Source organism: Streptomyces sp. NPDC111656 (assembly GCF_055656965.1).
In genome coordinates, this window is the sequence record NZ_JBVKCA010000018.1 from 1 (window position 1) to 112,430 (window position 112,430).

Here is a 112,430-nt window from a genome sequence, read left to right on the forward strand (position 1 = left end):
TGAGCACTACACATGGCCCCAGCCCACCCACGCCGGCACCCAAGCCATCCGCATCAAGCGACCCCAACCTCCAGACCCGTAAAGCAACGGCATTGGACCTAGCCCCCCGGTTCACGGCATGAGCGCCCGGGCTGTCTCCCGCAGCCCGGGCGTCTCACGATCCGTGTGCCGCCGGAGCAGGGCGATGGCGCCGAGGGCGGTGCCGGGATCGCCGAGTCCGGCCGGAATCACTCGGGGCACTCCGTACGAGCCGCGCGCGATACGCGCATCGAGCACGCGCTCGATCGGCGCCATCAGGGCCCGACCCGCGTCGACCAACTCACCGCCGATGACGATCACGTCCGGTCCAACGGCGTGGCTCACATCGGCCAACACCCTCCCGACATGCGCGCCCACCTGCGACAACACCGCATGCGCGATCTCGTCGCCGGACTCCAGCGCGGTCACCAGCTCCGGCACGTCCGCCACCGCACATCCCGCGGTGCGGCAGGCGTCGAGCACCGCCCCGATCGATGCCACGCTCTCCAGGCATCCGACCGCGCCGCACTCGCAGGGCACGCCGTCGGGGTCCACGCTGATGTGGCCGAACATTCCGGAGCGGCCGCCGGCGCCGCGGTGCAGCGTGCCGGCCATCACCAGTCCGCCGCCGACGCCGTGCGACAACCGCAGGTACAGCACGTTCCGTTCGCCCGCGGCGGCTCCCCAGACCGTCTCGGCCAGGGTGGCCAGCCGGGAGTTGTCGTCGATCAGCGCCGGTACGCCGAAGCGTTCGCGCACCCGCGCCGCCACGACGTCGTGCCGAGGAGCCCACAGCGGCCCGTGCCCCGACGGTCCGACCACCCCGATGCCGATGCCGTCCAGAGCGCCCGGCCGCAGCGCTCCGCCCGTGAGCTGGTCCGCCAGCTGCCACGCGAGGTCGATGCGGGTCTGCCACGGGGTGTCGGGACCGTGCGGTTCGCCCGTCGTGCCGACTATCGCGTGCGTAGCGTCCATCGTGGCCACCCGCACCGCCCGGCGCGCGAACTCGATACCGAGCAGCCGGCCTGCCCCGGGGTTCAGGGTCAGCACCTCCGCCGGCCGGCCCCGCTTGCGCCGGGCCACCTCCGGCACCGAGGCGAGGACGGCGCCGTTGTCCATGAGCGCTCCGACGGCGTCGTAGAGCGTGGTGCGGGACAGGCCGCTCAGGGGCCCTAACTCTCCCCGGGTCAGCGGACCGTGCTCGCGCAGCAGGCGCAGCACCAGGGACTCGTGCGCGGTAGAGGCCCGTGTCGTCTCGGTCGGCATGGCGAAGGCGCCCCCTTTTTTCAGTGCAGCTGTCGCGTGGCAGGGCGGAGTTGATCCGTCGCCTGTGGCGCGAGAAGTTAGGGGGCGTCTTTGTGGGAATTCTGTGGGCCTGCGATGTGGCGGCCGGTCGGGTACGACGCGGGTGACGCGACCGCCCACCGCTCAGAGGGAACGCACTTGGGCGTAGGCGATGTTGCCCGCGCCGGAGGTGCTCCCGTCTCCGTGATCGGTCGTACTTCCTCGGTCAGGAGCTCCCGGAAACGGTCGCCGTCCTTGGAGATCGCGGTGCGGTACTGGGGAAGGATCCGGAGAACCGGATCGAGCTCGTCCAGCAAGGTCTCGGCGCCGGGGACGGCGAACTCGACCTCGACGCTCTCCGAGCGCACCTCGACCCATCCGGCATCGCTCAGCGCGCGCTCGAGTTCCGCCCGCTCCAGGTATTCGGTCAGCGGAGCCATGAACCTCCCCACCGCAGGATCGTCCATGCGGTCGATGGCCCGTGCCACGGGGACGCAGAACGGAGCGCCCATGGCAACGGCCCAGCTCACCCTGGTGACGACACCGCCGGGACGCACCACCCGCGTCATTTCGGCCAGAACCTTCGACGTGGCGGGACCGAAGAAGGCCACACCGAACACGGAGAACGCCGCATCGAACTCGTCGTCCCCGTACCGCAGATCCAGCGCGTCCATCACCTCGGCGGAACATCGCGGGTGCGGCTCCAGACGCTGGGCCGCGCGCCGGACCATCCCCGGGCAGATGTCGATGGCCCGCACGTCGTACCCACGCTCGGCCGCCGGCCCGGCCAGGGCGCCCATGCCCGCGCAGACGTCCGGAACGGCCGCGCCGACAGGGAGGCGGCTCCGTCCAGCGCCGCCTGTGCGAAGCGTCCCGAGCAGGGCTGGGCCCATCGCTCGTAGGCCGGAAGAGTCGTGTCGACATGGTTCTCAGCTGTCGCCTCGGTCATCGCCGCTGCACCTTTCCTCATGCCGGGACATGGTGAACTTCCCGATCGGAGCCATCGGTACCGATCACATCAACCTCCGCCGCGCCGGCCCACCCAGAGGCCCGGATACGTACGCATGCGTACGCGGGCCCGCGTCGCCCGGCGGTGGGATCCGCCAGGAGGATGTGCTCAGCGGGGTGATCGGCAGTGTCCGGATCGGATGTGCCGAGGCATGCTCGATCAAGGAGCGGGGATCGTGGGGGTGGCGCTATCCGCCTCTGACAGTCAGCGGATTCCACATCGTTGTGCAGGGCGGTGCCTGCCTGATCACAGCCGACCTGCCCGCCGGTCGAGCTGACACCGGGTGATGTCGTCCTCACGCCGTACGGCGCCGAACACGGACTCGCGCGCGCCCTCGTCGTTCGACGATCTCAAGCCGGTCGTGCTGGGAGACGGCCCGCATCCCCACCAAGTCCACGTAGCGTTTGTCTGTGGCGCCTACTGGCTCGATCGCGGCCAGGTGCCCGGCTATGTGCGGTCGCTTCCGCCGGTCATCGTGGTGTCGCCGGACTACGACCGCAATCCGCACCTGCGGCTCCTGACCGATCTGCTCGGCGCACACCTGAATGACACGAAACCGGGTGGCCGGGTGTCCCGATCGGCCCTGCTCGACCTCATCCTGACCCATGTACTGAGGCTGTGGCTGGAGGAGAATCCGACTGCCGCTCGGCCGCACCTCACCGATCCGGCGATCTCCGCCGCGCTCGATGAGATCCACGCCGCCCCGACCGGCCATGGACGGTACAACGGCTCAGCCAGGCGGTCGGCCTGTCGCGGACCGTGTTCACCGGGCGCTTCACGGCACTGGTGGGCCGGCCACCGATGAGTTACGTGACTGGCCGGCGCCTGACCTGCGTGGCCCGGCTGCTCCGGGAGACCGACGCACCTTCGGCCGGTATCGCGCGCCAGGTCGGATACGCGACGGAGTCCTCGTTCGGGGCGGCACCCTGACGATGGGGCCGCCGTGCAGGGCCGGCTGCCTGTCACGGCTGGTGCGTGACGCTCACCTGCACGGTCAGAGTACCTCTGTTGTCCTGGGAGCAGACACCGGCGGTGTCGTTGATGCTCAGTTGGAGTGTGGCGTTCCCGGTCGCCCGGAACGTCAGTCTCCGCCCGACGGCATGGACCGGGAAGTTCTGGTCACCCACAAGTCGCGCCAGCAGCGCGGCGAACGGTGCCGCGCCCTTGACCTTGCAGACCTTCACCCCATTCTGCAACCCGTCGGTCTCCGCGTCATAGCCGGCCGGCCCGGCCATGGGCAGCTTCCGGTAGGCGGAGGTCCATTCGCCGGAGACGAACTGCACGGTGATCCGGTCACCGCGCTGGACGGCCACTCCGGTGGCCGACTGCCAACCGGCCGTCGACTGGACGACCTGACGGGTCGTCGCCGTTTTCGGACCTTCCTTGTGCGGCAGGGTCCCGGTGAGGAAAAGACCGCCCGCAACGCCCGCCGTGAGAGTGGCCGTTCCGGCCAGCGCCCACCACAGTAGCTTCGGTCTCGCGGGGCGGCGCGACTGCGATTGCGGCCGAGGAGGTACGGACGACGTGGTGCGCCGCCCCGTCGGCACGATCTCCCCGGCAGGGACGAGCCATTTCCGGCTGCCGGTGATCGTGCCGGCGTCGGCCAGTGGGGCCGCAGGCCGGAACTCGCGTACGGTGGCCGACGGCATCACCCCGGCGTCCGGTCCGCCTGCCACCACGCCCCGCAACGCGGAACGCACGGCGGCCGCCGAGGGGCGCTCGCCCGGGGACTTGCGCAGCAGCGCTTCGACGACCGGGCGCAGCGGACCGAGCCGCTCCGACAGGGCGGGTTCCTCGTACACCACCGCGTGCATTGTCGCGGGCGCTCCCGGTCTCCGGAACGGGGACCGGCCTCCGCACACCGTGGCAAGGGTCGCGCCGAGTGACCACAGGTCCGAGGCCGGCCCGACCTCCGCTCCCGTCACGCGTTCCGGTGCCATGAACTCGACGGAGCCGATCAGTTCACCGGTGGTCGTCAGGAACTCGCCGTCGTCGAGGGCCGCGATACCGAAGTCGGTGAGGACGGCGCTGCCGTCACGGCGCAGCAGCACGTTGGCGGGCTTGACGTCCCTGTGCAGGGTCCCGACCGCGTGGACGGCATCCAGTGCGTCGATCAGTTGCAGGCCGACGCCAGCGGTCTGCCGTGGGGTGAGCGGCCCGGCCTCGGTGATCCGATGGGCCAGCGAGGACCCCTCGACGAGCTCCATGACGATCCACAGCCGGTCTTCGGACTCGACCAGGTCGTGGACTCCCACCACGTGGGGATGCGGCACCCGGGCGACCGCGCGGGCCTCGCGGACGGCACGCCGTACCCGTACGCGGTGGTCCTCGTCGCCGTCGGTGAGGACGTGCAGTTCCTTGGCCGCGACCGGTCGGTCCAGCAGTTGATCGTGGGCGCGCCAGACCGTGCCCATGCCGCCTCTGCCGAGGACGTCGTGCAGCAGATACCGTCCGGCGATCACCCGTTCCGAACGTGTGGCCACCTCGTGATCACCATCTCCGGATATCACGCGCTCTCACATTTCCTTCGGGAGGTGACATGGCGATTGCCACGGTGTCGGCAGAACGCTACGAGCGCTCTCTCCGGTTCGAATTCACTCGGCACTCGTTCGCACGCCGAGCGTCATGCGTCGTTGCCAGAGGTTAGAACCGTGGGTGACGCGACAGCAAGACACTCAGATCCGGATTAAATGCTCCACCGCGCGGAATAACTCACCAGGGCCCCCTCGCGAGCGGTGCGGGAAAAATTGCCGGGCAGCCGGGATCAATCCGGCCCGGCCGTGGGGTGATGTGTGACGGTGGACAGGCTCTGTCTTGCGGGGGTGTGAAAGGCACAGAGAAAACGCAGGGGGAGCACAACGGCATGTGCGGCGAAGGTCGACTGGACATCGGCCGCGAAGGGGCTTTGGGCCGAAGGGGCGGCACGGACCACTCCGCGAGAGGTTCGAGTCCCTCAACCGATCGACAGAGATCGTCTGCGCGGATGGACGGGGATGCCGTCGGATGCGTCAGGATCCAGTAACTCGATGAACGTGTGGGCGAGTTCGGAATGCTGGCCACGTCCCTTGAACGACGCGGTCTCGGCATCGGCCGCGAGCTGGTGCGGTTCGCTGAACTGGACGCTCAGCAAAAGGGGTTCGAAACAATGCAACTGGAATTGCTCGTGCCTCGCGGATGGTCGCATCCGTCCAAGGTCTTTCTCGGCGAGTGGTATATGCGCCTCCGAGCCCGAGCCCGCCCCCGCTTCCAACCACATCGCACGGGTCGCCGCGCGCAGCGGGGACGGCGGCGACGTGGAGATCACGGTCTCCGTCGACCACGGTGAGTCCGTTGGTGCCACCTGTGATGGCCTGCTGGCCGACCAGCCAGATGGAGAGGGCCGCGGCCAACGCCGCCGGTGACACCGATCTGAACTATGCGTCCGTCCCGAACACGGGCGAGCGCGACGCGCTGCTCCCGGTCGTCGGCCAGTTCACGCTCGCCGAGCAGCACCAGATCCTTGCGTTCATCGTCGACAGCAGCAAGAAACCGACTACCGCAGCGGACACGACCGCCGACCCGGATTACCGTCTGAAAGAAGCGTGTCCCGAACTGGGCCCGCTGGTGTTTCTGGACCTGGGCACCCGGGTCGCCATCGGCGTGACGGCCAGGGGCTGACCGTCTCCACGATTGCCTCTGTACTTGCGCGGCGGACTACTGATGCCACCCCCTGGGGGCGACGGTCGCGGAGTTTGTCCTTACTGGCGGTGTCCCGTTCGTCGTGGTGACCGCCGTCCGCTGGGTGTCGGCAGCACCACTCAGCCGGACCCTGCCACAACCGCATCTTCAGCTTGCGGTCGTGGCGGTGATGGTCGGCGCGGCGCTCGCGGGGGCACTGTCCTCTCCAAGGGGCCGTCATGATCGCCTTTGGCACCCTCACTGGCGGGTCCGCCAATCCCGCCCGCCAGTTCGGACCCGTTCTGTGGGCCCACCGGCCTGGTGACTGGTCACATCTGTGGCTCTATCTGGTGGCACCCCTTGCAGGCGCGGCCCTCACCGGTGGGGTCGCCCGGTACCAGGCATATCGCCCCGTCCATCCTCCGAAGAGCCACGGCGGACGGTCGCGCGAGAGGCGATCGGAGAGTGGCCGATGAGCTGATGGAAGAACTCGCTGAAGTTCGGTGGCGCTGGTGAAACCAAGCTGCGCAGCGATTTGGAAGGCCGGCGGGTCGCCGTGTGCCAGGAGACGTTCGGCTTCCAGAACGCCCCGCCGGTCGGTGATTTTTCGCCCCCGTCCCGGCTCCGGTCAACTCGGCCCTGGAGAGGGCGCGGTCTGGGCGGCACTGCCGCGACCACGAACGCCTGCCCCGGTAAGCGAACTGGGCGGAAGGCGGCCGTGCACAGGCTTGCGCCGGCCTCTGGGTCAGTGGGCCCAGGACGAAGGACGCTCGTCGCCGGTGTGATCAGCCGCGACTGCGATCATTGGTGGATGGCTGGTACGGGAAGCCCGGATGTTGTCGACGTCAGCTATGACAACCCGGATCAGCCCCGGCTGGGGCTGGAGGTTTTGTCCTTCGCGACGCTGCGTGAGCGGCTGCTGCCGTCTGTCGCGGCGGCTCCCAGTCGTCCGGACTTCCATCAGCTGACCCTGGTCACCCGCGGCGAGGGTACCGCGTTGATCGACTTTGTGGCCTACCCGTGCGCTCCAGGGACCCTGCTGCATTTGCGTCCTGGCCAGGTGCAGCGTTTCCCCGCGGGTCCTCAAGGGGGCATTGCGGATCTCGACGCGACCTTGGTGGTGTTCACGCCTGCCTTTCCGCCGCCGGTGCCTGCCAGCGCAGCCGTCATCGACGAGGGGCTCAGTCCTGCCGCTTTCTCACTGTCCGCGGCGGAGTACCGGGCCATGTCGGTGGCGGTGGCCGAGATAGCGGCGGAATACGCCTCGCTGGCCGAGCGGGACGCTTCGCAGGCGGAACTCACTGTGGAGCTGCTGCGGCAGCTTCTTGCCGCGCTGCTGGTACGCATGGCCCGGCTGCCGCATTCTGGTGAATGGAATCCTGCGGCGGGGGGCGAGGTGTTCCGGGTCTTCCGCGGCGAGCTGGAACGCGCGTTCGCCAGGAGGCGCCGTGCTGCCGAGTATGCCGCGCACCTCGGTTACTCGCCGCGGACGCTTACGCGAGCCTGTCTGGCCGCTACGGGCCGTACCGCGAAGGATCTCATCGACGACCGTGTCGCCCTGGAGGCCAAGCGACTGCTGGTACATACCGGCCTTCCTGTCGCGTCCGTCGGGCGCATGCTGGGCTTCACGGAACCCACCAACTTCGGGAAGTTCTTCGAGCGGACGGTGGGTGCCACTCCCGGGGCATTCCGCGCCACGCAGCGCTGACAACCCCGCCCGCTCGGACAGCCAGAGGCAGCTGGGCCGGTGGCGGAGGCCGCGCCGAGCCCGGGCTCTCCGAAGCGCACGCCTTGAGCGGATCGGCGAGTCCAATTTCGACCATGTCGCGTCTCTTGCACACCTCGCCTGCGCAGCACGCATCGCGCATTGTTTAAGCACGCAGTCAGCGCGTTATCCGCTTCCGGTCAAGCCTTTGACTGCCTGGTGAGGCCGAAATGAAAGGAGAAAACAACCATGCCGTACGCAGATGTCAACGGTGCCCGCCTCTACTTCGAGGACAGTGGTGGTGAGGGCCCGGTCGTGGTCTTCAGCCACGGCAACCTCATGGACCGTGACATGTGGGTGCATCAGATCCAGGTCCTGGCCGGGGACTTTCGGGTCGTCGTGTGGGACGAGCGGCTGCACGGCCGGACCGAGGACGACGGTAAGACCTACACCTACTGGGACTCGGCCGCCGACTTGATCGGGCTGCTGGATCACCTGGGCGTGCAACAGGCGGCGCTGGTGGGGCATTCGCAGGGCGGCTTTCTGTCCATGCGGGCCGCTTTGCTGGCACCTGAGCGGGTCGAGGCCCTGGTGCTGATCGACACGACGTCGGTCGCCTGGCCGCTCGAGGCGCTGGCGCAGATGCGTGGTGTGTCGGAGGGATTCCGCGGTGCCGGTCCGGAGGCAGTGGCCCCGGTATTGCTGGGGATGCTGCTGGGACAGCCCGCGATCCACGATCAGTGGCTGGCGAAGTGGCGGGCGCAGCCGCGTGAACGGCTCGCCGACGCGGTGCAGGTACTGATGGAGGTTGACGACATCACCGACCGGCTCGGTGAGATCACCGTACCGGCCTTGGTCGTCCACGGCGACGCGGACCAGCCGATCCCGTACCCGTTGGGCCAGGCACTGGCCGGGAAGATCCCCGGTGCCCAGGAACTGGTCACCGTGACCGGGGCCGGGCACACGCCGAACCTCACTCATCCCGACCAGGTCAACCCGGCGTTGGCCGGCTTCCTTCGCCGGTATGCCTGACGGTCCCACACCCCCATGCGTGGAACCTGCGGCGGCGGTCAGCACGACGCCGCTGCCTGCGGAGCGTCCTGGCGGACATTCACACGCGGGTCGGAGCACTCGCCATTTCAACGATCTGCACAACATCCCATTCTGAAAGGAACGACCATGTCGACTCCCTTTACCGACCCGGCGCAGCTCCCCCCGGCCTTCGAGAAGGCCATGAACTCCGGGAATCTTGACGAGGTCCTGAGCCTGCTCGCGCCCGGTGCTGTCATGCGTACCGTCACCGGTGAGACCGTCACCGGTCAGGCGCTGCGTGACTACACGGCCGGGTCGATCGCCGGCAACGCCCAGCTGTCCAACGGCCCGTCGCGCGTTGTGGCCGGCGACGACATCGCGTTGATCAGCGAGGAGTGGACCCTCGAGATCACCGGTCCTGACGGCAACCGGAGGAAGGCCATCGGCACCACTGCCAATGTCGCCCGTCGTGGTCAGGACGGCACCTGGCGCATGGCCATCCTCAACCCCCTCGGCACCGCCGCCTGAGCATCCGGGCCGGGCTCCCTGGTGCCCGGCCGCCCGCTCAGCAACCGGCGCCCGTCCCTGGTTTTCGTTCACCACTGGGGTGGCTCGCAGCACACCCGGCGACCGGTCATCGAACAGCGGGCCGACGGCGCGCTCGGCTGTGGCGAATTGGTCGTGGTGGGCTGCTTTGATGCTGTCCGTCCAAGAGGTCCTTCGCAGGGCGGGAGTTCGACGGGCACAGTGGGCTATGGGAGCGGCAGACCCCCGGTCGGGGGGGGCAGGCACTGACCAGGACCGAGCCGGCGGTCACCCGTCTGATCGGCTCCGGGCTCACCGACAGAGCCGCCGCCGACCTGGGCCTGCCGCCGAACAAGATCGGCACCCACGTCCGGTCGATCTTCGCCAAGCTGGGCATTCACTCGCGCGTACAACTGGCGAACGCACTCCACAGACGGGAAGCCGAGGTGTCGGTTCGGAGCCCGGCGCCCCCGGGAACTCCGGATTGAACCGACCGCACTGGATCAGACGGAGCGGTCGCAGGGTTCGTCGACGTACGTGCGCGCATCCACCTCGGGCAGTGTCCAGGGCAGGGGGACGACCCGGTAGACGATGGGGTCACCACCCGGTCGCGCGGGCAGTCCGATCCGTCGGCTGAAGGGTCGCTGAACGTCCTGAAGATCCTCTTCAGCGTCTGGCGCGACCGGTCGGGCAAGGTAGAGGGCATGCGTGTGCTGGTGATGGATGACGACGCCCGTCTCGTGGAGCTGCTCCAACAGGGCCTGCGAGCGGAGGGTTTCGCGGTGGACGCCGCGAGCGACGGCCTTGACGGTCTCGCCAAGGCGGCGGCGGACACCTACGACGTGATCATTCTCGACGTCATGATGCCGGGCCTGAACGGCTACAAGGTGTGTGCCCACCTGCGGTCGATCGGCGACAACACACCGATCCTGATGCTGACGGCGAAAGACGGTGAGTACGACGAAGCGGAAGGGCTGGAGACCGGGGCCGACGACTATCTGACGAAGCCCTTCTCCTTCGTCGTCCTCACCGCCCGGCTGCACGCCCTGATACGTCGCGCGCGGCCGGAGCGGCAGATCGTCCAGCACTTCGGGGACCTGGAGATCGACACAGGAGCCCGCCGCTGCCGCCGCGCAGGCACGGACATCGCCCTTACCCCTCGCGAGTTCGATGTCCTCGCGCTGCTCGCGGCAACGCCGGACATCGCCATCAGCAAGGCCGCCATCCTGGACCGGGTCTGGGACAGCGCGTACGAGGGCGGCCCGAACATCGTGGAGGTCAACGTCAGTGCTCTTCGCCGGAAAATCGACCGTCCCTTCGGCCGGGTCAGTATCGAAACCGTGCCCGGCGGGGCCTACCTGCTCCGCTCCGACGGAGCGTGACCGCGGACACCGCCGGCGCCTGTGGCTGCGGACCGTGCGCGTCCGTGCCACCGTAGCCGTCGCACTGGTCGCCAGCCTTGCCTTCGCCGCCTGCTCGGTGGTCCTGCTCTACGCCGTCCACACCAACCTGGTCACCTCCGCCCAGAACGCGGCTCGTGACCACGTCGACAAGGCAGCCCACCAACTCGGCTCAGGAACACCTCCGGCCGACGTACAGGCCGCCCTGCCGGACATCATCCTGGACACCGCACCCCGTGCCGATGCCTCGTCCACCGCGTCGGCAGACGAGGGTGCCAGTGCCAGTGTGGGCACGCCCACGGGGCCGATCGTGGTGCAGGCGTTTCCGAACCGTGCTCCCGCGCATACCGCCGTCATCACTCTGACCTGGGCCCTGGTCCCCTGTACCGCCGTGCTGGTCCTGCTGGTGGCCTACCTGGCGTGGTACGCCATGGGCCGGGCACTGCGACCGGTGGAGAACATCCGTGCCGAGTTCGCCGACATCACCGCCCACAGTCTCCAGCGGCGCGTCCCCGTCCCCGACTCCGACGACGAGGTCGCATCGCTGGCGGAGACGATGAACGGCACTCTCGATCAACTCCAGCGCGCCGTCGGCCGCCTGCGGACCTTCACCTCGGATGCCTCGCACGAACTGCGTGGCCCCCTCACCACCCTGAAGGCCCGTCTCGAGCTGGCCCTGGCCCGTCCCGACCGGGCCGAGTGGACCGCGGTCGGCAGCGAGGCGCTGCGCGACACCACACGTCTTGAGGACATCGTCGCCGATCTGCTGCTCCTTGCCCGCCTGGATGCGCGCCAGCCCCTGAAACTCCAACCCCTGCGCGTGACCGACCTCTTGCGACGGACCCTCGCCGAGCGCCACCCCGGTCAACCTGTCGTCCTCGTGGCGGACTCCGACCCCGATGAGACGGTTCTGGGCAGTCGTACGGCACTCGCCCGCCTCTTCACGAACCTCCTCGACAACGCTCTGCGCCACGCGCACAGCACGGTGACGGTGGAGGTGCGTCACACGGAGCACGAAGTGGTCGTCGAGGTGAGCGACGACGGTCGGGGCATCCCCGAACCCGACCGGGAGAGGGTCTTCGACCGCTTCACGCGTCTGGACAACGCCCGTACCCGCAGCGAGGGAGGAACTGGTCTTGGCCTCGCTATCGCCCGCGACATCGCGACTGCCCACGGGGGGACGCTCACTGCGGAATCGCCTCGGACCACCGACGGGGGTGCCCGTCTGCTCCTGATCATCGCCAGGCAGGACCAGCCGCGCAGCACGTCACGGCCGCGCGACTGAAGATCGGATGCGCGTCAGGGCGTGTGAGTGGGTGCCGTGGCTTCCTTGGAGTGCGCGACGGCCCCGCGGGCAGCAAGTCCCGCCCTTCGCACATGCGGGCCCGGCTTGTGGTGGGCGGAGGCGGCCGGCGCGAGGTTCCGGGCCGGAGGGCGTGCGAGACGCGGGGCGGCTCAGGGCCGTATCTGCGGCGGGTGTGTGCCTCCCACCACGGCCAGGTCCTCGAAGCGGATCTCCTCGCCGCAGGCTGCGCAGTCCGCTCGGGTATGCAGGACGGCACCGCATCGGTGCTGGAACTCCGTTGTGGGGATGCCCTCCCGGCAGTACGTGTCGCCCCACTCCTTGAGGGCGGCGAGCACGGGGAGCAGGGCCCGGCCCGCCTCCGTGAGGACGTATTCGTCGCGCGGCGGATGCTCGCTGCGGCGGGCTCGGGGAGTAGCCGAGCGGGAGTGGAACGAGTGGTTCATTGCCCGCTCGCCGAACCGCCGGTCGATCGTCCTGACGTCGAACAAGAACTTCAGCGAATTCGGTCAGGTCTTCGGCGACGAGGAACTCGCCACCGCCATCCTGGACCGGCTCCTGCACCACTGCGAGGTCGTCCCGATCAACGGCCCTGGGCCACCGCCTCACCGCCATCGGCGGCGAAGCCGGCATCGCCTGACGGACCCGGCAGGCACTACTGGCTTCGAGCATGGTCGAGCTCGGCCGCCAGCACGGCCATCCCGTGCAAGTGAGTGAAGTACTTGGTTGCGTACTCGTCATCACCAATAGACGGAAGGATCTCTCCAAGGACCGCGGTGCGTGCCTGAAGTATGTCACGGCGCCGGTCATCCAAGGGGCCGTTCATGGCTGAGGAGACACAGCCGGCAAGCATCGTGTCCATCATCACCATGCATTCACCCGCGGGCTCTCGCTGGTAGAAGCCCGGAGCGAAGCGCAAGGTCCTGAACTCGTCCCACAATCGCGCCAACTGATCCAGTCCTGCTTCCGCCATGCCCGTGATCATCCCCTACGACCAGACGCCGAGGGAACGCGTTCCCCGACCTGCGTGGTGCTGTGCCCGAGACTTCAGGTGCTGAAGGGGATCTTCAGGACGTTCAGCGGATCTTCAGCCGGCAGGGGCGAGAGTTGCCTCGTTCTCGATCCCGAGGGAAACGGGGCCGGACGCGTGCCGGTACCTCCGTCTCCCTCCACCTGCGAAGGAGTTGATCGCATGAAGGTGCGTAGGAACAGCATCTCGCGTCGTCAGGGTGCCGTGATGGCCGGCGCACTGGCCGTACTGCTCGCCTCGGGCGGGGTTGCCGTTGCGGCCTCGACCGGCGGCAGTACCACCAAGCACGACGGCGTCACGGTCTCCGAGGCGCCCGGCAACCCGCACCCGCACCACATCAAGCCGGGCACCGCCAAGAAGCTGCGCGACCTCACCGTCGTCGAGGGCGGCCCCGTCACGGCCGAGAAGCCGTCCCTTGTCGAGGTGCCCGGCGCGAAGCCGAAGGGCTGGGATCTCGGCGAGGCCACGCCGGTGAAGGACGCCCCGGTCGTCGTCGGCGGCGAAGGCAACACCATGCTGCGTTAGCCGCACAGCGACAGGGCGGACGTGGGGCTGCCGCGTCGCCACCACGTAACGCCTGGCCGGACATCTCCGGCCGGGCGTTTCGCATGGCATCTGCATGACATGCAGCGACTCCGCCCGCACATCTCGCCCTTCTCCCCCGAGGGGTCGCCGGGGAGTCGGATTTTGACCATGGTCAGTCGTCTGCGTATCCGGCAACGACGTGCTTCTGAGCATAGCTTTGACGGCGCCGGCCCGACCGATGCAGAGAGCCGGGTGACGGATTCCGGAAAGGATCAAGCGCGATGAGTTCTGTGGAGCGCATTCGGCTGACGTATGCCTTCGACGCCTACTGCGGCTGGTGCTACGGCTTCGAACCCGCCTTGCACGAGTTCGCCACCGCCAACGCGGACCGCCTGGAGCTGCGAGTGCTGTCCGGCGGTCTGTTCACCGGCTCCCGCGCACTTCCGGTGTCGTCCTACCCGCACATCTCCGGCGCCAACGAGCGCATCACCCAACTGACCGGTGTCACTTTCGGCGACGGTTACCGGGCCGTGCTGGCGGACGGAAACGTGGTGATGGACTCCGCAGATGCCGCCATCGGCCTGGTCGCGCTGCGCAGCCAGCCAGGCGTGAACGCCCTGGAAGCGGCGGCCGCGATGCAGCGTGCTTGGTACCGCGACGGCCGCAGCCTCTCCGATGCCGGGGTGTACCGGGAGCTCGCGGCCGAACTGAGTCTGGACGCCGAGGCGGTGGCGGCCGCGTTCGCTTCGCCCGCAGTCCGTGCCGAGGCGGAGGCCGACTTCCTCGAGGTGCGCCGTCTGGGCGTCGATGCCTACCCGGCGCTGCTGCTGCATACCGTCCACGGCGCCGACCGCCTGGGCGGTCCGGTCGCCTCGGCCGACGCGCTCACCCATGCCCTGGACCAGCACGTGGCCGCCACCACGGCCGCCTGAAGCCACCTTCACTCAACCCCTCGAAGGGCAGTGCACCCATGTCCAGCCTGACGTATTCCGTTCACACGGCCGGCGACACCGGCCTGAACAAGTCGTCCGTCCTCGTCACGGGCGAGCGCGAAGCACTCCTGGTCGACGGCCAGTTCACGCTCGCCGAGCAGTACCGGGTCCTGGCGGACGTTCTCGACAGCGGCAAGGAGCTGACCACCGTCGTGGTCACCACCGCCGACCCTGACTACTACTTCGGCCTGGAGGTGATCCGCCAGGCGTTCCCGGAGGTGCGGATCGTCGCCACCGCCACCACCGTGGAGCGGATCAAGAGCAGTTGGCAGGGCAAGCTCAAGACCTGGGCACACCTGGGCAGGAACTTGCCCACCGAGGTGATCGTCCCGGAGGTTCTGGAAGGAGACCGCGTCAGCATCGAGGGCCACGACTTCGAGCTGCGCGGCGGCCACCCCGACCTGGTCTGGCGCACCGAGTACCTGTGGCAGCCAGAGGACCGCGCGGTGGTGGGTGGGGTCCTGCTCTTCGCCGGTCTGCATGTGTGGACCGCCGACACCCCTACGCCGCGTGAGCGGCACGCCTGGGCCGAGACGCTCACCGAGATGGAGCGGCTCGCCCCGCGGTTCGTGATCGCCGGCCACCGTTCCGCCGACTCCGCCACCGATGCTTCTGTGATCGGCTTCACCCGCACCTACCTCGCCGAGTTCGAGGAGGAACTGGCCAAGCACGGCAACGACTCCGAGGCCCTGAAGTCCGCGATGCTGCAGCGTTACCCGGACCTGGGCCTGGCGGTGGCTCTGGACCTGGGCACCAAGATCGCCACTGGCGAGATGCGCTGGGGCTGACCCACACTCACGACGGGTCCGTGCGCCGGGAGGTGGGCCACCGTGACCACCACCCGGCGCACGACCGCCGCGGACGTCCTGACCCGCGGTGTCCTCTGCCGCGGCCAGCACCATCCGCCGGATGATGGTGGTCTCCCGCTCGGCAGGGACCCGCCGTAACCCGCATCTTCGGCCCGCGGCCGCGGCGGTGATCGCCGGCGCGGTGCTCACGTGGCCGTCGCCGTCTTCAGGAGGGCGTCACTCCGGTGGACACCTCGATCCGGCCGTCACCCTCGGCCTGTGGCTGACCGGCGCCCTTCCAGCCGTCGACGGTGTACATCGACCCTGTTCGCTGGTCTCGTAGTCGGCAATGGCCGGCTGGCCCGCCTCGTGTGGGGACCGGTGGCGGATCGCCTGCGCCGCGGTTGACTCCGTCCCTGCCTGGCCGGATGCTGCGCTGTTCATCGCCGAGGCCGTGTCCTCGGCTGCGGTCCTCGACGTCACCCTGCTGCCCATGTGCACCGGACTGTCGATGGGCGGGTTCTGTGGGTCTCTGTCTCTTGGCCACGCTCCCGGGAGCGACGCTCACCACCCAGGTGGCCTGGCGTCGGGCGTTTCGCTCCCGCCATCCTCCGAGGAGCGGCCGCGGACGGTCGCGCGAAAGGCGATCGGAGACTGGCCGGTGCGCTGGTGGAAGAACTTGCTGAAGTTGGTGGCGCTGGTGAATCCCAGTTGCGTCGCGACACGGGCGGCCGATTGATCGCCGTGCGCCAGGAGGCGCTTCGCTTCCAGGACGACCCGCCGGTCGATGAACTCCTTCGCTCCCACCCCGGCTCCGGTCAGCGCGGCCCTGGAGAGGGTGCGCGGTGAGTAGCCCAGGGCTCGGGCGTAGTCCTCCAGGCGGCGGGTGCGGGTGAAGTCGCGTTCGACCGCGTCACGGAAGTGGAGGAATGTCTCCCCTGGGTCCGGTGCCGGGCTGCCCACGGGTGCGGTGCGCTGCGAAAGGCGCAGCACGAGGACCGCCAGCAGGTGGCGCAACACCGCCACGTGAGCTTCCAGGGAGATGCCACGCAACGCCTGGAACTCCAGCGCCAGATGGTCCACTGCCATCTCCAGCGCGTGACGGTCCTCGGGACCGGGAACCTGGAGCGCGGGGGCGTACGGATCGTCCATCCGCGCCGCGGCCACGGTGGCCGGATCCAGGAAGTCGCCCTCGAAGAGGACCAGGGTGCCCTCGGCGTCGTCCAGATCACCCCACTGCTGCACCTGACCAGGTCGGGTCCAGAGCCAGGAGCCCGGCTCGAGGGCGTAGCCGGTGAAGTCCACCGTGTGCCACAACGAGCCGCTGGAGAGGGTGATCAGATGGTGGAACGTGGGTCGCTGCGGTGCCTGCAGCCGTCCTTCGCCCATGTGGACGGCGGCCCGCTCCCGCAGGTCGGCCAGAGAGATGATCTCGATGCCGGCAGGTGTTCCGACGGCGGGAGCGAAGCCGATGTCCGCGATCTCGCGCGATGGGCCCTGTCGTTTTCTCACCGTCATCAGTAGTCACCATCACGCAGGGAACCTGGCCGATGCCAGCCTAACCGGAGTAGCCGTCACGCTTCGCGACGCTGGCGTCGCAGCACGGCATGCACTGGATCGCGCTCGGCCTGCCGGGTGGCTGGAACTCGTCCACGGGGAGCGAGAGCGATCTCAACAGGCTGGGCTTCTTCCTGGGTGCCGCCGCTCAGTCCAACGCGGATCAGGGGACCGAGGGAGTGACGGCCAGCGACATCGCCACCGCCGAGGCGCTGGGGCGCCGCGTCGCGGATGCCGCCGCCACATGGGCGGCCGGCCGCGCCGCTCGCGCCGCCTGATCCCGGGCCGTTCGCCCCGGCGGCCGGATTTCCGTACGGCGCCGGGGCAGGCGGCAGACCTTGGAAGTGCGGTTACCCTCGGTGATGTTCGGCGTCCGCCGTTGATGCTGACGCCCCCAGGTTCAGCAAGACCGTTGGCCCGCGGCGGGGAGAACCGGCCGACGGGGAGCGCACCTCATTCTCCCCAGATTCTCCCCAGCGGCCTTGGGCGGGCGTTCTGGCGACTGCCTCGGCTCTCGCGAGGCCCTGGCGCAGGTCCTCGTCGACCAGTTGCTCAGAGCCAGTCCTTCCGCTTGAAGATGACGTACAAACTGGTGCATACGACCGCCATCAGGACGATCGCGAAGGGGTATCCGAGCACCCAGTGCAGCTCCGGCATGCGATCGAAGTTCATCCCGTAGATGGTCCCGACCAGCGTCGGAGCGAACAGAATGGCCGCCCAAGAAGAAATCTTCTTGATCTCCTCGTTCTGTTCGAAGCCCGCCTCCGCCAGTGCGCGCATCTCGGCGTTCTGTTGTTGGGTGACGAGGGTGGCGTTGACGGTGAGGATGTCGGTGAGGGCCTGGCGGAAGCCGTCGACGCGTTCGCTGGTGTGGGTGACGTGGTCGGCGACGTCGCGGAGGTAGCGCTGGAGTTCCTCCTCGGTGCCGTACTTGGCGAAACCCGCCATCAGGCCGTGCAGCATGCCGACCAGCGGGCGGGTGGCGCGCTGGAACTCGACCATTTCGCGGGAGAGTTCGTAGATGCGGCGGGACACCTCGGGGTCGCCGCGGAAGACCTCGGTCTCGATCTCGTCGATGTCGTTCTGGACGCCGGAGACGACGGGGACGTAGCCGTCGACCACGGAGTCGAGGATCGCGTAGAGGACGGCCTCGGGACCGAGTTTCAGCAGCTCCGGGGTGTCCTCCATGCGGCGGCGCACCGCCGACAGGTCCGGCGCCGCGCCGTGCCGGACGGTGATCACGAAGTCGGGGCCCACGAAGACGTGCAGTTCGCCGAAATAGACCTCCTCGGCCGCGTCCAGATAGCGGGCCGCGCTCAGGACGACGAAGAGCGTGTCGCCGTAGCGCTCCAGCTTCGGACGCTGGTGTGCCTCCATCGCGTCCTCGACGGCGAGGGGATGCAGGTCGAACTCGGCCGCCAGGGAGAGGAGTTCGGCCTCCGTGGGGCGGGCCAGGCCGATCCATGCCATGCCGGACGGCTGGTCGCGCAGCTCTCGGAAGGTGTCGGCGAGGGAGGCGGGGGTCGAGACCCGTACACCGTCGCGGTACAGGGCCGCCTGTACGACGCTGTCGGCGGCGGCGGGTTCCGGCTCCGGCGGGTCGGCGCGCGGCGCCGGAGGTGTCACGCCGTTCGTGGCCGGCGGGTTCAGGGCGCGTCGCCAGACGGGCTTTCTGCCGTTCTTGGCGGTCGGACGGGGGCGTCGCTCGGACATTGCGGCTGCCTCCCAGGTCGCTGGTACGTCGCTGTGATCACGGAGAAGGATATACGGGTCAAATGTCGCGGGCGGGCAGTGGGCGTACCGTCCGGGCGGCCGCGCCCGTGGAGAGCCTCACGGCTTGCGGACAGAAGGTGTCCGCAAGCCCCGTTAGCGTGCACAGCATGACGACGAAGACGAAGGTGAAGACGGAGACCAGCGGCGTGGACGGGAGGAGGAAGGGTAGCGGTGGCGGAGGTGGGAACAAGGGGCGCGGCGTCGGCGCCCACCCCGCGCCCGTACTCGACCCCCGCGCCCTCAACCGCGCGACCCTCGCCCGCCAGCTCCTGCTGCGCCGGTCCGCCGGGCGTGGCGTCACGGACGCCGTCCGGCACCTCGTGGGTCTTCAGGCGCAGAACGTGAAGCCGCCGTACTACGCACTCGCCGCCCGACTGGAAGGGTTCCGGCCCGAGGAGCTGTCGACGGCCATGGAGGACCGTGCCGTCGTCCGCATCGTGACCCTGCGCTCCACCATCCACACCCACACCGCCGACGACGCCCTCACCCTGCGACCGCTCGTGCAGGGGGCCCGCGACCGGGAGCTGAACAACTTCCGCAAGGGGCTCGCGGGTGTCGACCTGGACCGGCTCGCCGTGATCGCCCGGGAGCTGGTGGAGGCCGAGCCGCGCACGATGAAACAGCTGCGTGAGGAGCTGCTCGTCCACTGGCCGGGCGCCGACCCCTTCGCGCTCTCGGTCGCCGCCCGCTGCCGGCTGCCGCTCGTCCAGGTCACGCCGCGCGGACTGTGGGGCCGCAGTGGCCAGGTCGCGCTGACCACCGCCGAACACTGGCTGGGCCGTCCCACCGAGCCGTCCCCGGGCCCCGACGCGGCCGTCCTGCGCTACCTCGCCGCGTTCGGGCCCGCCTCCGTGAAGGACATGCAGACCTGGGCGGGGCTGACCCGGCTGCGCGAGGCCTTCGAACGGCTCCGCCCGCGACTGCTCACCTTCCGTGACGAGAACGGCGTCGAACTCTTCGACCTCCCCGACGCGCCCCGCCCCGACGCCGACACCCCGGCCCCGCCCCGTTTCCTGCCCGAGTTCGACAACCTGCTCCTCTCGCACGCCGACCGCTCCCGGGTGGTGCCCGCCGACCTCAAAGGGCGTACCTGGGTGGGCAATCAGGCGTACTGCACGCTGCTCGTCGACGGTTTCCTGGGGGGCCTGTGGCGACAGGAGGGGGACGTGCTCACCATCGAACCCCTCGGCCGGCTCACGAAGGTCCAGCGGGAGGAGGTGGTGGCGGAGGCCGAGGGGCTGCTCCGGACACTGTCCGGCGCGTCGGCGTCGTACGACATCCGCTTCGGGACCGTGGCCGCGTAAGCCATGTACGTAACCCGAGTCACGTACGTAACCCGAGGCGTGTACGCAACCCGAACCCCATACGTCACCCGAGCCGCGCACGTCACCGGAGTCGCGTAGCGCCCGTACGACCGTCCGAGGCACTCAGTCCGCGCGACCCGTCACCGCCACCGTCACCCCGAGCCCGATCAGGGTGCAGCCGCCCGCGCCCCCGATCAGCGACAGCCGACGGTCCGAGCCGGCGAACCAGGAGCGGGCCGCGGACGCCGTCAGCCCCCACAGGGTGTCGGTGACCAGCCCGATGGAGATCGGGATCAGGCCGAGCACCAGCATCTGCACGGGCACCCGCCCCGCCGAGTGGTCCACGAACTGCGGCAGCACGGCCGCGAAGAAGACCAGCCCCTTGGGGTTGGTGAGGCCGACGAGGGCGCCGTCCAGGACGGTCCGCAGGTCGCCGCGCGCCGCGGCCGCGGGCTCCTGCCGCAACGCCGAGGCCTTCATCTCCTTGCGGTGTCTGAACGCCCGCACCCCCAGCAGGACCAGATACGCGGCACCCGCCAGCTTCACCACCAGGAAGACGGTCAGCGAGCGCTCCACCAGCGAGCCGATCCCGAAGGCGACCGCGGCCACCAGCAGATACGAGCCGACGACATTGCCCAGCGCGGTCATCACCGCCGTGCGCCGGCCGTGCGCGAGCGCCCGCCCGATCACGAACAGCACGCTCGGCCCGGGAATCACGATCACCAGCAGCGACATCGCCGCGAACGCCAGGAACCGGTCCGTGGACACCATGTCCATCACCCCCAACGGCCGCCATTCAAACAGGGGCCCTACAGTCCCGGACATGGAACTGCGGCAACTCGTCCACTTCGTCACGGTCGCCGAGGAACTGCACTTCGGGCGGGCGGCGGAGCGTCTGCACATCGTGCAGTCGGCCGTCAGCCAGCAGATACGGCGGCTGGAGCGGGAGCTGGGCGCCGAGCTGTTCGACCGTTCACCGCGGCACGTACGACTGACGGGGGCGGGGGAGCGGCTGCTGCCCGAGGCGCGGGCGGTGCTCGCCGCCGTGGACCGGGCCCGCGCGGCGGTCACCGCGGCCGAGGTGCTGCGCCTGGGCACCAGTACCGGGCTCGGCGCTCACCTGGACCGGGTGCTCGCGGGCTTCGCCGGGCGGAAGCCCGCGGTCCAGGTCGAGCTGGTCTCGCTTCCCGCGCAGGAGCGGCTCGCGCGGGTCGTGGACGGTCGCCTCGACGCCGCGTTCGTACGGGGCGTCGAGCCCCTGCCCGGCGTACGCGTGCTGCCGCTGTGGCCCGATCCGCTGGTGGCCGCGCTGCCCGCCGGGCACTCCTTGGCCGCCCGCGACGGGATCGACCTCGCCGAACTGGCCCCACTCCCGCTGAGCATCACCGCGCGTCGGACCAACCCCGCCCTGGTCGACCTGGTCGTCGGGGCCTGTCACGACGCCGGCTTCGAACCTCTGCCAGGACCGGTGAGCGGCTCCCTGCAGGACACCCTCGCCAGCATCGGGACCCGGCCGCTGTGGACGGTCGTCTACGCCTCGCACGCCCGCGTCCTGCACAGCCCCCGGGTCGCCTTCGTACCCTTCCGGGCACCGGGACTCGCGCTCACCACGGGCCTCGCCGTGCACGGCGCGACGCCGACGCCGCACCTGGACGCCCTGCTCGCGGCCTGCGGCGATCACGAGAACTGATCGCTGCGGTCGCGATCCGCTTCTTGGTCGACGAGCCCCCGCGCGATGAACTGAACCCGTAGCCGGAGAGCGGCCGGAGCCGCCCCAGGAGAGGGAGTTCAGCCATGCCCATCGTCACCATCCAGCAGGGTCCGCGCGACGTCGAGCTCAAGCGGGACCTCGTCAAACGCGTCACCGACGCCTTCGTCGACGCGTACAGGATTCCCGCCGAGAGCGTGCACGTCTGGATCCACGAGGTGCCGGCGGACAGTTGGGGCAGCGCGGGGAAGCTGACCGCCGACAAGTAGAGGGGGGAACGGGGGGAAGGAAGGGGCGAAGTGGATAGGGGGCGTTGCGGGCCGCTCGTGGAGGCCCGCAACGCCCCCTGGCTTTCGCCTGAGGGATGCTCAGGAGTCTGGGGAGCCCGTCGCCACCGGTGACTGAGGTGACTGACGAACAGTCACCGGCGACTGGTGGCTACGAGTTGATCTGCGTCTTCACCAGGTTCGAGAAGGTCGTCAGGCGGGTGTAGACGCCCGGGTAGCCGGCCTCGGCGCAGCCGTTGCCCCAGGAGGTGATGCCCGCGAGGACGCCGCCGATGAGCAGCGGGCCGCCGCTGTCGCCCTGGCAGGTGTCGGTACCGCCGTTGGTGTAACCGGCGCAGACCATGTCGCTGGCCACGAAGTCGGAGCCGTAGGAGCCGGCGCAGCTGGAGTTGGACACGATCGGGACGGTCGCGGTGCGCAGCTGGTTGGAGGAGCTGCCGCTCTCCGAGGTGGTGCCCCAGCCGATGATGCGGGCGGTGGCGCCGGTGGCGTACACGCCGGTGTCCGTGGAGGCGACGTACGACGCCGGGGTGTAGGACATCGACGTCGACAGGGTCAGTACGGCCACGTCGTCGCCGTTGGTGGCGTCGGTGTAGCCGGGGTTGATCCAGATCTTGCTGACCTTGCTGACGGTGCCGTTCGTGCCGTTGAGGTAGGTTCTGCCGCCGATGACGCGGACGCTGCTCGTGGTCTCGCCGACCATGCAGTGGGCGGCGGTGACCACCTTGTTGGCCGCGACCAGGGTGCCACCGCAGAACTGGTTCTGCGAGGCGTCCGTGATCTGCATCATGAACGGGTACGCGGTCGTGGTGGTCGTCGTGCCGCCGACGATCGGCTGGGGGGCGGCGACGGCGCCGGGTGCGCACAGGAGAGCGGTCGCGGCGGCGGCAGCGGTCGCCGTACAGAGGGCGGCGGTCTTCTTGGCGCGGTTGAGCCCGAACATGGATCTCCTCAGAAGTTGCCGGTGGGGGGACGCGCGGGTGTGGGGGGTGTCGCACGGCGTCTGTGGGTGGACGCCGTGTGCCCGAGCGAGCGGCACGACGCTCACGCTAGAAGGCGGAAGGTTCCGCATCCAAGAGGGGAACCCCCTAGGCGAGTTGCGGGAGGGAAAACCCTTGCTCGAGAGACACGGGGTTTAGCCAACGATCCTTCGGCTGTGGGCCGTTGGGGGTCGCCGGCGCGGTTCCCCGCGCCCCCAGGACCGGGGCTGCGCCCCGGATCCCCCTGCCCGTCGTCTTTCGGCTGTCGGCCGGTGGGAGCTGGTCGCGCAGTTCCCCGCGCCCCTGCGGCGGGGCTTCGCCCCGATTCCCCGCCCGCCCCGGGTTCGCTCGGCCGCGGGCCGGCGGGGGCGGGGAAAATTCACCCGCTCCGGCGCCCCGCAGCCAGCCGAACGATGTCCACCCGCGACCGAATCCCCAGCTTCCGGTACACCCGCGTCAGCGTCGCCTCGACGGTCTTCACGCTGATGAACAGCCGTGCGGCTATCTCCCGGTTGGTGGCGCCCTCCATGACCAGCGCCGCGACCTGACGCTCCGTCGCGGCGAGGCTGTCGAGCGCGGCGGGAGCGAGCGGCGTCGTGGCCGAGGCCGCCGTCGGCCCGGCCGCACTCGCGGACTCCACCTGCCGCAGCCACGGCAGCGCCCGGCAGCGGCGGAACAGCCGCGTCGCCTCGTCGTAGGAGGTCGGCCCCGGCCGGTGGGTGCGCAGCCCGGCGAGGGCGTACGCCGCCCGGGCCTCCTCCAGGCCGTAGCCCAGCTTGCCCAGTCGATCCTGAGCGGCCGTCAGCTGACGTACCGCGGGCCCCTGTTCACCGCGCGCGGCCCGCACCAGCGCCTCCGCCCGGTCGAGCACGGCGAGCACGCTCTCCCGCCCGAGCCGCAGCGCCTGCGCCCGCGTGGCGTCGATGACGTCCTGCGCCTCGACCGGCTCACCGATCCGCACCAGCGCCTCGGCGAGGTCGCCGTGCCAGCGTCCCCGGGCCGGGTCCGTGACCCCGAGCCGTTCCTCCAGCTCCCGTACCCGCCGCAGGGACTGCACGACCGCGAGCGAGTCCCCGGCCACCAGCTGGGCGTGCCCGAGGGCGCCCAGGGCACGCGAGAGGTAGACCAGGTCGCCGTCCTCCTCGGCGCGGTCCACGGCCTCCCGGGCCAGCGCCAGCGCCCGGTCGACGTCGCCGCCCGCGGCCTCGGCGAGCGAGGTGAACATGGCGGTGGCCGCCTCGCCGATTCCCGTGTCGCGGGCCAGCCTGAGGCTCTCCCGGGCCAGGTCGAGCGCCCGCCCGCAGTGCCCGGAGCGCAACTCGGTCTCGGCGAGCCCGCGCAGGAAGTGCACCTCGCTCTCGACCATCCCGCGCCGGCGCACCTCGCGCAGCAGTGCGGTGATCGTGGTGCGGGCCTCGGCGAGCTGGTCGCTCATGATCAGCCAGCGGAAGCGGGCGGCGCCGGCGCCGTTGTGGTCGCACGCCACCCGGGGGTCCTGCGGTTCGCGCATCGCCCGCTGAATGGTGGCGGGTGCGCCCGGGTGGCCCATCAGGGTCTCCATCTGGGCCTGGAAGCCCAGCGCGAGGAGTTCGGTGGGCCGGTCCCCGGCGCGGGCGGCGAGCTGGGCGGCGATCGCGGCCTCCTCGCGGCCCTTGGCCATCTCGCCCTCCACCAGCAGGGCCCGCCAGGCGAGTTGGTAGCGCACGAGCGCGAGCAGCCGGGGGTCCTCGCCCGCGTCGGCGAGGGCCTGCGGGAAGACCGCGTCGACCTCGGCCATGGCCTGCCCCGCCGCGTCGATGACGACCATCCAGGCGCGGACGCGATCCGCCGGCGCCGTGACCCGGCGGAGCGCGTCGCGGGCGATGTCCCGCGCGAGGTCCGACTCCCCGGCGGTCAGCGCGTCCTCGGCGGCCTGCAACCGCCGTTCGTCCGGGCCGGGAACGGTCTCCGGGGGAGTGTGCCGGGCCGCGAGCAGCCCGAGCCCGGCCGCGACCGAGGGCGCGCCCCGGTCCCTGGCCACGGCCGCCGCCTCCCCGAGCCGGGCGGCGACCTGCGGATCGGTACCGGTGGTGGCCAGGGCGAGATGCCGGGCCCGTTCGATGGGGTCGGAGGCGGCCGTGGAGAGCGCGGCATGGGCGGCGCGGCGTTCCTGGGCGCTCGCCTCCGCGTACAGGGCGGCCGAGATCATCGGGTGCGCGAACCGGATGCCCGGTGTCTCGCGCTCGGTCGCCAGCAGTCCGAGCGAGGCGGCGTGCGTGGTCTCGGCCTCGGCGTTCTCGCGCCCGGCGGCGTGCAGCAGCGCCAGCGTGGGGCGGGCGCCCGCGCTCGCGACGAGCAGGGTGTGGCGGGCCTCGGCCGAGAGCATCTCCAGACGGCTGAGGACGAGCGCGCGCAACGAGGTCGGCACGGGCAGGGGTTCGCCGGGGCTCGGCCGGGCGGGATTCTCGGCGAGCGCACGGCCGAGTTCCAGCGCGAAGAGCGGGTTGCCGCCGCTGGTGCGGTGGATGTCGCGGACGGTCGTGCGGGGCAGCCCGGTGTAGCCGCGGTGGCCGAGGAGTTCGGCGACCTGCGCGCGGGAGAGCGGGTTGAGCCGCACGGCCAGGGTGTCCGGCGGGGACGCGCGTAGATGCCGGTCGTGCTGTTGGTCCCGTGGCTCGGTGTCGGTGCGCACCGCGGACAGCATCCGTACGGGCATCTCGCCGAGTCTGCGGGCGGCGAAGCCGAGCAGTTCGGCGCTGGCCGGATCCAGCCACTGGAGGTCGTCTGCGACGATCAGGACCGGGCCCTGGGCCGCCAGCGCGCGCAGCACGGAGAGGACCGCGAGGCGCAGGGCGAGGCCGTCTCGTTGCAGGGTCGATTCGCCGCGGCCGGTGAGGGCCGATTCGAGGGCGGTGCGCTGCGGGGCGGGCAGCCGGTCGGAGACCTGGTCCACCACCAGGCCGAGGAGGTCGGCCAGGGCGAGGAAGGGCAGATGGGATTCGGACTCGGTCGCCGAGCAGCGCAACACGGTGTGTGCCGATTCGGCGCATTCCGCGGCCAGCGCACGCAGAACGGTGGACTTTCCTATTCCCGCGGGGCCGTGCACCAGCACGCTGCCTCCGTCGGAGAGCTGCTCGCGCGCGCCCGCGAAGAGCTCCTCCCGGCCGATGACCAGGTCGGGGCGGGGTCTCGCAGGCTCCTTGAAGTCCCCTCGCACGGTCACCGCTCCCCTCGCATGTCGTGTCCGAGCCAATATTAGGCAACGACTCTTTGAATTTCGGAGTCTCGGGGTGGTGAGGGAAATAACAAGAGTGTTGGCATAACGTATTTCAGGGCGCCGCCGTCTGAATGAAGAACGCCAGGAGGAGGCCGTGGAACGGCTGATGACGGGGTCGCGGAGCGGGCATAAGGGGCGGGTGGGTGGGAAACCCACGCGCGGCGACGGAGAAGAGGCCGCGGAGCGGCCGAAGCCGGGGTAGCCGGAAAGCTACGGCAACAACCCGACCCGCCGCGCAGCGACCACCGCCTCCCAGCGCGTGTGCGCACCGAGCTTGCGCATGGCCGAGCGCAGATACCCCTTGACCGTCTCCGGCCGCAGCCCCAACCGCTCGGCGGCCACCCCGTTGGTGGCTCCCGCCGCGACGCAGGCGAGAACGTCCACCTCGCGCGGGGCGAGGTCGACGCGAGGCGTCCGGGCGTCGGAGGCCGCCGCACCCGCCAGCCGCCCGCACACGTCGAGCAGTTCGGCCCGCAGCGCCGGATCGACGATGCGCGGCGCCAGCGCCCGCAGCGCCCCGTGCGCCTCGCGGACCTCTTCCCAGGCGGGGCTTCCGACCGCCGGTTCGGGCTCCCGGACGACGGTCAGCAGCCCCTGTGCCTCGTCCCGTACGACCAGCGCCTGCTCCACGTCCCGGGCCGCCGCCACCGCCGCACCGAGCGTGCGGTCACCCAGGGGCTGGGCCGTGCGCAGGGCGCCGTACAACACCCCGCGCACCCGGCGGCGTACGACGACGGGTACGGCGATCACGGAGCACAGGCCCTCCGTGGCGACCGCCACGTCGTACTCGTGGCTGATCTGCCGGGAGGCGGAGTAGTCCGTCACCGCGCAGGGCCGGGCCAGCGCGACCGCCTTGCCGCCCAGGCCGTTGCCCGAGGACACGGCGAGGGCGCTGAGCGCGGGCGTCGCCGTACCGCTGAGTTCGCTGATACGTACCTGGGCGCGACCGGGTTCGACGAGGCCGCCGAACGCGACCGGCAGTCCCGTGGCGCGCCGCAGCCGTACCAGCGCACCACGCACCTCCACCGCCTCGGCCGTGTCTGCTGCCACGTGTTCGCCCCTTCGTCGCGGCGTACCCCCGTTCGGGGGTGGTGAGACCTCCATCACGGAATACACGATGGTAGGCGGCTGTGCGGCAACGAGGAGGACACATGACGGTGACGAACGGTGCGACGGACGAGTTCCGCGCCGCGCGGGACTTCCTGCTGGAGCACCGTGCGGACTACGCCACGGCGTACGAGGGTTTCGACTGGCCTCGCCCGGAGTCCTTCAACTGGGCGCTCGACTGGTTCGACGTCATCGCACGGGGCAACGACCGCACCGCCCTGCACATCGTCGAGGAGGACGGCGAGCGCGCCGAGTTCTCCTTCGCCGCCCTCTCCGAGCGCTCGAACCAGGTGGCCAACTGGCTGCGCGCGCGGGGCGTACGCGCCGAGGACCGCGTGCTGGTCATGCTCGGCAACCAGGTCGAACTGTGGGAGACGGCACTCGCCGCGATGAAGCTGCGCGCCGTCGTCATCCCCGCGACCACCCTGCTGGGCCCCGCCGACCTGCGCGACCGGGTCGAGCGCGGCCGCGTCCGGCATGTGATCGTGCGCGCCGAGGACGCCGAGAAGTTCGACGAGGTGCCCGGTCGCCACACCCGGATCACGGTGGGGGGAGCGCGGCCCGGCTGGCAGTCGTATGAGGAGGCGTACGCCGCCGACGCGAGCTTCGAGCCCGAGGGTGTCACCCACTCGGACGACCCCCTGATGCTCTACTTCACCTCCGGCACCACCGCCCGCCCCAAGCTCGTCGAACACACCCACGCCTCCTACCCGATCGGTCATCTGTCGACGATGTACTGGATCGGGCTCAAGCCCGGCGACGTGCATCTGAACATCTCCTCGCCCGGCTGGGCCAAGCACGCCTGGTCCAACCTCTTCGCGCCCTGGAACGCGGAGGCGACCGTCTTCATCCACAACTACACGCGCTTCGACCCGGGCCGGCTGATGGCGGAGATGGACCGGGCGGGCGTCACCACCTTCTGCGCCCCGCCCACGGTCTGGCGGATGCTCATCCAGGCCGACCTGACGCAGCTGCGCACCCCGCCACGCGAGGCCGTCGCCGCCGGTGAGCCGCTGAACCCGGAGGTCATCGAGCAGGTGCGGCGCGCCTGGGGCGTCACCATCCGGGACGGCTTCGGGCAGACCGAGACGGCCGTCCAGGTCTCCAACAGCCCCGGGCAGCAGCTCAAGACGGGCTCCATGGGACGGCCGAGTCCCGGCTTCCGCGTCGAACTCCTCGACCCGGTCACGGGTGCGCCCGGGGCGGTGGAGGGGGAGATCGCGCTCGATCTGTCGGCGCGACCGGTGGGCGTGATGACCGGCTACCACGGAGACGCCGACCGTACGGCGGAGGCGATGGCGGGCGGCTACTACCGCACCGGTGACATCGGCGCCCGGGACGAGGACGGATACATCACCTACGTCGGCCGCGCCGACGACGTGTTCAAGGCCTCCGACTACAAGATCTCGCCCTTCGAGCTGGAGAGCGCCCTGCTGGAGCACGAGGCGGTGGCGGAGGCGGCCGTCGTCCCGGCCCCCGACGAACTGCGGCTCGCCGTCCCGAAGGCGTACATCGTCCTCGCCACGGGCCACGCACCGGGCCCCGACCTGGCGAAGGTGCTCTTCGAACACTCGCGGACGGTCCTCGCGCCGTACAAGCGCATCCGCCGTCTGGAGTTCGGCACGCTCCCCAAGACCATCTCCGGCAAGATCCGCCGGATCGAGCTGCGCGAGGCCACGGCCGCCGGCTCGGACGCCGAATACCGCGAGGAGGACTTCCGGTGAGCGCACTCTCCTACGCGCACGGGACCAGCGCGACGACCCTGCTCGGTGACACCATCGGGGCCAACCTGGACCGGGCGGTCGCGGCCTGGCCGGACCGGGAGGCGCTCGTCGACGTGCCGTCCGGGCGGCGCTGGACGTACGCCCGGTTCTCCGCGGACGTCGACGAGTTGGCGTACGCGCTGCTGGCCTCCGGCATCGCCAGGGGCGACCGGGTGGGCATCTGGGCGGTCAACTGCCCGGAGTGGGTGCTCGTCCAGTACGCCACAGCCCGCGTCGGTGCGGTCATGGTGAACATCAACCCGGCCTACCGCACTCATGAGGTCGAGTACGTCCTCCAGCAGGCAGGCATCTCGCTGCTCTTCGCCTCCCTCAGCCACAAGACCAGCGACTACCGGGCGATGGTCGAGCAAGTGCGCGACAGCTGCCCGCAGTTGCGGGAGACCGTCTACATCGACGACCCGAGCTGGGACGCCCTGATCGGGCGCGGGACCCCCGATCTGTACGAGGACTTCTGGGTCCGCAAGAGCGAGTTGTCCTGCGACGACCCCATCAACATCCAATACACCTCCGGCACCACGGGCTTCCCCAAGGGGGCGACCCTCTCCCACCACAACATCCTCAACAACGGCTATTTCGTGGGCGAGTCGATCGCCTACAGCGAGCAGGACCGGATCTGCATCCCCGTGCCCTTCTACCACTGCTTCGGCATGGTGATGGGCAACCTCGCGGCGACCTCGCACGGCGCGTGCATGGTCATCCCGGCGCCCTCCTTCGATCCGGCCGCGACGCTCCGCGCGGTCCAGGACGAGCGCTGCACCTCGCTGTACGGCGTACCGACCATGTTCATCGCGGAGTTGAACCTCCCCGGCTTCGCGACGTACGACCTGTCCTCGCTGCGCACCGGCATCATGGCGGGCTCGCCGTGCCCGGTCGAGGTGATGAAGCGGGTGGTCGCCGAGATGCACATGGCGGAGGTCGCCATCTGCTACGGCATGACCGAGACCTCGCCCGTGTCCCTGCAGACCCGTAGGGACGACGACCTGGAGCACCGCACCGGCACCGTCGGCCGGGTGCTTCCGCACCTGGAGGTGAAGGTCGTCGATCCGGTGGACGGGGTGACGCAGCCCCGTGGCACCGCCGGAGAGCTGTGCACCCGCGGCTACAGCGTGATGCTCGGCTACTGGAACGAGCCCGAGAAGACCGCCGAGGCCGTCGACTCGGGGCGCTGGATGCACACGGGCGACCTCGCCGTGATGCGTGAGGACGGGTACGTCGAGATCGTCGGCCGCATCAAGGACATGATCATCCGCGGCGGCGAGAACATCTACCCGCGCGAGATCGAGGAGTTCCTCTACGCCCATCCGAAGATCGCCGACGTCCAGGTGGTCGGGGTGCCCCACGAGCGCTACGGCGAGGAGGTGCTCGCCTGCGTCATCCCGCTGGACCCGGCCGACCCCTTGACGCTGGAGGAACTGCGCTCCTTCTGCGAGGGCCGGTTGGCCCACTACAAGATCCCCAGCCGCCTGCAGGTCCTGGAGTCCTTCCCGATGACGGTGTCGGGGAAGGTCCGCAAGATCGAACTGCGGCAGACCTACGCCGAATAGAGCGCTCCCCCCTGCCGGGGTTCAGGCCCCCGCCGGGGTTCAGGCCCGCGTGCCGGTGCTCAGGCCCCGGTGGCGAGGAGTTCGTCGGCGTGGGTGTTCACCGGCTGGGGGGTGCCCGTGAGGTCGAGCACGAAGAGGGGGATCCCGAGGGTGTCGGCGCGGCGGCGGGCGTCGTCCGCGTACCCGGCCAGGGAGAAGTAGACGCATCCCGTGGACTCCGACATGGCCGTCAGCCACAGGCACTCCACGTCGCGCAGTGTGGCCGGGCGGACGGTGGGGTCCACCTGCGCCAGCATGCCGCGGGCGGCGAGTCCGATGCCCGAGGGCGGGCGCTGGTCCGCCCTGCGGATGTCGCGGTAGCCGAGCCACCGCAGATACAGCGCGGCCGCCGTGACGGCGTCCCGGGCGGTGCGGATGGTCACCGGCTGGAACATCGGGCGGGGTGTCGGGGTGGTGCGCGGCAGTGGCAGGTGGTCGGGGATGAGGGGGCTTCCCGGCGTGGCGGCTGCCGTATCGGGGAGCGGTGACTCGGCGGTACCGGGGAGCGGTGGATCGGGGGTGTGGGGTGCCGCCTCCGGTTCCGTCTCCGGGTCCGCGGGGGCGCCGGTGCTCGGCACGACCTCCGCGCGCAGCGGGCGCCGTACCCCTCGTACCGGAATCCGCAGCATGGCTCCGCAGGGGCAGCCCAGTTCCGGATGGGGCCACTGGTCCGCGCGCCCGCAGGTGTCGCAGGGGACCGTGACCCAGTCCTCGTTCCAGGTGCGGTGGGTGACCTGCGCGGGATCGGCGAGGCGGTCGAGCGGGGGCGTGACGGGGGCGCCGCACACGCACGGGTACGACGGCGCGGCAAAGAGATGCTCGCGGCGGCAGGCCGGACACCGCACCGGCACGCTCTCGGCCATGGCCCACTCCAGGACGTCACGTCGGGACAGCGTGTCCATCGTCCTCCAAGCCGGGGGCCCGCGGCAGCGAAACGCTCCGACAACCCCCGCCCTTCCCTCCCGCGGATCCAGCCGGGTGGGCACCCTTGACGCTCTTCGGCACGCCACCTACATTACTTCCAGATAGTAGAAGTTAATTTCCACAATGTGGAATCACCGCACTGTGGGGTCACCAGGAATCACCAGCTCTCCGAGGGGCGCGACGGGAGCGCGAATCCGACAGCCGAAGCAGGAGTACTCCATGGCTCGTATGACCGCTGCCCGCGCGGCAGTCGAGATCCTCAAGCGCGAGGGCGTCAGCGACGCGTTCGGCGTCCCGGGCGCGGCGATCAACCCCTTCTACGCGGCCCTCAAGGCCGCCGGGGGGATCAGCCACACCCTCGCCCGCCATGTCGAGGGCGCCTCGCACATGGCGGAGGGCTACACCCGCACCCACCCGGGCAACATCGGCGTCTGCATCGGTACGTCGGGACCCGCGGGCACCGACATGATCACCGGCCTCTACTCCGCGATCGGCGACTCGATCCCGATTCTGTGCATCACGGGCCAGGCGCCGACCGCCGTGATCCACAAAGAGGACTTCCAGGCCGTCGACATCGCCTCGATCGCGAAGCCGGTGACCAAGATGGCGGTCACCGTGCTGGAGGCGGCCCAGGTCCCCGGCGTCTTCCAGCAGGCCTTCCACCTCATGCGCTCCGGCCGTCCGGGCCCGGTACTCATCGACCTGCCGGTCGACGTCCAGCTCACCGAGATCGAGTTCGACCCGGAGACGTACGAGCCGCTCCAGGCGTACAAGCCCGCCGCCACCCGCGCGCAGATCGAGAAGGCGATCGGGCTGCTGAACGAGTCCGAGCGGCCCCTGATCGTCGCCGGCGGCGGTGTCATCAACGCCGACGCCGGCGAACTCCTGGTGGAATTCGCCGAGTTGACGGGCATCCCGGTCGTCCCCACCCTGATGGGCTGGGGCGTCCTGCCCGACGACCATGAGCTGAACGCCGGCATGGTGGGCCTGCAGACCTCGCACCGCTACGGCAACGCGACCTTCCTGGAGTCCGACTTCGTCCTCGGCATCGGCAACCGCTGGGCCAACCGCCACACCGGCAAGCTGGACGTCTACACCGCGGGCCGCACCTTCGTCCACGTCGACATCGAGCCCACCCAGATCGGCAAGATCTTCGCTCCGGACTACGGCATCGCCTCCGACGCGAAGGCAGCGCTCGAACTGTTCGTCCAGGTGGCGAAGGAACTCAGGGCGGAGGGCCGGCTGCCGGACCGCTCCGCGTGGGCCGCCTCCGCCCAGGAGCGCAGGGCGACCCTCCAGCGCCGTACGCACTTCGACGACATCCCGATCAAGCCGCAGCGTGTCTACGAGGAGATGAACAAGGCATTCGGCCCGGAGACCCGGTACGTCTCCACCATCGGCCTCTCGCAGATCGCCGGCGCCCAGATGCTGCACGTCTACCGGCCCCGGCACTGGATCAACTGCGGTCAGGCGGGACCGCTCGGCTGGACGATCCCGGCCGCGCTGGGCGTCGCCAAGGCCGACCCGGAGGCCTCCGTCGTCGCCCTCTCCGGCGACTACGACTTCCAGTTCATGATCGAGGAACTGGCCGTCGGCGCCCAGCACCGGATCCCGTACGTCCACGTCCTGGTCAACAACGCCTACCTGGGCCTGATCCGCCAGGCGCAGCGGGCCTTCGACATCGACTTCCAGGTCAAGCTGGAGTTCGAGAACATCAACTCGCCCGAGCTCGGCGTCTACGGCGTCGACCACGTCAAGGTCGTCGAGGGCCTCGGCTGCAAGGCGATCCGCGTCACCGACCCGGCCGAGCTGGGCGCCGCCTTCGAGCAGGCCAAGAAGCTCGCCGCCGAGTACCGGGTGCCGGTCGTCGTCGAGGCGATCCTGGAGCGCGTCACCAACATCTCGATGTCCACGACGAACGACATCGGCAACGTCATGGAGTTCGAGGAGATCGCGACCGAGCCGGGCCACGCGCCCACGTCCATCAGGACGCTGAAGGTCTGACGTACGCGGTCCTCGCGTACCGGTCGCGCACGTACCAGGGGCGGTTCACCGTGTGGGTGAGCCGCCCCTCGTGTTGTTCCCCCGTGATCCCCCGTACCCCCGTCACGAGGCCCGCCGCCCCCGTGCCGGCGGGCCTCGTGTGCCGAGAATGTGCCCATCACCGGGGTGAGTTGAAGCCCCCGGGGTCGTGTTCAGAGCTTGATTTGAGGGTTGCGTAGCCGGCGTACGTCCACTGGAGTACGTGTCCGAGGCGTGTTCTCAGTCCTCAGGGAGCTCGAGCTCCTCGAATCCCGGCCAGTGGTCGGGGCCGCCGCCCTGCCAGTCGATGATGTCGCTCTTGTCGACCTCGATCTCGTCCAGGTCGACCTCGGCCCTTCGCAGGATCTCGATGACGTCGTCGAGGTGATAGGCGACACCGAGCGTCTCGTCCCCCGTGGTGACCCGTCGCGAGCCGTCCAGTGCCGGGGCGTGCACGACGATGCTGGGATAGTCCATGCTTTCAGGCTGCTGTGCTCCGGCCGACTCCGCACCCCGGGAGCACGTCGGAAACACGCCGGGAGCACCCCAGGAGCACGTCGAGGCGCCGGGTACGGAGTCCGTACCCGGCGCCTCGCTCGGTGTGTGACGGGGACCGCGGCGGCCGCGACGGAACCGGGGCCGGCCTTCCCTCAGGTCGAGAAGGGGGTCCCGGGACCTTCACCACCGCACTGGCTCACATCCGCCGCGGTCCTCGTCGTGCCCGCGTGCCACCGGCGACCACCCCTCATCCGGGTCGCTCGGGTCCTCGCGGGCCACGCGTCACCGGGCCGACCTCCCGTCTGACCCGGTGACGCGGTCAGGGGGTCAGTCCTCGCGCAGGGCGTGGACCGCTTCCGCCACGCGCCGGCCGTACTCCGGGTCGGCGGCGTGGAAGTGGGCGAGGTTCTTCTCGACGACGTCGTCGCGGGAGACCTGTGCGAGGCCACCGGCGATGTTGGCGATCAGCCGGGACCGCTCCTCGGCCGACATCAGGCGGTAGAGCTCGCCGGCCTGGAAGAAGTCGTCGTCCTTGGTGTGGAGGGGAGCTTCGTGGGTGCCGGTCCAGCCGGTGACGGCCAGCGGGGCCGACAGCGGACGGCCGGTCTCGGCCGGGCCGCCGTAGGAGTTCGGCTCGTAGTTCTTGGCGGCGCGGCCCTGCGCGTTGGATGCCATGAAGCCGTCGCGGCCGTAGTTGTCCGCGGTCGTGGCCTTCGGCGCGTTCACCGCGAGCTGGGTGTGGTTGACGCCGAGGCGGTAGCGGTGCGCGTCCGCGTAGGCGAACAGCCGGCCCTGAAGCATCTTGTCGGGGGAGGGGCCTATGCCCGGAACGAAGTTGTTCGGGGAGAACGCGGCCTGCTCGACCTCGGCGAAGACGTTGTCGGGGTTGCGGTCCAGGACCAGTCGGCCCACGCGCTGGAGCGGGAAGTCCCTCTGCGGCCACACCTTGGTGAGGTCGAAGGGGTTGAAGCGGTAGTCCGCCGCCTCGGCCGCGGGCATGATCTGGACGTGGAGGGTCCAGGACGGGCGCACGCCCCGCTCGATGGCCTGGAGCAGGTCCGTCTGGTGGGAGTTCGGGTCCTTGCCCGCGATCTCCTGCGCCTGCTCGGTGGAGAGGCTGCGGACGCCCTGGTTCGTCTTGAAGTGGTACTTGACGAAGAAGGCCTCGCCTTCGGCGTTCGTCCACTGGTAGGTGTGCGAGCCGTAGCCGTTCATGTGCCGGTACGAGGCGGGGATGCCGCGGTCGCCCATCAGCCAGGTCACCTGGTGCGTGGCCTCGGGGGCGTGCGCCCAGAAGTCCCAGACGTTGTCCGGCTCCTGCTTGCCCGTGAACGGGTCGCGCTTCTGGGAGTGGATGAAGTCGGGGAACTTGAGCGGGTCCTTGATGAAGAAGACCGGGGTGTTGTTCCCGACGAGGTCGTAATTCCCCTCCTCCGTGTAGAACTTGACCGCGAAGCCGCGCGGGTCGCGGACCGCGTCCGCGCCGCCCAGGTTGTCGGCCACGGTGGAGAAGCGCAGGAAGACCTCGGTGCGCTTGCCGACCGTGTTCAGGAAGTCGGCGTGGGTGAAGCCGGTGATGTCGTCCGTGACCTCGAAGTGGCCGTACGCGCCGGAGCCGCGGGCGTGCACCACGCGCTCCGGGATGCGCTCGCGGTTGAACCGGGCGAGCTTCTCCAGGAGGTGCTGGTCCTGGAGGAGGAGCGGGCCGCCCGCGCCGGCGGTGGCTGAGTTCTGGTTGTCGGCGACCGGAGCACCGGACTCGGTCGTAAGCACGCGCTTCGACATCGTGGACCTTCCATGCGAGGGGCAGCGGAAACCGACTTCCGCTTTGTGGAGCCTAGGTTTGGGGCGTTCCGAACGTCAACAGTTTGTTGAAATGGGTTGGGTTCCGGGTGGCGCCATCGCTTGGGCGCGACAGGACAGGTGTCAGCGACGACACCACCCGGAAGTCTCAAAACCACCCCGAAGCCCTCGAGCCTGCCCTCGGCGCATCGGGGCCGCCCTCGACACATTGGGGCTGCGCCCGACACGCCGGGCCACGCCCGCCCCATCCGACCGCGCCCGAGGTGCCGGGGCTGCGCCCGACACCGTCAGGCCGCGCCCGACGTACGGGCTGCGCCCGCTGGGTCGGGGCTGTGCCCGTCGTGTCGGGCTGCGCCCGAGGTGCCGGGGTTGTGCCCGACGCCGTCAGGCCGCGCCCGTCGTGTCGTGGCCGTGCCCGGTGTGCTGGGGCTGCGCCCGACGTCGTCAGGTCGCGCCCGACGTACGGGCCTTGCCTGCTGCGTCGGGGCTGGGCCCCTCGTGCCAGGACGGCGCTTGACGCATCGGGTCGCGCCCGAGGCGTCAGCGCTTCGCTCCGCGTGTCTCAGGTCTGCGACCGACGCATCCGGCCGCGCCCGAGGCGCCACGGCCGAGGCCGAGGGAGCAGGGCCGCGCCCGAGGGATCAGGGGCGCGCCTGGCGGGGTGGGGGCGTGTCAGAGTTGTGCGCCTGAGAGGCGTTCCACGGAGCGGAGGAGGGCCGAGTGGTCGAGGCCGCCGTCGCCCTGGGCGCGCAGGGAGGCGACGAGCTGGGCGACCACGGCGCCCACCGGCAGCGCGGCGCCGACCGTGCGGGCGGCGTCCGTGACGATGCCCATGTCCTTGTGATGCAGGTCGATGCGGAAGCCCGGCTTGAAGTCGCGGTTCAGGAAGTTGTCCTTCTTCCGCGTCAGTACGGTGGAGCCGGCAAGACCGCCGCCCAGGACGTCGAGCGCGGCCTTCAGGTTCACGCCGGACTTCTCCAGGAAGACCACGGCCTCGGCGCACGCCTGGATGTTCACGGCGACGATCAGCTGGTTCGCCGCCTTCACGGTCTGGCCGGAGCCGTGCGGACCGCAGAGCACGATCGTCTTGCCGAGCGCCTCGAAGAGCGGCTCGGCCTCGTCGAAGTCGGCCTGCTCGCCGCCGACCATGATCGACAGCACGGCCTCGATCGCCCCGGCCTCGCCGCCGGACACGGGAGCGTCCAGAACCCGGATCCCCTTCGCGGCGGCCGCCTTCGCGAGGTCCACGGAGGTCTGCGGGGTGATCGACGACATGTCGATCAGCAGCGCGCCGGACCTCGCGTTCTCCAGGATGCCGTCGGGCCCGTACGCGATGGCCTCGACCTGCGGGGAGGCGGGCACCATCGTGATCACCACGTCGGCGTCCCGCACGGCCTCGGCGATCGAACCGGCGGCCCTACCGCCCGCGGCGGCGAGGCGCTCCAGCTTGTCCTGCTCCAGCGTGAACCCGGTGACGTCGTACCCGGCCTTGACCAGGTTCTCCGACATGGGGGAGCCCATGATGCCGAGACCGATCCAGGCGACCGCCGGGCGGGCCGGACGGTTCGGGTGGGAAGTATCTGCAAGAGTGCTGCTCATGAGGGTGCCTCTCTGACTGCTGTGGTACGTCGATGAGTTGCCGCTCAGCGGGCGGCTCGGGCCGCGGCCGGCAGCCAGTCGAAGGCCGCCGCGCTCGGACGGTCGCCCGGCTTGTACTCCAGGCCGACCCAGCCCTCGTAACCGGCCTTCCTCAGCCGGCCGAGCAGGTCCTCCAGGGGCAGGGTCCCGGTGCCCGGGGCGCCGCGCCCCGGGTTGTCGGCGATCTGCACGTGGCCGGTCTTCGCGGCGTACCGCTCGATCACCGACGGCAGGTCCTCGCCGTTCATGGACAGGTGGTACAGGTCCATGAGGAACCGGGCGTTGCCGAGGCCGGTCGCCTCGTTGACCCTGTCGACGACGGCGACTCCCGCCGGGGCGCTCACCAGGGGATAGAGCGGCGACTCGGGCTGGTTGAGGGTCTCGATCAGGAGGATCGCGCCGATCCGGTCGGCGGCCCGTGCCGCGAGGGCCAGGTTCTCCAGCGCGAGCGCGTCCTGCTCGGACGCCTCCACGCCCTCGACGCGGTTGCCGTACAGCGCGTTGAGGGCCTTGCAGCCCAGCGACCGCGCGAAGTCGGCCGCCACGTCGATGTTGGCGCGGAACCGCTCCGACTCCACGCCGGGGATCGACAGCGCGCCCCGGTCGGGGCCGGGCAGCTGTCCGGCGTAGAAGTTCAGCCCCGTCAGCTGGACGCCCGCGTCCTCGATCGCCTTCTTCAAGGCGTCGAGTTCGGACCGCTCGGGGGTGGGGGAGTCGACCCAGGGCCACCACAGTTCGACCGCGGTGAAGCCCGCCGCGGCGGCGGCCGCGGGGCGCTCCAGGAGCGGGAGTTCCGTGAAGAGGATCGACAGGTTGACGTTGAAGCGTTGCTCGGTGGCTGTGCCCCATTCGGAACCCGGCATGTGGCTCGGCGCTCCCTTCCGTGTCGAGACGTTCGTCGGCGAGAGTCGAGACGTCAATGAATTCCGTATTGTGGAAGTTAGTTTCTGCTTAATGGAAGACTGCCGTCGGGCGTCGAGGCTTGTCAAGAGGGGGCTGCCGGAAAATCGACACCGCGCAGTAGGTTGAGCGCGTGCGATTGAGAGTGGAGTTCACGACCGAGCCCTTCGATCTCGACGAGGCGCCCCCGCACGCGCTGGTCGCCCGCGAGGTCATCGAGGCGGCCGAACTGGACGCCGTGGACGTCGGCCCGTTCGGCAACACCGCCGAGGGGGACGCGGACGCGGTGCTCACCGCGGTCGACGCGCTGCTGCGCCGGGCTCTGGCGGCCGGTGCCACCAGGGTCTCGCTGCAGGTGAACGCGGTCGGGGAGGGCGATAAGTGACCGGTATCGGAGACGACCCCTTCGTCGCGGCGGTCAAGCCGCTGGTCGACGCCATGGGGGGCGAGATGGTGGCGCCCGACCTGGCCGGACCCGACGACGTCGTGCTCTCCTGGGAGGGCGCGGACGTGGTCGCCGTACGGCTGCCGCAGCTGGCCGACTCGCTCGATCACATCCTGGCCGCCCTGGAGCGCAAGCAGGGCAAGCCGCTGGCCGACCTCGACCGCAAGTCCAAGCAGGAGGTCGTGCGGGTGCTCGAGGCCCGCGGAGCCTTCTCGGTGCGGCACGGCGTGGAGACGGTGGCGAGCGCGCTGGGCGTCAGCCGCTTCACCGTCTACAACTACCTGAACCGCGAGAAGGAGGCCTGAGCGCCGGGCGTCGGTGGTCGCCACGCGCGGGGCGTCGGTTGTTACCTCGATTTTTCAACAAAGTGTTGACGTGGTGTTTCCGAGGGCGTTAGCTAGCCGCAGCCCGTCCAGCACAAGGCCACGGAGGCTTCCCGTGACTTCGAGTACGACACCCGGCGGCCTCGCCCGGTTCAACGCCCTGGAGGAGCACGCGGCCCACGCCGCCCTCCACGAGGCGTGCGCGTCGACGGCCTGGGTGCGCGCCCTGCTCGCCGACCGCCCGTACACCACCCCCGACGACCTCTTCGCCGCGAGCGACGCCGCCATGGCCGAGCTGACCGCCGAGGACCTGGCGGAGGCGATGGCGGGGCACCCGCCGATCGGGCGGCCGAAGCACGGGGACCCCACCTCCTCCCGGGAGCAGCGCGGCATGGCCGGCGCCTCCGCGGAGCTCAAGGAGGAGATGCTCGAACTGAACCTGGCGTACCAGGAGAGGTTCGGCCATGTCTTCCTGATCTGCGCCACCGGCCGGACCGGCGAGCAGATGCGCGACGCGGTCAAGGAACGGATCGGCAACTCGCCCGAGCAGGAGCGCGAGATCGTCCGCTCCGAACTGGGCAAGATCAACCGCATCCGGCTGGCCCGTCTCGTGGAGGAGGAGAACGTATGAGCACCGACACCACCGCATCCGTGTCCACGCACATCCTGGACACCAGCGTCGGACGCCCCGCCGAGGGCGTCGCCGTCCGGCTCGCGGCCCGTGGCGGCCGCACGGCGGACTGGCGGGAGCTCGGCGGCTCCGCCACCGACGCGGACGGGCGGTGCAAGGACCTCCCGGCGCTGCCGGAAGGGACGACCCATGTACGGCTCGACTTCGAGGTCGAGGCGTACTTCGAGAAGAAGCAAGCCGATGCGCAGCAGGACGCCCCCGCGAATCGGGACAGCGGTGCGAGCGGAGTGTTCTTCCCCGAGGTGACGATCACCTTCGCCGTCAGGCCGGGCGAGCACTACCACGTACCGCTGCTGCTCAACCCGTTCGGCTACTCCGTTTACCGAGGGAGCTAGCAGAAATGACTGACAATTCCCACCGCGGACGCCCTGTGATGCTGGGACAGAACCAGTACGGCAAGGCCGAGAACCGCGTCGTGAAGATCACCCGCGACGGCGCGACGCACCACATCAAGGACCTGAACGTGTCCGTGGCGCTGAGCGGCGACATGGAAGAGGTCCACTACTCGGGCTCCAACGCGAACGTCCTGCCGACGGACACCACCAAGAACACGGTGTACGCCTTCGCCAAGGAGTACGGCATCGAGTCCGCCGAACAGTTCGGCATCCACCTCGCCCGGCACTTCGTGACCTCGCAGGAGCCGATCAGGACCGCGCGCATCCGCATCGAGGAGTACGCCTGGGAGCGCATCGAGACCTCCGACGCCAACTCCAGGTTCATCGGCGCCGACGACGTCAAGCACTCCTTCGTCCGCAAGGGCCAGGAGACCCGGGTCACCCAGATCACCTATGACGGCTCGTCGTGGGAGGTCATCTCGGGACTGAAGGACCTCGTCGTGATGAACTCGACGAACTCCGAGTTCTGGGGCTACGTCAAGGACAAGTACACGACGCTCCCCGAGGCGTACGACCGCATCCTGGCCACCCAGGTATCCGGCCGCTGGCGCTTCAACTGGACCGGCGACGAGCAGAAGATGCCCAACTGGGAGAAATCCTACGACCAGGTCAGGAAGCACATGCTCCAGGCCTTCGCGGAGACCTACTCCCTGTCGCTGCAGCAGACCCTGTACCAGATGGGCTCGCGGATCATCGAGAACCGCAGCGAGATCGACGAGGTCCGCTTCTCCCTCCCCAACAAGCACCATTTCCTCGTCGACCTGGGGCCGTTCGGGCTCGAGAACGACAACGAGGTGTACTACGCGGCCGACCGGCCCTACGGACTGATCGAGGCCACCATCCTGCGCGACGGCTGCGAGCCGCACATCCCGGTGGACCTCACCAACCTCTGAGCCGGCCTCCGAGCAGGCCTCCGAGGCCTTGGCGAAGGCCCCTCCTTCGGCACCCGTGGCGTCGACAGCCGCGGCACTCAAACCTCCTAGGGTCCTGCCGTGCCCACCCCTCGAAACGAAGAAGGACGCACCATGGCAGCATCGGCAGAAGTCCAGCGCATCGTCATCGAGAACTGTGCGATCGCGACGGTGGACGCGGGCGACACCGAGCATGCATCGGGCCATGTCGTCGTCGCGGGCAACCGCATCGAGTCGCTCGGCGCGGGCAGGGCCCCGGAGGGCCTGGAGAACGTCGTACGCCGTATCGACGCCACGGGCCACCTCGTGACCCCCGGCCTGGTCAACACCCACCACCACTTCTACCAGTGGATCACCCGCGGCCTGGCCACCGACCACAACCTCTTCAACTGGCTCGTCGCGCTCTACCCGACCTGGGCGCGCATCGACGAGCGGATGGTCTCCGCCGCCGCGCAGGGCTCCCTCGCCATGATGGCCCGGGGCGGTGTCACCACCGCCATGGACCACCACTACGTCTTCCCGCAGGGCTCCGGCGACCTGTCCGGCGCCATCATCCGGGCCGCCCGCGAGATGGGCGTCCGCTTCACCCTCGCCCGCGGCTCCATGGACCGCAGCGAGAAGGACGGCGGGCTGCCGCCGGACTTCGCCGTCGAGACCCTCGAAGGCGCCCTCGCCGCCACCGAGGCAACCGTCGACGAGCACCACGACCCCTCCTTCAGCGCCATGACCCAGGTGGCCGTCGCACCCTGCTCGCCCTTCTCCGTCTCCACCGAACTCATGCGTCAGGGCGCCGAGTTGGCCCGCCGCAAGGGCGTACGACTGCACACGCACGGCTCGGAGACCGTGGAGGAGGAGCAGTTCTGCAAGGAGCTGTTCGGCATGGGCCCGACCGAGTACTTCGAGTCCACCGGCTGGCTCGGCGAGGACGTGTGGATGGCGCACTGCGTCCACATGAACGACTCCGACATCGCCGCCTTCGCCCGTACGAAGACCGGTGTCGCCCACTGCCCCTCGTCCAACGCCCGTCTCGCGGCCGGTATCGCCCGCGTCCCGGACATGCTCGCGGCCGGCGTCCCGGTCGGCCTCGGCGTCGACGGCACCGCCTCGAACGAGTCCGGCGAACTCCACACCGAACTGCGCAACGCCCTCCTCATCAACCGCCTCGGCGCCCACCGGGAAGCCGCCCTGAACGCCCGTCAAGCGCTGCGCCTGGGCACCTACGGCGGCGCCCAGGTCCTGGGCAGGGCGGCGGAGATCGGTTCCCTGGAGCCGGGCAAGCTCGCCGACCTCGTGCTGTGGAAGCTGGACACCCTCGCGCACGCCTCGATCGCCGACCCGGTGACCGCGTTGGTCTTCGGCGCGGCCGCCCCGGTCACGCTCTCGCTCGTGGGCGGCGAGCCGGTGGTGGAGAACGGCCGGCTGCTGCACGTCGACGAGGACGACATCGCCCGCGCCACGCGGGCGGAGGCACAGCGCCTCGCGCGGATTGCCGCGGGGGCCTGACCCACTGAAAGAACTCCGGCCGAGGGGGACGGCCCTCGGCCGGTAGCCGTGGACCCGAGCGGGGTCCATGGCGGCCGTCTCCGGGGCGTGCATGCACGTGCACGCCCCGGAACGGTCTCCCTTGCCCTTTTTGGGGCGTTCCGTCCCCCGGTCCCGCATGACCGCGCACCACCTCCTGAAACCCACGTCAGAGCCGACGTGTTACCCGCCCGGAGGAGCCGCCGTGACCGCCCACCCCGTCGACGAGAAACTGCCCGCACTCAAGATGGCTACCACAGGTCTGCAACACGTGGCCGCCATGTACGCGGGAGTCGTCGCCCCACCCCTGATCGTCGGCGCCGCCGTCGGTCTGTCCCCCGCCGAGCTGACCTTCCTCACCGGCGCCTGCCTGTTCACCGCGGGCCTCGCCACCTTCCTGCAGACCCTCGGCTTCTGGAAGATCGGAGCGCGGCTGCCGTTCGTCAACGGCGTCACCTTCGCGGGCGTCGCCCCCATGACCGCCGTCGTCGCCTCCACCAAGGACAGGTCCGACGCCCTGCCGATCATCTTCGGCGCGGTGATGGTCGCGGGCGTCCTGGGCTTCGTGGCGGCCCCCTTCTTCAGCAAGGCCGTCCGCTTCTTCCCGCCCGTCGTCACCGGCACCGTCATCACCCTCATAGGTGTCTCGCTGCTGCCGGTCGCCTTCGGCTGGGCGCAGGGACCCGATCCCGCGGCGCACGACTACGGTTCGCCGACCTACCTGGGCCTCGCGGCGGCCACGCTCGTGCTCGTGCTGCTGCTGCGCCGCTTCACCCGCGGTTTCGTCAAGCAGATCGCCGTGCTGCTCGGCCTGGTCGTCGGCACGCTGGTGGCGATCCCGTTCGGTGCCACGGACTTCGGTCCGGTGACCGACGCGGACGTGGTCGGCTTCCCGACGCCGTTCCACTTCGGCGCCCCGCAGTTCCAGCTCGCCGCGATCCTCTCGCTGTGCGTGGTCATGGTGGTCTCGATGACCGAATCGACCGCGGACATGCTGGCGTTGGGCGAGATCGTCGAGCGTCCGGCCGACGAGCGGACCATCGCGGCGGGCCTGCGCGCGGACACCCTCGGCTCGGCCCTCAGCCCGCTCTTCAACGGCTTCATGTGCAGTGCCTTCGCGCAGAACATCGGGCTGGTCGCGATGACGCGGATCCGCAGCCGGTACGTCGTCGCCACCGGCGGCGGTTTCCTGGTGCTGATGGGCCTGTGCCCGATGGCCGCGTCGCTGATCGCCGTCGTACCGCGCCCGGTCCTCGGCGGGGCGGGCGTCGTCCTGTTCGGCTCGGTCGCGGCGAGCGGCATCCAGACCCTGGTCAGGGCCGGCCTGGAGAAGGACAACAACGTCCTGATCGTCGCCGTGTCACTGGCCGTCGGAATCATCCCGATCACCGCGCCGGACTTCTACCACGCGTTCCCCCAGACCGCGCGGATCGTCCTGGACTCGGGGATCTCCACGGGGTGCGTGGCGGCCGTCCTGCTCAACCTCGTCTTCAACCACCTGGGCCGAAACCGGGACGACGACGAGGTCACGGCCCCGATGGAGCCGGGCGAGGAGATCGCGGACCGGCGCACCGGTCCCGGCCCCGCGGTGGTGGGCGCGTAGCGGTCCGGGCCAGGATCCGCACCCCGGGGCCGGATGATCCGCACCCCGGGGCCGGGTCTCGGTCTCAGCCGATGTGGTAGCTGTCCCCGTACACCTTCCAGTCCAGTGGCGGATCGAGGTTCAGGTTCCGCTTTTGCAGGAACACCCGCTGTTCGGTGTCGACGCGGGTGGTGTCGGAGTGGGCCTCTTCCTGCTTCATGGCCCAGACGCGCGCGTCGAGGAAGGCGTTCAGATACGTCACCTCGTTGCCGCCCTGGGCCGGCGGCTTGGCCTTGGCCAGGGCGCGCCTGCGGATGTTGCTGAAGCTGGTGCTGTCGCCGCCGTCGCCGTGCATCACGATGGCGTCGTAGTAGGTGAACTGGCCGAGGACGCCGATGCCGTCGGTCTTGCCCTGGGCGACGGCGGGGTCGAAGTAGACCCGGTCGCGCTCGTCGTTCTGGGCCTGCTGGAACGCCGAGTCCTGCGCGGCCTTGCGCCAGTCGGCGGGGAAGCCGGGGTCCAGGCCCTGGTGCGAGTCGCCGCCGTTCACCTCGCGCAGGGCGGGCAGGTACTTGGCGAGCACGTTGCCCGGCTTGCGCCGGGTGTACAGCTCGACCAGGTCCAGCATGTCCCCGGTGCCCGAACAGAAGCCGATGATGCCGGCCGTGTAGCCGCGCCCGTCACCGATGTCCTCGATGTACTTGTACTGCGCCTTCCAGTCCAGCGAGGAGTTCTCCGCGCTGGAGACCAGCTTCATCGCGATCTCCTTCTTCGCCGGGTCGTCCAGGCCGCCGGAGGCGGCGGCCTGGGACTGGGTCGCGAGGAGGGGGCCTGCCACGAGCGAGGCTCCGATCAGGGTGAGCAGGGTGCGCCGTGAGGTGTGGAGCTGGGGACCTATGTGGGGGGTGTGCACGGTACCTCCGATGAGGGGAGTGATGCGTCCACGTACTGTTAGGAAAGTTTCCTACCAGAGATTCCGGACGGCGTACACCCGCCCAACGAGACGGAGTTGACGCTCCCTCCGCGGCTGCCGGGTGCCCCTGAGGCAGCGGCTGGGCGGGCAGTCCTGGTCAGGACCGGTCGCGAGGGGAAAGGCGCGACATCACTCGCTCGGGCCGGGCCGACGAGGTGTGCGGGACGTGTCCCCGCCCCGGCCGCAGGATCGCCGCCGCCAGGACCAGGGCCGCCAGCGCGATCCCCGTGGCCACCGTGAACGCCAGCCGGTAGCCGTCCGCCAGGGCCGCCACGGTCCCCTCGCCCCCACCGGTCAGACGCTCCGTACGGCTCGCCGCCAGCGTCGTCAGCACGGCCAGTCCCAGCGAACCGCCCACCACCTGCGTGGTGTTGAAGAGTCCGGAGGCCAGTCCCGCGTCCTCCTCCCGGGCGCCCGTCATGGCGAGCCCCGTCACCGCGGGCATCGCGGCCGCGAAACCGGCGGCGAGCAGCAGCATCGCCGGCAGTACGTCCGCGACGTACGAGCCGTCGGCCGGGGCCCGGCTCAGCAGGGCCATGCCTCCGGTGATGAGAACGAGCCCGGCGAGCAGCACCCGGTACGGACCGAACCGGGCGATCGTCCGCGCGGACAGGGTCAGCATCAGCACCCCGATCGCGATCGGCGCGGGGAGGAACGCGGTGCCGGTGGCCAACTCGCTGTACCCGAGGACGCGTTGGAGGTAGAGCGCACCGATGTACTGGAAGCCGAACATCCCCGCGACCATCAGGATCTGCACCCCGTTGGCGCCGCTCAGGGCGCGCGAGCGGAAGAGCCGCAGCCGCAGCAGCGGACGGGCGGCCCGCGCCTGACGCAGGACGAAACCGACGTGGAGACCGAGCGCGAGCGCGGCCGACGCGAGCGTGACGCCCAGACTCCGGTCGCCCGCGCCGACGATCGTGTACACCGTCAGCATCAGCGCGCCCGTGATCAGCGCCGCGCCCGGATAGTCGGCGCCCTTGCCGAGTCCGACTCCCCGGTCCGGGGCGAGGATCCGGATCGCGGCTAGCCACGCGACCACTCCGATCGGCAGGTTGATCAGAAAGATCCAGTGCCAGCCGACCGTCTGGGTCAGCGCCCCGCCGAGGAAGGTGCCGAGCGCCCCGCCCGCCGCGCCGACCGCGCTGAACACCGCGATGGCGCGGGCCTGTTCACGCGGTTCGGGGAAGAGCGCGACCAGCATGCCGAGGACGACGGCCGAGGTCATCGCCCCGCCGACACCCTGCAGGGCGCGGGCCGCGACCAGCAGGCCCCGGCCGGTGGCGACCCCGCACCACACGGACGCCGCCGTGAACACCACGAGCCCGGCGGCGAACATCCGCCTGCGCCCCACGAGGTCCCCGAGCCGGCCCACGAGCAGCAACAGCCCCCCGAACGGGATCAGATACGCGTTCACCACCCAGGCGAGCCCCGGCCCCGAGAACCCCAGATCACTCTGGATCGCGGGCATCGCGACGGTGACGATGTTCCCGTCCAGGATCGTCATCAGGGTGCCCGCGCACAGGACGACGAGCGAGGCCCAACGGGAGTACGGTCGGGGGACCGGCGGCTCGGACGGTGACTCGGTCCGGAACGGCATGAGGACGACCTCCATGTATGCGACCACGTGTGCGACGCGTTTCCATAGGTGCACGACTTGTAACGGGGTACATCGTGAGTGACCATGGAGATCGGCATAAGGAGGCACCTCAATGTCCCAAGGGAACACCGGTGTTACCCCGCAGGTCGTGCACGCGCAGGCGTGCCCCGTCCGCGAGGTTCTTGACAGGGTCGCCGGGAAATGGAGCGTGCAGATCATCGTGGCCGCCGCGCACGGCCCGATCCGCTTCACCGAACTGGAGCGCAGCATCGACGGCATCAGCCGCCGCATGCTCACCCTGACGCTGCGCAATCTGGAGCGCGACGGACTCCTCACCCGTACCGTGCACCCGATGGTCCCGCCCAAGGTCGAGTACGAACTCACGCCGGTGGCCGCCGAGTTGCACGCCACCCTGCTGTCCCTGACGGACTGGGCGGAGCGGCACCGCGTCACGATCGCCGAGGCGCGCGCGGCCTACGACGCCCAGCACAGCCCGGAGCTGCTGGACGCGTAGACCGCGCCACGCGGGATGGGCTCAGAGGCCGAAGACGCTCGGATCGGTGGCCAGCGCGCGGAAGTACACGCGGGGGTCCGCGACCAGCCTGCGCTCCTTGAGGTCCAGCAGCCCACCCACCGCGGTGAACTCGGCGGCCACCGTGCCGTCCGCCTTCCGTATCGTCTGCCCGATCCGGAAGGTCTTGCCCTCACCCCAGGTGAACGCGCAGGTCACTTCGGTCCGGTCCCCCGCACGCAACTCCCGCAGATAGCGGATCGTCGTCTCCAGGGTCACCGGTCCCACACCCTTGGAGACCAGGTCGGTCTGGCCTATCCCGGCCGCATCGAGTAAGCACCAGCGGGCGTGTTCGGCGTACTGCAGATACACGCTCTGGTTCAGATGCCCCTGGGTGTCGGTCTCGTACCCGCGAACGGTCACGGGCACGGAAAACGGCTCAGCCACGACATTCCCTTCTTCGATCGTGTGTACGACGGCCGGAACGGACGCCACTCTACTGAGGAGTGGAAGGGAATCGAGGGACCTCACGCCCGCCGGGGTGAGGCGAGCACATACCGCGCTCGTGTACGCGGCTCCGTGTGCTCGCCGACCTGCCAGCCCGCCCTCTCCAGCGTGGCCGCGCAGGCCCGCAACGCCTCTGCGTCCGGCTCGCGCAGGGCGACGGCCTCCGGCTGCGGAGTCGCCCGCACCCGATAGCCGGGGCCTTCCCCTGCCGCGGGACGGTGCCCGGCGGCCTCCAGAGCGAGCGCGGCGGCCTGCACCAGATGCGTACGTTCCCATCCGCACGGGCGGTCCACCGCCCCGTCCCGGTTGGTCATCCGCCGTAGCTCCAGCAGCCCTTGCCAGGCACTGTGCACCTCGCGTGTGCGGGAGGGGCCGCCGACGGCGTTCTCCTCGCCGCCGATCCGCGCGGTGAACACACCCGAGTCGGAGGGGGCTGCGGAAGGCTCAGGCGCCGCAGTCGGCTCGGACGTCTCCCGTATCCGGTGCCCGGCGGGCGTCAGAAAGTGGTCGTGCGGCGGTCGCGGATGCCGGAAGGCGAGCCCCCGCTTCACCAGCGCGGCGAGCTGCGCGTCCGTCCCCTTCAGCCGCCCGGTCACCGGGTCCGCCGCGTCGATGACACGCCGCTGCGCGACGGTCGGCGGTCGTGTCATGACGGCACCCCTTTCCGTACGTCGGCCGCAACGCCCCGTCAGGGCGCGGCGAAACGCGCGTCCCCCTGGGCCGACCCCGATCCCGGCCCACTCGAAGATTACGACGGGGGTCTGACATTCCAGCCGGCCACGACATGCCGCCGATGCTCGGTGCTCAGCCGGCTCACCGTCCCGGTGGCGAGCTGGAACAACGCGCCGTCCGAAGCCCGCAGCCCCAGCCGCCGCGCGGTCAGCACCCGCAGAAAGTGCCCGTGGGAGATGAGGACGACACTGCCCTCCGCCTCGGCGAGCGCCGCGTCGACCTTGGCGAGCATCCGCTCCGCCCGCGCCCCGACCTGCTCCGGGCTCTCCCCGGGATGCTCCGGCGGCCCCGGCGCGACCCCGTCGTCGAACAGGAACCAGTCCGGCCGGGTCCGGTGGATCTCCACGGTCGTGATCCCTTCGTACCCGCCGTAGTCCCACTCGCACAGGTCCGCGTCCACCCGCGCCCCCTCGACCCCGGCCAGCCGGGCCGTCTCCCGCGCCCGTTGCATCGGGCTCACGAACGCCGCCGCGATGTGGTGCGAGGCGACCAGCGGGGCCAGCCGCTTGGCCTGCTCGCGTCCGTTCTCCGTCAGTGGGATGTCGGTCGATCCGGTGTGCCGCCCGGACAAGGACCACTCGGTCTCGCCGTGCCGCACGAGGATCAGGTCACCCATGTACGACACCCTTCTCCGGTCCTGTCACTCCTTCCGTACGGTGTCATCGCCCCCGGCGGTCCGCAGGTCGGAGTGCGCCATACGGCGGCCCTACTGTCGATACCCGCCCAGGAACCGTCCGATCCGACTGATCGCCGCGTCCAGGTCGTCGGCGTGCGGGAGGGTGAGGATGCGGAAGTGGTCGGGGCGGGGCCAGTTGAAGCCGGTGCCCTGGACGACCTGGATCTTCTCGCGGAGGAGGAGGTCCAGGACGAACTTCTCGTCGTCGTGGATCTTGTGGACCTCGGGGTCGATGCGGGGGAAGGCGTACAGCGCGCCCTTGGGCTTGACGCAGGAGACGCCCGGGATCTCGTTGAGCTTCTCCCAGACACGGTTGCGCTGTTCGTGGAGGCGGCCGCCGGGCGAGGTCAGTTCGTGGATGGACTGGCGGCCGCCGAGCGCGGCCTGGATGGCGTACTGGGCGGGCGCGTTGGGGCACAGCCGCATGGAGGCCAGCATGGTCAGGCCTTCCAGGTAGTTGCGGGCGTGCTGCTTGGGGCCCGTCACCACCAGCCAGCCCGAGCGGAAGCCCGCCACCCGGTACGTCTTGGACAGACCGCAGAAGGTGAGGACCACCAGGTCGGGGGCGAGCGCCGCGGCCGAGTGGTGGACCGCGTCGTCGTACAGGATCTGGTCGTAGATCTCGTCCGCGAAGACCATCAGGCCGTGCCGGCGGGCGAGGCCGAGGATGCCCTCGATGATCTCCTGGGGGTAGACCGCGCCGGTCGGGTTGTTGGGGTTGATGACGACGACCGCGCGGGTGCGGTCGGTGATCTTCGACTCCATGTCGGCCAGGTCCGGGTACCAGTCCGACTGTTCGTCGCAGAGGTAGTGGACCGCCTTGCCGCCCGCGAGGGTCGTGACGGCCGTCCAGAGCGGGAAGTCCGGGGCGGGGATGAGGACTTCGTCGCCGTCCTCCACCAGCGCCTGGACCGCCATGGAGACCAGTTCGGAGACACCGTTGCCGAGGAAGACGTCGTCCACGCCGACCTCCAGGCCCCGTTCCTGGTAGCGCTGGGCGACCGCGCGGCGGGCGGAGAGGATGCCGCGCGAGTCGGTGTAGCCGTGCGCCTGCGGCAGCATCCGGATCATGTCCTGGAGGATCTCCTCCGGCGCCTCGAAACCGAAGAGCGCGGGGTTGCCGGTGTTGAGGCGCAGCACGCTGTGGCCCGCCGCCTCCAGTGCGTCGGCGTGCTCGATCACCGGGCCGCGGATCTCGTAACAGACCTCGCTGAGCTTGCTCGACTGCCGGAACTCCATGCGCTGTGTCCTCCGGTTCGTGGTGTTGCTTGGTTTTACCAAGTGAGTGCTTGGAAAGTCCAACAACATGTCTAGACTGCGTCGCATGTCACCTCGCCGAAGCTACGACCAGTACTGTTCCGCGGCCCGAGCGCTCGACGCCGTCGGTGACCGCTGGACCCTCCTGATCGTCCGCGAGCTGCTCGGCGGCCCGCGCCGCTACACCGATCTGCACGCGGATCTGCCGGGCGTGAGCACGGACGTCCTCGCCTCCCGGCTCAAGGACATGGAGCGCGACGGACTGACGACCCGGCGCCGACTGCCGCCGCCGGGCGCCGCGTACGTCTACGAACTCACCGGCAGGGGGCGGGAGTTGCTGCCCGTGCTGCAGGCGCTCGGCGAGTGGGGCGCGCCCTCGCTGGGCGAGCGCGGGGCCACGGACGCCGTACGGGCGCACTGGTTCGCGCTGCCGCTGCTGCGGGGCCTGGCGGGGGAGGGCGCTGAAGGGCTGGTCGAAGTCCGCCTGGACGAGGGGGAGTTCCATGTGTGGCTGGGCGCCGAGGAGGGGCCTGCGTACGGGGACGGGCCCGCCCCGGAGGAGCCGGACGTCCGGCTGAGTCTCGACACCGGAACCTGCACGGATGTGAGCCGCGGGATCTCGACCCTGTCGGACGCGGTGCGCGAGGGACGGATCGAGGTCACGGGGGAGAGCACCCTCGCCAAGGTGCTGCGCGGGGAGTGACGCCGGTACGGTCCCCGTAGCCGTCGCGTGCCGCTCGCGCCAGACACTTCCAGCGCGTTCGAAAACATTGCGGGTGGCGGGGCGGCGGCCACAGGGTGACTCGCATGCGTATCAAGAAGCCCCTGGCGGTGCTGTTCGGCCCGGCGGCGCTCGCCGTCGGCCTCGGGACCACCGCCGCGCCTTCCGTGTCCGCCGCGAGCGGCTGGTAAGCAACAACTCGCGACGCCCAGCACCTCACCGGACCGGAACCCGGGCGGGGGACGAGGCCCGCCGTGCCGAGGGGGCACGGCGGGCCTTCGCCGTCACGGAGCCGTCACGGACGCCTACGTGTTCCTACGCACCCGGCGGCACCCGGGAAGGCCGTCCCGACCCCCGGGTCAACGCGTACCCGCCGATGCCCGCGAGCGCCGCGAGGATGCCGCCGATCGCGGTCCACACCCAGCGGTCGGACCACCAGCCGGAGGCCCAGCCGTCGTCGGGCTCGATGGACGACAGCGCGGTCGTCGACGAACCGGAGTCGGACTTGCCGGCGCTCGTCGCGATGCCCGGCACCAGCGGCTTCGCCAGCGAACCGTCCACCGCAGCCGACCCGCCGATGTCCTTGGAATCGACCTTGACCTCGGCCCCGACCGGCAGACCCAGGTCGGAGGCCTGCAGCCCGGTGACGGTCAGCCGGACGTAGTACGTGCCCGGCAGCGGGTCGTTGGCCCAGGTCTCCGACCAGGAACGGACCGTGCGCAGGGTGCAGGCCAGTTCCACGGAGGCCGCGTCCTGCGCCGCCGTCCGTGTCTGTGACCCGTACTGGCACGCCTGGCGGCGCCGCAGCCCGTCGTAGACGTCGAGCTGCCAGGTCTGGCCGGCGTGCCGCGTGGAGGCCTCCGGCAGCTTCACCGTCGCCTTCACGGTGGGTCGCTGCCCGGCGTCCGCGGGGAACGACCAATACAGGTAGTCGCCCGTGGACCCGCTGGCGGTGGCCTGCTGGCCCTGCTCGATCTCGGTCGCCGTACGGAACGACGTGCCGGCCTGGGTCGGCGCGGCGCTGTCGCCCGAGGGGCTCGCGGAGGGCGAGGAGTCGGCCGCGGCGGGCGCCGCGGCGATCCCGAGCAGCAGCAGGGCGGTGCTCAACACTCTTCTGACATGCATCAGTTGGTCCTCCAGACCGCGATCCGCAGGCGCGAGACCCAGCCCCACAGCACACCCGCCAGGAAGCCGGTGAGCACGAGGGCGCCGAGCAGCCACCAGCCGCGGCCGAGGCCGAAGGAGGCCACGTCGCTCGCCTGGTCCGGCCCGTCCACGACGTCGACCGTCAGTTCCACCGGCATGCCCGGCGTGGTCTTCACGCCGCTCGCCGCCGAGAAGGAGTTGGACACCTGAAGACACACGGTCTCGGCGGGGGCGTTCTCGTCGTCGCTCTCGGCCTTGGGATAGCGCAGACCGGTCGAGACGACGTCGGTACGGCCGTTGCCCGCCGCCTCGCCGCGCACGATCTCACGCCCGTGCACGGTGACGGCGCGCAGCAACACCCCGTAGTCCGGGTTGACCTCGCGGTCGGCCGCGACGCTCACCGAGGCGCGCAGCTCCTGGCCCGGCTTGACGTCCACGCGGTAGTAGCGGTGCTGCCCGAACTCCTCGCGGTCCGTGTACAGCCCGGACTTCAGCGTCGGGGCACTCGTGCAGGCGGTGGCGCCCTCCACGGCGACCGGCGTCACCACCGGGTCGGCGGCGCGCTCCACCAACTGACCGACGCGGTCGCTGAGTTCTTCCTTGTGCTGGATCGAGGTGTACGTGCCGCCGGTCGCGTCCGCGATGCAGCTGAGCTGGTCGCGGGTCTTGGCGTCGGGCACGAGCCCGAGGGTGTCGATGGTGAGCCCGATGCCCTTGGCGGCTATCTCGCGGGCCACCTCGCACGGGTCGAGCGGCTGGCAGGTGTCCTCGCCGTCGCTGATCAGCACGATCCGCCGGGTGCCGTTGCCGCCGTCGAGGTCGTCGGCCGCCTTGAGCAGCGCGGGACCGATCGGCGTCCAGCCGGTGGGCGTGAGCGTCGCGACGGCGGTCTTCGCCTCCGTGCGGTTCAGCGTGCCCACCGGGTACAGCTGGGCGGTGTCCTTGCAGCCCGTCTTGCGGTCGTTGCCGCGGTAGTTGGCGCCGAGGGTCCGTATGCCGAGCTGGACCTCCTCGGGTGTCGCGTCGAGCACCTCGTTGAACGCCTGCTTCGCCGCGGACATGCGCGACCCGCCGTCGATGTCGCGCGCTCGCATCGAACCGCTGACGTCCAGCACGAGTTCGACCTTGGGAGCGGCCTGCTCCGCCGTTTCGTCGGCGACCGCTCCGGTCGGGAAGGCGATCCCGGCCGTCAGGGCGGCGAGCAGGGCGCAGACTCCTGCCGCCAGCCGTTGTCTTGTGATCATCGCCGGATCCTATGGAGCAAAGGTGCCAGGCTTCAAAACGATCTACGAACTATTGGGTGGCGAACGGGTTGGGAAGCCGCGCCCAGATGTCCCCCGGAGTCTCCGGAGACAGCCGCATCAGGCTCAACGCCTTGGTCGGCAGCGGCTCGTCGAGCAGGACCGCCAGGTCCGGGGTGCGCGGCAGATCCCGTACGACGGTCTCCAGGGCCTCCCGCAGTACGGAAGACGAACCGGCCGTCGCCCCCAGCGTGCCGCCGATCAGCGAGCCGAACATCTTGCGGCGCAGGGTGGTCACATCGTCCGTGACGATCCGTCCGGAGAGCGCCGGAGCCGGGATGCCGTGCCGGGCCAGCCGGGCCGGACTCACGCGGATGTCGGCCAGATCGCGGTAGACGAGCCGGACCGGGGCGCCGGTGGCGGACAGTACGACCAGGAGGTTCTGGCCGTGCGCCTCCAGGGCCACCCCCAGATCGAGCAGCCGCAGACAGACGGTGAGCGCGAGGCGGGTGAAGTCGGCCAGCCAGGCGGCCGATCGGGGCAGCTCGGTGGTGGCGAGGGCGGCCACGGGCAGGACGCGCTCGCCCGGGTGCGCGTACACGTCCGGGGACTCGCGCAGCACCGCCGCCAGGTCGGGGGAGCGGGCCGTGACGGCGCCCAGGGTGCGGGTGACGTGCAGCAGGCCGTCCGTACGGGCCGCCATGTCCTCCGCGAACGCCGACACCGTCGCCGACGTCTCGATCGAGTAGACCGAGATGTCCCGCACGGAGGAGGTCAGCCGGGCGCTCAGCGCGGTCTTGACGTGCGGTCCTTCGGGCAGAGCGAGGGTGCGCAGCGACATCAACGGGTGTGCGGGGACGGCCTCCTGGGGCGCGGTGCGCAGGACGTGCGCCAGCTGCCAGGGGTGGACGGGGATCAGGAAACGGTCCTCGTCCCGCAGCCACTTGGGCCACTCACCCCGGACCAGACAGTCGTCCACGCCCACCAGGCCGAGTTCCACGACCGGCCGGTGCTCCGGCCCGTGGGCGAGCTGCTCGGCCACCGAGAACCCGGGCCGGGAGCGGCAGTTGGGGTGGTACGGATGCCCGTCGACCACCCGCTGCTCCCACTCCCAGCTGGTCAGGGGCTCATGGGCGACAGCGGGCTGGTTCGCGCGCGACAGGGCCAACGAGGCGACACTGCCGTCGAGCTCGGCGGCGAAGGCGGTCGCGTGCGGTACGCCGAGGTCCGTCATGAGCCGCGCCGGACGCTCGTACACCGTGTTGTCCAGCCGGACCTCGGTGACGTACGAGGCGGTCGCGTACGGATCCGGGCGCGGGCCGTGCAGCCGGCGGCCGTCGGTGAGGTGGAGCGTGAGCCCGTCGGCCCCCGGTTCGCGGCGCGCGATCCACGGCATCGGCTCGTACGCCAGCGCACGCCACAGCCGGCTCAGCACAGCCGCCCGGGCGCCGGGGAGCCCGGCCGCGTACGGCGCCGAGAGGGCGGGGCGTACGGCGCTCAGCTCGTCGGCGAGCGCTGCCTCGGCGTCGGGCGTGGGGGGACGGTGCACGGTCGGGCTCCTTGGGTACGGGGACTGCGCGTCGCGGTCGCCCGCGCCGACAGACATACTGATCACCAGTGCACCGTATGGAATGAATGGATCGCGTGGACTCCATGCCCCCCAGGCACCTCAGGGACGACATAGAAGAGGCCGCCGACGAGTACGCCGCCGCGCCGCTGCTCAATTGTCTGCTGCGGGAGGTGGGGGAGCCCGCCGAGAACTCCGGTGTGTTCCGGCTCCGCCCCAGCGGGCGGCTGCTGCGGGTGCGGGGGACGCGCAGGCCCGTGGCGCCAGAGGTGTACGCCGACGGGGCCTGGCACGGGCTCACCCACGCCGAACTGGTCAAACTCACCGCCGAGGAACTGCGCGGATTCACCGGTCTGTCCAACCCCGAGCTGCCCGCCGAGATGATCGACAGCCGGGACGCGGTGGCCACACTGCTCGCCGCCCGCCTGCACGCGACGCCGCCCGCGGACCCGTACATCCGCTCCGAGCAGTCCCTGATCACCGGGCACCCGTACCACCCGGCGCCCAAGGCCCGGGGCGGCGGCCCCGTCGCCGGCTGGCTGCCGTACGCGCCCGAGGCGTACGCCCGCTTCCCGCTGGAGTTGCTCGGCGTGCGGGAGGACGCGGTCGTCGAGGAGGGCGACACCTCGGCGCTGGACGACTTCGGGCCGTCCCCGGAGGGCTACCGGCTGCTTCCGGCCCACCCCTGGCAGCTCGACCTGGTCGGCGCCCGCCCGGAGATCCGGGCCGCCTTCGCGGACGGTCGGCTGATCCGCCTGGGCCGCACCGCGCGCCCGCTGTGGCCGACGGCCGCCATCCGCACGCTCTACGCACCCGAGGACGACGTCTTCGTCAAGTTCAGCCTCGACGTGCGCATCACCAACGACATCCGTCGGCTGTGGCGCCACGACCTGCTGAAACTGCGTCGTACTGACGAGGCGACAGTCGCCGCGTTCGGGCCTACGACTACGGCCACGACCACGGTGGCAAGCACGGGAACGGGCGCTGCCTGGCTGAGCGACCGCGGCTACCGCACCGCCGACTTCGCCTTCGAAGAACTCGCGGTCCTCGTCCGCGACGGGCTGCGCGAGCACGTCGTCCCCGGCGCGACCCCGCTCCTCGCCGCCGCCCTTGTCGAGGGCTTCGAGGGCAGCCCCCTCGACGGTCTCGCCGACCCGTCCGCCTGGTGGACGGCGTATCTGCGCCAGGTCGTCCCCCCGGCCCTGGAGGCGTTCGCGCGGCACGGAGTCGTCCTGGAGGTGCATCTGCAGAACACGGTGGTGGCCGTGGACGCCGACGGCATCCCCGTGCAGGCGCTGTTCAGGGACGTGGAGGGCGTGAAGCTGCTCATGGACGTGGACCGGGCCGCCGGATGGGAGCGGCTGGTCTACTGCCTGATCGTCAACAACGTGTCAGAACTCGCCGCCCTGCTCGCGGAGGACCACCCGGGCTGGGACCCGTGGCCCGCCGTACGGACCGAGCTGGCCCACCACGGCCTGCCCGGGATCGCGCACGAGATCGCGGAGTTGCTCACCGCCCCCACGCTCCCCGGCAAGACGAACCTGCTGCTTCGCTGGACGGGCGCGGACGGCGCGGACGCCCGCTACCTCCCGCTGCCGAACCCGCTGGCCAGCGCCTAGTACCGCGTTCCTCTTCACGCTCCCGGTCTGGCGACCGACCGGCTCAACTCCCGTGCCGGCCCCTGGAGGCGGGCAGACCTCCACCATCGACCCGCCGACCTGGCGAGGTGAACAACAGGGGACGAAAGATGAACGTGATGATGGAGCGATTCGACCCGGGCGGTGTCGCACACACGTCTGCACCCGCGTCCGGTAAACGACGGTACGATCACCGTCGGATTAGTCCGTTGGGTCGCCGCGGGTTCCTCCGCTGTGGGGTCACCCCGTCCGTGCCCTGCTTTCCGGGCAGGCCAGGTGCATGGTCCACGTGCGATGTCCGCGCTCTGACGAGCAGCTTGGGTAGGGAAAGGGAGAATCGCTCCGATGGCCAATGAGGACGCCGTGTCCCAAGAGTCGGGCAGCGAGCGTGTGATCGCCGGCCGCTACAGTCTGCTGTCGCCCCTCGGTGCGGGCGGCATGGGCACCGTGTGGCGCGCCTACGACAAGGTGCTGCACCGCGAGGTTGCCATCAAGGAGGTCCGGGCGCCTGCCGGACTGGCGGCGCCCGACGTCGACCGGATGTACACGCGGCTGGAGCGTGAGGCGTGGGCTGCGGCCCGGGTGGCGCATCCGAACGTGGTGACCGTCTACGACGTGGCCGTGGAGGAGGGCCGCCCGTGGATCGTGATGGAGTTGGTCCGCGGTCAGTCGCTGGCCGACCTGCTCAAGACCGAGGGCCGGCTCTCCCCGCAACGTGCCGCGTCCATCGGCCTCGAGGTGCTTGCCGCGCTCCACGCCGCCCACGAGACCGGCGTGCTGCACCGCGACGTGAAACCGGCCAACGTGCTGATAGCCAAGGACGGCCGGGTGGTGCTCACCGATTTCGGCATCGCCATGATCGAGGGGGACTCCGCGCTCACCATGACCGGTGAAGTCGTCGGATCGCCCGAGTTCCTGGCTCCGGAGCGGGCGTTGGGCCGGCGGTCCGGGCCCGCGTCGGACCTGTGGTCGCTCGGCGTGCTGCTGTACGCGGCCGTCGAGGCGCGCTCCCCCTTCCGCCAGAACACCCCGCTCAGCACCCTGCGGGCCATCGTGGACGCGGAGTTGCCGCAAGTCCGCCGGGCCGGCGCTCTCACTCCGGTCATCGAGGGGCTGCTGCGCAAGGATCCGGACGAACGCCTCACCGCCGAGCAGGCGGAACAGGACCTGCGGCTCGTTGGCCAGGGCGGCGTCCCCGACACGGGAGTCGTGGAGCCGTCCTCCGACTCCCCGACCGTTTCGACGCAGCCCACGACGCGAACGTCTCCCGCGGATTCTGGGGAACAGCCCACGGTCACGCATTCCTTGGCACAGCCCACGGTCGTTGATCCCTTGGCACAGGCGACGGTCGCGGACCCTTCGGCGCAGCCCACGGTCGCGGACCCTTCGGCGCGGGCGGCGGACGTGGATCCCGTGACGCAGCCCACGGTCGCGGATCCTTCGGCGCAGCCCACGGTCACACATTCCCCGGCGCCGGCAGCGGACGCGGATCCGCGTGCCGCGGGAACACCAGCTTCCTCCGTCCCCCCGGTTGACGCGCGGCGCAGCCGACGCAGCATCGCGCTCGTCGCCGCGGGCGTGTCCCTGTGCGTGCTGGCGCTGGCCGGAGTGGGCTATGCGCTCATGAACGACGGAAACGGAAGCGGAGATCGGCAGAGCGCCGGCAACACCACCGCAGGGGCCGGTTCGGCCTCGAAGAACGCCGAGAACGCCACCGCCCCGAGCACACAGGGCGACGACCAAGGCGCCTCCGCCACCCTGGGGGTGCGGGTGACGGTGACGGGTTCGCACACGACGTACTCGGGACAGTGCCCGCCGCCGGGCGAGCAGGCGCCCACCTTCACGGCGACGTTCTCGGTGGACCGGCTCCCGGCCCAATTCTCCTACCGGTGGGTGTCCAAGGACGGTTCGGTGACCGATCCGCACTGGAGGACGCTGGTGTTCTCGGATGACGGAGGGCTCAGCAAGCAGGACACGGTGAGCCTGAGCACGTGGGCGGAAGCCGGAAAGCTCGAGAGCGAAATCGGCGTGGAGCTCAAGGCACCCTTGCAGGGCAAGTCCAACATGGTGCCTCTGTCGCTGACTTGCGAGGCCGGAACGGGCTGAGGCACACCGTCCGGGCACCGACCTACGGCTCGGACCGTGTTGCGGAGCGGGGCGGCTCTCGGTCCCGGCCGTCCCGTGCCCGGAGTTCTCCCGCAGTGCGGTGAGGTGTCCGGATCGCGGCCCCGTGACGAAGCGTGGAACGAATTTGTCGCAAGAATCGAACTAAACCAGGTCACGTTCACGTTTGAGTGAAGGCTCCGGTCTCGTGTCGGGTCAGCCGCGTCTCGCGGCCTCTCTTTCGCAGTTGGATGTCGTTCATAAGGAGTATCAGTGCCATCGGTCATCCTGGGGCAAACGGGCCCCTTCACTGGTCAAAGCGTGGTCCTGAGCGCTGCTCCACTGACGTTCGGTCGCAAGAGCGACAACGACGTCGTGATCGTCAGCGCCAACGCCTCCCGTCTGCACGCCGAAATCCTCGACGAGGACGCCGGCTTCGTGCTCTACGACCGCAACAGCCGGAACGGCACCTTCGTCAACGACCAGCGCATCACACGGCATGCACTGCGCTCCGGCGACCGCATCCGAATAGGTGAGGAGACGTTCCTCTTCGAGTCGGAGGACGCCATCGAGACAATGATGGATCTCTCCCACCTCGACGCACCCCGGGTGAGCGCCTCCGCGGACCCTGGCGTGCTCAGGGTCACCATCACCGGCGGCGGCCCGGTGGGCCTCGCCTTCGCGCTGACACTGGAGAACATGCTGCGCGAGCGGGTCTCGATCACGGTCTACGAAGGGCGGTGGACCAAGAACGGCTCCACCGTCGTCTGGAAGGACGAGACCCAGGGGAACGTCCGTCGCCAACAGGTCGTGACCGTCCAGAGCCGGCAGTACCTCGCTCTGCCCGAGGACATACAGTCGGCGCTGTTCGACGACGCGGGCGACTATTCGGAAATGTGGCCCGTCGGACCGGACTCCGTGGACGGCCTGCCTCCCCGCAACATCCGGATCGCCTACATCGAGGACCGCCTGCTGGAGTTGGCGAACAAGAACGCCGCGATCCGGCTGGTGCCGGAGCGGTTCGACCCGTCGGAGCACCAGAGCCGGCTCTCGCAGGAACACGTCCTCGCGATCTGTGAAGGCGGACGATCCCGTACGCGGGAGCACTACGCCGACCGCTTCGGCGCGGCCGACGCCTCGATCTACTCCCTTGACGGCGACCACCTGCAGGACGTGGTGCTGGGGCTTCGGGTGAAGTCCCCGCTCTCGGACCAGATGAGCGTCCTGCTGACCGTGTCGCAGAACAGGTTTCTTCTCAACTCGCTGCGTGGCGAGGGCTTCTTGAACATGCGGCTCACCCGTGAGGAGGCCCGCAACGTGATCGGCATCGACCCGGTCCGTCAGGTCTTCGAGGAGTGCATCGCCGCTCGCCCCTGCGTCATGAGCCGTGAAGAGGACCACGAGTTCCGCTGTCCCACGCACGGAACCCTCTTCCTGCCCGCCCTGCTGCGCAGTTCGCCCTTGTGGAAGCGGATCCGGGAGGGACTGAAGCTGTTCGGCGTCCCGGAGAACGACCTCACCGCGATCACGTCGTTCCGCCTGGACATGGTGCAGCGCCCGCGGTTCACGGCGCAGCTGAGCCGCCCGACCGCGACGGGCCCCGGCACGTACGGTCTCCTGCTGGGCGACGCGGCCAACGCCATCCACTTCTGGCCGGGTCGAGGTCTCAACAGCGGCCTCGCCTCCGCCACTTCGCTCGCCCGCTCCCTCAGCCGCACATGGCAGGGAAAGCCGCTGCGCGACGCCGACTTCATCCGGCACGAGGCGGCCATGTCCATGCTTCAGTACCGGCACAAGAGCCGGGCCTGGAACGCCATGGTCACCACCGACGAACAGGGCGTCACCCGCGCCATCAAGGACATCATCGCCCGCAGCATGGAACCGGAACCCGGCGACGGCTCCGAACCCGAGCACGCGTCCCTAGACTCCCTGCTGGAGCGCATGAGCGCGATACGCGAGCGCCTCGCCACCCGTCTCCCCGGTATGCCCACGGACGAGGAACTGCGCAACCACCTCTTGACGCTGGACCCGGCCACGCTCCGCACGCTCCAGGAGAGCGGTGCGTGGGACACGCTGATCGTCGGCGGCGAGGAGGCCGACATCGACCTCTTCTACCAGTCGGACTCCCCCGTCTACGTCCCTCGCCCCACCGACCCGCGCATCGGGCCGCCGGCCCTCATACCGCAGGATTCCGTGCCCTCCAACCCGGTCTGAGTCCGGGCGGGACATTCCGCGGCGAGGAGAACACGGCTCCTCTTCTTCAGGAACGAAGAAGAGGAGCCGTGTTCTTCGAAGTCGTACCGGGCATGATCATGATGGAGGCAAGGGGCGCACGTCGATTACCTTGGTTGCATATGTCTGAGGTTCGTCATGGATTGTAAGGTCAAGAAAATGTATGGCCTGAGAAAATGCTGAACGAGGTCACTGCGACCCGCTATATCGCACCCCTGCGGTCCGGTGGCTCCGTGCCCGGAGTCGTCGAGGCCGACGACCTGGGGACGTATGTCGTGAAGTTCACCGGCTCCGCGCAGGGCCGCAAGGCGCTGGTCGCCGAGGTGATCGTCGGTGAACTGGCGCGCGCCCTCGGGCTGCGCTTCCCCGAGCTGGTCCTCGTCCACTTCGACCCGGCCGTCGCCGAGCACGAGCCGCACCAGGAGGTCCAGGACCTGCTGCGCGTCAGTGCAGGGATCAACCTCGGCATGGACTATCTGCCGGGCGCGAAGGACTTCACCCCGGAGACGGCCAGGACGTTCCCCGTCGACCCGCTGGAGGCGGGCGAGGTGATCTGGCTGGACGCCCTCACGGTCAACGTGGACCGCACGGTGCACAGCTCGAACCTGATGGTCTGGCCGACGTTCGGCATCGCGCCCCCGCGGCTGTGGCTGATCGACCACGGCGCCGCCCTCGTCTTCCACCACCGCTGGGACGCCTCGGCACCGGAGAAGGCGTACGACTTCCGCAACCACGCCCTCGGCGGCTACGCCCCGGACACCCGCGCCGCCGACGCGGAACTGGCGCCCAAGGTGACGGAGGAGCTGCTGCGCGAGGTCACCGCCGCGGTGCCGGACGCCTGGCTCGCGGAAGAACCCGGTTTCGCGACCCCGGACGAGGCGCGCGAGGCCTACGTCCGCTATCTCCTCGCCCGCGTGAAGGCCTCCGCGGACTGGCTTCCCACGGACTTCCCGAGCCGCGAACAGCTCGCCGCCGAGGACGCGGACCGCGCGACGAAAACCCAGCAGGGCCGCCCGAACTGGCTCAAGCGGGTCCCCGACCTGCACGGCAAACCGGCGGCGGAACAGGATTGGTCGGTGCACCTCGGATGACAGACGTCCAGCGCGTCCAGATCGAATACTGCACCCAGTGCCGCTGGCTGCCCCGCGCGGCCTGGCTGGCCCAGGAGCTGCTCACCACCTTCGAGACGGAACTCACCGAGCTGTCCCTGAAGCCCGGCACCGGCGGCGTGTTCGTCGTCCGCGTGAACGACGAGGTGGTCTGGGACCGGCGCGAGCAGGGCTTCCCGGAACCGACGGCTGTGAAGAAGCTCGTACGCGACCGAGTGGCCCCGGGAAGGTCCCTGGGCCACTCGGACAAGTGAACCGCCTCGGAGGTCAGCCCCTGAGCTGCTCGTACGCCGGCAGCGTCAGGAAGTCGGCGTAGTTCTCGTCGAGCGCGACCTCCAGGAGCAGGTCGTGGGCCTGCTGCCAGTGGCCGGCCGCGAAGGCCTCCTCGCCGATCTCGGCGCGGATGTTCGCCAGCTCCTCGGCGGCGACCTCGCGGGCCAGCTCCGGGGTGGCCTTCACGGTGTGCCCCGCGTGCTCGAACTCGACGCCCGCGTTGATCCACTGCCAGATCTGCGAGCGGGAGATCTCGGCGGTGGCCGCGTCCTCCATGAGGTTGAAGATGGCGACGGCGCCGAGCCCGCGCAGCCAGGCCTCGATGTAACGGATGCCGACCTGGACCGCGTTGACCAGACCTTCGTACGTCGGCCTGGCGTCGAGGGAGTCGACGGCGATCAGGTCCCCGGCGGCGACCGACACGTCCTCGCGCAGCCGGTCCTTCTGGTTCGGCTTCTCGCCGAGGACGGCGTTGAAGGAGGCCATCGCGATCGGAACCAGGTCCGGGTGGGCCACCCACGAGCCGTCGAAACCGTCGCCCGCCTCGCGGTCCTTGTCGGCCTTGACCTTCTCGAAGGCGACCTTGTTGACCTCTTCGTCGCGCCGGGAGGGGATGAACGCCGCCATGCCGCCGATCGCGTGCGCGCCGCGCTTGTGACAGGTGCGGACGAGGAGTTCGGTGTAGGCGCGCATGAACGGGGCCGTCATCGTCACCGCGTTGCGGTCCGGCAGCACGAACTTCTGGCCGCCGTCACGGAAGTTCTTGACGATGGAGAAGAGGTAGTCCCAGCGACCCGCGTTCAACCCGGAGGCGTGGTCGCGGAGTTCGTAGAGGATCTCCTCCATCTCGTACGCCGCCGTGATCGTCTCGATCAGGACGGTCGCGCGGACGGTGCCCTGCGGGATGCCGACGTAGTCCTGCGCGAAGACGAAGACGTCGTTCCAGAGGCGGGCCTCCAGGTGCGACTCCGTCTTCGGGAGGTAGAAGTACGGGCCCTTGCCGAGGTCGAGCAGGAGCTGCGCGTTGTGGAAGAAGTACAGGCCGAAGTCGACGAGCGCGCCGGGGACGGGGGTGCCGTCCGCGTCGACGAGGTGACGCTCGTTCAGGTGCCAGCCGCGTGGCCGCATGACGACCGTCGCGAGCTCGTCGTTCGCCTTCAGGGCGTACGACTTCCCGGACTTCGGGTCCGTGAAGTCGATGCTGCGGGTGTACGCGTCGATCAGGTTGAGCTGACCGGTGACCACGTTCTCCCAGGTGGGCGCCGAGGCGTCCTCGAAGTCCGCGAGCCACACCTTCGCGCCCGAGTTGAGGGCGTTGATGGTCATCTTGCGGTCGGTGGGGCCGGTGATCTCGACGCGGCGGTCGTTCAGGGCGGCCGGAGCGGGGGCTACCTTCCAGGAGTCGTCCGCGCGGACGGCGGCGGTCTGGGGGAGGAAGTCGAGCGCGGAGGTGCGGGCGATCTCGGCGCGGCGCTCCGCGCGGCGGGCGAGGAGCTCGTCACGCCGGGGCGTGAACAACCGGTGCAGCTCGGCCACGAAGGCGAGGGCCGTGTCGGTGAGGACCTCTTCCTGCCGGGGCAGGGGCTCGGCGTCGACGATGGCCAGCGGGGACGGCGCTGGTGCGGACATGAGCTGTCACTTCCTTCAGCGAGCGTGGCACCGGGTGCCAGGCGACCCGGGTAGGGCGATCAGCGCCTGGAGAGCAGCCCGGCGCTTCTGAACAGTGGATAGTAGTTTCCTCATGGTGGAAGTTCAATGGTTTGTTGATGTCGAGATTCTCCAGGTCGAGGCACCGTGGCGCTCAGTGCCACGCCGTTCACTCAAGGTGTCCCAGATCGTCCTCCGTGTCGATGTCGAACGGCTCCGCCACGTCACCGCACTCGACGAGCGTGATCGCGGCCTCGTGCTCCTTCAGATAGGCGCGCGCCCCCCGGTCACCGGTGGCGCTCGCCGCGACACCGGCCCAGTGGGCGGCGCCGAAGAGCACGGGATGGCCCCGCACGCCGTCGTACGCCGCGGAAACCAGCGAGGTGTCGTCCTGGTGGGCGGCGAGCACCCGGGCGACCGCCCGCGGCCCGATGCCGGGCTGGTCGACCAGCGAGACCAGTGCCGCCCGCGCGCCCGTGCCGGCCAGCGAGCCGAGCCCGGCCCGTAGCGACGAACCCATGCCGTGCTCCCACTCCGGGTTGTCCACGAGCACACACCCGTCGAGCCGCGCCCGCTCCCGTACGGCGTCGGCCCGCGCCCCCAGCACCACGTGGACGCGCGTGCACCCGGCCGCGCGCAGCACCCCCACCGCGTACTCCACGAGGGGGCGCCCCCGGTGTTCGAGCAGCGCCTTGGGCCGCCCGCCGAGCCGTCGCCCCCCGCCCGCCGCGAGGAGCAGCCCGGCCACCTGGTCTTCTTTGTGCGTCATACGCCGTCTTCCCTGTGCGTCATACCTCCTGCATACCTGACCCGCCGCCGAGGGCACGGTCTCGAGGGGCTGAATTTCGGTCCGCGCGGTGGCGCCACCGCATCGGGTGGCGTTTACTGGCCCGCGTCCCCCGGCGCCCGACCATCGCCATGGGGTGTGGGACAGACCGGCGAAGGGCGTGCGCACAAGGACGTGCGAGGGGGCGAGCTGTGTTGCGGAGCTTGGGACAGAGGCCAGTGACCGGCAGCGACGAAGATCCGAGGGTGGCGGAACTGCGGACCGCCGTCTCCCGGCTGCGCCGTGAACTCGCCACGCATCCGGCCGAGTTCCCCGACCGGGGCATCGCCGAGGACGAGCTCGCCGCGCTCGCCGCGATGGCCCTCAGCGGTATGCCCGAGATACCCCGGCTGCGCCGCTCCCTGCTGCTGATCGCGGGCGCGATCGGCTCGGTCAGCGCGCTGTCGACCGGCCTCGCGGGCGTACGCAGCGCGGTGGAGCTGTTCGGGGAGCCGCCCCGGCGCCCTTGAGGGGGCCGGAGCCTTCTACTGGGTGTGTCTCCATGCTCCGGGGTGTGTCTTTGGAGTGCTCCTCACACCACCCACTGCGGGCGGGCCGCCTCCGCTCCGGCCGCGTTGAGCCCGCGGTCCAGGGCGGTCGTGAGCCGGAGTACGGCCTCCTCGAGCACCTCGGACGGCAGGGTGTAGGGGAAACGCAGCCGGTGTTCATGGGTGCCAGGGTCGGCGCCGAAGCGGGCACCGCCCTCGATGCGCAGGCCCTGGGCCAGGGCCGCTCGGGCCAGCGACGAGGCGATCGGGCGGCCCAGGTCGATCCACAGCGTCAGCCCGCCGGGCGGCAACTGCCAGCGCCAGTCGGGGAGATGACGGGCCAGTGAGTCGGCGAGCGCGCCCCGCTGGGCGCGCAGTCGCGGCAGCCGCTCGCGCAGCACCTCGTCCGTGCGCGCCAGCAGTCCGAGCCCGACCAACTGGTCCAGGACCGAACCACTCTTGTCCGCGGGCACCCGCGCGGTCGCCAGCTCCGTGATCAGGCGGGAACCCGCCCGCACCCAGCCGAGGCGCAGCCCGCCCCAGTGCGTCTTGCTCAACGACCCCACGGTCACGACCTGTTCGCTCATCCCGCGCGGCGCGAGCGAGGCGAACGGCGGGGCTGCGGGCACATCCAGCGCGATGTCCGTCATCGTCTCGTCGATCACCAGCCAAGTGCCGGTCGCGCGCACCGACTCCAGTACGGCCAGGCGCTGTTCAGGCGGCATCAGATGGCCCGTCGGATTGTGGAAGTCGGGGATCAGATACGCGAGCCGGGGCGCCGCCTGCCGCAGTGCGCAGTCGATCAGCCCCGGGTCCCAGCCCTCCGCCGTGACGGGAACGGGAGCGGTGCGCAGTCCGACGCGGCGCATCGCGTCGAGCGCGTTCGGATACGAGGGGTTCTCGACCAGGATCCGGTCACCGGGCCGTCCGAGCAGCCCGAGCGTCAGCGAGAGGGCCTGCTGCGCCCCGTTCGTGATGAGGATCTGGTCCGGCAGCGTCGGCAGCCCGCGCCGGGTGAAGCGCTCGGCGACGGCGGCCCTCAACTCCGGGATCCCGTAGGGGTGAAAGCCGGGTGTCGAGGCCCGCCGGGCCAGCAGGACGCCCGCCTCCGCGAAGGCCGCGGCGAGCTCCGCCTCGGGCGCGCCGGGCGCCGCGATGGCGAGGTCGATCACCCCGTCCTCGGTCGGGAAGGAGGCCACATTGGCCGGGCGGTGGCCGTCGGGCAGTTCGGTCCACGTCCCCGCGCCCCGCCGGCTCCGCGCGAACCCGTCCTCCCGCAGCAGGTCGTACGCCGCCGTCACCGTGGTGCGGCTGACCGTGAGCGCGGAGGCCAGCTCGCGCTCGGCGGGCAGCCGGACGTGCAGCGCGATCCGGCCGTCGAGCAGCAGTCTGCGTACACCTTCGGCCAGCGCGCGATACCCGGGGCGGCCGTCGGCGTGGGGCACGGCGGACAGCAGCGCGGCGAGCTGCCGGCTTCCCAGCGTCCTGTCCATTCCGTGGACCACCGGTCCGTTCACCATGCCAACTCCCTCGCATTGGCCCTGTGGGGCAGGCCAATCAGCGTACAGACTTCGGGGACCAGGGGAAATCGTCCCCCCGCATTGGCCTGGGAAGGGGAGTGGAGTGAGGTCGATCGACACCGGAAACGTCCGCGAGAAGCGGAGCGTGTGCGGCAACGGAGGCGACCACTGCCTCACCGATCGTGCGGAGCGGGAGATGCAGCGGCGCCAGGAGGCACGGATGCCGGGGGTGCCGGTGCTGGTGCCGGTGCGGGAGTGGGTGCGCAGGCTGGCCGCGGGGCGCTTCGCCGCCCGCGCCGGTGGGGGGCTCGGGCTGCCGCGGCCACGCCGGGGTGCGTCCTGATGGCCGCCGCCGGGCAGGTCGTCGTCGGCGTCAGCGGCTCGCTCGCCGGCCTCGCCGCGCTGCGGACCGCCGCCCGCGCCGCCCGCGACAGCGGCCGCGTGCTCGTGGCCGTACACGCGTGGGAGCCGCCCGAGGGCGAGGTCCTCTCCGTCCGCGACCCCGACGGCGCCTGGGCCGCCCGCTGCGCCCGCGAGGCCGCTGCCCGGCTCGACCGCGCCTTCGAGGAGGCCTTCGGAGGTACGCCGCTCGAGGTCACTGTCGTCCGCAGGGTGGTCCGTGCCCGTCCCGACCGGGCGCTGTGCCGACTGGCCGCGCACCCGGACGACCTCCTGGTCCTCGGCGCCCTCGCGGGGGCTCGTAGGGCCGCGGTCCGCCGCCGGGTGTCGGCGCACGCCCGCTGCCCGGTCCTGGCTGAGGCAGGCCATGAGCGCGATCGGGCCGGCCCCGGCGGGCCGGGCCAGGCTCAGGCGGACGAGCCGTTCGGTCGCAGAGTTCTGCCTGGTCGCTGTAGGCAGGCTCTCGGCCGACGCCGTCTGATGGCGTGCTCGCCTCGACTGCGGATCCTGCTGTGCGCCGAGGTTGCCCTGACGTGACTGTGCTGATGCCGACCGGGCTTGCCTGCGTGCAGGGGTGGGCTCCTCCTGGCAGGAGGAGCCCACTTCGGGGGATGTGCCAGGGGTTATTCCGTGCGCAGGCCTTCCGGGCGCATCATCCGCAGCAGCGGCGGCAGGCTGAGCACCGTGACCACGCCGACCACGGCCGCGCCCACGCCGGTCATGGTCAGGACGCTCGCCCAGTCCATGGCCACCGGTGTACGGGTCATCTTCAGCAGCGCCGAGCCGAGGGTGATACCCACCGTTGTGGCCAGTACGAGGCCGAGTCCGACCGGGAGGGCCGTCTGCCACAGTACCGACAGGGTGAGCGTGCGGCGCCGGGTGCCGAAGGCGACCAGCGCGGAGAGCAGCTTCCTGCGCTCGCGCAGCTGCTCCAGCTGGGAGACCAGCAGACTCGCGCCGATCAGTGCCAGCACGAAGGCGGAGCCGACGAACAGGCCGGTGCGGATGGAGGCGTATTTGGCGTCCTCCTGGGTCGCCGACCAGCTGTAGGTGCGTGCCAGGGGGTCGATCCGGGCGACGACGTTGCGTATGTACTCCCGTGAGTCCGGCACCGACGGGTCCAGACGCAGGTAGACACCGTCCGAGAACACCGCGGGCGCGGCCTTGGCGGGCAGGGCGGCGGGGGTGACCAGCAGACCGTTGGCGTCCTGCAGTGAGTCCTTGCGCGCGTCCACCACCCGCACGTTCGCCGGAACGGTCCAGGGCACCTCGAGGCCGCGTTCGGCGCCGTCGTACGACGGGTCGATGTAGAGCTGCCGACCGGGCTTCACCACGGCGATTTCGTCGGCGTTGCTGGGGGAGGTGTAGTGGCTCCTCGTTCGCGTGATGAACACGTCGCCGTCCTTGCAGGAGGGAAGCGTGGCGAGTTCGCGCAGGGCGGTGCAGTTACCCACGGTGAGGCCGTTGCTGTTCTTCGGGTTGCGACGTGCGTCCCCGTACTGCGAGATGGCCGGGGCCACTGCGGCCCGTACCCCCTTGGTGCCGGTGAATTCGCGCTCGACACCGGACAGCGGCTTGCGGTCGCTGAAGTCGACCTGCATCTGGACCCGGCCAGGGTCCTTGCCGGTGGCCTTGGTGTACTGGCTCTGCGTTCCCGTGAACAGCATCTGCAGCGCGATGGCCCCGGCCACCGCGACGGCGATGCCGTTGACCATGCGGGCGGCAGTGCCGCTGCTCAACTGCAGTCGTCGCACGGCCAGCTGCCAGGACAGCGGGCCCTTGCCGAGCCGGACGACGACCGCCTCCACGACCCAGGGCAGCAGCGCGGTGATGCCGATCAGCAGCAGCAGCACGCCGCTGATGACGAGGTACTGGTTGAAGTCGCCGTTCTTGCGGCCCTTGCCGATCATCGGGTAGAGCATCGCGAGGCCGGCCAGCGGCGGCAGCAGCCGCCACCACAGCCGGCGGGGGCGCTGCTTGGCCGCGCGCACGACACCGAGGGGTTCGACGACCACGCCGCGCATCGCGAGCAGCGTGACCAGCACCGCGGCGACCGGTACCGCCACCGCGACCAGCGCGGCAAGCGCGGGAGTGGGATCGAGGTAGCTGGGCCAGACGCTCACGCCCAGCAACTCGCCGGTGCCCAGCTTCTGGCGGCCGAGCAAGAAGAAGCCGGTGCCCACGGCCAGGCCGAGCAGGGCTCCGGCCAGCGCCTCGCCCGCCGCGATCCGCCGGGTCATGTGGCTGTCCGAGCCGACCAGGCGCAGCGCGGCCAGTCGGCGGTCGCGGCGCTCACCGCCGAAGCGGACGGCGGCGGCGATGAACACGGCGACCGGCGTCAGCAGCACCACGAACACGACCAAGACCATGAGCAACAGCACCGGGTCGCTCTTCTCGGGCGTCGCGTCCGGTTTGCCGAACTTGGCCAGCCGCGTCACCCGGGAGGAGTCCGTGAGCTTCAACCCCGAGGCGCCCGCGTAGTAAGCCAGTTCGTGCGAGCCGATCAGCCCGCTCTCGCCGATCGTGCCGGTGATTTTGTACGGCAGGCGCTCCCGCAGCAGTTTCGCGTCGTCCGAGTCCAGCAGGTCCTTGAGCGCGGGGGAGACCACCATCTCGCCCTTACCCGGGAAGCGGTCGACCCCCGGGGGCAGCGGCGCCCGCCTGCCCTCGGGTTCGACGAACCGGCCCTGGACGTTGTCGTCGTGCCAGGTGGTGTCGGCGTCGGCGATCAGGAGAGTGTTGTCGGCCTTGGGCGGGACCTTCTGGGAGTACATGTTGGCGTAGCGGGCGTCCTCCACCTTGCTGCGGGAGGTGAACACGTTGGGCATCGCGGTGCACAACAGGAGCAGGGCCACGCCGAGGCCGACGCCGACCGCTGTCAGCGTCATTCGGCCCCAGCCCTCGCGGCCGCCGGTGACGGCGAACCGGGCTCCCATGGCCAGGTCTCTGGACCACTGGCGCGGACTCATATGGCGCGCTCCATGTCCCGGGACTTGCCGTCGCGTACGACGATCTCGCGGTCGGAGTAGGCGGCCACCCGTGTCTCGTGGGTGACGAGGACGACGGCGGCGTTGGTGGAGCGGGCCGCGTCGGTGAGCAGGTCCATCACGCGCTCGCCGTTGTAGGAGTCGAGCGCGCCGGTCGGTTCGTCGGCGAACAGCAGGCGCGGTCCGGTGACCAGCGCGCGGGCCACGGCGACGCGCTGGCCCTGGCCGCCGGAGACCTCGCCGGGCCGCTTGCCCTTCAGGTCGTCGACCTCCAGGCGTTCCATCCAGCCGAGCGCCGCCCGCTCGGCTTCCTTGCGGGAGGTGCCGTTCAGCCTGAGCGGCAGGGCGACGTTCTCCACGCAGGTCAGTTCCGGCACGAGCTGCCCGAACTGGAACACGAAGCCGAACTCGGAGCGGCGTAAGGCGCTGCGCTGGGCGTTGCTCATCGTCGTCACCTCGCGCCCGTTGTAGGTGATCGACCCGGAGTCGGGCGGCAGGATGCCCGCGAGGCAGTGCAGCAGCGTCGACTTGCCGGAGCCGGAGGGGCCCATGACGGCGACGACTTCGCCGGGGTGGATGGAGAACTCGGCGCCGTCGAGGGCGTGGGTGTGCCCATAGGTCTTGCGCAGATCTTGCGCGGTGAGCAGGGAACCAGGGGGAGAAGTCGTCATCGGGCTACAGCCTCACGGAGTTTGTCGAGTCGGGCGGCGGTCAGCTCCAGCCAGCGCAGGTCCGCCTCCAGGTGAAAGAGGGCGTGGTCGCAGATCAGCTGGTCCGCCAGATCGCCCTTGCGCTTGCGGTCGGTCAGGATGCGCATGCTGCGCAAGTGCTCGGAGCGTTGGGTGTCCAGGATGTCGGCGGCGTCCCGGTGGGTGAGCAGCGCGAGGACGACTTTGGTGTAGAGGGTCGACTGAAGGTGTTCCTCCGGCTTCTCCGGGGTCGCCAGCCACCGCTGTACGTCGGTGATGCCGGCGTCGGTGATCGCGTAGCGCTTGCGCTCGGGGCCGCCGCCCGCCTCGATCCCGTCGACCTCGACGAGACCGTTCTTCAGCAGCCGGGACATCGTCGAGTAGACCTGGCCGTAGTGCAGCGGCCGGTCGTGACCGAACTTCTCGTCGAAGGCCCGCTTGAGGTCGTAGCCGTGTCGCGGGCCGGACTCCAGGAGCCCCAAAAGGGTGTGACCGATGGACATGACCCGCACTCTACACACCGTGTATACGCGATGTGTATACGTGGCATGTATACACCGAGTGTGCAGGTCGTGGCGGGGTGTACGGCAGTGCAGGTGAGGGAGCCGGGAATTCCAATCGGCATGGTTCGGAAACAGGCAGTAACCAGGCATGGCACGCCCCTGGCTGAGGCAACCAGTGCGGGACGACACCGTCGTGAGCGGTCTCGGCTGGATCGAGGCCATGGCCCGGCTGGCGGCGGCCAAACCGCGGACCGCGGTCCCTGGCCATGGCGACATCGACGGAACGCAGGTGCTCGAGGACGTGCTCGGCTACCTGCGGGAGCACGCGATGAGACCTGGGCGCACCGTGACTCGGCGATGGGTCAGGAGACGATCGTCGAGGAGGTCCGAGCGGTGCTGATCGAGCGGCACCCTGAGCGGGCAGCAGGGGAGTGGATCGCCACCGCCGTCGCGTGTCTGTACAGCGAGCGCGCGGCGTACGGGGATTCGGCGGGATCGGGGTACGCCGGTCGGGCAGGAGGTGATCACTCACCCGTCTATCGAGCAGGGGCGCGGCATCGCCACCCGTTACGACAAGACCGCCGAGTCCTACCTGGCCGCCGTCGCCCTCGCATCGCTCCTGATGTGGGCGTGACATTTGAAGACAACTCCTAGCGCGCCGCGAACGCCGTGCCCTGCGCCGGGCCATGGCGCGGGACTTCGCCGAGTTCGCCGCCGGGTGACCCCGGGTGCGCTCCGGTCAGGCCGTCGGGCCCGAGCTCGCCAGTGCCTCCGACAGCTCCGCCGCGACCTGCTGGAGCACGGGCACGATCTTCTCGGTGGCCACGTCCGTGACCCGGCCCGCGGGACCGGAGATCGAGATGGCGGCGGCCGTGGGGGAGTCGGGGACCGAGACGGCGAGGCAGCGCACGCCGATCTCCTGCTCGTTGTCGTCCACCGCGTAACCGAGTCGGCGCACCTCCTCCAGCGCGGCGAGGAAGCCGTCCGGGGTGGTGATCGTCTTGTCCGTCGCGGCGGGCATGCCGGTACGGGCGAGCAGTGCGCGCACCTCGTCCGCCGGGGTGTTCGCGAGCAGGGCCTTGCCCACGCCCGTGGAGTGCGGCAGCACCCGGCGCCCCACCTCGGTGAACATGCGCATCGAGTGCTTGGAGGGCACCTGTGCCACGTACACGATCTCGTCCCCGTCGAGCAGCGCCATGTTCGCGGTCTCGCCGGTCTCCTCGACCAGACGGGCGAGATAGGGGCGCGCCCAGGTGCCGAGCAGCCGGGAGGCGGACTCGCCCAGGCGGATCAGGCGGGGGCCGAGCGCGTAGCGGCGGTTCGACTGCTGACGTACGTAACCGCAGGCCACCAGCGTGCGCATGAGGCGGTGGATGGTGGGCAGCGGCAGCCCGCTGCTCACGGAGAGCTCGCTCAGGCCGACCTCTCCGCCGGCGTCGGCCATGCGCTCGAGCAGGTCGAAGGCGCGCTCGAGGGACTGGACGCCACCGCTCGGGGCGGATGACTTGGCGGCGTCGGTGGTGCTGGCGCTGGACGCAGGCACGGCGCGGTCCTTTCACGGCTGACAGGCAGTGATGCAGCCTACCCGGCTGTTGGTTGACTCCCTGGGGGTCCGTAGCTAAGTTCTGCTTTGCGGAATTCTAATTCCATTCTGTGGAAATATCCAGAGGGGTGCGTTCGGGGGCAGGGTGGAGGGGTGGGCCCTTGACGACGCGAGGGCTTGAGTGAAGACTCCTTCAACAGAACGTTGAATTCCGTTACGTGGAAGTTAACTGCGGCAGCGGGAGTCGACAGCGGCAGAGAGAGGGGTCCGGGTGTCCGACGTCGGATGGGTCGAACTGATGCTGCGCTCGACGCGCGTCATCACTCCCGAAGGGACGCGCGCCGCCACGGTCGCGGTCGCCGCGGGCAAGATCACGGCCGTGCTCGCGTACGACGCCGAGGTGCCGCCCGGCGCCCGCCTGGAGGACTTCGGGGACGACGTCCTCCTGCCGGGTCTGGTCGACACCCACGTGCATGTCAACGACCCTGGCCGCACGGAGTGGGAGGGCTTCTGGACCGCGACGCGCGCCGCCGCGGCCGGTGGCATCACCACCCTGGTCGACATGCCGCTCAACTCCCTCCCGCCGACGACCACGGTCGACCACCTCCGTACGAAGCAGGACGTCGCCCGCTCCAAGGCGCACATCGACGTCGGCTTCTGGGGCGGTGCCCTCCCCGACAACGTCAAGCACCTGCGCCCGCTGCACGACGCGGGAGTCTTCGGCTTCAAGGCCTTCCTGTCGCCGTCCGGCGTGGACGAGTTCCCCGAACTGGACCAGGAACAACTGGCCCGGTCCCTGGCCGAGATCGCCGCGTTCGACGGTCTGCTCATCGTGCACGCCGAGGACCCGCACCACCTCGCCGCCGCCCCTCAGAAGGGCGGACGGAAGTACGCCGACTTCCTGGCCTCGCGCCCGCGCGACGCCGAGGACACCGCCATCGGCAACCTCATCGCGCAGGCCGAACGTCTCCACGCGCGTGTGCACGTGCTGCACCTGTCGTCCTCCGACGCGCTGCCCCTGATCGCCGACGCCAAGCGTGCGGGCGTGCGGATCACGGTGGAGACCTGCCCCCACTACCTGACCCTGACGGCGGAGGAAGTCCCGGACGGGGCGAGCGAGTTCAAGTGCTGCCCGCCCATCCGCGAGGCCGCCAACCAGGACCTGCTGTGGCAGGCGCTGGCCGACGGCACGATCGACTGCGTCGTCACCGACCACTCGCCGTCCACGGCCGACCTGAAGACGGACGACTTCGCGACCGCCTGGGGCGGCATCTCCGGGCTCCAGCTGAGCCTGTCGGCGGTCTGGACGGAGGCCCGTAAGCGCGGTCACAGCCTGGAGGACGTGGTCCGCTGGATGTCCACGCGCACCGCCCGACTGGTGGGCCTGGACTCTCGCAAGGGAGCCATCGCGGTGGGCCGTGACGCCGACTTCGCCGTCCTCGCCCCCGACGAGACCTTCACCGTGGATCCCGCCGCGCTGCAGCACCGCAACCGGGTCACGGCCTACGCCGGCCGCACGCTCAGCGGGGTCGTGAAGTCCACCTGGCTGCGGGGCGAGCGCATCGTGGCCGACGGCGCGTTCGGCGCCCCCGGCGGCGAACTCCTGACGCGTACCCCGTAGTCCTCGAACGCACCCGTACCCGCCCCCGCAGCGGCCGACCTCGAAAGGCAGACCTGATCAACGTGACGGCGATTCCTCACTTCACCGGCGACGCGAACCCCTACGGAGGCGGCGACCCGTACGCGGACCACCGCACCGCCGACTTCCCCTTCACCCAGTACGCCAACCTCGCCGACCGGCAGCTCGGCGCCGGGGTCATCGCCGCCAACGACGAGTTCTTCGCCCAGCGGGAGAACCTCCTGCTGCCCGGGCGGGCCGAGTTCGACCCCGAGCACTTCGGGCACAAGGGCAAGGTCATGGACGGCTGGGAGACGCGGCGGCGCCGCGGCGCCTCGGCCGAGCACCCGTGGCCGACGGCCGAGGACCACGACTGGGCGCTCGTCCGGCTCGGCGCACCCGGTGTCGTACGTGGGGTGGTCGTCGACACGGCCCACTTCCGCGGCAACTACCCCCAGGCGGTGTCGGTCGAGGGCGCCTCGGTGCCCGGATCCCCGTCACCGGAGGAACTCCTCGCGGACGACGTGAAGTGGACGACGCTCGTACCGCGCACGGCGGTCGGCGGCCACGCCGCCAACGGCTTCGCCGTCTCCGTCGAGCAGCGCTTCACCCACCTCCGCGTCAACCAGCACCCCGACGGCGGCATCGCCCGGCTGCGCGCCTACGGCGAGGTCGTGGCCGACCCGGAGTGGCTCTCCGCGCTCGGCACCTTCGACGTTCTCGCCCTGGAGAACGGCGGCCGGGTCGAGGACGCCTCCAACCTCTTCTACTCGCCCGCCACGAACACCATCCAGCCCGGACGCTCCCGCAAGATGGACGACGGCTGGGAGACCCGTCGCCGCCGCGACCAGGGCAACGACTGGATCCGCTACCAGCTGGTCGCCCAGTCCGAGATCCGCGCCCTGGAGATCGACACGGCGTACCTGAAGGGCAACAGCGCCGGCTGGGCTTCGGTGTCGGTCAAGGACGGCGACGACGGCGACTGGACGGAGATCCTTCCCCGTACGCGCCTCCAGCCCGACACCAACCACCGCTTCGTCCTCGCCGCGCCCGTGATCGGGACCCACGCGCGCGTGGACATCTTCCCCGACGGAGGCATCTCCCGCCTGCGTCTGTTCGGCTCCCTCACGGAGGAGGGCGCCACGGCCCTGACGGCCAGGCACCAGGAGCTCGGCGGCTGAGGCCGCGCCACCACGCGGGGCTTCGGCGGGCTGCGATCAGGACTGGTCGTCGGCGGCGTCGCGGGTACGGCTGTCGCGCAGCTGCCGCCAGTGCGTGCGGTACAGCACGTAGTACAGGGCGACCACCACGGCACCCACCTGCAGACCCACGCCGAACTCCAGGAAGGAGTCCTCGCTCGTCAGCCGGTTGGTGAGGTAGGCGAAGTTCATGCCGAAGAAGCCGGTCAGGAACGACAGCGGCAAGAAGACCATCGAGACGATGGTGAGTCTGTTGATCACGACGTTCTGCTGATCGGCGACGAGCGACGCGTAGCTGGTCGCGGCCCGCCGGGCCGCGTCCCGCAGCGCCTCGATCTCCACGAGGACCAGCTGCACGGTGTGCTCGTGCAGCCGGTTCATCGCCTGCCGTTCCTCCGAGAGGTGGTGATCCGCCATCCTGCGGCGCACCAGGATCTCCTGGGCGACCGCGGCGTACGGCAGGAACGCGCGATGCAGACGGGCCGCGCGCCGTCGCAGCTGGGCCAGCCGTTGGACATGCTCCGGCTGCCGCCGCTCGAACATCGCCTCCTCCAGGTCCTCGACCTCCAGATGGGCCTGCGTGACGGCCCGGCGAAAGGTCTCCAGGACCCCTTGCAGAAACAGGAACAGCGTCGTCATCACGTCGGGGGGCGGGTCCTGCGGCAACCGGTCGAGGAAAGCCTCGATCAGTTCGACGGGCCCGTGATGCACCGTGATGAAGCGGCGCTCGTCGGCGAGGACATGGATATGGGTGACCTCGTCTCCGCAGACCACCGGAACGACGCCGATGGCAGTGCCGCCGCGGTACTCGGCCCGGACGTGCTGGTCCGCTCTGCCGAGCCACTCGCCGGCCGCGTCGTCCAGTCCGAGCCGACGGGTGAGCGGCTCCTCGTCGGACGGGGGTTCGACCCCCAGGTCGATGTCCACGATCACGAAGCCGGAGGTCGCCGTGAGGCGCTCCCGGGCCTGTGCCAGACCGGTGCGAGCGACGACGCCCTCCGGCATCGACACCACCGAAACGATCATCGCCCCTCACCGTGGATGGCGTCGTGTGCGCACTGCACCGTCCCTCGGCACACTACCGCCGAAGGCCCCACGAGCAGCTGACCGCGCACGGCGTCGTGTCGGGCTTCGTTAACTCCCGGAAAATTCATCGGACTTGGCGGGAGAAATCCTCCGCCTTGACATTGACATGCCAGGGTCTACGCGCGTCATCCTAGAGTCATGAGATTCCCCCCACGAATCACTCGTATCGGCGCCCTGGTCGCCTTCACGTCCGCGCTGCTCATCGGCGGCACCACCGTGGTCCCCGCCAACGCGGCGGCCACCGCCGTGGGCAGCATCTGCTACAGCAAGCTGCCGTCGCAGGCGTACGACACGCTGGACCTGATCGCGTCCGGCGGTCCCTTCCCGTACTCGCAGGACGGGGTCGTCTTCCAGAACCGGGAGGGTGTCCTGCCCTCGCAGTCCACCGGGTACTACCACGAGTACACCGTCATCACGCCGGGCTCCTCGACGCGTGGCGCCAAGCGCATCGTGACCGGCAAGAAGACGCAGGAGGACTACTACACCTCGGACCACTACGTCACGTTCAAGCTGATCAACTTCGGCTGCTGAGCCGAGGGCTGCGCGTACGGCTGGTTTGATCGCTTCATCTGCTTCATCTGCTTCATCTGGTTCATCTGGTTCAACCGGTTTGCGGATGATCCTCGCCCCGCGGTTCCCCCCCACGTTCATGGGCCGCGGGGCGAGGTACGTCCGGACGAAAGTATGCGGCGCCGCTACTTTGGTCGACGATCGCCGTCGCGGGGGAGGTGCCCGCGGGGCGGACCTCGTAGATTTGGCGACCGTGAGTGGTGACAATCCGGTGCCGACGGCACCCGTTCTGCCCGGGCGGCGCTGGCTGCTGCCGTCGGCCGTGGTCGCGGAGCTCGACCCCGAGCGGACGGGGCGGGGCGGACGGCCCCGGCGTACCGCGCGTGACTGGATGGTCGACTTCGGCTGCTTCGTGCCGGCCGTCGTCATCGGGGCGATGGCCGCGCACACGCTGACCCGCGACCCGGACACCCCGCACGCCCTCGCCGTCGTCGACCAGTGGATCGGCGGACTCGCCTGCCTCGCCGTCTGGTCGCGCCGCCGTTGGCCGCTGGGGCTGGCCGTGGCGATGGTCCCCGTCGGACTGCTCTCGACCACCTCGGGCGGCGCAGGTCTGGTCGCCCTCTTCACGCTCGCCGTGCACCGGCCCCTCAAGTACGTGGGCTGGGTCGCCGGTGTCCAGCTCGCCCTGCTTCCGGTCTACTTCTGGCTGCGCCCCGATCCCGATCTGTCCTACGCCGCCGCCATCGCCATCACCGCGCTGCTGACCCTGGCGGTCGTCGGCTGGGGCATGTTCGTACGGTCCAAGCGGCAGCTCATGCTGAGTCTGCGGGACCGGGCACGGCGGGCCGAGACGGAGGCCGCGCTGCGGGCCGAACAGGCGCAGCGGTTGGCGCGCGAGGCGATCGCGCGCGAGATGCACGATGTGCTCGCGCACCGGCTGACGTTGTTGAGCGTGCACGCGGGAGCGTTGGAGTTCCGTCCGGACGCGCCTCGCGAGGATGTCGCGCGGGCCGCCGGGGTGATCCGGGAGAGCGCGCACGAGGCCCTGCAGGATCTGAGGGAGATCATCGGGGTGCTGCGGGCGGGTGACTCCGACGACGCGGGGCGGCCGCAGCCGACGCTCGGCGCGTTGGACGCGCTGGTCTCCGAGTCGCGTGAGGCGGGGATGAAGGTGGCCCTCGATCTGCGGGTCGCCGATGCCGCGGCTGTGCCCGCCTCTGTCGGGCGGACCGTGTATCGCATCGCCCAGGAAGGGCTGACGAACGCTCGTAAGCACGCTCCGGGGGCGGAGGTCACGGTGGATGTCTCGGGGGCCCCGGGTGACGGCGTGAGTGTGTCCGTGCGCAACCCCGCTCCTCCGGGGGAGGTGCCGCATGTGCCGGGTTCGGGGCAGGGGCTGATCGGGCTGACCGAGCGGGCCACTTTGGCCGGGGGGCGTCTGGAGCACGGGTCCGACGGGGGTGGGGGCTTCTTGGTGCGGGCGTGGCTGCCGTGGGGTGGGTGAGCGTGGGGGTGCGCCCGCGGTTGCGCCCGCGGTCGTGGGGTGCGCTCGCGGTCGTGGGTGGGTCGGGGCCGTGGCGGTGCGTCGAGCCCGTCGCCGCTGGATCAGACGTGGGCCGGGCAAGGGAGCCGCTGCTCGATCCGAACGTGAGCGACGGGCTTGCGACGTACCGCCACGGCCCCTTGCGTTGCATCGCGGCTGCGGGTGTGTCAGGGCTTGCGGGGGATTACTCGGTGGCCTGCGGTGCCGTATACCCAGCTCGCTGTTTCGTCGATGAAGTCTGTCGGGAAGCCTGTGCGGAAGGCGGTGGCCTCCTCCAGGCCGGTCAGTACGTGGTCGGGGAGGGTGAGTTCGCTTGCGCCCAGGTTGTCGGCGAGCTGGGTGACGTGGCGGGCGCCGATGATGGGGTGGACGGTGGGGGAGTGGGCCATGGTCCAGGCGATGGCCACCTGCGCCGGGGAGGCGCCGAGTTCGTCGGCCGCCGACTGGACCGCTTCGGCCACCGTCCGTTCGAGTTCCCCGATCGCCTCGGGGGAGAGGCGGGTCGCCGTGCCGGGGGCCACGCCGCCCGGACGTGTGTACTTGCCCGACAGGACGCCGTTGTGCAGCGGGCTCCAGGCGGCCACCGACATGCCGAGGGTCTCCGCCATCGGGAGGAGCTCGCGCTCCGCGTCGCGGCTGAGCAGGCTGTAGGGCACCTGGAGTGCGGCGAAGGGTGACCAACCCCGCCACTCGGCAAGGGTGTTGGCCCGCGAGACCACCCAGGCGGGCGCGTCCGAGATACCCACGTACAGGACCTTGCCGGACCGTACGGCGTCGTCCAGGGCGCGCATGGTCTCCTCGACCGGTGTGTTCCGGTCCCAGATGTGCACCCAGTAGACGTCGATGTAGTCCGTGTCGAGGCGCCGCAGGCTCGTCTCCAGGGAGAGGGCGAGGTTCTTGCGGTGGTTCCCGGCGGCGTTCGGGTCGGTGCCGTCACGGGAGACGGTGTACTTGGTGGAGAGGACGAAACGGTCGCGTCGGCCTCTGAGTAACTCCCCCACGATCTCCTCGCTGGCGCCGCCGCGGTAGTTGACGGCCGTGTCCACCACGTTGCCGCCCGCCTCCGCGTACGTGTCGAGGATCCGCGCGCACTCCTCCTTCGGCGCTCCCACCCCTCCCTGCTCCCCGAACGTCATGGCACCGAGGAACAGCTCCGAGACGCGCAGGCCGGTCCTGCCCAAGAGCCGATAGCGCACTGAACTCCTCACTCCTGGGAGAGACCCCGTCGAGACTGTCCTGGCGGCCGACGGTAGTCGTTCGCCGCGGTCGAAGCGTGGGTAATGCCCCGGCGGGCACCTACGGTAGGCACCATGAATGCGATCCGGCTGCTTCTCGTCGACGACGATCCGCTGGTCAGGGCCGGCCTGTCCTTCATGATGGGCGGCGCCGACGACATCGAGATCGTCGGCGAGGCCGCGGACGGCGGCGAGGTCGAGGCGCTCGTCGACCGCACCCGCCCGGACGTCGTCCTGATGGACATCCGGATGCCGGTGATCGACGGCCTCACGGCCACCGAACGGCTGCGGGGGCGCGAGGACGCGCCGCAGGTCGTGGTCCTCACCACGTTTCACGCCGACGACCAGGTGCTGCGGGCGCTGCGCGCGGGTGCCGCCGGGTTCGTCCTCAAGGACACGCCGCCCATGCAGATCCTCGACGCGGTACGCCGGGTCGCGGCCGGTGATCCCGTGCTCTCGCCCGCCGTCACCCGCCAGTTGATGGAGCACGCGGCCGGTGGGGCGCCGGGCGGGCGGCGTACCGGCGCCCGGGACCGGATGGGCACGCTCAACGACCGTGAACGCGAGGTCGCCGTGGCTGTCGGCCGGGGCTCCTCCAACGCCGAGATCGCCGCCGAGCTGTACATGAGCGTCGCCACCGTCAAGACCCATGTCTCGCGGATCCTCGCCAAGCTCGGCCTCAACAACCGTGTGCAGATCGCCCTGTTGACGTACGACGCGGGACTTCTGGAGGGAGACGACGGGCACTGAGCATGAGGCCCGCACGTGGGAAGGACGACGGGACTGATCGCCGACCCGCCGGAGCACACCCGGCTGCGCTCCCTCGTCACGGGCGCGTTCACCATGCGGCGGGTGGAGGCGCTGCACCCGCGCGTCCAGCAGATCACCGACGAACTGGTGGACGAGATGATGCCGAAGGGGGGGCGCCGACCTCGTCGACTCGTTCGCCTGCCCGCTGCCGATCACCGTCATCTGCGAGTTGCTCGGCGTCCCGGACGCTGATCGAGGACAAGCGGTGCACGGCAGTTGCGCGGGATGGCGTTCATCCTGCTGGTCGCGGGCCACGAGACCACGGTCAACTTGATCACGAGCGGTGTGCACGCCCTGCTCACCCACCCCGACCAGCTCGCCGCGCGCGGGCCGACATGACGCTCCTCGACGGCGCGGTGGAGGAGGCGCTGCGCTTCGAGGGACCGGTCGAGACGGCGACGTACCGCCATGCGGCGGAGCCGTGCCTGGGTGCGCCGCCGGCCCGTCTCGAAGCCCGGGTCGCGCTGCGCTCCCTGCTGGACAGATGCCCGGATCTCGCGTCGGCCGGGCCCCCTGGTGACCGGCTCTCCGGCATGCTGATGCGCGGTCTGCCGGTGCGCTGGTGAGTGGTGGTGCGTGGGGATGAATGGGGTGAGTGAAGGGGGGACGGTGGTGCGGGCTCGGGTGGGGAGCGGCACCGACGTGATCGCTCAGTCCCGTCTGCCGGGGATCTCCGCCAGATACACCGGGCGTCTCTCCAGCCGCGACAGCTCGCAGGCCTCGGCGATGCGCAGTGCGTGCAGGGCCTCCTGCCCGTCGCAGGGGTTGGCGCGTTCGCCGCGCACGACGTCGACGAAGGCGGCGAGCTCGGCCTCGTAGGCAGGGCCGAAGCGCTCCAGGAAACCGGTCCACGGCTTGTCGGCGGCCGGTGGTCCGGCCGGTTCGGTGGAGGCGATCGGCGTACGGTCGTCCAGGCCGACGCCGATCTGGTCCAGCTCGCCGGCCAGCTCCATGCGTACGTCGTAGCCCGCGCCGTTCAGCCGGGTCGCGGTCGCCGTGGCGAGCGTGCCGTCGTCCAGGGTGAGGACGGCGGCGGCCGTGTCGATGTCATGCGCCTCACGGAACATCGAGGGCCCGGCGTCGGAACCCATCGCGTACACCTCGACGACCTCGCGGCCGGTGATCCAGCGCAGCATGTCGAAGTCATGGACGAGGCAGTCGCGGTACATGCCGCCGGAGATCGGGAGGTACGCGGCCGGGGGCGGCGACTGGTCGGAGGTCATCGCGCGGATCGTGTGCAGCCGTCCGAGCCGTCCCGAGCGCACCGCCTCGCGCGCGGTCGCGTAGCCCGTGTCGAAGCGGCGCTGGAAACCCAGCTGCAGGACCGTGCCGGCCGCGTCGACCTCGGCGAGCGCGGACAGCGTGCCGGGCAGATCGACGGCGATGGGCTTCTCGCAGAACACCGGGAGCCCCATGCGTGCCGCCCTACCGATCAGTTCGCCGTGCGCCGAGGTGGCCGCCGTGATCACCACGGCGTCCACACCCCAGGTGAAGATCTCGTCCACGCTGGGGGCCGCCGTGGCGCCCAACCGGTCCGCGACCATCTGTGCCCTCACCGAGTCCGCATCCGTGACGATGAGGGAGCCGACCTCACGGTGGCGGTTGAGAACGGTCGCGTGAAATGTGCCGATGCGACCCGTTCCGATCAATCCGATGCGCATGGGAACAAAGTGAGGGCCTACCAGGCACGCTGTCAATGCTTTGTCCGGACAATCGAACTACACAACTTCCCGTCAACATCTCCCGGAGCTACGCTCGGCCCGTGCCGAAAACAGAAGAGGATCCGACCGTGTCGCTCCAGCTCAGCGTCGACCGCAGCAGTCCGGTCCCGCTGTACTTCCAGTTGTCCCAACAGCTGGAGGCAGCGATCGAGCACGGGACCCTGACCCCGGGCAGCCTTCTCGGCAACGAGATCGAGCTCGCGGGGCGCCTCGGGCTGTCCCGTCCCACGGTCCGCCAGGCCATCCAGTCCCTCGTCGACAAGGGTCTGCTGGTGCGCCGCCGTGGTGTCGGCACCCAGGTCGTGCACAGCCAGGTCAAGCGGCCCCTGGAGCTCAGCAGTCTGTACGACGACCTGGAGGCGGCCGGGCAGCGCCCCGCGACCCGGGTGCTCGTCAACACCGTCGTACCGGCGTCAGCCGAGGTCGCGGCCGCTCTGGGCGTGGCCGAGGGCAGTGATGTGCACCGGGTGGAGCGGCTGCGGCTCGCCCACGGGGAGCCGATGGCGTACCTCTGCAACTATCTGCCCCCGGAGCTGCTGGAGCTGGACAGCGAGCAGATGGAGGCCACCGGTCTGTACCGGCTGATGCGGGCCGCGGGCATCACGCTGCACAGCGCCCGCCAGTCCGTCGGCGCCCGCGCGGCCACCGCGGAGGAGGGGGAGCGGCTCGGTGAGCCCGAGGGGGCACCGCTGCTCACCATGCAGCGCACCACCTTCGACGACACCGGACGCGCGGTGGAGTTCGGCAGCCACATGTACCGTGCCTCGCGCTACTCCTTCGAATTCCAGCTCCTCGTACGGCCGTGAAGCCGTCGTGAAGGGGTGGTGAATCGGCTTCGGCGAGGCCGAATTTGAATCGTAAGAATGTTCTAAAAAGTCCATTGACTGGTGTGCGGTCGCAAAGCTAGAACTCCCCTCAGCCGCAAAGGTGCGGCGGAAAAGAGGGTGTTCCGACCATGCGTACAGCCCGAACGGCAGCGGCGGTGATCGCCGTGATCGCGCTCGCGGCCGGCTGCAGCAACTCCGGTGGCAAGGACTCCGAGACCAAGGCGAGCGCCGGCGGGAGCGGCGGCAAGGCCGCGAGTACGCCCCGTCTGAAGATCGCGATGGTGACGCACTCCGGCGAGGGCGACACCTTCTGGGACATCGTGCAGAGCGGTGCCAAGCAGGCGGCGAGCAAGGACAACGTCGACTTCCTGTACTCGAACGACAAGGAAGCGGGCGGGCAGGCCCAGCTCGTTCAGGCCGCCATCGACAAGAAGGTCGACGGCATCGTCGTCACCCTGGCCAAGCCCGATGCCATGAAGGACGTCCTCGCCAAGGCCGAGCAGGCGGGCATCCCGGTCGTCACGATCAACTCCGGTGCCGAGTTCTCCCAGCAGTTCGGGGCGCTCGCGCACTTCGGCCAGGACGAGTCGGTCGCCGGTGAGGCCGTCGGCGAGGAGCTGAACAACCGGGGCCTGAAGAAGGCCGTCTGCGTCATCCACGAGCAGGGCAACGTCTCGCTGGAGCAGCGCTGCGCGGGTGTGAAGAAGACCTTCAAGGGCACGGTCGAGAACCTCAATGTCGACGGCACCAACGCCCCCGCCAGCCAGTCCTCCGTCGAGGCGAAGCTCCAGGCGACCAAGGGCATCGACGCCGTCGTCACCCTGGGCGCTCCGATCGCCGCCGTCGCGGTGAAGGCCAAGGCCGACGCGGGCAGCAAGGCGGAGATAGACACCTTCGACCTGAACGCCGAGGTGGTCAAGCGCCTTCAGGCCAAGGAGGTCGGCTTCGCGGTCGACCAGCAGCCCTACCTCCAGGGCTACGAGGCCATCGACATGCTGTGGCTCTACAAGACCAACGGCGACATCCTCGGCGGCGGCAAGACGGTCCTGACCGGCCCGGCCATCATCACCGAGAAGGACGCCTCGACCCTCGAGAAGTACACCGCGCGCGGGACCCGCTGATGGGGTGCACGATCCCAGTGTTCGATACTTGGGCGTTTGGGGCCGACGAGATGTCGGCCCCCGGGGCCTGCGGAACGGCCCGCCGGGCCGCTTCGCAGGCCCCGGCGCACCAAAGAACACAGCAAGAAGGGCACGGCCTCGTGGCACGGACTCGGACCTGGGTAAGCATCGCGCTCGCAGGGGCGCTGGGGGTGTCCCTCGCGGGATGCAGCAGCACCGGCGGGAAGCGGGCCGAGGATGCCCGTAAGGCGGCGGCGGCCCAGGGCAGGGCCGCGGTGAACACGCCCAAGTGGACCTTCGCGATGATCACCCATTCGGGCGATGGCGACACGTTCTGGGACATCGTGCAGAACGGCGCCAAGCAGGCCGCGGTCAAGGACAACATCAACTTCCTGTACTCGCACAACGCCGAGGCGCAGCAGCAGGCGCAGCTCGTCGACGCCGCCGTGGACAAGCAGGTCGACGGCATCATCGTCACGCTGGCCAAGCCGGACGCGATGAAGGCCGCCGTCGCGCGCGCCGAGAAGGCCGGCATTCCCGTGATCACGGTGAACTCCGGCTCCGAGCAGTCCAAGGCGTTCGGCGCACTCGCCCACATCGGGCAGGACGAGACGATCGCCGGTGAGGCGGTCGGCGAGGAGCTGAACAAGCGGGGCCGCAAGAAGGCCCTGTGCATCCTGCACGAGCAGGGCAACGTCGGCCACGAGCAGCGCTGCGCGGGTGTGAAGAACACCTTCCACGGCACCGTGCAGAACCTCTACGTCCAGGGCACCAGCATGCCGGACGTGCAGTCCTCCATCGGCGCCAAGCTGCAGGCCGACAAGTCCATCGACACGGTCGTCACGCTCGGCGCCCCGTACGCGGACACCGCCGTGAAGGCGAAGGCCGACGCGGGCAGCAAGGCCGAGATCGACACCTTCGACCTGAACGCGAAGGTGGCCTCGGAACTCAAGGACGGCACCCTCGGCTTCGCGGTCGACCAGCAGCCCTACCTCCAGGGGTACGAGGCCGTGGACCTGCTGTGGCTCTACAAGTACAACGCCGATGTCCTCGGCGGCGGCAAGCCGGTCCTCACCGGCCCGCAGATCATCACCAAGGATCAGGCCGCCGCGCTCGAGGAGTACACCAAGCGGGGGACCCGATGAGCGCCACTGCGCCTGCACCCGCGCCGTCGCCCGACACCAAGGTCGACGAGCGCCTCCTGAAGACCTCGCCCCTGCGCAGACTCATGGGCCGGCCCGAGCTCGGCTCCGTGGTCGGCGCGATCGCGGTCTTCCTCTTCTTCGCGATCTTCGCCGACAGCTTCGTACGGGCCGCGAGCCTCAGCACGGTGCTGTACGCCTCCTCGACGATCGGCATCATGGCCGTACCGGTCGCGCTGCTGATGATCGGCGGCGAGTTCGACCTCTCCGCGGGCGTCATGGTGACCAGCTCCGCGCTGATCTCCTCGATGTTCAGCTACCAGATGACCGCGAACGTCTGGGTCGGCGTCCTCGTCTCGCTGGTCGTCACGCTGGCGATCGGCGTCTTCAACGGCGTCATGCTGACCCGCACGGACCCGCCGAGCTTCATCATCACGCTCGGCACCTTCCTGATGCTGACCGGCATGAACCTCGGCTTCACCAAGCTGATCAGCGGCACGGTGTCCACGAAGTCGATCTCCGACATGCAGGGCTTCTCCTCGGCCAGGGACGTCTTCGCCTCGACGTTCACCATCGGCGGCGTCGACTTCAAGATCACCATCCTGTGGTGGCTTGCCCTGGTCGTCGTCGCCACCTGGATCCTGCTGCGCACCCGCTTCGGCAACTGGATCTACGCCGTAGGCGGAGGCGAGGACGCGGCCCGCGCGGTCGGCGTCCCGGTCAACAAGACGAAGATCGGCCTCTACATGGGCGTCGCCTTCGGCGCCTGGATCTCCGGACAGCACCTGCTGTTCTCGTTCGACGTCGTGCAGTCCGGCGAGGGCGTCGGCAACGAGCTGATCTACATCATCGCGGCCGTCATCGGCGGCTGTCTGATCACCGGCGGCTACGGCTCCGCGGTCGGCGCGGCGGTCGGCGCGCTGATCTTCGGCATGGTGAGCAAGGGCATCGTGTTCGCCGAGTGGAACCCGGACTGGTTCAAGTTCTTCCTGGGAGTGATGCTGCTCCTGGCGACCCTGCTCAACCACTGGGTCCGCAAGCGCGCGGAGGCGACGGCATGACGACGGACGGCGACGGCATGACGACGGACGCGGGAAAGACGACCGGCGCGGGAAAGACGACCGGCGCGGCCGCCACGGAACGCACGGCGCTCGTCGAACTCGACGACGTCAGCAAGTACTACGGCAACATCCGCGCCCTCGAAGGCGTCTCGCTGGTGGTGCACGCGGGGGAGATCTCGTGCGTGCTCGGCGACAACGGCGCGGGCAAGTCCACACTGATCAAGATCATCGCGGGCCTGCACCAGCACGACGCGGGCACCCTGAGCATCGAGGGCGAGGAGACCCGGCTCACCTCCCCGCGCGAGGCCCTGGACCGGGGCATCGCCACCGTCTACCAGGACCTCGCCGTGGTCCCGCTGATGCCGGTGTGGCGGAACTTCTTCCTCGGCTCCGAGCTGTCGAGGGGCACGGGCCCCTTCAAGCGCATGGACGTCGACCGCATGCGCAGGACCACTCACGCGGAGCTGCTGCGCATGGGCATCGACCTGCGTGACGTCGACCAGCCCATCGGCACCCTCTCCGGCGGTGAGCGCCAGTGCGTGGCGATCGCCCGCGCCGTCCACTTCGGCGCCAAGGTCCTCGTCCTCGACGAGCCCACCGCCGCGCTCGGTGTGAAGCAGTCCGGCGTGGTCCTCAAGTACGTGGCCGCCGCGCGGGACGCCGGCCTCGGCGTGGTTCTCATCACGCACAACCCGCACCACGCGTACCTGGTGGGCGACCGTTTCGTCCTCCTGAAGCGCGGCGCCATGTTCGGCAGTCACACCCGTGAGGAGATCACCCTCGACGAGCTGACCCGCCAGATGGCGGGCGGCAGCGAGCTGGACGACCTCCGCCACGAGCTGGAGCGGAGCGTCTCTTAGGGAGCGCCTTTCAAGGGGCGCCTTTCTAGGGGCGCGGGGAACTGTGCGACCTGCCACATACGGCCCGCGGTTCACGTACGGCCCAAGGCTCTCCGGGGCGCTCCGACGGGGCGCCCCGGAGAGCTCGGGGGGACTCCGCCATGCGCCCCCCTGTCGTGGTGAGGCAGAATCGGCCCGATGAGCACCTACCGCGACCTCGCACACCGCGGCTCCGCGCGGGCCACTGTCCTGCGGACCGTAGGGACGCGTGAACGCCGTTCCCACCTGACGGCTCCCCGCGTCCCCACCGTCGGTATCGACATCGGCGGCACGAAGGTGATGGCGGGCGTCGTCGACGCCGACGGCAACATCCTGGAGAAGCTCCGCGCCGAGACGCCGGACAAGTCCAAGAGCCCCAAGGTCGTCGAGGACACCATCGTGGAGCTGGTCCTGGACCTCTCGGACCGGCACGACGTGCACGCCGTGGGCATCGGTGCGGCAGGCTGGGTCGACGCCGAGCGCAACCGCATCCTCTTCGCTCCCCACCTGTCCTGGCGCAACGAGCCCCTGCGCGACCGGCTCGCCGGACGGCTCGCCGTTCCCGTCCTGGTGGACAACGACGCCAACACCGCCGCCTGGGCGGAGTGGCGGTTCGGCGCGGGCCGTGGCGAGGACAACCTCGTCATGATCACGCTCGGCACCGGCATCGGCGGCGCGCTGCTGGAGGACGGCCAGGTCAAGCGCGGCAAGTTCGGCGTCGCGGGCGAGTTCGGCCATATGCAGGTGGTCCCCGGCGGCCATCGCTGCGCGTGCGGCAACCGCGGCTGCTGGGAGCAGTACAGCTCGGGCAACGCGCTGGTCCGCGAGGCCCGCGAACTCGCCGCCGCGGACTCCCCGGTCGCGTACGGGATCATCGAGCACGTCAAGGGCAACATCGGCGACATCACCGGCCCGATGATCACCGAGCTCGCCCGCGAGGGCGACGCCATGTGCATCGAGCTGCTCCAGGACATCGGCCAGTGGCTCGGCGTCGGCATCGCCAACCTGGCGGCGGCCCTCGACCCCTCCTGCTTCGTCATCGGCGGCGGCGTCAGCGCGGCCGACGACCTCCTCATCGGCCCCGCGCGCGACGCCTTCCGCCGCCACCTGACCGGCCGCGGCTACCGCCCCGAGGCCCGGATCGCCCGCGCCCAGCTCGGCCCCGAGGCCGGCATGGTCGGCGCCGCCGACCTCGCCCGTCTCGTCGCCCGCCGCTTCCGCCGCGCCAAGCGCCGCCGTGTGGAGCGCTACGAGCGGTACGAGCGCTACTCCGAGTCCCGCCGTACGACCCAGGGGACGCTGTGACGGCCTCGCTGCCGCGCCAGGCCTCACCTCCGGACGAGCCCCGGCGCCCGCCGGAGGACCCGCGCCACAAGTTCCGTCGCCGTGCCCTGACGCTGCTGATCATCGTGCTGCTCATCGGCGTCCCGGCCGGCTACCTGGTGATCTCCGCCAACCAGAGCCGCGACAGCGGCAAGCAGAAGGAGGACAAGTACTCGGCGACCGGCCTCACCGTGGGCTGGCCCTCGCGCGTCCAGCGCCGCCTCTACCAGGTGCCCATCCCGTTGAACGGCGTCGCCGTCGCCTACTACGAGACGAACAACTGGAAGACCAGCCGTCTCTACGTGCAGTTCGCCACCAACGGCGCGGGGCTGGAGGAGTTCCTCGCGGAGATCGGCACCAGCAGGGACACACTGCGCAAGAACAACATCGCCATCGGCACCCGCGACCAGAAGGTCGTCGGCTGGGACTTCACGGGCCCCGGCTCGTGGTGGGGCCTCGTCCACGAACAGAAGGACCCGGCGCCCACCCAGGACATCGTCGTGAACTGGCCCAAGCCCGGGCGCGCCATGGTCTACGTCGTCTCCCGCACGATCCCCTGAGCCGCCCCGGCCCCGCGCCGGGGCCACCGTCGGGACCGATTGTCAGAGCCCGCCCGTAGAGTCGAAGACAACTGATTCGACCGAAGGGCGGGAGGTGACCGGACGTATGGGCGACGAGGGCGTGCAGACCGATAGGGCCGTGCCGGTGCGGCTTGCCGCCGTCTTCCTGCCCGCACCCGTGCCCCGCCAGGGGCGCGTCGCCTTCTGGGACCCGGACGGTGGGCCGCTGCCCGCCGCCGACGGCGCCGGGAGCGTGTCGCCCGCCGAGAACACGCCGTCCGCCGAGCCGGCCGAGCTGACGGTGGTACGACCGCACGGCTCGGGCGCCCGCCGCGGCACCGTCCCCGCGCTGACCCTGCCGATCGCCGAGGCCCTCCCGCTGCTCGCCGGGGCCCGCCACGACCGCGCCGCGCATCCGGCCACGACCTGCTGGGGCGCGGCCGCGCTGCACGCGCTGCGGCTCGTCGCGCGGGGCCGGCTGCTGCCCGGGCTCACCCCCGAGGGCCACGACGCCTGGCGCGCGGGCCCACTGGACCCGGACGACATCGCCCACCTGCGCGCCGTGGCCGCCGCTCTTCCGTACGAAGGGCATGCCGTCCCGCTCCCCGGCAAGGGCCCCCTCCGGCTGCCCGACCCGGAAGCGCTGATGCGGTCCTTCCTGGACGCGGTCGCCGACACCCTGCCGCGCACCCCCGCCGCTCCCCACACCTCAGGGAAACCCTTCGCGGCCGGAGAGCCGCAGCGGCTGCCCGGAGCCCACGACTGGGCCGCCGAGGTCGCCGCGGGCATGGACGCGGGCGTACGGATCTCGCTCCGCCTGGACCTGTCGGCGTACCAGCTCTTCGACGACGGCGAGGGCGCGCTCCGCGCGGGCGCCGCCGTCGTCCAGGTGCACAGCCTCGCCGACCCGACCCTCGTCGTCGACGCCGCGGCCCTGTGGGCGGGCGACGCCGACACGGCCTTCGGCCCCCGCGCGCGCGTGGACGCGGCGCTCGCCGTGCGCCGCGCCGCCCGCGTCTGGCAGCCCCTGGACCGCCTCTCCGAACAGGACGTGCCCGACGTCCTCGCACTTTCCGAAGAGGAGCTCTCCGACCTGCTCGGCATCGCCGCGACCCGCCTCGGCGCGGCCGGCGTCGCCGTCCACTGGCCCCGCGACCTCGCCCACGACCTCAGCGCCGCAGCGGTGGTGCGCCCCGCGCCCGGCTCGGCCACGGACGGCACCGGATTCTTCGAGAGCGAGGAACTGCTCCAGTTCCGCTGGCAGCTGGCCCTCGGCGGCGACCCGCTCACCGAGGCCGAGATGGACGCCCTCGCCGAGGCCCACCGCCCCGTCGTCCGGCTGCGCGACCAGTGGGTCCTCGTCGACCCCGCGCTCGTCCGCAAGGCCCGCAAGCGCGAGCTGGGCCTGCTCGACCCGGTCGACGCCCTGTCCGTGGCGCTCACCGGCACCGCGGAGGTCGACGGCGAGACGGTCGAGGCGGTGCCGGTCGGCGCCCTCGCCACGCTGCGCGACCGTCTGACGGCCGGCATCACCCCCGTGGAGCCGCCCCCGGGCCTCCAGGCCCGGCTGCGGGACTACCAGCTGCGGGGCCTCGCCTGGCTCGACCTCATGACCTCGCTCGGCCTCGGCGGCTGCCTCGCCGACGACATGGGCCTCGGCAAGACCATCACCGTCATCGCCCTGCACCTGCGCCGGGACCGCGGCGAACCCACCCTGGTCGTCTGTCCGGCCTCGCTCATGGGCAACTGGCAGCGGGAGATCACCCGCTTCGCGCCCGGCGTCCCCGTTCGCCGCTTCCACGGCCCCGACCGCACCCTGGAGGACCTTGACGGCGGTTTCGTCCTCACCACCTACGGCACGATGCGCTCGGCCGCGCCCCGGCTCGCCCAGCAGACGTGGGGCATGGTCGTTGCGGACGAGGCCCAGCACGTCAAGAACCCCTACTCGGCGACGGCGAAGGCCCTACGGACGATCCCGTCCCCCGCGCGCGTGGCCCTCACCGGCACCCCCGTGGAGAACAACCTCTCCGAGCTGTGGGCCCTGCTGGACTGGACGACGCCCGGCCTGCTCGGACCCCTCAAATCCTTCCGCGCCCGCCACGCGCGAGCCGTGGAGAACGGCGAGGACGAGGAGGCGATCGCCCGCCTGGCCCGGCTGATCCGCCCCTTCCTGCTCCGTCGCAAGAAGTCCGACCCCGGGATCGTCCCCGAGCTCCCGCCCAAGACGGAGACGGACCACCCGGTCCCCCTGACCCGCGAGCAGGCCTCCCTCTACGAGGCCGTGGTCCGCGAGTCGATGCTCGCCATCGAGACGACCGAGGGCATCGCGCGCCGGGGCCTGGTCCTGAAGCTCCTCACCTCCCTCAAGCAGATCTGCAACCACCCGGCGCTGTTCCTGAAGGAGGACGCCCGGGCGGCCGCCCTCGGACCCTCCGCCCGTTCCGGCAAGCTCGCCCTGCTCGACGAGCTGCTGGACACCCTGCTCGCCGAGGACGGCTCGGCGCTGGTCTTCACCCAGTACGTGGGGATGGCCCGACTGATCACCGCCCATCTGGCCGAGCGCGCCGTCCCGGTGGAGCTCCTGCACGGCGGCACCCCGGTCGCCGAACGCGAGCACATGGTGGACCGCTTCCAGAGCGGGGCCACCCCGATCCTGGTGCTGTCCCTCAAGGCCGCGGGCACCGGCCTGAACCTCACCCGGGCGGGCCACGTCGTCCACTTCGACCGCTGGTGGAACCCGGCCGTCGAGGAACAGGCCACCGACCGCGCCTATCGCATCGGCCAGACCCAGCCCGTTCAGGTCCACCGCCTCATCACCGAGGGCACGGTCGAGGACCGCATCGCCGAGATGCTCGAAGCGAAGCGGGCGCTCGCCGACGCCATCCTGGGCTCCGGAGAGGCGTCTCTGACCGAACTGACCGACCGCGAGCTGTCGGACCTGGTGTCACTGCGGAGGTCGTCGTGAGCGGTGCCGAGGAGGAGACACGGCCCGTGACCGGGGGCGTGGACGTGCCGGACGCCGAGCCGTCACGTCCGTCGGCCGGGCCGCGCCCCGCCGACGTGGCGCGTCGCGCGCTGCGGGCCGCGCGGGAGCGCGACACCCGGGGCGCGGCGGCAAGGGACGAGCCGGGTTCACGGTCCGACGGGGTGAGCTCCCCGGCGGCCCGACCGGGCGACGCGGCCAGGGAGGCCCTGCGCCGGGCCGCCGCGCGGGGGATCGGTCCGCATCCGGACCCGAGTTCGGGTGCGGGTGCGGACACCGTTCCGGATCCGGAGACCGACTCAGGCGCCGAACCCGGTCCGGTACGGCCTTCCGCCCGCGCGGAGATGGCGGACGCCCCGTCCGCCGACGTGCCCGTAGTCGGCACGCGTCCTGGTGACATCGCCCGCGAGGCACTGCGCGCGGCGCGCACGGAGGCCCGACAGGCGCGGACGGCGGCGGAAACCAAGGGAGCCGGAAGCGCGCACCGGTCGGCAGACCGTGCGGCGGCCGGTGCGCGGGCCCGGCGCGACCGACGGGACCAAGACCGGGGAGGCCGGGTCCGGGACGTTCGAGAGGTGCTCGCGGAGGCCTTCGAGCTGCCCGGCGCCGAAGCGTCGCGCGAGACCGACGTCGAGACCAACACCAACATCGACACCAACACCGAGACCGCCCCCGACGCCAACAGCGACACCAAGACCGACGCCGAATCCGACGCCGAGAAGGGGCACCGCAGGCCGGCGCACCCGGCACACTCGGAGCACCCGGCGCAACCCCGGCTCAGCGGGCCGAGCACGCTCCCGTCGGACGCCGCCGTGCCGCGCTCCATGGCATCCCCGCGCCGCGACGGCGAGCTGCGCCGCACGTTCGAAGCGCTACCCGCCCGCACCTCGCACGCGGACACCTTCGCGGAGACCTGGTGGGGCAACGCCTGGGTGAGCGCTCTCGAAGAGGGGGCCCTGGACGCGGCGCGGCTGGCGCGCGGACGGGCGTACGCCGACCAGGGGCACGTCGACGCCATCACCGTCACACCGGGACTCGTGCTGGCCTATGTCCACGGGAGCCGCCCGCGGCCGTACCGCGTCCAGGTCCGCCTGCGGACGCTGGACGACGGCGACTGGGACCGTTTCCTCGACGCGGCCGCCGAGCGCCCCGGGCACATCGCGGCGCTTCTCGACAAGGAGATGCCCAAGTCGCTCGCGGACTGCGGAGCCGACCTGCTCCCCGGCCCCGGCGACCTGGCCCCCCAGTGCAGCTGCCCCGACTACGGCCACCCCTGCAAACACGCCGCCGCCCTCTGCTACCAGACGGCACGTCTGCTCGACGAGGACCCCTTCGTGCTGCTTCTGCTGCGCGGCAGGGGCGAGCGCGAGCTGCTGGACGCGCTGTCCCGCCGCAACGCCACCCGTGCGGCCCGCGCCGCCCAGGAACAGCAGTCGGCGCCGCTGCCCGGCGTGCGGGCCCGTGACACCCTCGCCCGCCGGGCGCTGCCGCCCCTCCCGGCGCCGCTGCCCGCCCCCGCGCACCCCGAGCAGCCGCCGACCTACCCGGGCGCGCCGGGCGGCCCCGACCCGTTCGCGCTGGACCAGCTCGCCACGGACGCGGCCGCCCGTGCGCACGCGCTGCTCACCACGGGCCGCGACCCGGTCGCGGAGCTGACGCTGTGGCAGGACGCGGTACGGCTCGCCGCCGCCCGCCCCGGTTCCGGCCTCACCGCCGCGACCCGCGCCCTCTACTCCTCGCTGGCCTCCGCCGCCGGCCGTACCCCCGCCGACCTGGCCCGCGCGGTCGCCGCCTGGCGGCAGGGCGGGCTCGAAGGGCTCACCGTCCTCGAAGAGCCCTGGGACCCGCCCGCGGGCCGTTTCGACCGCGCCCGCCCCCTCCTCCTCGCCGCCGACCTCCCGGCCTTCCGCCCCTGGCGTAACCACCTCACCCACCCCCGCGGCCACGCCCAGCTCCGCCTGGGCCACGACGGCCTCTGGTACGCCTACGAATCGGAACCGGGCCACGAGGACTGGTGGCCCCGTGGCACCCCCGACCTCGACCCGGTCGGCGCCCTGACCGGCCTCGGCGCACCGGGCGAGCTCTGACCCGCCCGCCCGCGCCGACCGAATCACGCGGCATCCCGGTCAGGCACCACAGGCGGGCTGACCACGTACGTGAACATGTGACGGACCGGTGTGGGCGCAGTGGACACCCGGGGCCCGTCGGACCCTCGCTCGGCACCACCTGGCACATGCCGTAGAAACCGTCCACGGGTGTCCAGTTGGTCCGGGGTGAGCGCGTAAGCGCAGGTCAGGGCCTTGTGGTGGGAGGGCGTCTGCGGGGTTGGTGACACGCCTGTGATCGCTCGTGACACGTGAGGACCCCCGTCGGCTTGCTGCGGCGGGGCGTCGTCATGCAGTTGGTCATGACGGATGGCTCACTGGATCAGCTCGATGTGCGGATGGTCCGGGGAGGCAGGGCAGACGTGGAGCCGGAGGTTGTAGCCCGCCGAGTACCCCAGCGCCATGGAACTGAGTAAGGAACTGCAGGAGCAACTGGTCGACTGGAGCAGGTGGCTGGCGGCTGCTCCGGTGTGAGCAGGCACGGCTCCGGCAGATAGCCGGGGAACTGGATCGCAGGTGGCTCGGGAGGCGCGTCGAGGATGTCGGTCACGGTCGCTGCGGAGCGCCAGAAAAGTGCGGTTGCGGGGTTCGCCGGGTGGTCGAAGGGACACCAGAGGACCTGGAGCAGGTCGGCTTCGGACCGACCCGGCGGGCGCAGCAGGGGGATGTCGCGTACGTACAGCTGGGCCACGGGCAGCATGTCGAGCCTTCGAGCCATGGGCGGCCGACTTCGATCCGCTCCACGATGGCCCGCTCCTCAGGCGTGTACAGGGACAGCGGGTGATCTTCGTACGACCGGCTCGCCGCTGCTGCCCGGATGCGCCGCTGCCGGCGCACGTCTCCCGACGCGAGGATCTCGTTCACCCGGTCCCACTCGTGCGGTCCTTCGCGGTGCGGCCACGGCTCGTCGGCGGGCCGGAGGAGCGGCCCGCCGGCTGTCGAGCGGCGTGGGCGACCCGGGGCGGGGACGCAGCCGGGTCGCCGTGCGTGCCGGCGGGGCCAGTTGAGGGAGGAGCGCGGTGACGTCGAGCGGCCACGGTGGGGTGGTGGGACTCATGTCGGCTCCCGATGGCACGACTTGGCTGTGATCAGTTACCGAGGTTGAGCAACCTGGTGCTCGTCGGCAGTCGGGCCGAGACCGCCGAGCGGACGCTCGCCGGTGAGGAACCGACGGTCCGGGTGGACCGTACTGCAGGTTCGAGGAGCGACAGCGTCTGCTGCTGCCGTGCGTCAAGGCGGCGCAGCTACCGACCGGCATCGACAGGTTCGGTCCTGCGCGACCGGTCACTGGACCAATTCGATGTGGGGATGGTCCGGGGACTTCGGGCACACGTGGAGTTGAAGGCTGTAGCCGCCGGCGATGTCGATGAGAGTGAAGTTCGAGGGTGGGGTGCCGATGAGGAGCGGAGTCGGGTTCGTCCGTTCCTCATCGGGCATCCAGCTCTGGCTGCCGGAGTTCCATTCCGAGGACGCGATGGTGAGGAGCGGGGTCGTCTCGGTGCCGCATTCGGGGCAGGGGCGGGGCATGGGGTCGGTGAGGCCCCAGCGGGTCCAGCCGCCGGTCTTCCACCCGGGGGCGTGGCACAGGTTGCGGAAGTAGAACTCCTGCGGGTCCAGCGCGCCGGTGCCGTCCCACGCGAATCCGGCTGTCTCCCACAGGTTCACGTCGCCCAATTGCTGCTGCAGTTCCTTGCTCAGCTCCAGGGGGCTGGGGTACTCGGTGATCTGTTCCGGTGCGAGCAGGCACGGTTCCGGGAGGTACCAGTCGAACTGGATCACGGGCGGCTCGGGCGGGGCCTCGAGAACGTCGGTGACGGAGGCGGAGGAACGCCAGAAGAGGGCGGTTCGGGGGTGTGCAAACTCCTCGTGGTCGCAAGGGCACCACAGGACCTGGAGAAGGTCGGCTCCGGGAGGACTGACCGGGAGAGGGAGGTCGCGGGCGTAGAGCTGGGCCACGGGAATCATGGGAATCGGGCCGTCGAACCACGGATGACCCTCGCGGAGCCGCTGCTCGATCTCCCGTTCCTCGGGCGTGGCCAAGGGGGCCTGGGGGTCGCGGAGCCGGCGCTCGGCCGCCGCTGCACGGATGCGACGCAGGAGCCGGATCTCGTCCGGGGAGTGCATCTCGTCCGCCGCCTCACTGTCGTGCGGCTCTTCGCAGTGGGGCCACGGCTCGCCGAGGGGCCACAGGAGCGGCCCGCCGACGGAGCTGTCGTGCACGGTCGGCGACCCGGGCCGCGGATGCAGACGGGTCGCCGTCCTTGCCAGCGGGGCCAGTTGAGGGAAGAGCGCGGTCACGTCGAACGGCCGCGGTGGGGTGGTGAAACTCAAGCTGGCTCCCGATGGCGCGAACTGAACTGTGATCAGTTGCCGAGGTTGTACAACCCGGTGTTCTTCAGGGTGTTGGTGACATATACGTTGGGGAACAGCTCCTCGGTCGTCCCGTCCGCCCGTTCGATGTTAGCGCTCATGGTGACTCCCACCGGGATCGTGCTGGTGTCGTCGTTGTAGACGGGCGTCACCTGGTAGAAGATCGCGTCGTCCGGTCCGAAGAGGGAGACATCGCCCTTGATCAGCTTCTGCGCCATGGCTTCGTAGGTTCGCATGCTGGGCGTGCCGGTGTTCATCCCTGCCTGCCAGCACGGGGTGAGATTGACCTGTATGCCCCTTCCGCCGGTGATGTTCGGGATCAGGTGACACCGGGCCAGCCCATTGGTGAGCGAGTTGTCCGTCTTGAATTTCTGCGCGTCCTGCCAGCCTGGGATGTCTCCCTGCGCATCGGTGCCCTCGGGGACCGACCTGTCCAGGCATGCCTGCGCCTGCGTCGGCCGGGCTCCGGCCGGGCCGAGCGGGTTGGTCGTCTTGTTGACGTGGGCGACCGGTTCGGTGGTGTTCAGGATCCATCCGGCGCCGTTGGGAAGCGCATTGATCGGCGACGTGTCCAGGCAGCGGGCGTGCGGGCCGGTGTCCGGCAGAGTGAACTTCACCTCGAACTGGTCGGCGTCGATCACCCGCTGGTCCGCGAAGCCCTTGGTGAGCTGTGCGTCGGCGAACTGCTTGTCGGCGGTTGTGGCATGGGCACGCACACAGGGCCGGGTCCGGTCCAGTTTCCGGGCGTCGTTCAGGACGTAGGTGTCCCATTCGCCGTTGCCGAGGTTGGGGATGACCTCGATGCACTGGGCGCCGTCGGTTCCCCCTTCCTGCGTCTCGGCGAAGGGGAACTCGCTGCAGGTGTCGGTGCTGACAAGATCCGTCTGCGGCGCGAAGCCTCCGCAGGTACGGGCCGTGCGGTCGGCCACGCCGCTCGTCGACCGGGTCAGCGGCTTGCCCTTGCCCCAGGCGTCGTCGAGGTTCTGCTGCGCCCACGCATAGGCGGCCACGGCGCCGCCGGCGTCGGAGCTCTGCGCGCTCATCGGCACGACGGGCATGACCGAGGGGACGGCACAGCCCGCCGACGAGGTGCCCCCGACCGCGTTGTCACAGCGGATCTTGCGCGGGTTGTCCCACGAGGCGTTCGGGTCGACGGCCGTGGCGCCCGGAGAGGTCACGTACAGCTTGTACGAGGTGAGGAACTGCGCGACGGCGCCCGCCACGGGGGACGAGGAGTACGTGACGGTGCCGGTGAGGGACTGTCCCAGGACCAGGTCGCCGCCGTACCAGGGCGCGGTCTTCGTCGCCGTGCAGCCGGTTCCGCAGGCGGCGCGGAACTTGGCGTTGAGGGCGACGACCTCGCCGCTCGCAGAGGTCATCGTCACGGTGACCTGCTCGCTCCACGTCGTGCCGCTCGCGGGCAGTGACGCACTGGTGGAGATCGTCAGGGTGCCGCGCCCGAGTTCCGCGCCGTTGCTGTCGCGCAGGAGGTAGAGGACGTTCACCCCGGTCACGCAGTAACTGAAGCGCTCGTAGGAGTAGTTGCCGGGGGTGGTGATGGAGCAGCTGGCGGCGGCAGTGGGGGCAGCGGCAGTGGCGGCAAGGCTCTGCGGCTGTGCCGTGGTACGCGCGGCCAGGATGGGGCTGGTGCTCACACACGCCTTGACGGCGCCCGCCCGGCGTTCCTTCGAGCCTGCCTTCGTGGCCTCACAGTGTTCCCCGGACTGCTTGGGGAAGGCGCTGGTCACGGTGGCGGGGGCGGCGGTCCGGTGCGTCAGGTCCACCCTCCCCACCTGCCGCGGCTTCTCGTCCGCGGTCTGCTGTGCCGTGGCCGTACCCGCCGTGGTGAGTCCCAGTGTCACCGCGGTCAGTACGGCCAGTACGGTCGACCGGGCCCGTATTCGGGCCGCGCCTCTGGGGCGTATCTCGTGCATGTACGTCAGATCTCTCTTCCTTGATTCTTCGGCTTGGTGGAGGTGGAAGGGGGCACCGGACATGCAGTGCCCCCCGAATGGCAGCGGTGGGTGGCCTGCGCTCTACCGCGTCAGGGCCGGACGAAAGGGACGAACTCGTCAGCTGATCAGTCTGTAGAGATCCCTGGTGATGCTGGAGGCCCCGTCCTCGACAACGCCTGCGATCTTGCCCACGACGGGCTTGACGAGAGTGCTGGCGGGCTTTGCGGCCGCGCCCAGTGCCTTGCTCACGCCGAAGGTGACCAGGCTCAGGCCGGTACTTGCGGCGGACCACCCGAACTCGCTGCTGGTGAAGCCGTGTTCGATGCCGGTGAAGACAGTGCTGATGGCGCTCGCACCCACGGAGACCTCGGCGAAGAAGCCGGCCGCGACGAAGGCCGGAGGGAAGACGAAGCCTGCGAGAGTGCAGCCGGCGGCCAGGAAGCCGGCACCGATGCTGACCGCGTTGGCCGCGTCGGCGTAGAACTGGGCGTCGTTCCACCACTCGTCGGAGTCGGCGGGGTCCTTGGTGCCGTTGGGGTTGACCTGGTTGTTCCGGTCGTTGGCGGCGGGGTCATTCTTGTTCGCGCGGTCCAATTTGGCCTTCTCGGCGGCTGCCTTGGCCGCGGCGGCCACTTCGGCCCGGTGCTTCTCGGCGACGATCCGCTTGGCGTCGGAGTACGCGGCGGCGGCCTCCTTCGCGTCCGCCTGCGCGGCAAGCTTGGCGGCACGGGCGGCGTTGGCCGAAGCCTGGGCGTCGGCGGAGGACTTCAGGGCGGCACGCGCCGAGTCGATCGCCTTGTTGGCCGAGTAGTTGGCCGAGCGGGCCGCGCCACGGGCGGTCGCGGCAGCCGCCTTCGCCTTGTCGGCGGAAGCCTGGGCGTCAGCGGCCGACTTGTCGGCGGCGTCCGCGTTCGCTCGCGCCTCGTCCGCGTAATCCTCGGCCTTCGCGGCCGAGGCGATCGCCTTGTCCGCCCACTCCTGGGCCTTGGCGGCGTCGTTACGGGCCTCGTAGGCGGCCTGGGTCGCCAGCTCCGCGTTCTGCTGCGCCTGGTAGGCGATCTTCGAGGCGGCGGCGATCGCGCCGCGGATCGCGGCGACATGGGTGGCGGTGTCGTGGTCGAGCTGGGCCGTCTGGAACTGCACCACGGAGATGAAGTTGCGGAGCATCCACGCCGGGCCCTCGAGGGCGACCTCGGCGTAGGCCTTGGTGAAGGCGCCACCGGTGGAGGTGAGCTGGCCGGCAAGGACCTTGTCGTCCTCCTCCTGCGCCAGCGGGTAGTCGTGGTCGAAGAAGTAGTTGAGGGATTCGGTGGTGTTCTTGTCGAGTGCCTTGTTGCCGGCCTCGGTGACGGCCTTGCCCGCGCCATCGTTGAGGATCTTGACGATCGCGACGCGCAGCTCCTCGTCGGAGGCCTTCTTCATGCCGATGGTGAGGAAGTCACCGACAGCCGTGGAGCTGGGACTCGCCAGGGCGAGCTGGGCGGCCTCGGCGATCTGCGGCGCGGCGACTGTCGCCACATGGAGGGCGGTCTCGCGGTCGTCCTGGGCTTCGGCGAGGGCCCGGTCGAGGTCGATCCAGGCGAAGATGTCGTCGTCGGAGCCCGCCAGGGCGTGCTGGGCGGCCTGCCGGGTCCAGGCGCCTCGGGCGTCGATCCGGCCGATCGCGGCCTTGCGCCCCAGGGTCCCGGCGAGCGCCAGATCGCCGGAGTACAGGGCCTGTTCGGCCCTGGTGGTGAGGTCCTTGGTCTCCTGAGCGGTGCGGTCCGCCAGGAGCCGCTTGTCGCGGACGTCGGACAGCTCGGTCGCCTCGACGGAGGCGAGCAGCTGTGCCTCCTCGATCGCCTGCTGCTTGTCCTGCTCCAGGGTCTGGGCCTCGGCAGCGCGGGCGTTCTTCTCCACCTCGATGGCGTCGGTGACGGCCTTGGTGGCGACGTTCGCCGCCTTCACGGCCTCACCGGCGTGCGCGGTCGACTTGTTGGCGTAGTCGATGGCCTGGCCCGCGTACTTCACGGCCTCCTCGGCGGCGGTCGCCGCCTTGTCGGCGTGGTCGGCGGCGGAGTTGGCGGCGTCGCGGGCGGTGCGGGCCGCGGCGGCGGCGGTGCCGGCCAGGGCCTGTGCGGTGGAGGCCGCGTTGGTGGCACGGTTGGCGGCAGCGGTGGCGATCGCGGCCTGGCGCTTGGCCTCGTCGGCCTCCGACTGGGCGACACCGGCGGCGACGGCGGCCTGGGCGGCGGCCGTGGCGGCGGCGGCCGCGTTGCGTGCGGCGGAGGCGGCGGCCCTGCCGGCGGTCGCGGACGCGTCGCCGGCGATGGCGGCCTTGTCGGCGGCCTTGGCGGCGCTGCGGGCCTTGGCGGCCGCGTTCCTGGCGGCGACGGCGGCGTTCTTGGCCGTCTCCGTCTTGGTCGCGTCCTTGGAGGCTGCTATCGCGGCCTTGTAGGCAGCGGCCGCGGCGCTGCCCGCCTTCGAGGCGGCCTGAGCGGCGCCGGTGGCCGCCCAGGAGGCGCGGCGGGAGGCGCTCACCGCGGCATTGGAAGCGTTGATGGCGTTGCGTGCGGCGTCCGCCGCACCCTTCGCCGCGCTCGCCGCCTTGCGGGCCGCCGCCCCCGACTTCTGCACATCGTTCTGGGCGGCGGTCGCCTCGGCAGCGGCCTTCTCGGCGGCTTCCTTGGCCTTCCCGGCGGCGGTCTCGGCGCGGGCCGAGGCCTCCACGGCCAGGTTGGTCTCCTGTTCGGCGCGCTTGCCCTCGCGCTCGACGAGGGCCACCAGCTCCTCGATGGTCGCCGACTCCTGGTCACGGGCGCGCGCGATGTGCTGGCCGGTCTCGATGAACCACTCCACATCGCTCGCGGCGCCGTCGAGCGCACGGCTCGCGTACTTCCGCACCTCCGGGCCACCGGTCGTCAGCATGGTGCTGACCTGGACCCGGGTGTCCTCCAGGCGCGAGTCGTACTGCTTGTCGGTGAGGAAGCCGGTGAGAGCCGGTGTGGTGGCGGCGTTGAGGGCGGCGTTGGCGCTGCGCACCACCGCCTTGCCGCCGGTGGACGAGACGGTGGTGGTGGCGACCTGGAGATCTTCGAGGATGGCCGGTCTGAAGCCTTCCTGCAGGAACGCGGCGATCGCGGCGTCGCCGCTCTCGAGGGCGGCGACGGCCTCCCGGCGCAGGCCCTTGCCCGCACGGTCCAGGCTGCGGACGATCGCCACCCGGTTGTCGTCCACGGTCTGCCTCGGAAGCGTCTCGGCGAGGAAGGTCTGGATGTCGGCGTCCGAACCGTAAAGGGCCACGGCGGCGGCAGCCTTGACGCCCTTGCCACCGGTCAGCCACGCCCTGACGACCTTGGCGCGCTCGGTGTCGGGCAGCGGCACCGGTTCGGGTGCGGTGCCTTCGGCGGCAGCGGCGGTGGCCGGTATCAGGACCGAAGGAGTGGCCGCGACGGCGGTCGCGGCGGCGAGCGCACCGAGCACGCGGCGTCTGCTCCAGAAACTTGTCTGCATAAAGGGATTTCCTCGCGTGAGAAGAGGGATGAGCTCCGCTGAAACCGCGCGGGCAGGATCCGACATGGGTATACGTGGGAACGTCAGTGAATGACGGTGACCCTACCAACTCACCACAGTGAAAGGAGAGGCAAAGGACCGGCAAGGTCGTAGGCGCCACGCGAGGTGTTACTTAATTGTCGCTTCTTTCCGTGCAACCCCTTCGGGAAGTGGCGAACGTCACGTCTGACGCGTCGTCAATATCCGTTTTTCGAGCGGGTTTTGATGGTTGACCAGCACTTCGCCTTGTGTTGCCATGGTTGCGTTCGTGAAGGTCGTATAGGTCTACAGCCCTCACGGCGAGAGATCGGGCGAGCCTTTGCGAAGTAGCTGCGATACCCCTCGATATGAGGGGTATTTCGCATGCCTGCCATTCCGCTTTGATGCGAGGAGCGCAATGAGGGGACATGGCGTAATGGCTGTGAAGCGGCGAATAAATCGACTTGTTGCGCGGATTCTTGGCACGGCGGCGGCAGGCGCACTTGCCGTACTCGCCACGACCGCTGGTGTCCTTGTCCCGCCGTCCGAGAAGGCCGACACGGCGAGCGTCGCAGACAGCACCCCCGGCCATGCCGTGGAGGACTTCGACCACCCGCAGGCCGACAAGATCCTGGCGGAGAAGAACCTCGTTCTGAAGCGCGGCGACGGCCCCATCGCGCTCGCCGACCGCGTGGCCGGGCACCGGGCAGCTCGAGCTCCTGGCCCGCGACAACAGCGGCAAGATCTGCTTCAAGGTAGTCGGCGACGAGGGCCGGCTGACCTTGGAGATCCCCGCACCGGACGAGCAGTCCTCGCTCCGAGGAATCAACTCACCCATGACAGCCGAGATCGCGGGGATCAGTCAGCGCCGGGGCGGCTTCACGCGCCGCGACCCCAGAGCCACACTCGCCCCGGACCTGGTCGAGCGGGACTTCACCGCACCGGCGCCGAACCGGCTGCGGGTCACCGACCTCACCGTGATCGCCACCGGTGAGGGGCCCTTGTGGCTCTCGGCGATCCGGGACGCGTTCCCCCGCCGGGTGGTCGCCTGGGAGACCTCCGCCCGCGCGGACGCCGACCTGGTCCTGACCACCCTCAAGTACGCGTTCGCGAGCCGGGAAGTCGAACCGGGCAAGCTGATCCACCGCGCGGATCACGGCTGTCAATACACATCTGTGAAGCTCGCAACTCGATTGCTGCGAGCGGGAGTTGAAGCTTTCATGGGCTCGGTCGGGGACAGTTACGACAGCGCTCTCGCGGAGAGCCTGTGGATGATCATCAAGACGGAGTGCATCCAGCCCGTCAACGCCACGTTGAGTGCCGGTTCGTTCGAAGCCGTGCGGCTGTGATCGATTCGTGCCGGTGTGCCGGGGCCAATGGGACGGTTGCGCAGTGCCGTCCCGGACGAGGGTCTGACTCATGACATCTATGACCGAAGTGTCCAGTCACAGGCGTGTACGGTCGTTGCGGGATGGTGCCCGCTGTCACCGAGCCGCAGGGCGTGTCCCCATAGGGGCCTTGCCGACCATCAGGCGCCCTCACGGTTCAGACCGCCCGAGCAGGCCGGTGCCGTCCACCCAGCGCGTCACCACGCGGGAGGCGAACCACCGTGGCGACCGGACAGCGCAGCACCTCCTCCAGCACGGATCCTCCCGTATCAAAGGTGGAGGGAGCGCGCCGAGACCTCTGCTGTTCCGCGGCTGGTCGACGTGCTGGACGCAGATGAAGCAGAAGATGACCCTTATCCGGATGAGGTCAAAGCCTGGCGCGCTTGCGGGATCAACATCCTCCGCTTGGCCGACGACCTCAGGAACGCCCAGGCATCGTTGCTCGGGTCCGACGGGCCCTACCTCACCGTGGAGCAGGCAGCGCTGCTGCGGGGATTTCCTGAAGGCCATCCTTTCGAAGGCAGCTCACGGATCGTTTACCGGCAGATCCTGCACTCCACCGCGCCCGCTGTGGCATGTGCCCTGGGGAGGGCAGTCGCCAAAGCGCTGGAACGCGCGGAGGAGAGCGCGCCCGATATCGAACTGTTCCCGCTGCCCCCAACGCCCGAGCCCACGTCTGCCAAGAGCGGTGCTCTGGGTCGCTACGACCTGGTACGAGCTGAAGCCCGCGGTGACCGTAAGGACTACCGCCTCGACCGACTCCCCATGGAGGAGGGCGGGCAAGCACAGGTTTTCCGGGCAGTGCACAAGGAGACCGACACCGAAGTCGCTCTCAAGCGCCGCAGTTCGAAGCGTGAAACAGCCGTCGCACGGATGCGGCGAGAGATCGAGGTATCCCAACTCCTGGGCCGGCAGACCCACTACATGCCCATCCTCGACTCCAGCCCACAAGACGGGTGGCCCGTCATGCCGATGGCACAGGCGACCCCGGAGGGTCGGCACGACGACCTCAGGGATCCTGCATCGCTACGCGGTCTGGTCGAGGCGCTCATGGGGGTCTTCGAACTTGATGGGGGTGCGGAGGTGGGGGCGGGCTCGCAGGTCACGCCGTGTGAGGTGGTTGGAGTGCGGGTGCCCGGGCGCAAGTAGCCCGCGGACCTTCGTGATCGTGGTTGTTCTCTAGGCAACTGATCACGAAACCCCATGGGCTTGAACATCGACGAATCGACGATCCCGGGATCAGCGAGGCGGCAACGCGACTTGTGGGGCTGGAGGGGGGTGAGTGTGACGCAGGTCAAGGACGACGAGATGGGCGGCCCGTCGGTGTACGTGGTGACGAGCGAGGACTCCGCCCGGGCCTGCCCCGGCTGCGGGGTCTTCTCTACTCGGCTGAAGGACTACCGCACCGCCCGGCCGCGGCACCTGTCCTGCGGCGGACGTCCCGTGAGCATCCAGTGGCGCAAGGCACGCTGGTACTGCACCGAACCCGCTTGCCCTCGCGGCTCGTTCACCGAGGCGATAGGCCAGGTGCCGTCGTGGATGCGTACCACCAAGGCCCTGCGCCAGAGGCGGCGGGGGCCGCGGTCTGTGACGGCGGGCGCACGGTGGTGCAGGCCGGCCGGGATCTGGGCCTGTCCTGGCCGATCGTGCAGCGCTGCCTCGAGGACGACGCAGTGAAGGTCCTGTCCGAGGACCTGCCCGCGACCTCAGCGATCGGGATCGACGAGACCCGGCGGGGCAAGCCGGTGTGGAAGCAGAACCCCTCCACCGGCAAGTGGGAACTCGTCGCGGACGCCTGGCACATCGGCTTCGTCGACGCGATCGGCGGACGCAGCCTGTTCGGCCAGGTCGAGGGCCGCAACGCGGCGTCGGTCGCTGACCGGCACACCTCCCCGCCCGCCTCCTGGCCGCTGGTACGTGTAGGGGCCTGGCGCAGGCTTCTACGCCGCCGCCGCGACGATGAGCGGCTGCCGCGGGCCCAGAGCTTCGCGCTGGGCCTGGACGCGGTGTGGAGCTTCTGGATCGCCTACATCCTCACCCGTCCGCTCGGCGCCTCGATCGGCGACTACTTGTCCCAGCCGACCGGCGACGGCGGCCTCGGGTTCGGCACCGTCGTCACGAGCGGGCTCTTCCTGGCGGTCATCCTCGGTCTGGTGGTGTACCTGATGGTGACCCGCAAGGACGTCGCGGACCCTGCGCGCGTGACGCGGCAGGCAGCCTGAACGGTTCGGAAGGCGTTCAGGAAGCGTTCAGGCGATCACCGACAAGGTCGGACACCACGGTCGGCCTCTGCGGTCGGCCCGTGTGTCGCGGGGCGCCCGTCCCCCTCGCGAGCTGCCGCGGGCCTTCTGGGCCTACGCGGCTTTCACCGCCGCGGCCCTGACCGGTTTCGCCACCTTCGGTGTGCTCGCCTACCCACCTGGTCGTCCGGCACTTGATGCCAACCGCGATGGTGCCGGTGCGGTACGCGGCGGCCATGGCCGCGCACGCGGTGGCGGCGCCGGCCACGGGCTGGCTGTACGACCGGTTCGGTGCCCAGGTCCTGGTCGTCCTGCCGCTGCTGCCCGCCGCCGTTCCGGCCCTGGCCTTCACCGACACGGTGGGAGTGGCCGTGGCGAAGAGTGCTGGTGTGGGGCGCCGCGGTCGGCGTTCAGGAGTCCACGCTGCGTGCCACCGTCGCCGACCTCGTACCCGTGGGACGCCGGGCCACCGCCTACGGCGTTTTCGCCGGGATCACGGGTGCGGCCGCGTTGGTCGGCGGCGCCTTGGCCGGAGTCCTGTACGACATCTCCGCCCCCCTTCTGATCGTCGTCGCCAGCATCCGGACCGCCGCGCTCGTTCTGCTGTGGGTCACCCGGGCCGCGCGCTCCACGCCCGTCCGCTGAGTGCCGAACCTGCGGGCATGCACGGGCGTGCTCGTCACCACGCTGCTGTGCGGCGGGGCATGAAGCGGCGGACACCTTCGAATGGGCAAGACCCGACGCGAAATCGTCCGATGCCTCAAACGCTACGCTGCCCGGGAGGTCTTCCACCTGGGCAGACCCACATAGCCACAACCCCCGTCATAGGGGCTGTCGTGACAGATGAGAGGCTCAGGCGGGTGAGTGAGACACCGATGAACACCCTGCAATACCGCTTTGACGGGCCAGAAGACGCCCCTGTCCTGATCCTCGGTCCCTCACTGGGCACCACATGGCACATGTCGTAGAAGCCGTTTCTGGGCGTCCAGTTCGTCCAGGACGAGAACGTAGGTCCAGGTCAGAGCCCTGTGACGTGAGGGCGTCCAGGGGGTTCGTGATAGGCACGTGACAGGAATGGTGCTGTAGAACCCCCGCTGGCTCTGGAAGGAAACGGCTAACCCCGGGCGCTCGCCGAAGGCCCGGCCGACGCCGGGGCGGCGAAGTACTTGGTGTGCGGGGCCGACGGAACCGGGTGACGTCATGGTCATGTTCTTCCAGACGCCGATTTACGAGTGAGAGCGTGATGGGCCCCTGCTGACGTCCTTCGGCGTCGCCGCGCCCGTCCCCCGCCGATGAATCCGTAGATCACTTCACATCATTCCGGGAGAACCTGTGAGCAAGAACATCAACAACCCCGTGGGCATGGGCGGCGGCCAGCGCAAGAAGCTGTCCCGCGCCGAACGGCAGAACAACGGTCCGCACCGCAACCTCGACCGCCAGGGTGCCGCCGACCAGAAGGCGGAGCTGGTGCGCAAGATGCGCGAGAGGGCAGGCGCAGCCGAGGGCGCCGGGCAGACGGGCGACGACACCGCACAGAGCTGACGCACCGCCGCCGCAGGGCGGCACCGCACGGGGCAGGGCCCGGACCGCGACGCGTGGTCCGGGCCCTGCTGCCGTACCGGGGGCCTGGTGCCGTAGCGGGTGTGGCCGGTCCCGCTCAGCTCCCGGCCGAGCACCCGCGTCTCAGCCGACCACCCGGGGCAGCCGCGGATTCAGCAGCCCCGTCACCACCAGGTGCAGGTGGGCACCTTGGCAAGCCGCTCTTCGAGCGCCGCATCAAGGAGGGCAAGACCCGGCGCGAAATCATCCGTTGCCTCAAACGCTACGCGGCCCGGGAGGTCGTCCACCTGGTCAGATAGCTGCAGCCAGACCCCCGCTCATAGGGGCAGTGAGACGTGAGGAACCCCCCGTCGGCTTGCTCCGGCGGGGGGTTCTGCATGAGGCGGTCGGCCGCGATGCGCGGACAGGCGTCCTCGGCGCTGTCCTCCGCGGCTGGGCCTGGCCTGCCTCGGCGAGGTCCCGTCCGGCGAGGGCCACGGTGTAACCGCCGCGTTCGGCGGAGGCCATGACGCTTTCGTCCGCCAGCAGGCGCAGGGCCTCGCGGATGGGCGAGCGCGAGGCTTTCAGCAGGTGGGCGAGTAGGCGTTCGACCAGGTGTGCGTCGGCGGTCAGTCCGCTTGCGGCGATGTGTTCCACGATGCGCGCCGCGGTCTGGCGCGCCAGGGGAGTGGGCCCTTGTGCCGGTCCAGCTGCTGAGGGCGTCACGGTGAAGGTGTCCCGTCCGTCCGGCGTCACGACGCCGTCCGGCAAAGTGGAGACCGTCACAACCTCGGTGCTGGCCGTCGCCTCGGCGTCGCCCGGGATCGCGCACGCCACCGTGACCTTCACCTGGCAGACCGGGCGACTCCGTCCCCGGAATCGTCGAGGCCGACGACCTCGGCACGTACGTCGTGAAGTTGGTTACCAAGGGGAGCTGACCTGCGGTGATGATTCGTTGAGCGTCTTTCACGGGCGTGCCGTGTTATGCGATGGATCCTCCCCAGATTCTCCCCAGGGGGTCGACGTCGAGGGCAGCGGTGATGAACGGAATCACCGCTGCCCTCGACGCGCTGAGTGACTGCAGTTGAGGCGGGGCGATGCATCGAGCCGGATCTGTGTGGGCCGGTGATCGTGCATCGGTGGTCTGTCGATCTGTTCAGCAGGCGGAGCGGGCGGCGCGCAGGATCAGTTCGGTGACGGGGGCCGGGTCGCTCACGGCGACCGCGTGGGGTGCGCGGACCCTGACCGTGTGGGCGTGGGCGCGTTCGGCCATCCACTGCTCGGCGGCTGGAGGGATGTTGCGGTCCTCGGTGGCGACGAGGTACCAACTGGGGAGCTTCTTCCATGCTGCCTCGGTGGCCGTCTCCTGAAGCGCGGCCAGGGCGATCGGACGCTGCCCCACCGCCATCACCTGAGCGGTCGTGGCGGGCACGCCGGCGGCGAACTGCTTCCGGAACAGCTCCTGCTTGATGATCAGTTCCTCGCCCTCGCCGCCTCCGGGCAGTGGGTAGTACTGGGTGCTTGTGGCCTGCGCCAGGGTGCTTCCGGGGTACTTGCCCGTGAGCTCCAGGGCGCTCTCGCCGACGTCCGGTACGAAGGCGGCTATGTAGACGAGCGCCTTGACCCGAGGTGCGTCAGCTGCCGCGGCGCTGATGACCGCTCCGCCGTAGGAGTGGCCCACGAGCACGATCGGTCCCGGAATGCTGTCCAGCACGCTGCGGATGTAGGCGGCGTCACTGGCCAGCCCGCGCAGGGGAAGGGCCGGCGCGAGGGCATGATGGCCCTGCCGCTGAAGGCGTTCGACGACGGCGCTCCAGCTGGAGGCGTCGGCGAACGCGCCGTGGATGAGGACGATGGTGGGCTGCCCATGTCGGTGCCGTCGTCGGGACGGCAGGTCCTCGGTCGGTGACGGTGCGGGAGTGGCGAACGCGGCGCCGGGAGTTCCGAGGGCGGCGGCGCCGGCCAGAAGCGAAACGGTGACGGTGCGGCGTGAGATGGGTGGGTTCATTGTTCCCTTTCTACGGTTGTGTCAATGGGCTCGTGCTGGGCGCGGGAGGGTTCACCGGGCGGTGGCCCGAACCGCCTCGTGGATCAGTTCGGCGACCCGCTCGGGGTGCGCAAGCATCACCAGGTGCGAGGAGCTGACCTCGATGGTGGTCATTCCGGCCCGCTGGTAGCCGTAGCGCTCCACATCGGGGTTGATGGTGTGGTCGGCCGAGGCGACCAGGCCCCAGGAGGGCTTGGTCTTCCATGCCGCGACCGGGGCCTTTTCGGCGAATGCCGCTGCGGCCAGGGGGCGTTGGGAGACGGCAAGCACGGAGGCGAGACGGGGCTCGACGTCGGCGGCGAAAATCGACGGGAACTTGTCGATCTGGACGGACACATCGGTGCCGGGTGTGGTCGAGCCCTCGATCGGGAAGGGGGTGTAGACGAGCGCATCGGAGAGGCCGGAATCCGGGAAGCGGCCCTGCAGTTCGCCGAGGCTCTCGCCCTCCTCCAGGGCGTACCCGGCCAGGTAGACCAGCGCTGCGACGTTGTCCTCCGAGCCGGCGACGGTGATGACGGCACCGCCGTAGGAGTGGCCCACCAGGACGACCGGGCCGGGAATCCGGCGGACGAGCGAGGCGATGTATGCGGCGTCACCGAGCAGGCTGCGGTTGGGCACGGCCGGGGCGACCACGTCCAGGCCGCGGGCGGTCAGCTCGGGGATGACACGGGAGAAGCTGGACGCGTCGGCGAAGGCACCGTGAACAAGGACGATTGTCGGGTTACCGGAATGGGACATGCAGAACTCCTTGTGGAGAGCGGTACGGGGGAGGCGTGCCGAGAGGCGATCCACGCATGACGTCCGGTCAGGGGCGAAGCACCACAGGCACGAACAGAACCGTAAGGAGGAGTGGAGAAGACGCTTTGCCCGTCAGCGCCCGCACCGTGTTCTGTGCGCGCCCGCGTCCGTGATCGCTGCGCCTGCGGGCAAGGAGTGGTGCCCTGCGCGACAACTGGCGGCGCGGCGTCCGGCCTAGCGTGACCGAGTTCCCCGCCAATCACCCGGAAACGAGGAAGCAACGCATGCCGTACATCACCGTGGGCCAGGAGAACTCCACCGCCATCGACCTCTATTACGAGGACCATGGATCCGGGCAGCCGGTCGTCCTCATCCACGGCTTCCCGCTCGACGGCCACTCCTGGGAACGGCAGAGTGCCGTGCTGCTCGACGCCGGCTACCGCGTGATCACCTACGACCGCCGCGGGTTCGGGCAGTCCAGCCAGCCGACGACCGGCTACGACTACGACACCTTCGCGGCCGACCTGAACACCGTGATGGAGTCCCTTGACCTGCAAGGCGCCGTCCTGGTCGGGTTCTCGATGGGTACCGGTGAGGTCGCCCGGTACGTGTCCGGCTACGGCTCCGCCCGGGTGGCCAAGGTCGCCTTCCTGGCCTCGCTGGAGCCCTGCCTGCTGAAGTCCGACGACAACCCGGACGGGGTCGCCCCGAAGGAGTTCTTCGACGGCGTCGTCGCGGCCGTCAAAGCGGACCGCTACGCGTACTACACCGCCTTCTACAAGGACTTCTACAACCTCGACGAGAACCTCGGCACCAGGATCAGCGAGGAGGCCGTCCGCAACAGCTGGAACGTCTCCGCGGGCGGCGGCTTCTTCGCCGCCGCCGCCGCGCCGTCGACCTGGTACACCGACTTCCGGGCCGACATCCCGGCCATAGACGTGCCGGCCCTGATCCTGCACGGCACGGGCGACCGCATCCTGCCCGTCGAGGGAACCGCGCGGCCGTTCCACAAGGCTCTCCCGTCCGCCGACTACGTGGAGATCGAGGGCGCCCCGCACGGCCTGCTCTGGACCCACGCGGAGGAGGTCAACGCGGCACTCCTCACCTTCCTGGGGAAGTGACCGCACGGGAGCCGGGCCGCCTGTCGAAGGCGGCCCGGCTCCCGCATGTCTGCGGCTGTTGTCCTCGCCGGTAGGTCCTGCTAGGCCACCCTCTCGGGCCGGAGCGGTCGTTCGGCGTCCCGGCCGAGCCGCACGATCACGGTCGGTGTCCGCTCGAGCATGCCAAGGTCCTGCTCCTGCAGGGCAATCACCAGTGCGGTCTCGGGCAGCGCCTCGGACAGTGCGGCCAGGAGCGCCTCGGCGGTGGGGGGCAGGCCGGCCACCGGCTCGTCGAGCAGCGGCGCCGACCGACGGCCGCAAATTCCTTCAACCGAGCGGGCAGCGGATCTTCGGCCCTGTCCGCGGCCAGTTCATCCAGGAGCACGGCGGTGGTGCTCACGAGGTGGTCCCCGCCCCGATGCCATCGATGCCCGCGACGTCCGTCATCGTCGCGGAGGCGGACGTCCTGCGAGACGAGGGCGAGGCGTACGCCGCCAGACTGCGCGACGCCGGTGTGCCGACGGCGGCTGTGCGCTACCAGGGGGCCATCCACGGCTTCGCTGTCGTTCGGCACCACGGTGGGCCAGTGGGTGCGGCAGCGCAGACTCGACTCCTGCAGGCACGAGCTGAGCCGGGCACCGAACCGAAGGGTCACCGTGGCCGCTGTGGCGCAT

At 70.4% G+C, this 112,430-nt stretch carries 100 protein-coding genes and 7 pseudogenes (1 of these 107 running past the window's edge); 64 read left to right on the top strand and 43 right to left on the bottom strand.

Going from position 1 to position 112,430, the window contains the following annotated elements; all coding sequences use genetic code 11:
- Positions 1-111: 111 nt before the first annotated feature.
- Both ACZ7M3_RS38990 and ACZ7M3_RS38995 read right to left on the bottom strand, forming a co-directional pair.
- The gene (locus tag ACZ7M3_RS38990; RefSeq protein WP_472069947.1) at positions 112-1,284 is read right to left on the bottom strand and encodes an ROK family transcriptional regulator; all 1,173 of its coding nucleotides are present in this window, start codon (positions 1,282-1,284) and stop codon (positions 112-114) included.
- Positions 1,285-1,361: 77 nt separating this feature from the next.
- Positions 1,362-2,195 (bottom strand): class I SAM-dependent methyltransferase, encoded by an 834-nt coding sequence (locus tag ACZ7M3_RS38995; RefSeq protein WP_472069949.1) that lies wholly within the window; start codon positions 2,193-2,195, stop codon positions 1,362-1,364.
- Between the two features lie 402 nt (positions 2,196-2,597).
- Here ACZ7M3_RS38995 and ACZ7M3_RS39000 point away from each other — a divergent pair, with 402 nt between their 5' ends.
- Entirely contained in the window at positions 2,598-3,116 is a 519-nt protein-coding gene (locus tag ACZ7M3_RS39000) for a cupin domain-containing protein (RefSeq protein WP_472069951.1), read from the top strand.
- Positions 3,098-3,241, top strand: a complete 144-nt coding sequence (locus ACZ7M3_RS39005; protein ID WP_472069953.1) for a helix-turn-helix domain-containing protein — start codon at positions 3,098-3,100, stop codon at positions 3,239-3,241. The genes ACZ7M3_RS39000 and ACZ7M3_RS39005 overlap by 19 nt, the downstream gene beginning before the upstream one ends.
- A 32-nt stretch (positions 3,242-3,273) precedes the next feature.
- Here ACZ7M3_RS39005 and ACZ7M3_RS39010 read toward each other — a convergent pair whose 3' ends face one another.
- On the bottom strand, positions 3,274-4,794 hold the full coding sequence (locus ACZ7M3_RS39010) for a serine/threonine-protein kinase (RefSeq protein WP_472069955.1): 1,521 nt from the start codon (positions 4,792-4,794) through the stop codon (positions 3,274-3,276).
- A 566-nt stretch (positions 4,795-5,360) separates the two neighbouring features.
- Here ACZ7M3_RS39010 and ACZ7M3_RS39015 point away from each other — a divergent pair.
- The 9 genes from ACZ7M3_RS39015 (at position 5,361) to ACZ7M3_RS39055 (ending at position 11,915) form a co-directional block, all read left to right on the top strand.
- Entirely contained in the window at positions 5,361-5,636 is a 276-nt protein-coding gene (locus ACZ7M3_RS39015; protein WP_472070265.1) for a GNAT family N-acetyltransferase, read from the top strand.
- A gap of 5 nt (positions 5,637-5,641) precedes the next feature.
- A complete protein-coding gene (locus tag ACZ7M3_RS39020; protein ID WP_472069957.1) occupies positions 5,642-5,968 on the top strand; it encodes a hypothetical protein in 327 nt (108 codons plus the stop codon).
- A 239-nt stretch (positions 5,969-6,207) separates the two neighbouring features.
- On the top strand, positions 6,208-6,444 hold the full coding sequence (locus tag ACZ7M3_RS39025; protein WP_472069959.1) for an aquaporin: 237 nt from the start codon (positions 6,208-6,210) through the stop codon (positions 6,442-6,444).
- A gap of 335 nt (positions 6,445-6,779) precedes the next feature.
- Complete coding sequence (locus tag ACZ7M3_RS39030; RefSeq protein ID WP_472069961.1) at positions 6,780-7,676, top strand: AraC family transcriptional regulator; 897 nt, start codon at positions 6,780-6,782, stop codon at positions 7,674-7,676.
- A 246-nt stretch (positions 7,677-7,922) separates the two neighbouring features.
- Positions 7,923-8,705 (top strand): alpha/beta fold hydrolase, encoded by a 783-nt coding sequence (locus ACZ7M3_RS39035; protein ID WP_472069963.1) that lies wholly within the window; start codon positions 7,923-7,925, stop codon positions 8,703-8,705.
- A 147-nt stretch (positions 8,706-8,852) separates the two neighbouring features.
- The gene (locus ACZ7M3_RS39040) at positions 8,853-9,233 is read left to right on the top strand and encodes a YybH family protein (RefSeq protein WP_472069965.1); all 381 of its coding nucleotides are present in this window, start codon (positions 8,853-8,855) and stop codon (positions 9,231-9,233) included.
- A gap of 263 nt (positions 9,234-9,496) precedes the next feature.
- Positions 9,497-9,718, top strand: a complete 222-nt coding sequence (locus ACZ7M3_RS39045) for a LuxR C-terminal-related transcriptional regulator (protein ID WP_472070267.1) — start codon at positions 9,497-9,499, stop codon at positions 9,716-9,718.
- 216 nt (positions 9,719-9,934) lie between these two features.
- Positions 9,935-10,612, top strand: a complete 678-nt coding sequence (locus ACZ7M3_RS39050) for a response regulator transcription factor (protein ID WP_358734340.1) — start codon at positions 9,935-9,937, stop codon at positions 10,610-10,612.
- Positions 10,613-10,646: 34 nt separating this feature from the next.
- On the top strand, positions 10,647-11,915 hold the full coding sequence (locus ACZ7M3_RS39055) for a sensor histidine kinase (protein WP_472069967.1): 1,269 nt from the start codon (positions 10,647-10,649) through the stop codon (positions 11,913-11,915).
- A gap of 170 nt (positions 11,916-12,085) precedes the next feature.
- On the opposite strand, the gene ACZ7M3_RS39060 is transcribed toward ACZ7M3_RS39055, so the two are convergent.
- The gene (locus tag ACZ7M3_RS39060) at positions 12,086-12,379 is read right to left on the bottom strand and encodes a winged helix-turn-helix transcriptional regulator (protein ID WP_472069969.1); all 294 of its coding nucleotides are present in this window, start codon (positions 12,377-12,379) and stop codon (positions 12,086-12,088) included.
- Between the two features lie 22 nt (positions 12,380-12,401).
- Here ACZ7M3_RS39060 and ACZ7M3_RS39065 point away from each other — a divergent pair.
- Positions 12,402-12,527 (top strand): annotated as a pseudogene (locus ACZ7M3_RS39065) (ATP-binding protein); the annotation flags it as partial.
- Positions 12,528-12,588: 61 nt separating this feature from the next.
- Here ACZ7M3_RS39065 and ACZ7M3_RS39070 read toward each other — a convergent pair.
- Positions 12,589-12,906 (bottom strand): hypothetical protein, encoded by a 318-nt coding sequence (locus ACZ7M3_RS39070; RefSeq protein WP_472070291.1) that lies wholly within the window; start codon positions 12,904-12,906, stop codon positions 12,589-12,591.
- A gap of 219 nt (positions 12,907-13,125) precedes the next feature.
- Here ACZ7M3_RS39070 and ACZ7M3_RS39075 point away from each other — a divergent pair, with 219 nt between their 5' ends.
- The 3 genes from ACZ7M3_RS39075 (at position 13,126) to ACZ7M3_RS39085 (ending at position 15,268) form a co-directional block, all read left to right on the top strand.
- Positions 13,126-13,488, top strand: a complete 363-nt coding sequence (locus ACZ7M3_RS39075; protein ID WP_472069971.1) for a hypothetical protein — start codon at positions 13,126-13,128, stop codon at positions 13,486-13,488.
- 281 nt (positions 13,489-13,769) lie between these two features.
- A complete protein-coding gene (locus tag ACZ7M3_RS39080; protein ID WP_472069973.1) occupies positions 13,770-14,420 on the top strand; it encodes a DsbA family protein in 651 nt (216 codons plus the stop codon).
- A 38-nt stretch (positions 14,421-14,458) separates the two neighbouring features.
- The gene (locus ACZ7M3_RS39085) at positions 14,459-15,268 is read left to right on the top strand and encodes an MBL fold metallo-hydrolase (RefSeq protein WP_472069975.1); all 810 of its coding nucleotides are present in this window, start codon (positions 14,459-14,461) and stop codon (positions 15,266-15,268) included.
- A gap of 564 nt (positions 15,269-15,832) precedes the next feature.
- Here ACZ7M3_RS39085 and ACZ7M3_RS39090 read toward each other — a convergent pair.
- Complete coding sequence (locus tag ACZ7M3_RS39090; protein ID WP_472069977.1) at positions 15,833-16,786, bottom strand: helix-turn-helix domain-containing protein; 954 nt, start codon at positions 16,784-16,786, stop codon at positions 15,833-15,835.
- Positions 16,787-16,848: 62 nt separating this feature from the next.
- On the opposite strand from ACZ7M3_RS39090, the pseudogene ACZ7M3_RS39095 reads away from it, so the two are divergent.
- Positions 16,849-17,103, top strand: a pseudogene (locus ACZ7M3_RS39095) (NADPH-dependent FMN reductase); the annotation flags it as partial.
- Positions 17,104-17,377: 274 nt separating this feature from the next.
- Here the strand turns inward: ACZ7M3_RS39095 and ACZ7M3_RS39100 are convergent.
- Entirely contained in the window at positions 17,378-18,538 is a 1,161-nt protein-coding gene (locus ACZ7M3_RS39100; protein ID WP_472069979.1) for a magnesium and cobalt transport protein CorA, read from the bottom strand.
- Between the two features lie 167 nt (positions 18,539-18,705).
- On the opposite strand from ACZ7M3_RS39100, the gene ACZ7M3_RS39105 reads away from it, so the two are divergent.
- Positions 18,706-19,902 (top strand): winged helix DNA-binding domain-containing protein, encoded by a 1,197-nt coding sequence (locus tag ACZ7M3_RS39105; protein WP_472069981.1) that lies wholly within the window; start codon positions 18,706-18,708, stop codon positions 19,900-19,902.
- A 123-nt stretch (positions 19,903-20,025) separates the two neighbouring features.
- Here ACZ7M3_RS39105 and ACZ7M3_RS39110 read toward each other — a convergent pair whose 3' ends face one another.
- A complete protein-coding gene (locus ACZ7M3_RS39110; RefSeq protein ID WP_054237120.1) occupies positions 20,026-20,673 on the bottom strand; it encodes a LysE family translocator in 648 nt (215 codons plus the stop codon).
- Positions 20,674-20,725: 52 nt separating this feature from the next.
- Here ACZ7M3_RS39110 and ACZ7M3_RS39115 point away from each other — a divergent pair, with 52 nt between their 5' ends.
- Entirely contained in the window at positions 20,726-21,592 is an 867-nt protein-coding gene (locus ACZ7M3_RS39115; protein WP_472069983.1) for a LysR family transcriptional regulator, read from the top strand.
- Between the two features lie 104 nt (positions 21,593-21,696).
- Positions 21,697-21,879 (top strand): 4-oxalocrotonate tautomerase DmpI, encoded by a 183-nt coding sequence (gene dmpI, locus ACZ7M3_RS39120; protein ID WP_054237041.1) that lies wholly within the window; start codon positions 21,697-21,699, stop codon positions 21,877-21,879.
- 169 nt (positions 21,880-22,048) lie between these two features.
- Here the strand turns inward: dmpI and ACZ7M3_RS39125 are convergent, their stop codons facing one another.
- From ACZ7M3_RS39125 to ACZ7M3_RS39135, 3 genes are all read right to left on the bottom strand, one after another.
- A complete protein-coding gene (locus ACZ7M3_RS39125; RefSeq protein ID WP_472069985.1) occupies positions 22,049-22,840 on the bottom strand; it encodes a S1 family peptidase in 792 nt (263 codons plus the stop codon).
- A 416-nt stretch (positions 22,841-23,256) separates the two neighbouring features.
- Complete coding sequence (locus ACZ7M3_RS39130; protein ID WP_472069987.1) at positions 23,257-26,079, bottom strand: AAA family ATPase; 2,823 nt, start codon at positions 26,077-26,079, stop codon at positions 23,257-23,259.
- A gap of 264 nt (positions 26,080-26,343) precedes the next feature.
- On the bottom strand, positions 26,344-27,183 hold the full coding sequence (locus ACZ7M3_RS39135) for a response regulator transcription factor (protein ID WP_472069989.1): 840 nt from the start codon (positions 27,181-27,183) through the stop codon (positions 26,344-26,346).
- 101 nt (positions 27,184-27,284) lie between these two features.
- Between ACZ7M3_RS39135 and ACZ7M3_RS39140 the strand changes: the two genes are divergently transcribed.
- Both ACZ7M3_RS39140 and ACZ7M3_RS39145 read left to right on the top strand, forming a co-directional pair.
- Complete coding sequence (locus ACZ7M3_RS39140; RefSeq protein WP_472069991.1) at positions 27,285-28,964, top strand: AMP-binding protein; 1,680 nt, start codon at positions 27,285-27,287, stop codon at positions 28,962-28,964.
- The gene (locus tag ACZ7M3_RS39145; RefSeq protein WP_472069993.1) at positions 28,961-30,568 is read left to right on the top strand and encodes an AMP-binding protein; all 1,608 of its coding nucleotides are present in this window, start codon (positions 28,961-28,963) and stop codon (positions 30,566-30,568) included. The genes ACZ7M3_RS39140 and ACZ7M3_RS39145 overlap by 4 nt, the downstream gene beginning before the upstream one ends.
- Before the next feature lie 59 nt (positions 30,569-30,627).
- Here ACZ7M3_RS39145 and ACZ7M3_RS39150 read toward each other — a convergent pair whose 3' ends face one another.
- The gene (locus ACZ7M3_RS39150) at positions 30,628-31,509 is read right to left on the bottom strand and encodes a hypothetical protein (RefSeq protein ID WP_472069995.1); all 882 of its coding nucleotides are present in this window, start codon (positions 31,507-31,509) and stop codon (positions 30,628-30,630) included.
- A gap of 241 nt (positions 31,510-31,750) precedes the next feature.
- Between ACZ7M3_RS39150 and gcl the strand changes: the two genes are divergently transcribed.
- Positions 31,751-33,535 (top strand): glyoxylate carboligase, encoded by a 1,785-nt coding sequence (gene gcl / locus ACZ7M3_RS39155; protein WP_472069997.1) that lies wholly within the window; start codon positions 31,751-31,753, stop codon positions 33,533-33,535.
- Positions 33,536-33,793: 258 nt separating this feature from the next.
- On the opposite strand, the gene ACZ7M3_RS39160 is transcribed toward gcl, so the two are convergent.
- The 4 genes from ACZ7M3_RS39160 to ACZ7M3_RS39175 all read right to left on the bottom strand — a co-directional run bounded on the left by ACZ7M3_RS39160 (position 33,794) and on the right by ACZ7M3_RS39175 (position 38,355).
- Positions 33,794-34,030 (bottom strand): hypothetical protein, encoded by a 237-nt coding sequence (locus tag ACZ7M3_RS39160; protein WP_060894364.1) that lies wholly within the window; start codon positions 34,028-34,030, stop codon positions 33,794-33,796.
- Between the two features lie 348 nt (positions 34,031-34,378).
- The gene (locus ACZ7M3_RS39165) at positions 34,379-35,836 is read right to left on the bottom strand and encodes a catalase (RefSeq protein WP_472069999.1); all 1,458 of its coding nucleotides are present in this window, start codon (positions 35,834-35,836) and stop codon (positions 34,379-34,381) included.
- A 690-nt stretch (positions 35,837-36,526) separates the two neighbouring features.
- The gene (locus tag ACZ7M3_RS39170; protein ID WP_472070001.1) at positions 36,527-37,453 is read right to left on the bottom strand and encodes a 2-hydroxy-3-oxopropionate reductase; all 927 of its coding nucleotides are present in this window, start codon (positions 37,451-37,453) and stop codon (positions 36,527-36,529) included.
- 44 nt (positions 37,454-37,497) lie between these two features.
- Positions 37,498-38,355 (bottom strand): TIM barrel protein, encoded by an 858-nt coding sequence (locus ACZ7M3_RS39175; RefSeq protein ID WP_472070003.1) that lies wholly within the window; start codon positions 38,353-38,355, stop codon positions 37,498-37,500.
- 170 nt (positions 38,356-38,525) lie between these two features.
- On the opposite strand from ACZ7M3_RS39175, the gene ACZ7M3_RS39180 reads away from it, so the two are divergent.
- The 7 genes from ACZ7M3_RS39180 to ACZ7M3_RS39210 all read left to right on the top strand — a co-directional run bounded on the left by ACZ7M3_RS39180 (position 38,526) and on the right by ACZ7M3_RS39210 (position 44,281).
- Positions 38,526-38,777, top strand: coding sequence for a YkoF family thiamine-binding protein (locus tag ACZ7M3_RS39180; RefSeq protein ID WP_054237051.1), 252 nt, complete (start codon positions 38,526-38,528; stop codon positions 38,775-38,777).
- Positions 38,774-39,142, top strand: a complete 369-nt coding sequence (locus tag ACZ7M3_RS39185) for a helix-turn-helix domain-containing protein (protein WP_120985817.1) — start codon at positions 38,774-38,776, stop codon at positions 39,140-39,142. The genes ACZ7M3_RS39180 and ACZ7M3_RS39185 overlap by 4 nt, the downstream gene beginning before the upstream one ends.
- A gap of 133 nt (positions 39,143-39,275) precedes the next feature.
- Positions 39,276-39,791, top strand: a complete 516-nt coding sequence (gene uraD / locus ACZ7M3_RS39190) for a 2-oxo-4-hydroxy-4-carboxy-5-ureidoimidazoline decarboxylase (RefSeq protein WP_472070005.1) — start codon at positions 39,276-39,278, stop codon at positions 39,789-39,791.
- Positions 39,788-40,186: a hydroxyisourate hydrolase gene (gene uraH, locus ACZ7M3_RS39195; protein ID WP_060894368.1), complete on the top strand. Its 399-nt coding sequence runs from the start codon at positions 39,788-39,790 to the stop codon at positions 40,184-40,186. The genes uraD and uraH overlap by 4 nt, the downstream gene beginning before the upstream one ends.
- Before the next feature lie 5 nt (positions 40,187-40,191).
- Positions 40,192-41,139 (top strand): factor-independent urate hydroxylase, encoded by a 948-nt coding sequence (gene pucL / locus ACZ7M3_RS39200; protein WP_095851870.1) that lies wholly within the window; start codon positions 40,192-40,194, stop codon positions 41,137-41,139.
- A 132-nt stretch (positions 41,140-41,271) separates the two neighbouring features.
- Entirely contained in the window at positions 41,272-42,660 is a 1,389-nt protein-coding gene (locus ACZ7M3_RS39205; RefSeq protein WP_472070007.1) for an 8-oxoguanine deaminase, read from the top strand.
- Positions 42,661-42,883: 223 nt separating this feature from the next.
- Entirely contained in the window at positions 42,884-44,281 is a 1,398-nt protein-coding gene (locus ACZ7M3_RS39210; protein ID WP_472070009.1) for a nucleobase:cation symporter-2 family protein, read from the top strand.
- A 64-nt stretch (positions 44,282-44,345) separates the two neighbouring features.
- Here ACZ7M3_RS39210 and ACZ7M3_RS39215 read toward each other — a convergent pair whose 3' ends face one another.
- Positions 44,346-45,173 (bottom strand): chitosanase, encoded by an 828-nt coding sequence (locus ACZ7M3_RS39215; protein ID WP_472070011.1) that lies wholly within the window; start codon positions 45,171-45,173, stop codon positions 44,346-44,348.
- Positions 45,174-45,330: 157 nt separating this feature from the next.
- Positions 45,331-46,830 carry an MFS transporter gene (locus tag ACZ7M3_RS39220; protein WP_472070013.1) on the bottom strand — a complete coding sequence of 500 codons (1,500 nt, stop codon included), beginning with the start codon at positions 46,828-46,830 and terminating at the stop codon, positions 45,331-45,333.
- A 112-nt stretch (positions 46,831-46,942) separates the two neighbouring features.
- Here ACZ7M3_RS39220 and ACZ7M3_RS39225 point away from each other — a divergent pair, with 112 nt between their 5' ends.
- Positions 46,943-47,344 (top strand): winged helix-turn-helix transcriptional regulator, encoded by a 402-nt coding sequence (locus tag ACZ7M3_RS39225; RefSeq protein ID WP_450434209.1) that lies wholly within the window; start codon positions 46,943-46,945, stop codon positions 47,342-47,344.
- A 21-nt stretch (positions 47,345-47,365) separates the two neighbouring features.
- On the opposite strand, the gene ACZ7M3_RS39230 is transcribed toward ACZ7M3_RS39225, so the two are convergent.
- The 4 genes from ACZ7M3_RS39230 to ACZ7M3_RS39245 form a co-directional block, all read right to left on the bottom strand.
- The gene (locus ACZ7M3_RS39230) at positions 47,366-47,788 is read right to left on the bottom strand and encodes an acyl-CoA thioesterase (RefSeq protein ID WP_472070015.1); all 423 of its coding nucleotides are present in this window, start codon (positions 47,786-47,788) and stop codon (positions 47,366-47,368) included.
- Positions 47,789-47,868: 80 nt separating this feature from the next.
- A complete protein-coding gene (locus tag ACZ7M3_RS39235; protein ID WP_472070017.1) occupies positions 47,869-48,498 on the bottom strand; it encodes a hypothetical protein in 630 nt (209 codons plus the stop codon).
- A gap of 98 nt (positions 48,499-48,596) precedes the next feature.
- Entirely contained in the window at positions 48,597-49,196 is a 600-nt protein-coding gene (locus tag ACZ7M3_RS39240; protein ID WP_388520091.1) for a histidine phosphatase family protein, read from the bottom strand.
- A 90-nt stretch (positions 49,197-49,286) separates the two neighbouring features.
- Positions 49,287-50,495 carry a pyridoxal phosphate-dependent aminotransferase gene (locus tag ACZ7M3_RS39245; RefSeq protein ID WP_472070019.1) on the bottom strand — a complete coding sequence of 403 codons (1,209 nt, stop codon included), beginning with the start codon at positions 50,493-50,495 and terminating at the stop codon, positions 49,287-49,289.
- Between the two features lie 85 nt (positions 50,496-50,580).
- Here ACZ7M3_RS39245 and ACZ7M3_RS39250 point away from each other — a divergent pair, with 85 nt between their 5' ends.
- Positions 50,581-51,216: a winged helix-turn-helix transcriptional regulator gene (locus ACZ7M3_RS39250; protein WP_351306677.1), complete on the top strand. Its 636-nt coding sequence runs from the start codon at positions 50,581-50,583 to the stop codon at positions 51,214-51,216.
- A 333-nt stretch (positions 51,217-51,549) separates the two neighbouring features.
- Here ACZ7M3_RS39250 and ACZ7M3_RS39255 read toward each other — a convergent pair whose 3' ends face one another.
- The 3 genes from ACZ7M3_RS39255 to ACZ7M3_RS39265 are packed head-to-tail and all read right to left on the bottom strand — an operon-like array spanning position 51,550 to position 55,170.
- Positions 51,550-52,359 carry a hypothetical protein gene (locus ACZ7M3_RS39255; RefSeq protein WP_472070021.1) on the bottom strand — a complete coding sequence of 270 codons (810 nt, stop codon included), beginning with the start codon at positions 52,357-52,359 and terminating at the stop codon, positions 51,550-51,552.
- Entirely contained in the window at positions 52,359-53,624 is a 1,266-nt protein-coding gene (locus ACZ7M3_RS39260) for a VWA domain-containing protein (protein WP_472070023.1), read from the bottom strand. The genes ACZ7M3_RS39255 and ACZ7M3_RS39260 overlap by 1 nt, the downstream gene beginning before the upstream one ends.
- 49 nt (positions 53,625-53,673) lie before the next feature.
- Positions 53,674-55,170 (bottom strand): IucA/IucC family protein, encoded by a 1,497-nt coding sequence (locus tag ACZ7M3_RS39265; RefSeq protein ID WP_472070025.1) that lies wholly within the window; start codon positions 55,168-55,170, stop codon positions 53,674-53,676.
- 86 nt (positions 55,171-55,256) lie between these two features.
- Between ACZ7M3_RS39265 and ACZ7M3_RS39270 the strand changes: the two genes are divergently transcribed.
- The 5 genes from ACZ7M3_RS39270 to ACZ7M3_RS39290 all read left to right on the top strand — a co-directional run bounded on the left by ACZ7M3_RS39270 (position 55,257) and on the right by ACZ7M3_RS39290 (position 62,523).
- Positions 55,257-56,807, top strand: coding sequence for an IucA/IucC family protein (locus ACZ7M3_RS39270; protein WP_472070027.1), 1,551 nt, complete (start codon positions 55,257-55,259; stop codon positions 56,805-56,807).
- 363 nt (positions 56,808-57,170) lie between these two features.
- A complete protein-coding gene (locus ACZ7M3_RS39275) occupies positions 57,171-58,931 on the top strand; it encodes a serine/threonine-protein kinase (protein ID WP_472070029.1) in 1,761 nt (586 codons plus the stop codon).
- Between the two features lie 270 nt (positions 58,932-59,201).
- Positions 59,202-61,142: an FHA domain-containing protein gene (locus ACZ7M3_RS39280; RefSeq protein WP_472070031.1), complete on the top strand. Its 1,941-nt coding sequence runs from the start codon at positions 59,202-59,204 to the stop codon at positions 61,140-61,142.
- A 194-nt stretch (positions 61,143-61,336) separates the two neighbouring features.
- Complete coding sequence (locus tag ACZ7M3_RS39285) at positions 61,337-62,251, top strand: HipA family kinase (RefSeq protein WP_351306689.1); 915 nt, start codon at positions 61,337-61,339, stop codon at positions 62,249-62,251.
- The gene (locus tag ACZ7M3_RS39290) at positions 62,248-62,523 is read left to right on the top strand and encodes an Rdx family protein (protein WP_054237070.1); all 276 of its coding nucleotides are present in this window, start codon (positions 62,248-62,250) and stop codon (positions 62,521-62,523) included. The genes ACZ7M3_RS39285 and ACZ7M3_RS39290 overlap by 4 nt, the downstream gene beginning before the upstream one ends.
- 13 nt (positions 62,524-62,536) lie before the next feature.
- Here the strand turns inward: ACZ7M3_RS39290 and aceB are convergent, their stop codons facing one another.
- Both aceB and ACZ7M3_RS39300 read right to left on the bottom strand, forming a co-directional pair.
- Positions 62,537-64,171, bottom strand: coding sequence for a malate synthase A (aceB, locus tag ACZ7M3_RS39295; RefSeq protein WP_472070033.1), 1,635 nt, complete (start codon positions 64,169-64,171; stop codon positions 62,537-62,539).
- Between the two features lie 187 nt (positions 64,172-64,358).
- Positions 64,359-64,958, bottom strand: a complete 600-nt coding sequence (locus ACZ7M3_RS39300) for a nucleotidyltransferase family protein (protein WP_351306694.1) — start codon at positions 64,956-64,958, stop codon at positions 64,359-64,361.
- Between the two features lie 209 nt (positions 64,959-65,167).
- Here ACZ7M3_RS39300 and ACZ7M3_RS39305 point away from each other — a divergent pair, with 209 nt between their 5' ends.
- A complete protein-coding gene (locus ACZ7M3_RS39305) occupies positions 65,168-65,485 on the top strand; it encodes a DUF5955 family protein (RefSeq protein WP_054237073.1) in 318 nt (105 codons plus the stop codon).
- A gap of 62 nt (positions 65,486-65,547) precedes the next feature.
- Here ACZ7M3_RS39305 and yczR read toward each other — a convergent pair whose 3' ends face one another.
- Positions 65,548-67,023 carry a MocR-like transcription factor YczR gene (gene yczR / locus ACZ7M3_RS39310; RefSeq protein ID WP_472070035.1) on the bottom strand — a complete coding sequence of 492 codons (1,476 nt, stop codon included), beginning with the start codon at positions 67,021-67,023 and terminating at the stop codon, positions 65,548-65,550.
- A 103-nt stretch (positions 67,024-67,126) separates the two neighbouring features.
- On the opposite strand from yczR, the gene ACZ7M3_RS39315 reads away from it, so the two are divergent.
- Both ACZ7M3_RS39315 and ACZ7M3_RS39320 read left to right on the top strand, forming a co-directional pair.
- A complete protein-coding gene (locus ACZ7M3_RS39315) occupies positions 67,127-67,366 on the top strand; it encodes a hypothetical protein (protein WP_472070037.1) in 240 nt (79 codons plus the stop codon).
- A complete protein-coding gene (locus ACZ7M3_RS39320; protein WP_472070039.1) occupies positions 67,366-67,959 on the top strand; it encodes a universal stress protein in 594 nt (197 codons plus the stop codon). Before ACZ7M3_RS39315 ends, ACZ7M3_RS39320 begins: the two co-directional genes overlap by 1 nt.
- A gap of 86 nt (positions 67,960-68,045) precedes the next feature.
- On the opposite strand, the gene ACZ7M3_RS39325 is transcribed toward ACZ7M3_RS39320, so the two are convergent.
- From ACZ7M3_RS39325 to ACZ7M3_RS39340, 4 genes are all read right to left on the bottom strand, one after another.
- The gene (locus ACZ7M3_RS39325; RefSeq protein ID WP_472070041.1) at positions 68,046-70,391 is read right to left on the bottom strand and encodes an ABC transporter permease; all 2,346 of its coding nucleotides are present in this window, start codon (positions 70,389-70,391) and stop codon (positions 68,046-68,048) included.
- Positions 70,388-71,080, bottom strand: coding sequence for an ABC transporter ATP-binding protein (locus ACZ7M3_RS39330; RefSeq protein WP_452969420.1), 693 nt, complete (start codon positions 71,078-71,080; stop codon positions 70,388-70,390). The genes ACZ7M3_RS39325 and ACZ7M3_RS39330 overlap by 4 nt, the downstream gene beginning before the upstream one ends.
- Positions 71,077-71,601: a PadR family transcriptional regulator gene (locus tag ACZ7M3_RS39335; protein ID WP_472070043.1), complete on the bottom strand. Its 525-nt coding sequence runs from the start codon at positions 71,599-71,601 to the stop codon at positions 71,077-71,079. The genes ACZ7M3_RS39330 and ACZ7M3_RS39335 overlap by 4 nt, the downstream gene beginning before the upstream one ends.
- Before the next feature lie 739 nt (positions 71,602-72,340).
- The gene (locus ACZ7M3_RS39340; protein ID WP_472070045.1) at positions 72,341-73,144 is read right to left on the bottom strand and encodes an IclR family transcriptional regulator; all 804 of its coding nucleotides are present in this window, start codon (positions 73,142-73,144) and stop codon (positions 72,341-72,343) included.
- A 298-nt stretch (positions 73,145-73,442) separates the two neighbouring features.
- On the opposite strand from ACZ7M3_RS39340, the gene allB reads away from it, so the two are divergent.
- Positions 73,443-74,765 carry an allantoinase AllB gene (gene allB, locus ACZ7M3_RS39345; protein ID WP_095857671.1) on the top strand — a complete coding sequence of 441 codons (1,323 nt, stop codon included), beginning with the start codon at positions 73,443-73,445 and terminating at the stop codon, positions 74,763-74,765.
- Between the two features lie 62 nt (positions 74,766-74,827).
- On the top strand, positions 74,828-75,943 hold the full coding sequence (gene alc, locus ACZ7M3_RS39350; protein WP_351306703.1) for an allantoicase: 1,116 nt from the start codon (positions 74,828-74,830) through the stop codon (positions 75,941-75,943).
- Positions 75,944-75,979: 36 nt separating this feature from the next.
- Here the strand turns inward: alc and ACZ7M3_RS39355 are convergent, their stop codons facing one another.
- Positions 75,980-76,987, bottom strand: coding sequence for a magnesium transporter CorA family protein (locus ACZ7M3_RS39355; RefSeq protein ID WP_472070047.1), 1,008 nt, complete (start codon positions 76,985-76,987; stop codon positions 75,980-75,982).
- A 198-nt stretch (positions 76,988-77,185) separates the two neighbouring features.
- Between ACZ7M3_RS39355 and ACZ7M3_RS39360 the strand changes: the two genes are divergently transcribed.
- Both ACZ7M3_RS39360 and ACZ7M3_RS39365 read left to right on the top strand, forming a co-directional pair.
- Positions 77,186-77,578 carry a guanyl-specific ribonuclease gene (locus tag ACZ7M3_RS39360; protein ID WP_067384179.1) on the top strand — a complete coding sequence of 131 codons (393 nt, stop codon included), beginning with the start codon at positions 77,186-77,188 and terminating at the stop codon, positions 77,576-77,578.
- 223 nt (positions 77,579-77,801) lie between these two features.
- Positions 77,802-79,064 carry a sensor histidine kinase gene (locus tag ACZ7M3_RS39365; protein ID WP_472070049.1) on the top strand — a complete coding sequence of 421 codons (1,263 nt, stop codon included), beginning with the start codon at positions 77,802-77,804 and terminating at the stop codon, positions 79,062-79,064.
- A gap of 206 nt (positions 79,065-79,270) precedes the next feature.
- On the opposite strand, the gene ACZ7M3_RS39370 is transcribed toward ACZ7M3_RS39365, so the two are convergent.
- On the bottom strand, positions 79,271-80,299 hold the full coding sequence (locus tag ACZ7M3_RS39370; RefSeq protein WP_472070051.1) for an aldo/keto reductase: 1,029 nt from the start codon (positions 80,297-80,299) through the stop codon (positions 79,271-79,273).
- 114 nt (positions 80,300-80,413) lie between these two features.
- Here ACZ7M3_RS39370 and ACZ7M3_RS39375 point away from each other — a divergent pair, with 114 nt between their 5' ends.
- Both ACZ7M3_RS39375 and ACZ7M3_RS39380 read left to right on the top strand, forming a co-directional pair.
- A complete protein-coding gene (locus ACZ7M3_RS39375) occupies positions 80,414-81,088 on the top strand; it encodes a response regulator (RefSeq protein WP_472070053.1) in 675 nt (224 codons plus the stop codon).
- Positions 81,089-81,121: 33 nt separating this feature from the next.
- Positions 81,122-81,714: pseudogene (locus ACZ7M3_RS39380) on the top strand (cytochrome P450 family protein); the annotation flags it as partial.
- A gap of 84 nt (positions 81,715-81,798) precedes the next feature.
- Here the strand turns inward: ACZ7M3_RS39380 and ACZ7M3_RS39385 are convergent.
- A complete protein-coding gene (locus ACZ7M3_RS39385) occupies positions 81,799-82,809 on the bottom strand; it encodes a Gfo/Idh/MocA family protein (RefSeq protein WP_472070054.1) in 1,011 nt (336 codons plus the stop codon).
- A gap of 128 nt (positions 82,810-82,937) precedes the next feature.
- On the opposite strand from ACZ7M3_RS39385, the gene ACZ7M3_RS39390 reads away from it, so the two are divergent.
- The 9 genes from ACZ7M3_RS39390 (at position 82,938) to ACZ7M3_RS39430 (ending at position 94,851) form a co-directional block, all read left to right on the top strand.
- A complete protein-coding gene (locus tag ACZ7M3_RS39390) occupies positions 82,938-83,675 on the top strand; it encodes a GntR family transcriptional regulator (RefSeq protein WP_060898451.1) in 738 nt (245 codons plus the stop codon).
- A 149-nt stretch (positions 83,676-83,824) separates the two neighbouring features.
- Positions 83,825-84,817 carry a sugar ABC transporter substrate-binding protein gene (locus ACZ7M3_RS39395; RefSeq protein WP_472070055.1) on the top strand — a complete coding sequence of 331 codons (993 nt, stop codon included), beginning with the start codon at positions 83,825-83,827 and terminating at the stop codon, positions 84,815-84,817.
- A 140-nt stretch (positions 84,818-84,957) separates the two neighbouring features.
- The gene (locus ACZ7M3_RS39400) at positions 84,958-85,962 is read left to right on the top strand and encodes a sugar ABC transporter substrate-binding protein (RefSeq protein WP_099919940.1); all 1,005 of its coding nucleotides are present in this window, start codon (positions 84,958-84,960) and stop codon (positions 85,960-85,962) included.
- Entirely contained in the window at positions 85,959-87,020 is a 1,062-nt protein-coding gene (locus tag ACZ7M3_RS39405) for an ABC transporter permease (protein ID WP_095851796.1), read from the top strand. The genes ACZ7M3_RS39400 and ACZ7M3_RS39405 overlap by 4 nt, the downstream gene beginning before the upstream one ends.
- A gap of 17 nt (positions 87,021-87,037) precedes the next feature.
- Positions 87,038-87,880 carry an ATP-binding cassette domain-containing protein gene (locus tag ACZ7M3_RS39410; protein ID WP_472070269.1) on the top strand — a complete coding sequence of 281 codons (843 nt, stop codon included), beginning with the start codon at positions 87,038-87,040 and terminating at the stop codon, positions 87,878-87,880.
- Positions 87,881-88,057: 177 nt separating this feature from the next.
- A complete protein-coding gene (locus ACZ7M3_RS39415; RefSeq protein WP_054237090.1) occupies positions 88,058-89,203 on the top strand; it encodes an ROK family glucokinase in 1,146 nt (381 codons plus the stop codon).
- The gene (locus ACZ7M3_RS39420; protein WP_452975868.1) at positions 89,200-89,781 is read left to right on the top strand and encodes a sugar kinase; all 582 of its coding nucleotides are present in this window, start codon (positions 89,200-89,202) and stop codon (positions 89,779-89,781) included. Before ACZ7M3_RS39415 ends, ACZ7M3_RS39420 begins: the two co-directional genes overlap by 4 nt.
- A 106-nt stretch (positions 89,782-89,887) precedes the next feature.
- The gene (locus ACZ7M3_RS39425) at positions 89,888-92,746 is read left to right on the top strand and encodes a DEAD/DEAH box helicase (protein WP_472070271.1); all 2,859 of its coding nucleotides are present in this window, start codon (positions 89,888-89,890) and stop codon (positions 92,744-92,746) included.
- Between the two features lie 44 nt (positions 92,747-92,790).
- Positions 92,791-94,851 (top strand): SWIM zinc finger family protein, encoded by a 2,061-nt coding sequence (locus ACZ7M3_RS39430; protein ID WP_472070273.1) that lies wholly within the window; start codon positions 92,791-92,793, stop codon positions 94,849-94,851.
- 478 nt (positions 94,852-95,329) lie between these two features.
- On the opposite strand, the pseudogene ACZ7M3_RS39435 reads toward ACZ7M3_RS39430, so the two are convergent.
- The 4 genes and pseudogenes from ACZ7M3_RS39435 to ACZ7M3_RS39450 all read right to left on the bottom strand — a co-directional run.
- A pseudogene (locus ACZ7M3_RS39435) lies at positions 95,330-95,926 on the bottom strand (hypothetical protein); the annotation flags it as partial.
- 227 nt (positions 95,927-96,153) lie between these two features.
- On the bottom strand, positions 96,154-97,200 hold the full coding sequence (locus ACZ7M3_RS39440; RefSeq protein ID WP_472070057.1) for a hypothetical protein: 1,047 nt from the start codon (positions 97,198-97,200) through the stop codon (positions 96,154-96,156).
- Between the two features lie 32 nt (positions 97,201-97,232).
- On the bottom strand, positions 97,233-99,173 hold the full coding sequence (locus ACZ7M3_RS39445) for a DNA/RNA non-specific endonuclease (protein ID WP_472070059.1): 1,941 nt from the start codon (positions 99,171-99,173) through the stop codon (positions 97,233-97,235).
- Positions 99,174-99,311: 138 nt separating this feature from the next.
- Positions 99,312-102,686 carry an ALF repeat-containing protein gene (locus tag ACZ7M3_RS39450; protein WP_472070061.1) on the bottom strand — a complete coding sequence of 1,125 codons (3,375 nt, stop codon included), beginning with the start codon at positions 102,684-102,686 and terminating at the stop codon, positions 99,312-99,314.
- A gap of 854 nt (positions 102,687-103,540) precedes the next feature.
- Here ACZ7M3_RS39450 and ACZ7M3_RS39455 point away from each other — a divergent pair.
- The 7 genes and pseudogenes from ACZ7M3_RS39455 (at position 103,541) to ACZ7M3_RS39485 (ending at position 107,874) form a co-directional block, all read left to right on the top strand.
- Positions 103,541-104,053, top strand: a complete 513-nt coding sequence (locus ACZ7M3_RS39455) for a DDE-type integrase/transposase/recombinase (RefSeq protein ID WP_472070063.1) — start codon at positions 103,541-103,543, stop codon at positions 104,051-104,053.
- A gap of 360 nt (positions 104,054-104,413) precedes the next feature.
- Entirely contained in the window at positions 104,414-105,241 is an 828-nt protein-coding gene (locus tag ACZ7M3_RS39460; protein ID WP_472070065.1) for a hypothetical protein, read from the top strand.
- Between the two features lie 159 nt (positions 105,242-105,400).
- Positions 105,401-105,565, top strand: a pseudogene (locus ACZ7M3_RS39465) (transposase family protein); the annotation flags it as partial.
- A gap of 62 nt (positions 105,566-105,627) precedes the next feature.
- Positions 105,628-106,314: a hypothetical protein gene (locus ACZ7M3_RS39470; RefSeq protein ID WP_472070067.1), complete on the top strand. Its 687-nt coding sequence runs from the start codon at positions 105,628-105,630 to the stop codon at positions 106,312-106,314.
- Between the two features lie 405 nt (positions 106,315-106,719).
- Positions 106,720-106,977 (top strand): hypothetical protein, encoded by a 258-nt coding sequence (locus tag ACZ7M3_RS39475; protein ID WP_472070069.1) that lies wholly within the window; start codon positions 106,720-106,722, stop codon positions 106,975-106,977.
- A 110-nt stretch (positions 106,978-107,087) separates the two neighbouring features.
- A pseudogene (locus ACZ7M3_RS39480) lies at positions 107,088-107,294 on the top strand (hypothetical protein); the annotation flags it as partial.
- Positions 107,295-107,664: 370 nt separating this feature from the next.
- Positions 107,665-107,874, top strand: coding sequence for a DUF6243 family protein (locus ACZ7M3_RS39485; RefSeq protein ID WP_472070071.1), 210 nt, complete (start codon positions 107,665-107,667; stop codon positions 107,872-107,874).
- Positions 107,875-108,183: 309 nt separating this feature from the next.
- On the opposite strand, the gene ACZ7M3_RS39490 is transcribed toward ACZ7M3_RS39485, so the two are convergent.
- The 3 genes from ACZ7M3_RS39490 to ACZ7M3_RS39500 all read right to left on the bottom strand — a co-directional run bounded on the left by ACZ7M3_RS39490 (position 108,184) and on the right by ACZ7M3_RS39500 (position 110,656).
- Positions 108,184-108,720 carry a GntR family transcriptional regulator gene (locus ACZ7M3_RS39490; protein ID WP_472070073.1) on the bottom strand — a complete coding sequence of 179 codons (537 nt, stop codon included), beginning with the start codon at positions 108,718-108,720 and terminating at the stop codon, positions 108,184-108,186.
- A gap of 307 nt (positions 108,721-109,027) precedes the next feature.
- Entirely contained in the window at positions 109,028-109,879 is an 852-nt protein-coding gene (locus ACZ7M3_RS39495) for an alpha/beta fold hydrolase (RefSeq protein ID WP_472070075.1), read from the bottom strand.
- Between the two features lie 51 nt (positions 109,880-109,930).
- A complete protein-coding gene (locus ACZ7M3_RS39500; protein WP_472070077.1) occupies positions 109,931-110,656 on the bottom strand; it encodes an alpha/beta fold hydrolase in 726 nt (241 codons plus the stop codon).
- 284 nt (positions 110,657-110,940) lie between these two features.
- Here ACZ7M3_RS39500 and ACZ7M3_RS39505 point away from each other — a divergent pair, with 284 nt between their 5' ends.
- Positions 110,941-111,777 carry an alpha/beta fold hydrolase gene (locus ACZ7M3_RS39505; protein WP_472070079.1) on the top strand — a complete coding sequence of 279 codons (837 nt, stop codon included), beginning with the start codon at positions 110,941-110,943 and terminating at the stop codon, positions 111,775-111,777.
- Positions 111,778-111,857: 80 nt separating this feature from the next.
- Here the strand turns inward: ACZ7M3_RS39505 and ACZ7M3_RS39510 are convergent, their stop codons facing one another.
- Entirely contained in the window at positions 111,858-112,040 is a 183-nt protein-coding gene (locus ACZ7M3_RS39510) for a hypothetical protein (RefSeq protein ID WP_472070081.1), read from the bottom strand.
- 143 nt (positions 112,041-112,183) lie between these two features.
- Between ACZ7M3_RS39510 and ACZ7M3_RS39515 the strand changes: the two are divergent.
- Positions 112,184-112,258: pseudogene (locus tag ACZ7M3_RS39515) on the top strand (hypothetical protein); the annotation flags it as partial.
- An 88-nt stretch (positions 112,259-112,346) separates the two neighbouring features.
- Positions 112,347-112,430, top strand: the start of a protein-coding gene (locus ACZ7M3_RS39520; RefSeq protein WP_472070083.1) for a helix-turn-helix domain-containing protein. 135 nt of this gene lie beyond the right edge of the window; only the first 84 of its 219 coding nucleotides appear in the window; its start codon is at positions 112,347-112,349; the stop codon falls past the right edge of the window.

Coding starts and splice junctions, on each gene's coding strand:
- ACZ7M3_RS38990 (WP_472069947.1), bottom strand. CDS start 1,284: ATGCCGACCGAGACGACACGGGCCTCTACCGCGCACGAGTCCCTGGTG.
- ACZ7M3_RS38995 (WP_472069949.1), bottom strand. CDS start 2,195: ATGGGCCCAGCCCTGCTCGGGACGCTTCGCACAGGCGGCGCTGGACGG.
- ACZ7M3_RS39000 (WP_472069951.1), top strand. CDS start 2,598: ATGTCGTCCTCACGCCGTACGGCGCCGAACACGGACTCGCGCGCGCCC.
- ACZ7M3_RS39015 (WP_472070265.1), top strand. CDS start 5,361: ATGCTGGCCACGTCCCTTGAACGACGCGGTCTCGGCATCGGCCGCGAG.
- ACZ7M3_RS39025 (WP_472069959.1), top strand. CDS start 6,208: ATGATCGCCTTTGGCACCCTCACTGGCGGGTCCGCCAATCCCGCCCGC.
- ACZ7M3_RS39030 (WP_472069961.1), top strand. CDS start 6,780: ATGGCTGGTACGGGAAGCCCGGATGTTGTCGACGTCAGCTATGACAAC.
- ACZ7M3_RS39035 (WP_472069963.1), top strand. CDS start 7,923: ATGCCGTACGCAGATGTCAACGGTGCCCGCCTCTACTTCGAGGACAGT.
- ACZ7M3_RS39040 (WP_472069965.1), top strand. CDS start 8,853: ATGTCGACTCCCTTTACCGACCCGGCGCAGCTCCCCCCGGCCTTCGAG.
- ACZ7M3_RS39050 (WP_358734340.1), top strand. CDS start 9,935: ATGCGTGTGCTGGTGATGGATGACGACGCCCGTCTCGTGGAGCTGCTC.
- ACZ7M3_RS39060 (WP_472069969.1), bottom strand. CDS start 12,379: ATGAACCACTCGTTCCACTCCCGCTCGGCTACTCCCCGAGCCCGCCGC.
- ACZ7M3_RS39070 (WP_472070291.1), bottom strand. CDS start 12,906: ATGGCGGAAGCAGGACTGGATCAGTTGGCGCGATTGTGGGACGAGTTC.
- ACZ7M3_RS39075 (WP_472069971.1), top strand. CDS start 13,126: ATGAAGGTGCGTAGGAACAGCATCTCGCGTCGTCAGGGTGCCGTGATG.
- ACZ7M3_RS39080 (WP_472069973.1), top strand. CDS start 13,770: ATGAGTTCTGTGGAGCGCATTCGGCTGACGTATGCCTTCGACGCCTAC.
- ACZ7M3_RS39085 (WP_472069975.1), top strand. CDS start 14,459: ATGTCCAGCCTGACGTATTCCGTTCACACGGCCGGCGACACCGGCCTG.
- ACZ7M3_RS39090 (WP_472069977.1), bottom strand. CDS start 16,786: ATGACGGTGAGAAAACGACAGGGCCCATCGCGCGAGATCGCGGACATC.
- ACZ7M3_RS39100 (WP_472069979.1), bottom strand. CDS start 18,538: ATGTCCGAGCGACGCCCCCGTCCGACCGCCAAGAACGGCAGAAAGCCC.
- ACZ7M3_RS39105 (WP_472069981.1), top strand. CDS start 18,706: ATGACGACGAAGACGAAGGTGAAGACGGAGACCAGCGGCGTGGACGGG.
- ACZ7M3_RS39110 (WP_054237120.1), bottom strand. CDS start 20,673: ATGGTGTCCACGGACCGGTTCCTGGCGTTCGCGGCGATGTCGCTGCTG.
- ACZ7M3_RS39115 (WP_472069983.1), top strand. CDS start 20,726: ATGGAACTGCGGCAACTCGTCCACTTCGTCACGGTCGCCGAGGAACTG.
- dmpI (WP_054237041.1), top strand. CDS start 21,697: ATGCCCATCGTCACCATCCAGCAGGGTCCGCGCGACGTCGAGCTCAAG.
- ACZ7M3_RS39125 (WP_472069985.1), bottom strand. CDS start 22,840: ATGTTCGGGCTCAACCGCGCCAAGAAGACCGCCGCCCTCTGTACGGCG.
- ACZ7M3_RS39140 (WP_472069991.1), top strand. CDS start 27,285: ATGACGGTGACGAACGGTGCGACGGACGAGTTCCGCGCCGCGCGGGAC.
- ACZ7M3_RS39150 (WP_472069995.1), bottom strand. CDS start 31,509: ATGGACACGCTGTCCCGACGTGACGTCCTGGAGTGGGCCATGGCCGAG.
- gcl (WP_472069997.1), top strand. CDS start 31,751: ATGGCTCGTATGACCGCTGCCCGCGCGGCAGTCGAGATCCTCAAGCGC.
- ACZ7M3_RS39160 (WP_060894364.1), bottom strand. CDS start 34,030: ATGGACTATCCCAGCATCGTCGTGCACGCCCCGGCACTGGACGGCTCG.
- ACZ7M3_RS39165 (WP_472069999.1), bottom strand. CDS start 35,836: ATGTCGAAGCGCGTGCTTACGACCGAGTCCGGTGCTCCGGTCGCCGAC.
- ACZ7M3_RS39170 (WP_472070001.1), bottom strand. CDS start 37,453: ATGAGCAGCACTCTTGCAGATACTTCCCACCCGAACCGTCCGGCCCGC.
- ACZ7M3_RS39175 (WP_472070003.1), bottom strand. CDS start 38,355: ATGCCGGGTTCCGAATGGGGCACAGCCACCGAGCAACGCTTCAACGTC.
- uraH (WP_060894368.1), top strand. CDS start 39,788: ATGAGCACCGACACCACCGCATCCGTGTCCACGCACATCCTGGACACC.
- pucL (WP_095851870.1), top strand. CDS start 40,192: ATGACTGACAATTCCCACCGCGGACGCCCTGTGATGCTGGGACAGAAC.
- ACZ7M3_RS39205 (WP_472070007.1), top strand. CDS start 41,272: ATGGCAGCATCGGCAGAAGTCCAGCGCATCGTCATCGAGAACTGTGCG.
- ACZ7M3_RS39220 (WP_472070013.1), bottom strand. CDS start 46,830: ATGCCGTTCCGGACCGAGTCACCGTCCGAGCCGCCGGTCCCCCGACCG.
- ACZ7M3_RS39225 (WP_450434209.1), top strand. CDS start 46,943: ATGTCCCAAGGGAACACCGGTGTTACCCCGCAGGTCGTGCACGCGCAG.
- ACZ7M3_RS39235 (WP_472070017.1), bottom strand. CDS start 48,498: ATGACACGACCGCCGACCGTCGCGCAGCGGCGTGTCATCGACGCGGCG.
- ACZ7M3_RS39240 (WP_388520091.1), bottom strand. CDS start 49,196: ATGGGTGACCTGATCCTCGTGCGGCACGGCGAGACCGAGTGGTCCTTG.
- ACZ7M3_RS39245 (WP_472070019.1), bottom strand. CDS start 50,495: ATGGAGTTCCGGCAGTCGAGCAAGCTCAGCGAGGTCTGTTACGAGATC.
- ACZ7M3_RS39250 (WP_351306677.1), top strand. CDS start 50,581: ATGTCACCTCGCCGAAGCTACGACCAGTACTGTTCCGCGGCCCGAGCG.
- ACZ7M3_RS39255 (WP_472070021.1), bottom strand. CDS start 52,359: ATGCATGTCAGAAGAGTGTTGAGCACCGCCCTGCTGCTGCTCGGGATC.
- ACZ7M3_RS39260 (WP_472070023.1), bottom strand. CDS start 53,624: ATGATCACAAGACAACGGCTGGCGGCAGGAGTCTGCGCCCTGCTCGCC.
- ACZ7M3_RS39270 (WP_472070027.1), top strand. CDS start 55,257: ATGGATCGCGTGGACTCCATGCCCCCCAGGCACCTCAGGGACGACATA.
- ACZ7M3_RS39275 (WP_472070029.1), top strand. CDS start 57,171: ATGGCCAATGAGGACGCCGTGTCCCAAGAGTCGGGCAGCGAGCGTGTG.
- ACZ7M3_RS39285 (WP_351306689.1), top strand. CDS start 61,337: ATGCTGAACGAGGTCACTGCGACCCGCTATATCGCACCCCTGCGGTCC.
- ACZ7M3_RS39290 (WP_054237070.1), top strand. CDS start 62,248: ATGACAGACGTCCAGCGCGTCCAGATCGAATACTGCACCCAGTGCCGC.
- aceB (WP_472070033.1), bottom strand. CDS start 64,171: ATGTCCGCACCAGCGCCGTCCCCGCTGGCCATCGTCGACGCCGAGCCC.
- ACZ7M3_RS39300 (WP_351306694.1), bottom strand. CDS start 64,958: ATGACGCACAAAGAAGACCAGGTGGCCGGGCTGCTCCTCGCGGCGGGC.
- yczR (WP_472070035.1), bottom strand. CDS start 67,023: ATGGTGAACGGACCGGTGGTCCACGGAATGGACAGGACGCTGGGAAGC.
- ACZ7M3_RS39320 (WP_472070039.1), top strand. CDS start 67,366: ATGGCCGCCGCCGGGCAGGTCGTCGTCGGCGTCAGCGGCTCGCTCGCC.
- ACZ7M3_RS39325 (WP_472070041.1), bottom strand. CDS start 70,391: ATGAGTCCGCGCCAGTGGTCCAGAGACCTGGCCATGGGAGCCCGGTTC.
- ACZ7M3_RS39330 (WP_452969420.1), bottom strand. CDS start 71,080: ATGACGACTTCTCCCCCTGGTTCCCTGCTCACCGCGCAAGATCTGCGC.
- ACZ7M3_RS39335 (WP_472070043.1), bottom strand. CDS start 71,601: ATGTCCATCGGTCACACCCTTTTGGGGCTCCTGGAGTCCGGCCCGCGA.
- allB (WP_095857671.1), top strand. CDS start 73,443: ATGCTGCGCTCGACGCGCGTCATCACTCCCGAAGGGACGCGCGCCGCC.
- ACZ7M3_RS39355 (WP_472070047.1), bottom strand. CDS start 76,987: ATGATCGTTTCGGTGGTGTCGATGCCGGAGGGCGTCGTCGCTCGCACC.
- ACZ7M3_RS39360 (WP_067384179.1), top strand. CDS start 77,186: ATGAGATTCCCCCCACGAATCACTCGTATCGGCGCCCTGGTCGCCTTC.
- ACZ7M3_RS39375 (WP_472070053.1), top strand. CDS start 80,414: ATGAATGCGATCCGGCTGCTTCTCGTCGACGACGATCCGCTGGTCAGG.
- ACZ7M3_RS39385 (WP_472070054.1), bottom strand. CDS start 82,809: ATGCGCATCGGATTGATCGGAACGGGTCGCATCGGCACATTTCACGCG.
- ACZ7M3_RS39395 (WP_472070055.1), top strand. CDS start 83,825: ATGCGTACAGCCCGAACGGCAGCGGCGGTGATCGCCGTGATCGCGCTC.
- ACZ7M3_RS39405 (WP_095851796.1), top strand. CDS start 85,959: ATGAGCGCCACTGCGCCTGCACCCGCGCCGTCGCCCGACACCAAGGTC.
- ACZ7M3_RS39410 (WP_472070269.1), top strand. CDS start 87,038: ATGACGACGGACGCGGGAAAGACGACCGGCGCGGGAAAGACGACCGGC.
- ACZ7M3_RS39415 (WP_054237090.1), top strand. CDS start 88,058: ATGAGCACCTACCGCGACCTCGCACACCGCGGCTCCGCGCGGGCCACT.
- ACZ7M3_RS39425 (WP_472070271.1), top strand. CDS start 89,888: ATGGGCGACGAGGGCGTGCAGACCGATAGGGCCGTGCCGGTGCGGCTT.
- ACZ7M3_RS39445 (WP_472070059.1), bottom strand. CDS start 99,173: ATGCACGAGATACGCCCCAGAGGCGCGGCCCGAATACGGGCCCGGTCG.
- ACZ7M3_RS39450 (WP_472070061.1), bottom strand. CDS start 102,686: ATGCAGACAAGTTTCTGGAGCAGACGCCGCGTGCTCGGTGCGCTCGCC.
- ACZ7M3_RS39455 (WP_472070063.1), top strand. CDS start 103,541: ATGACAGCCGAGATCGCGGGGATCAGTCAGCGCCGGGGCGGCTTCACG.
- ACZ7M3_RS39495 (WP_472070075.1), bottom strand. CDS start 109,879: ATGAACCCACCCATCTCACGCCGCACCGTCACCGTTTCGCTTCTGGCC.
- ACZ7M3_RS39500 (WP_472070077.1), bottom strand. CDS start 110,656: ATGTCCCATTCCGGTAACCCGACAATCGTCCTTGTTCACGGTGCCTTC.
- ACZ7M3_RS39505 (WP_472070079.1), top strand. CDS start 110,941: ATGCCGTACATCACCGTGGGCCAGGAGAACTCCACCGCCATCGACCTC.